We start from the raw sequence: 115,343 nt of genomic DNA on the forward strand, positions 1-115,343 counted from the left end.
TAAAAAAGGGGAGGTCACTGGATTTACGTACGTCAATATTGTCCCGGATGCCGCGATTTCGTCCCAAATATTCCATTTGAACTTGACTCTTATTGCGCTTCTCGTCATTTCGGTCCTTATAAGCATTGCAGCGTCCGTCTTCTTTAGCATGAGGTTTAACAATCCGGTCAAAAAAATAGTGGATTCGATCCGGCATTTTAACGAAAAAAATACGCTCGGCAAACACACGAATGAATTTGAACTGATTAAAGAAAATATTGGTTTCATGTTGAAATCGAATCAAGACGCCCATATGAACTTGGAGAAAAAAACGTCTCTCCTTCGTTATTACGCGTACATGAAACGGTTAAAACGTATTCATAGCGATTCCGATGAGATCCATGCTTCAGATGAAATGAACCAGCCGTTTCGCTTTATCTTATTTCAACTAACTTTCAAAATACAATTTTCTCAGGATATAAGCGAGGAAAAGGAACGCGCCACCTATTTTATTCGGGAGTATGTCAATCAAGCGATGGGAAAAGAATTGAACGATGCCCATACTTTTCAGATCGAAACGGATCAAATATTATCTATTGTGTATATGAACGATCAGACCCAGCAATGGATGGAAGTTTTAAATACGATTAAGCAAGTCCTGGCAACCGATAAGGAATACTTTTTTTTCACTATAGCCGTTAGTGATTTATATGAGCATTCTTCTGAACAGACATCCGCCTATGAACAAGTCGTGAAATTGGTCAAACATCGCCCTTTTGACGATGAGACTAGGATTTTATATGACGAGGACGTGAAAGAGGAGTCTTTCTTGCTCCCAGGTACCCTCGAACAGGAAATAAACGTTAACCTACAGGAAGGTAACGATACCCTGGTCCTACAAACGCTGCGTCGTGTTCTTAAGCAAATGAAAAAGAAAGAGGTGAGCACGCCTGTTTTCTATCGGTTTGCGGAGGAAATAACAGATAAAGTCCAGCGAATACTAAACTCTCTGCATCTGGATACCAACCAAGTGGCGGGTTCGGCGAAATCGATTCGACTCATGCACACCACCCAGGAATTGGAACAATATTTCGAGATGATCCTGAACGAAGCAGGTCAGTTGATCCGGTTGAAAAAGGAAGAACGCGACCCGATCGTCAGCTTTATAGTCGACTATTTGCAGGATCATTACTCGGAAGATATCACATTGGATCTAATAGCCGGTAAACTTAACATTACCGGGGGTTATCTATCCACTTATTTTAAGGAGAAAACAGGAACCAACTTCGTTGACTTCGTTAATGAGTTCCGTATCAAGCAGGCGGTTAAGCTGCTTATGCAAACGGATATGAAAATTCAAGATATTGCTCTCCAAGCAGGCTATCAAACCATGAGTTCCTTTAACCGCATCTTTAAAAAGTATCTAGGTGTTACGCCAAGCGAATATCGGAGAAACAATATTCAGTTAAACGAGGGTGCGAGTGGTTATTAGAAAATAGTCTCAGAAAAACAGCGGTCACAACCCAGAAAGTACGGGGATGTGAACCGCTGTTCTTCATAATAGGACCATTATCAGATCATTTCAGAAAACCGAACTGACGCGATATCTCTTTCGCCGTCTTTACGACTTTATGGGTATAGAAGACGATTCGGTCCTCATCCATACGCTGCGTCGGAGCAATTAAAGTAATCGCGGATATGACCTGACCTACTGAATCCCGAATGGGGGATGAGATGGAGACCATGTTTTCGATAAATTCACTGATACATACGCAATAGTCTTGATTACGAATTTGTTTAAGCTGTTCTTTCAACTGGATAGGGTCGGTAATGGTTCTGGATGTATGCGATTTCATTTTCTTCTAATACAGCAACACGGAGTGCTTCGGAAGTTTCGCGAGCAAGACGTTGAATAATAGGGCTTGCTGCTTGCGATAAGTCCCAATAGGTTGTGACAATAACGTGATACAGCGAAGCGATTCGTTGGCCGAGCCTGTATTTATGAGTGATTGGATCTTGGAAAACAAACCCTTCACTCAGTAAGGTGGACAGCAACCGACTGGTTGTGCTTTTGCTGAGACTCAATTCATCGGCTAGCTCAGTCAGCCTTTTTTCGGGTGTTTTCACGGTAAATAATTTTAATAGACGCAAGGCGTTTTTAACGGAAGAAAGTAGTTGCGGATTTGTATTCGGCACGAGTTGATATAAGCCCCTCTCCGATTCATTTTAGTGTTCCGCATAGAGGAACAATCGCATTGTTTGAGTTCACAATTGCCTATTATTATACATACATAAGAGCTCTTATCCAATCCAGTTTTGATAAACAATTTGAGAGTTAGGAGATGTATGTATGAACAGTAAAGAACAGTATGTAAAAGTGATCAAACCGATTCCCGATTCAGATGCCGTGGGCCAATTAGACCCGCGAGTGTATCATATTCAGAAACAACAGGCGGAGGTTATGGCATCGACAGAGAGGCCGAATTTCGATCCTTCTGATATACCAAATTTCGTTAAAGCGATGAGGGCTATGATGGGATGGAAGAACGAGGATGTTACTCAGACTGAAATTGCGAACGCTTGCAAAACCATTGAGGGAACGAACGGCCCGATTCCGCTGCGTATTTACACGCCTTCACAAGAAAGAAGTTTACCGGTGATCGTATTCTTTCATGGTGGCGGTTTTATTGGCGGAACCGTTGACGTCGTTGAGAACCCATGCAAAGCTTTGGCTGAAAAAGCCGGGGCTGTCGTAGTCTCAGTCGATTACCGGCTTGCCCCAGAGCATCCGTTTCCTGCAGGACTAATGGATTGCTTCGAAACCGTTCAGTGGGTTTACGAGCACGCCAGTGAAATCGGTGTTGATCCACAGCGAATCGCAGTGGCTGGCGATAGCGCAGGAGGCAATTTGGCTACGGTTTGCGCCTTGATGGACCGTGACAAAGGAACGGGGATGATTAAATATCAAGCGCTTATTTATCCTACTGTTAATATGGGCGCTGTCGAAACGGAAGATTTCAAATGGAGCCTAGATGAATACGACATTCGCAATCACGAAGAGTTCATTGTCGCTGGGATTGAAGGATTGCGAGGAGGCAGCGGTATGCTGCTAAATCTGTACCTGCAAAATCGCACGAAGCTAACGGATCCTTATGTAGCCCCGCTATTGGCGAACGATTTAAGCGGCATGCCAGAGACCTTGATCATCACGGCGGAATTTGACTACTTAAGGATAGAGGATGAAGCTTACGCTAAAAAGTTAGCCCGCTCGGGTGTGCCGACGAAGCTGATTCAGTATAACGGCATGGATCATGCGTTTTTGGATAAGACAGGTTTATATCCGCAGGCGGAAGATTGTGTCAATGAAATCGCTAAAGAAATAAAGCGTATATTCGCCTAAGGCAATTGATAGGAGTACGGCATGTAGCGGAACGCATCGATGTTGTAGAAAGTGCAACAATTGCTGCCTAGATCCCGCCTTTCTCCCTCCTTTGTTGCATAATGTACAACAATTTGGTCCAATATTGGCTATTTCGCAACAAATGGGTTCAAAATGTTGTACAAACTGCAACTTCAGAGTACAAAATAGCCTTTTGGCGTATGAATTGTTGTAGAAAACACAACATTGGTAGCCACTTTAGCCTATCTACCTTTACGAAGCAGCCTAAACGAGTCTAAAAGGAGTTATGCCTACCCGTTGTAAGGAATCATGGGGTGATCAAGAGGTTACCCCTTTTAATGAGGCGAAAGACATAACCACGCGGATTTTCTGGGCTTTGAGACGGTTCACCCTTACCTTGAAACGACATCCAACCCATATTTCTTTATTATGGATAATAGTCGTGAATTTGGTCATTCTAATGCTATCGTCCACTGTGTGACGAATGATGCTGATGACGGGGAGTGAACGTAAACGCATGTTACAGGGTAAAAAAAAGCATGTCTGGATTATTCTAATCTGTATCGCATTGTTCTGCTCATCCACAACCACCGCTTTTGCCTATGGTAAAGGGGCTAAGGGGCCTGATGTCTATGCGGTGCAAGGGATGCTGAAGTCACTTGGCTACTATAGCGGACCTATTACGGGCTACTATGGTAATCAAACCCTACAGGGTGTTAAAGCGTTTCAAAGCAGATACGGACTTCCTGCGACTGGGAATGTAGATGATCAAACGCTGCAATCCATCCTGTGGGCTTACGGTAATTTAAAAATTGCCAAGAAGCCGACACCACCAACACCAGCTCCTCCACCAGCTGCACCAAAGCCTACGCCTAAACCGCAAGTCCCATCGACTACGGAATTAACGGTGGAGGAGCAGCAAATGCTGGATTTGGTTAACAAGGAGCGTGCTGCTGTGGGGCTTTCTCCATTTGCTGTCGACCCGGCGCTTACCAAAACGGCTAGACTAAAAAGCCAAGATATGGTCGATAACAATTATTTCTCCCACGATTCACCGACGTATGGTTCGCCATTCGATATGATGGAGAAATTTGGCATTACGTATAACGCGGCGGGAGAGAATATTGCTTGCAATCAAAGTGTACAAGCGGCTCATGAGGCGTTGATGAATTCTCCAGGACACAAAGCGAATATACTCAGCAAAGATTACACCCATATTGGGATCGGCATCGTAAACGGCGGTCCGTGTGGTAAAATGTTTACCCAGCAGTTTATTGGAAAATGAAAATGAAAATGAAAAAAGAGCCCATTGGGGCTCTTTTTTCACCACAATAGAATTTATAAATTTCCGAGGACTCTTGGAAGTGAAAATTCTATTTGGCGATAAAACCTACCGATTCATTGGGGCCCCCGCAAAGTAATCGGATTTTGCTTCAAAGCATGACTTCACTTTGTGGGGTAGAAGAGCGGTCGCACATCTTTGAATGGCCTCGATAGAGGTTTTCTCATAAGTATAAAAATTAAGTGGCGGATACCGGATTAATTGCTTCTGTCCACTCAGTGAATTTTTGTAGAGCAGCCCCTTGCTCAATCGCATGTCGGGCCAAATAAATACCTTCTTCAATGGATCCTGCCTTCTGGGAAACCCACAGACGCACGGCACTATTCAGTAAAACCATATTCAAGTAGGGAAGCTCAGCTTCTCCGCGAAGAACGGATAATGCCGTTTCTCCTTGCAGCTGAGCGGTCCATTCAATCTCCGGCACCTCGACCATTAATTCGTAAATCTCAGGATCAACAATGAATAATTCACTGGTGCCCTCTTGAATTAGGTATGTCCGTGTGCGCTTGTCTACGGATAAGTCTTCGGAGCCTTCCATACCCTGCACGACTATGCCGCGAGAGACGCCCAGTTCGATTAATAAATTGGTGATTTTCTCGAACACCGTACCGTGAAACACACCGACAGCCATGAAGGGTGCTTCCGTAAAGCGCAGCAGCTTCTCTGCTGTGTTGAACACGGTCCGCAGACCGAGTTCCTTGCGCAGTTCGCGCAGCTCGCCGAGCGGTGCACACCAGCTCTCCGTTGGTGCGAACAGGAAGCCTGTTCGCGCTGCAGCTGATATGAGCGCTTCGCGTGACGCGTCAAGCGCGGGTACATTAAGTGCCGCTAGCACATCGGACAACGTGATGCCCCATTTGGGCGGCATACTCGGACTGCCGTGCAGCGTAGTGGGAAGTCCGCAGGCCGCGAGAACGAACGCGGTCGGTAAAGTCGCGATGAACGTACGTGAGCGTCCATCATAAGGTCCGGCGCAATCCATGCTGCCGGGTATTGGATAGGTCTGGATACGCTGGCGCAAGGCATCGATGAAGGCCTTTAACTCATCAGGAGATTCCATTTTGATACGTTCTGCAACGAGAAAAGCGCCCATTTGAGCCTGTGTAGCGGCTCCGGTTAGAATGAGCTCCGCTGCTTGTGAAGCTTCTTCATAGGAAAGGTCTCTGGCTCCGCGCTTTCCGCGGCCTACTTCTTTTAATAAAGATATCATCGTTTGCGACCTCCTTGTTTCTGATCCTTTAGTATTTGATACACCTTGACAATGGAGGTAGCGACGTCCACCATACGTTTTCGTTCATTCATGGCTTGTTTGCGCAAAAAATCATAAGCCTCTGCTTCGGAGATACCTTTGATTTCACATAAGATTCGCTTCGCCTGATCGACCCATTTGCGCTCCTCCAGTTTGGAGAGAAGCTGTTCGCGCTCTTGCTGCCATTCGGTTCGCCTAAAGTAATGATTCACACCAAGGAGCAGCGCACAGTGAATTTCAAGAGGACTCATCGCAGAACCGATTAAACCATCAATACCGGCGTCCATTCTACATTCATTAGAAGGAAAAGTTTGAGCATCACACCACCAGAAGAGAGGAAGGCTGCGATGAGCAAGTACACTCGAGCGCCATGGTTCCACTTGATCAGGACCTACCGATAATAAAACAGCATCGACCTTGGGGATCATAAATGAAATTTCTTTTACATTAGATGCTACATATATGCGAAATCCCAAATCCTTCAGCGTCGCTTCAGGCAAGGATTCCTTTTCATTATTCGTAACATTCAGCTCGGTAATTGACGACGAGGAGGAGGTAGCTGAGCGAGTTTGTTTAAACTCGTCGATCAGTATAAATGATTGTAACATTTGAATACCTCCTATCGTGGGTAGCTTCTTTCCAATGGCAACTTCATGTAAGGTTTTCGCGATATCGTGATTTATTATACGGCATTACTATAGCATATGACTATAAAATTTGTCGATATGATAGAAGGAATCTCACATATAAAATTTTGTGTTATGTTTATTGACACGACGGCTATGTCATACTATAATCAAATTAGAAATCGGCACAATGATGTGCCACTAACGAAGGCAATGGCGCCTATCCCCTTACAAATACGTAACCGGATAGGCTATTTATGTTCTATTTACTGAAAATCAACTAAAATGCTGTTCACGATGATGTGGGCAGCAGTGGCAAAGAGGCCGATAAGCATCCCACACAAGTTGGGGTATGTTTGTCGGCCTTTTCTGTCAAAGAACAGTCAAACACGTCTGGGTAGGAAAAAAAGAAGGCGAAAAGCCTCACAAAAGGAGAGGGAATGCATGGTTGATCGGAAAAGTTTTATGCAAGTGGGGCACAAAGGGTCATTGTTCAGTTCATTTTTATATTTTGACATGAGCTTCATGGTTTGGGTTCTTCTTGGGCCGATAGCGGTTATTCTAGCTAATGATTTTCATCTGGATGCTGCTGAAAAGGCGAATCTCGTTGCATTGCCTACCTTAGGAGGAGCCGTACTTCGATTGGTACTGGGCGTTCTGACAGATAAGATAGGCCCTAAGCTTACAGGACAAATCGGACTAACGTTAACCTTAGTACCATTATTCTGGGGTTGGCAGTTTGCAAACACAATGGGTGATATGTACTTCGTTGCACTGATGCTGGGTATTGCAGGCGCAAGTTTTGCGGCAGCATTACCACTTGCCAGCAGCTGGTACCCACCGCAGTATCAAGGATTAGCGATGGGGATTGCAGGGGCAGGTAACAGTGGAACGATCTTCGCTACCTTATTTGCAAACCGAATAGCACAGCATTATGGAGATTGGCATGTTGTTTTCGGCATTGCGATGATTCCGATTGCGTTAACCTTAATCATCTTTAGTGTATTGGCAAAGGATAGCCCGAATAAACCGGCACCGAAAACGGTTAAGGAATACGGCAAAGTATTGAAACAGAAAGATTCCTGGTTGTTCTGTATTTTGTACAGTGTAACATTCGGCGGTTTCGTTGGAATGGCATCTTATTTAACCATCTTCTTCAATACGCAATATGGTCTTGCTCCAGTTAAAGCAGCTGATTTTACTACGATATGCGTAATCGGCGGCAGCTTCTTCCGACCAGTAGGCGGCTGGCTGGCAGACAAAATTGGCGGCATTCGGATGTTAATGGTCTTGTACGGCGTTGTCGCTTTGATGATGGCTGGCATCTCTACACTGCCATCACTTTCCTTAACAACGATTATGCTCTTCATTGCCATGATGGCTTTCGGTATGGGGAATGGATCCGTTTTCCAACTTGTTCCGCAGCGCTTCAAGACGGAAATCGGTGTTATAACTGGAATCGTTGGAGCAGCAGGTGGTTTGGGCGGATACTTCTTACCCAAGATTCTCGGTAACTTGAAACTAACGACAGGTTCTTTTACACCAGGGTTCCTAATCTTAAGTGCGATTGCGATTACATGTCTCTTGTTGATCGCCATTGTGCAAGGGCAATGGAAACGTACTTGGATCGGTGAAGGCGGCAAAGTGAAGGTGGCTCCAGCTTCTATGGATAGTGTGCATGCTTAAATAACAGGTTCAAGCCGCTGGTCGTATGGCCAGCGGCATATAAGTAAAGCCTTTGCTCATGCAGCTTGAGTGTCCAGGCTGCATGCGCAAAGACGTTTACTTGCTTACCGTCTTTGGAAGTTCAAATCGAACTTCTCAAGCTCCATATCCCAATTTGTCATTTGGGGGCGTGAGCTCCTGAATGGCCCTTTTTCAAAAAAAACGAACTTTTTAATAGTAAATGGATGGAAGGATGATCACAATGACAGTCAAAAAAGAGAAGTTGGTCCTAGTCGGAAACGGAATGGCGGGCGTTAACGCTGTTGAACATTTACTTAAACTTACACCTGATAAATATGAGGTTACGATTTTTGGCAGTGAACCGCATCCGAATTATAATCGAATCTTGTTGTCCTACGTACTTGCGGGAGATTCCAAGGTAGAGGATATCGTCATTCATCCCTATGAATGGTATGCGAATAACCACATCACCTTGCATACCAACCAAACCATTACAGACATCGATACAGCAGCACAAACCGTAACGAGTGATAAGGGACTGACAGTTTCTTATGATAAATTGATTTTGGCTACAGGATCTAATCCCTTTATGATTCCAATGCCTGGCGCTGATAAAGAAGGGGTTATGGCGTACAGAACCATTCGTGATTGTGAAATTATGATCGAGTCCGCTAAAAAGTATAAAAAAGCGATCGTTATCGGTGGCGGTTTATTAGGATTAGAAGCGGCGAGAGGCTTCCTTAACTTAGGTATGAAGGTTGATGTTGTTCATATTGTAGATACAATTATGGAGCGTCAGCTTGATCGAACGGCGTCCAAAATGCTGCAAGCGGCGCTTGAAGAGCAGGGTATCAACTTCTTGCTTGAGAAGCAATCCGCGGAAATCGTTGGCGACAAGCGGGTAACAGGCTTGAAATTCAAAGATGGTACTGTTGCTGAGGCCAATCTTATCGTTATGGCAGTAGGGATTCGTCCCAATGTTGAACTTGCGAAAAAGGCTGGAGTTGAGTGCAATCCTGGCATCATTGTGAATGACTATTTGCAAACAAGTGCTCCCAATGTTTATGCGGTTGGGGAATGCGCGATGCATCGTGGGATTGCTTATGGATTGGTGGCACCGCTCTACGAGCAAGGTGCTGTGCTTGCTAAACATTTGGCAGGCGTGGAAACGGGTCCTTATGAAGGGTCTATCCTTTATACGAAGCTTAAAGTATCTGGTGTTGACGTTTTCTCAGGCGGACAGTTCGGCGATGCGGAAGGCACGAAAGCCATTCGCATTCATGATGAGTTCACTGGTGTTTATAAGAAAGTTGTGATTAAAGACAATAAAATCATCGGTGCGGTTCTCTTCGGAGATACGGCGGATGGTACGCGACTTATGCAAATGATTCGGGAAGAAACAGATGTTAGCGGCTTGGAAAAAACGGCTATTTTGACGGATTCATCCGGAGGCGGAGCGGCATCGGGTGTTGCTGACATGAAAGACGATGCCATCATATGTGGTTGTAACGGCGTTACCAAAGGAACGATTTGTTCAGTGATCAAGGATCAAGGATTAACGACAGTGGATGAAGTGAAAAATTGTACGACAGCTTCTCGTTCTTGCGGCGGTTGTAAACCACTCGTTAGTGATTTGTTGGCATTTACACTAGGAGCTTCCTATGATAAGAACGCTGCGAAAGAGACGATTTGCGCTTGTACAGACCATACACGTGATGAAGTCGTTACAGCGATTCGTGAAAAAGGGTTATCCCATGTACGTGAAGTGATGAACGTCCTTGGCTGGAAAAATGATGAAGGCTGCTCGAAATGCCGTCCTGCGCTCAACTACTATCTAGGTATGGTAAGTCCAGATACGTATAAAGACGATAGTACTTCACGTTTTGTAAATGAGCGTATGCACGCTAACATTCAGAAAGATGGAACGTACTCCGTAGTTCCACGGATCTATGGCGGTGTAACCAATCCGACGGAATTGAAGCGTATTGCAGAAGTAGCCGAGCAGTTCAATGTCCCAACTGTGAAGTTTACAGGTGGACAGCGTCTTGATTTGCTTGGTGTGAAGAAAGAAGATCTTACCGCGATGTGGGAAGCCTTAGATATGCCTTCCGGTTATGCTTATGGTAAAGCCTTACGAACTGTAAAAACGTGTGTGGGAGAAACTTTCTGCCGATTCGGCACGGGTGACGCGATGGGTGTAGGTATCGAGCTGGAGAAACGTTTTGAACGCTTGAACACACCTGCCAAAGTAAAGCTAGCGGTATCCGGATGTCCTCGAAATTGTGCGGAATCAGGGATCAAAGATTTAGGCATCGTTTCGGTTGATGGCGGTTGGGAGCTTTATGCCGGAGGAAATGGCGGTGTGAAGGTACGCGTGGGTGATCTATTGACTACTGTCAAGACGGAGCAAGACATTATCGAATATACAGAAGCATATCTGCAGTACTATCGTGAAACAGGTAAATATGGTGAGCGCACAAGCGAGTGGGTGCACCGACTTGGTATCGAGCATATCCGTGATGTGGTTGAGAATGAGGAAGAGCGTAAACAATTGTGTGCTCGTATGGATCTAGCGCTTTCTGTGACGAAGGACCCTTGGAAACAAGCGATTGATAGCAAAAAAATTCAACGTGACCTTTATGAAGTTGTAGAGCTTAACTAGAAAAAGAGGAAAGTCGGGAGGAGCAGACTATGAAAACACAAGAAGAGCAAATGATTTGGGTGCAGGCCGTTTCTTATGACGATTTAGCTGTTAACACAGGAAAAACAATTCGGTATCAAGGAGAAGAGGTAGCACTCTTCAAGCTGAAAAGCGGCAAGCTTCAAGCCATCCAGAACCGCTGTCCTCATAAAGAGGGCGTCCTTGCGGAAGGAATTGTATGTGATGACCACGTCTTCTGTCCGATGCATGATCGCAAGATTCATCTCCCTTCCGGTCTCGTTCAAGCTCCGGATACGGGGTGTGTACGAACGTATTCTACGAAAGTTCATGATGGAACGGTATTTATTGGATTTCCGATAAACAAAGAATTAGCCTGCTAACGCTTTGTTGACCGCATAGGCACATTCAGATACATTGAGATTTCATAGAGAGCTTTATCATCGGGGGTGGGGTGCGTTGAAATCAGCACTATTGGCTTTACCTAAAGAACAACCCTCCTCCCATTGCTGCTTTTGCAGCATGCAGTGCGGATTGGAGATTATGCCGAGTGAGAAGACGTCAGGTCTCACGATTAAACCAAGCCCGAACTTTCCTGTGGCGACTAGCCGTCTTTGTCAGAAAGGATTGAATGCACTGGATCATGTGCTTCATGCCGATCGGATTCTTAAGCCATTGACTAGGGGGATTGGTGAGCCACGGCGGTGGCGAACTGTCTCTTGGGACCATGCGTTTGCAGACATTGCTGAACGGATTCAAGGACTTCAAGCAACGTATGGCCTTGATGCCATTGGCGTGTATGGCGGGGGCTCACTTACCAATGAAGTTAGTTACTTACTTGGTAAGTTTACCCGAGTAGCACTCAGGTCCAAATACATTGATTATAATGGTAGATACTGTATGTCCTCAGCGGCCGCAGCCAGTAATCAGGCTTTCGGGATCGATCGCGGGATGACAATGCCTCTAACGGAAGTTCCGAATGCGAAATATATCATTCTCGCAGGAACGAATATTGCGGAATGCCAGCCGACAATGATGCCTTATTTACTTGAAGCGAAGAAAAAAGGCGCAGTGATCGTAACGATTGATCCGCGTAATACCATGACATCGAAGGTAGCCGATATCCATGTTCGTCTACAACCGGGATTCGACTCTGTATTTATAAACGGACTCCTACATGTCATGGTGGAGGAGAAACTCGTTCATCATCGATTCATTGAAGAACGCACGGTTGGATTTGAGCAATTGAAGGAGGCCGTTAAGCCTTTCACCCCAGCGAGAGTGGAGGAGCTAACTGGCATTCTAGAAGCCGTAATTCGTACGATAGCTCGTGGATTCGCGAAGGCGGAGACAGGGATTGTACTTACAGCACGTGGCTTGGAACAGCAAGTGAACGGGGTAGAGAACACGCTGAATTACATTAATTTAGCCTTGATCACCGGCAAAATAGGGCGCAAAGGCTGCGGCTATGGCGCCGTGACTGGCCAGGCGAACGGGCAAGGTGGACGCGAGCATGGGCAGAAGGCGGACCAACTGCCGGGCTATCGTTTGATCGAAGACCCAGCTGCGCGTGAGCATGTAGCCAAGGTATGGGGCATCGATCCAAGTGAACTGCCTGGCAAAGGGGTTTCTGCTTATGAACTGCTGCAGAAGATAGATGAAGGTGAAATCAAGGCCTTAATCGTCCTCGGATCGAATCCGCTCGTATCCAGCCCAAATAATCGGATGGTGGAGCGGGCGCTGCAGAAGCTGGAGCTGCTTGTTGTCGTTGACATGTTCGAAACCGAAACGGCGCGTTATGCCCATTATTTGTTACCAGGGTCATCCTTTGCGGAAGCAGAAGGTACGATGACCAATCTGGAAGGACGCGTGTTTCACCGCCAGAAAGCGATGGAGCTTCCGGGAAACAGCAGACTTGATTTCCACATTATTTGTCAGCTAGCAGAAGCGCTAGGCCGGGGAGCCTATTTTCAATATGCGGGTATTGAAGATGTGTTTCGCGAGTTGGCAGCTGCTACGGCAGGTGGGAAAGCGGATTACAGTGGCATTACGTATGAGCGGCTTCAGGAGGAGAAAGGCATATTCTGGCCGTGTCCTGCTCCTGACCACCCGGGTACACCGCTATTATTTGAGAATCATTTTAATCATTCCGATGGCAAAGCCAGATTGTTCGGTATTAAGCCGAAAATGCCGGCAGAACCAATTGATACGGATTATCCCATCGTACTTACAACGGGTAGGCTTGCGAATCATTATTTAAGTGGTGCACAAACACGTCGAACGGAAGCGTTGAATAAGAAGGCTCCCGTTCCCGTTGCCGAGATTCATCCATGGCTCGCTAAGAGAATTGGACTGAGTATGGATAACAAGATCCGCATTACAAGCCGCCGTGGATCCTTGATATTCGAAGTCAAAGTGACGGAAGGTATTCAGCCTCGTACGGTTTTTGTGCCCTTTCATTGGGGTGATGAGCATTCGATTAATCAATTAACGAATGATGCGTTGGATCCCACGAGTCGGATGCCGGAGTTTAAAATATGCGCAGTAAAAGTGGAACGTGTCGAGTAGACCGCACTCAGCTTAGTTGGCTTGGCCAAAGAACTAAGCTGGTGCGGTCTTTTTCTGCGCCTAGAAGTTTCAAATATTCCTGTTCGGGCGCCTCTGCGATACGTACGCCGTTCCAAGTTTCGATGACGATTTTACGTAGTTGATGTTGTTTAAGGAACTGGCGAAACATACTTTTTAACTCGTGGACGATGGTCATCTTATCGTTATTTTGGTTCGCTGTTGGTGCAAGTTGATAAATCCGCTTGCCATTATTCTCGATCCAATACAACCACTCACTACCTTTGAGGGCTAAGTAATTGCCGCTTTTACGGGAAAATGAAACGCCAGAAATCTCAGGCCATGGGACAATTAGTCCAAAGGGATTAGCCGGATCAATAGCACTTAAAAGTGTGAATTTTTGTTGACTCTCGGAAGCGTTACCTGCTTGCTGGTACAGGCGAGTGATGAATTCTTTGGATGCGAACTGCAGAGCATGTAAATCGGTAATGAATAGCCCGCGGACAACAAGACCCCACTCTTCCAACTGACGAAGCGCTGTCTGAATGGCTTCCCATGGAAACGGACAGTGCGTAGAGATGAGATCTTTGGTGATGATGCCAAAACGCTCCAGCAGATGATGCGTCCACTGCATAGCGGACGATTGCTTATCGAAGGCAGGGCTAAGTAGGGAATCGAGAGGATACCAACGTCCAAGGCCTGACTGGAATTTATCCGGTTTCTTAGAAGCTCCTGCGGCATGTAGTCGAAGCGGAGCGAATTGGTCGTTGGCAGCCTGTCCATCCCACACTAATTGCAGCAGCTCCTCTAACAATGAAGAGGGAGCTCGCCCTGTTTCAATACCCAGCTTGCTCAGAAAGATGGCCCCTTTTTCCTGCAGAAGGCTAAGAAGCTCAGGATGTGAGGCTGGTCTTTGGTTGAGGGCAGTGAGACAGGGCTCATACAGAGAGCTGCTTTCTGCCAGAAAGAAGGCAATGCGGCCTTCCTTTTCGTCGGGCTCTTTGCGACCTATCCAAACAATTTGACCTGAAGAGCACAAGGTGTCTAGATCTTGTTTGCGGTACGAAAGCTGACGCGTCGGAAATAAGACAGACTCCCAAAGTGAGACGGGCAGGAAGAAGCCTTGCAAATCCTCAATAATTTCGCGAAGCAGTTCCATTCCGGGAACATCAGTTCTATCTGCGAGTTTGCGTCTAAGCGGCATATGCGTCATATAGGTGAAAGGAGATACGGCCTCGCCACTACGTCGATAGGACTGAAGGGATAGACGAATTAATCGGGAAGCTACCTTGCTGCTCGTCCACAGTTCTTCGATTTCTGGATCGGCAAAAGGTGCGACAGTTAACGTACCATCTTGAACGGCGCTCTGAATCCAATCAGCTGCAACGGCAAGTTCCACCTCAAAGCGGGCTGCCAACTCTTCTGTTGTGAAGGAGAGCTTCCCGTCTGCAAATCTTTGAAACACAAACGATTTGGCAACCATAGAATCCGAGAGTGAAGAATAGAACTCTACTTCATCACTGCAGATATAGCGGGTCTCATTCGTAAAGAAAGCTGTTGTTGTCCTGCCTTGCCCAAGGAGATCATTGATCCATGCTGTAACGATTGTATCAGAGGATGAACTAGCCTTGACGAGTTCATCCAAAGAGGAATCGCCACGTTCTTTCAAATAACGAAACACCTCTTGGGCAGAGGCTAGCGGTTCATCCGTCAGGGCGAGTTTATGTTCCTCTGCCTCGATGACTTGTGGGCTAACAGCGCTGCGGATCGCCTCAGATCCGAAAATATCGGCTGCCATTTGACGGCTAAAGCCAAGTAATTCAACCTGTAAATCCTGCGTTAACGCATCGGATTCATATAATTTCTGCGACACGTAGTCGAACTTGAACTGCGCAGCGAGTGGCGATGGGAAATGGTTGCGATGAACAGCAAATTGAATACTTCCTGTATGAATAGCTTCTAAAATGCGCTGAAGATGCTGAATATCGACATGCTCCTCCAGGCATTCTCGCATGGCTTCCTGAAACAAAGGAAAGCGTTCTTTGAATGGTAGAGCTTCCTTCATGAGTTCTTGTCCACGCAGTCGCTTAACCCAAGCGGGGATACGTGTGAAGCTGCGGGAAAGAAGTAAGGATGTTTCTGCTAGTCGTTGGAAAGCTGCACCAAACATCCCAGATTCGGCTACAGCTTCAATGATGAACTGTTCTGCTTCTATAGTTGAGATGGACATGATGGCATGCAAAATCGATTCATGGAAGCTGGGGAAAATGAGCTCGATGCCATTGTCTTTCGCATTGGTATAGATAGCGGTTAGCCCTTTTTGTTTAAGGTGCCGATCAATGGCCATTAACCAAGTACGGTTCAGCTTGCGACCGAATAGGCTGTGCAAAATATAGTGTGTTTGATTGTTTTCATCGGCAAAGGTTTCTATGACAACGGTTGTATCTGTTGGGACTGTATTTACAGCGATTTGATTGCGAACGATACTAATGAGAGCTTGGCTAGCCTCCGAATCAAAGTGAAAATGATCCATGAGCCAGTCTTGGACGTCAAGATCAGCTTGAGTGTGAGGAAGCGACTGCAAACGATCACGCAGCTCTCGCCATAATTGACCCGTTTGAACGCCGAGTTCAAACGACTTTCCGCCAGTTTCCCCGCGCCAGAAGGGGACTTCACTGTAACGGTTTTCGGCTTCCTGGACATAAATGCGCTCTGGACGCTTGCGGACGATACGCCAAGATGCCGTACCCAATTGAAACACGTCGCCGACAGACGACTCGTGGATGAACTCTTCATCCAGCTCACCGAGGTGAAGCCCGGTTTCATTGTGATGCACGGGATAGGCCGTGCTCTGAGGGATTGTGCCGGCGCCGGTGAGCGCGGCCATCTGTGTGGCCGCCAACCGTTCTAAGCGGCCTGTTTCACGATCCCATGCGATGAGCGGACGCACGAAGGGGTACAGCCCTGCGAGCACCTCGAGCATCGCGAGCCAGCGTTCACGCGGCAGCTCGCGGAAGGAGTCGCTCTGCGCGAGCAGGCGCTCTAGGCGCGGCACATCCAGCTCGTCGCCCATGGCTACCATGGCGACGAGCTGCTGCGCGAGGACATCAAGGCTGCCCCGCGGGATGCGGATGGCCTCGATGTCTCGCGCCGCGATCCGCCGGCTGAGCACGGCAAGCTCCGGCAGCAGACTGCGGCTGCGCGCTAGCAGCACGCCGCGGCTGACGCTGCCGACGGCGTGGCCGGCCCGGCCAATCCGCTGGATGCCTGCGGCAGCGGTGAAAGGCGAGTCGATCTGGATCACCAGATCGACATGGCCGACGTCGATGCCGAGCTCCAGCGACGATGTGGCAACCAGGCAGCGAAGCTCGCCGGCCTTAAGCAAGCGCTCGACCTCGAGCCGCTTCTCGCGGGCAACGCTGCCGTGGTGGCTGCTCGCGATCTCATGACCGACATGGTCATTGAGTCGCAAGGTCAAGCGTTCGCAAAGCCTACGGCTATTTGCGAAGATAAGCACTGTGCTGCAGCCTTCCATGAGCTGCAGCAGGCGCTCGACAAGAGGCGTCCATATCGCCTCTTTATCAGCACCAGCCCGCGCAGGTTCCGGCATCGTCACCTGAAGTGCGTACTGCTTCTCGGCTTTGCTCTCGATAATAGCAACATGCCGCGGCTGGTCAGCTTCCCAGCCGCCAAGATAACGAGCGACACGCTCGATAGGCTTTTGCGTGGCTGACACGCCGATCCGCTGGACGGATCGCCCGCACCACGCGTTCAGCCGTTCCAGCGTGAGCGACAAGTGCATACCGCGCTTGTCCGCTGCCAGATCGTGGATTTCGTCGACGACGATCTGTTCCACGCTCTTTAGCATTTCTCTCGCGCGCGGAGAAGTCAGCAGCAAATACAACGATTCTGGCGTGGTCACCAGCAGATCTGGCGGCTGCTTCAGCATCGATGCCCGAGTGCTTTGTTTGGTATCGCCAGTACGAACCCCAATCGTGAGTCCCCTCCAGGCGGTTTCCTTTTCGAAAGAGGAAGCAGTCTCCTCAATTTCTGCCATAAAATGAATTAAATGATCATGAATATCGTTATTCAGCGCCTTGAGAGGTGTCACGACAAGCACGCGAACACCGGCTGTGTAAATGTCCTCAAGTTCCTGCTTCTGTTTAAGAACACCGTCCAAACAAGGCAGTAATGCTGCCAGTGTTTTACCCGAGCCTGTTGGGGAAGAGATGAGAGTGTGTGTGCCAGAACGTATTTGTTTCCACGCCTGCTTCTGAACATCCGTAGGTTCACCAAAACGAGAAGCAAACCAAGACCTCAGAATGGGATGAAAATGAGATAGATCCAGCGCTATTTCCGTCATTGCCTTCGCTCCCTTGCTCACAATTTCTTCCAACATAGCATATTGTGAAGGTCATCGCCAGCGGTACAGAATATGACAGTTTATTTACATCGCGTATGCTAAATTAGTTAAAGATTTACTTGATCATTCAATTGGATGGACAAAGGAAAATTAATCTATGGAAAATAAAAGGATACCCTCCTAAAAATAACCATGCAAACGAACTCTTCTGATACATGTAGTATTTAAATAAAGAAGGAGAGTGTGTGAAGCGTGATGCTCAAAAAAGTAATAGCGACGGGTCTTGCTTTCGTAATGATCATGGGAAGCGGCACAGCTGTTCTAGCCAAAGACAATGGAAATAAAAAAGATGACAGTAGGGTTGAGATTCATCTTACCTTTGACGATTTGCAAAGTGCGGAGTGGGCGATACGCTATATCGCGAGCTTAGCATCCAAGCGTGTGTTTGAAGGGTATGAGGATGGTACCTTTAAACCTCATAATACGGTTTCCCGAATCGAAGCGATTACGGCTGCTGTTCGTTTGATGGGACTTCGCAGCCAAGCCGAATCATCAGCAGAAATGAGCACTCATCTTAATTTTAAAGATGCTGATAAAGTTCCTTCTTGGGCAGTCGGTTATGTAGCTGTAGCTTTAGAAAATGACTTGTTCTCGGAAAATGACGATATGGTTCAGCCTCAAAAGGAAGGTGACCGACTTTGGGCGACGACGCTTTTAGTTAAAGCGTTAAAGTTAGAAGCTCAGGCGAAGGCGAAAATGAACACGACGCTGCCGTTTAAAGATGCGAAACAAATTCCTGCAGGCGCTGTGGGGTATGTAGCTGTTGCCATCGAGAAAGGTTTGATTGATGGTTTCGAAGACAACACATTTAGGCCTAATCAACCGGTAACACGGGCTCAGCTCGCAGCTTTGCTAGATCGTACTGGCGGTCAATTGCCAGACCAAGGGAATAACACGATAAATGGAACAGTAAGCAGGGTTGTTACCAACAACACGCTAAGTATCACGAGTTCAGGCACAACATCAACTTATCCTCTGCATCCAGATGTTTTCATTTATCGGAACGGGGCCAAAGTAAACGCATCTGCTTTGCAAGCTGGGGACGTTGTGAAAGTACGCACATTTAATGGTCAAATTGTATTCATTGAAGTAACCAATGCCGTGCAATCCATAATCTACAGCGGCACTGTAAGTGCGGCAGTTACGAATAATACATTGACGCTATCAAAAGCTGGAGCTACCTCTACACTACCGCTTCATCCGGATGTTGTCGTTTATCGCAACGGCATTAAAGTGAGTGCGTATGACCTAAAAATTGGTGATGAAGTTAACATTCGCACTTCGGATAATAAGGTCATCTACATCGAAGTCACCAAATCGATTGTACCTATTTCAAGCAGCGGGACAGTTAGCGCGACCGTTAGTAACAATGTGCTGAAGCTTACGAAATCAGGCGTTACAACTTCATACACGCTGCATCCAGATGTGGTCATTTATCGAAATGGCGTGAAAGTTAATGCTTCCTCCCTGTTGGTTGGCGATGAGGTGAATGTTCGAACATCCGACAATAAAGTCATTTTCATTGAAGTAACACAAACGGCACAAGCCATTACGAATAGCGGGACAGTAAGCGCAGTTGTCAGCAATAACGTGCTTAAGCTCCAAAAGTCAGGTGTTACATTTGAGTTAATCCTTCACTCGGATGTTATCGTTTATCGCAATGGGTTGAAAGTCAATGCTTCCGATTTGCAAGTTGGAGACGAAGTCAATATTCGCACGACCGAAAATAAAGTCATTTATATTGAAGTGACCAAAATGGTTCAACCCATTACAAACAACGGTACGGTAAGCGCCGTGGTGAGCAACAATGAACTGAAGCTCACGAAGTCGGGAGTTACAACCGTATTCACACTTCATGCGGATGTCGTTGTTTATAGGAACGGCGTGAAGGTCAGAGCTGTTGATTTAAAAGTAGGCGATGAAGTCGATATCCGCACCTCGGACAATAAAGTCATTTACATTGAAGTTACCAAAATGATCGATGCGAATTTACCATTTGATCTTTTAGGAAAGTTAAAGGGAACTACCCTCAATACCCAAGGTGAACTTGCAACGATTTCTATCACTCAAACCATTAATGGTAGGGAACAAACAACGATCTATCAGGTATCTTCTGGCGTCACGCTTTCCGGCAACTTGGCCTTATTTAAGGAAGGGAATCTTATCCAGCTAAAAGGTGTTAACAAGCTCGTAACCTCTATCACGATCAAATAATATGCGAAAAGAAGCCCACGATATATGGGCTTCTTTTTGTGTGTGTGTTGTTACTCTTATACAGAGGTCTTATGAGAAATATTTACCTTAGAGGATGTTACAGGCGAGAGGATAACCGTTTTAGATTAGGTGAATAGCGAATAGGTTTTACAACAGTACTCAAAAGGAGGTGAAAACATGCCGAAACAGGATAATGACTTTCCTTTTTATTACGACGGTTCTTCGAATGAGGAGTTTTTCAAAGAGATTGTAAAGGGACTAGATGAGAAACAAAACGAAGTAATAGTCAACAAGGAAGAATGGCGACGATTCATAAGCGCGAACCCTTTCGGACTTATTAAAAATTGAGATCACCTCAAAAATACATTTTAAATAAAGAAAAGGCTATGATTTCAACTTTCGTTGAAAAACATGGCCTTTATCAGTGCCCAAGATTTAGTGGGCTTCTTTTTATCCTGATAGGAATTGGTGAACATGTATGATTGTGAGTCTAGTACAAAGAAAAAAGCCCTTCAGTAATGGGCTAGGATAACAGCGATATCTCTATCATTGAATTGAATAGTACCCTCTTCTGATTTCGTAAAGAAATGTCCTCTTGATTCAATATAATGGCAGAGTCTAAGCAGAATTTTGGGTTCTATATTTAGAAGCGTTGAAAGTGAAAAAATGTTTTTTTGATCATTGGTTGCTTCAACCATTTAACATAATAACCTCCTAATAATGAATTATATATGTATCATAGTACATGCCCCAAGTCACTTGTTGTCGAAATGTCGGGTTAACAAAACTTTCAATATTTGGATGATTTCTAGTCCTCCTGCCAAACATAAAAGCCCTTGAATCCTCCACAGGGAGGCTCAAAGGCTTACATGGATCCCTCTGCTGACGGAATCAGATCTTTAATTCCCCAAGCTTGATCAGTTCTACAACCGCTTGTGAACGACCCTTTACGTTCAGCTTTTGCATGACGTTGGAAATGTGATTTCTCACAGTCTTTTCGCTTATGAAAAGCTGCTGCGCGATATCTTTCGTGGTTTTGTCTTGTACTAAGAGTTCGAATACTTCTCTTTCGCGGTTAGTAAGTAGAAATTTGTTTTTGTGGTCGCTGCCCATGGATGTGTGTCACCCCTCCTTGCTCGGGTATTGGGAATTACAAGGTTTAGGGATACAGTCAAAATTAGTTTATGAAGGGCTGTTGTCAATGGTGCGATATATGCATAAAAATAGGCGATATCCGCTTTTGAGTTTCCTTCCGAGGCGTGGTAAGCTAAAATGAAGCATTTCTTTTGAACAAAGGAGGCTCAAATGATGTTCAAGCGTGATTATTTTATGCGGCAGATTGAGCAAATGACCGTGGTGCTGCATCGCATACTTTTTAATAAGGAACATATCCCATTAGAAGATGCCCAGCAGCTGCTGGATGAAGCAAGTCGCCATCTATTGGGGTTGAATATTCGCTCTTTGCAAGCATTATCGAGTAAGGATATCCTTGAATTATTGTCCTATCATGGCAATTTGGATACCGCCAAAGCACTGGTACTTAGCGATATGTTTGTAGGACAAGGTGACCTGCTTCAGCGGCATGACCAGACTGACGAGGCTTATCACGCTTATCTGAAATCCGTTGATTTGCTGCTACACCTATCGCTCTCACCCGAAGTTGAACCAAAGGATGAATTGAACGATGAGATCACGTCCCGATTGAACCAGAGCTTGGAGCGTCTTCAAGGATGGATCATCCCGGAGGAGATCAAGAGGCTTCTTTTCGCACATTATGAGAAACAGGGCAATTACGCTAAGGTAGAGGATATTTTATTCCACTATATGGAGGATCACCCGGATCGATCCGTCGTGCTCGAACAAGGTGTAATCTTTTACGAAAAATTAATGGATATGGAAGAAGAACTCCTGCAAGCAGGCAATTTTAGCAAAGAAGAAGTGTTTGATGGTTTGCGTATTGTGAAGCAAAAATTGCAATCATTTGAACTTCCTAACATGTATAAATCGTAGAAACTGAAGGTGTGAAGAAATGGCTTGGTATCAGGAAAGTTTTGGGAATGATTATTTAATTGTTTATAAACACAGAGATTTGCAAGGTGCTTACCATGAAGTGAAGAAGATGATTGATTGGCTGGGGCTGAAGCAAGGGGCCGAAGTGCTTGATTTATGCTGCGGCATGGGCCGCCATTCTATGGCGCTGGCTGAGTTCGGATACGATGTAACGGGCGTGGATTTATCTGAGGTGCTTTTGAATGAGGCAGTTAAGTTAGACGATGGAAAGCAAGTGACATGGCTGCGCGGAGATATGCGCGAAGTACCTCTCGATCGGCAATACGATGCTGTCGTGAATTTGTTTACTTCGTTTGGCTATTTTGATGAGGATGAACAAAATGAGAAGGTGCTTCATGAAATTCATCGGCTTCTAAAAGAGGGCGGCCGTTTTATCATCGATTTCTTGAATCCGGTTTACGTTCAGTCGAATCTCGTTCCTCAATCGGAGCGAACGGAAGAAGATCTATGGATTCGTGAAGCAAGAACTATTGAAGATGGCTGTGTGCGTAAACGGATTGTGATTTCGCAAAAGGGTACTGCTGATCGGCATTATCTGGAACAGGTTAAGTTGTATGATCGAACGGCATTTGAAGCTATGCTGTTAAAAGCGGGTTTACATATTGATCATGTATACGGTGAATATGATGGACAGGCTTATGATGCTGAAGCATCAAGTCGGTTGATTTTTGTAGGGCATAAGGAAGGATGAGTACTCGGAAATGAACATCGTGACTGAACATACAGATGAGATCACGCAAGTGAAGGTTCCGCTGCCCTTCCCTCTGCGTTGGGTGAATGCGTACCTCGTACGAGGCAGCAACGGGTATACTGTAATTGATCCAGGGCTTCGCACCCCGGATGCGGAGGAGCTCTGGCAGCAGGTGCTGCAGGAGCGCGGGATCGGTTTCGAGCACGTGGAGCAGATCGTGCTCACCCACCACCATCCCGATCATTACGGGATGGCGGGTTGGTTCCAGGAGCGCACGGGCGCGCCGGTTCTCCTCTCGGAGACCGGTCTAGCGCAGGTGCAGCTCCTGTGGGGCCCGGAGCAGCCGATGTCGGAGCTGCTCCTGACGCTCTTTGCCCGGCACGGCTTCCCGGAAGCCGGGCTGATCGAGATGACGAAGCACATGGTGAGCTTCGTCTCGCTGGTGTCTCCGCAGCCGCTGGTGACGGTGCTGCCTGAAGGGCCTGTGCGCCTCGGGGACCGCGTGTACGAAGCCATCGAGACCCCCGGCCATGCCGCGGGTCATCTGATCTTCTACGACGCCGCGGCGGAGGTGATCTTTTGCGGCGACCATGTCCTGCCGCAAATATCGCCGAACGTTTCCTTCCTCCCACAGGTGGAAGAAAACCCGCTCGGCGCGTACCTCAGCAGCCTGCAGGAGATCAGCAGGCTGCCTGTGAAGATGGCTTACCCGGGGCACCGGGAGCCATGGTCCGGTTTTGGCGCACGCGCAGAGGAGCTTGTGCGCCATCATCATGAGCGGCTTGCGCTCATGGAGGGGCAGCTAAGCGCGCCGCTTAGCGCTTATGAGGTGTGCCGTGCGACGTTCGGCGACCGGCTGAGCATACACCAGATGAGGTTCGCGCTATCGGAGACGATCGCTCACCTCATTCTGCTGGAAACAGAAGGCCGCATCCAACAGGTAGACCCCGCCGCGGAGCTCATTCAATATATCGCGATATCGAAATAATAGCCGAAAAGCCTCCAACCACCGAATTAGTGGTTGGAGGCTCTTTTATTCTGAAAGAAGTACACGTTCAGTACATTTGGGGAACCAGAAGACGCTATTTTTGGGAAAACGCACGTATTTCTATTCTTGCGGAACTAGAAGCCGCTATTTAAAGAAAACAAGGCTCACTGGAAGGAAAAACAGTGAAATAACGACTCCTAGTTCCCTCTTGCTCATGAAAAGGGGGCATTTTGCTGAAATAAGGTCCTCACGTTCCGTCAATGATAGTTTGACGAAACATTAGTCCCATATCTTTCGATTCTCCCAACAACACAACGCGCAATTCTCCCCACGTCACTTCGCTCGTAACTTCTATCCGGATTAAGTCGAAAGAAGAATTGTAACTAGAATGACAACCAGCCTCACTTCAAAGGCTTACTATAAGTAGGAATATTATTATGCGCCAAACGGCCACAGGCGGCAGCTACGATACCGCATACCATATCGTCGATAAATGTATTGCATTTTCCTTCGGAATGATCGCTATCGAGGTCTTTGATAATCCCGATTTTCTCTTTGTCGAGATATCCGAAATTCGTGAGTGCAATGGTGCCATACATGAGTGGAACGGCAGTTGCGATGCTTTCATCAACCCCGAAAAGCCCTTCGTCTTGTCCGACAATATGATTATACTGAGGGTTAAATTCTCCTGCTTCGACGGCTGTATCAATTTTGATCGCCAATTGAAGGGCGTGGAATGTTTGTTGTTTTCGCAATACGGCAAGAACATGCTCTTCACATAGGCTGCGCTCCATATCCGGATTGTAGGGGCGTTGAAGCTGATCCAGAATATCCACCATATCTTCCAAAGCCACGCCTCTCGACTCGAACAGAGCCAGGTTACGCGCGGTATAGTCCTCTTTCACATTTTCAGAAATGATTGAACTGGCAGTTGAGGCAACAATGGCACAGATCCCTTTGGAAATGAAAGATTTAGGACGTTTGGTCGGAAAGAAGAAACGGAATTTACAATCCATAAATCCAAAAAGAGAAATCGCGCCGCTGCCATATAGTCCACAGATGGACATAGCAATGGTGCGATGAACATTATATGCAGGGTCTTTCATACTAGCTAGAAGCTCGGAATCATGTTTGACCTTCTTTTGGAGCTCCATGAGCGTAGACATAACGTTATAGGTTTCTGTTTTGCTTAACACACCTAGTAGAGTCGTAGTGATTGTTTCATAGGGAATTTTCTTAATTCCTTTGATTTCGACGAGTAAGCGAGCAACAGCTTCTTCGATGACGGCTTGGGAATAGTGACTGAAAACCTCTTCACGGAATTCGTTGAAAATGTTTGCTTTTTCTTTAAGGAATGTTCTCATTGAAGCGCCTCCAAATTAGGTCAATTCTTATTTTTGAGTATAGCATATCTTTATAAGATGCCGAAGGAAGTTAACTCCTAGGATTTGACTTGTTGTAATGTCTCACAGGGCGCCGCAGGCTTTAAATTCTGGTGCATGAGTTTTTTTCGAAATGGGACAAAAAGTAGTTATAAATCGGACAAAGCCTCGTATACATAATAATACGAAAAAGCAATGTACAGGCCATGAAAATACAGGGCAGATGCTTCAGGCTTCTGCGAAAACTTGGAGGAGGAAATAAGCTAATGAAACATCAACATTGGATTCGTTCAGCCGCTATCGCGGGGGTAATTGCCTTGCTGACCACGGGATGTTCGGTTCTGGGCACTGGGAAGAAAAGTGACATCGATGCACCTCCGACAACGGGTGCGGAAGCTGATGCGAAGACGACATCAGCAGCCGTTACGATCGATATGATCGAAGACAATTCATCACAGATGACGGTTTATGTGAAAGATGCAAAAGGATTCGTTGCTCCACTTAGTCTTGGATTACCCAAAACGGTGTCTGTCGCCAAAACGACTCTCGAGTATATGGTGGACGGAGGACCGGTTGCAAGTTTGCTTCCATCTGGTTTCCAGGCTCTGCTGCCTAAAGGTACGAAAGTCGTAAGCTTGAATGTTACATCAGACAAGCGTGCCATTGTTGATTTCTCTAAGGAGTTCCTCAATTATGATGGGCCGAATGAGAGAAAGATTTTGGAGGCTATCACTTGGAACCTGACGAGCTTTCCAACCGTAGAGAAAGTGCAGCTGCGTGTAGATGGGAAAGATCTGAAGGAGATGCCGAAAGGGAAGACACCGCTGGATACACCTCTTGCACGCTCTATGGGGATCAACATTGAGAAGGCTGAGGACGCTGAATTTGGTCAATCCACACCGGTTACACTCTATTTCTTGAATCAAAATGATCAAAATTACAAATATTATGTACCTGTTACAAGGCTCGTCAAAAGGACAGATGATGTCGCGAAAGCGGTTGTTGAACAGTTGATCAAAGGGCCTGATCAGAAGAAGGGTCTGGCTGCTGTTCTGAATGCTACAACGGAAGTGAAGAGCATTAAGCCGTCTGATGGTGTTATAACCGTTGATTTCTCCAATAAATTCCTTGGCGCCGATCAGAAAGCATCCACCGAAGCTATGCAGTCTGTTATTCTTTCATTGACAGAAAACACAAGCTTTAAACAAGTCCAAATTAAAGTGGATGGTGCTGTGAAGCCAGTAACTAAAACAGCTCATATTAATCCGGCTAAGCTTTAAGAAGCTTGCCCGGTTCTAACGACCTCTATGCAAAAGCGCTGTCTTTGACAAGGCGCTTGCATAGGGGTTTTCTCAGCATTATAATCAATGTTCGGCATCATTGTTTTTGACTAAGGATGCTTTTCGCTGACTACTTTGTTACAATGGGGCGTAGGAACAAAGCTTCTGATGGAAGCAACAGGAGGAGAACAACATTTATGAGAATTGGCGGAAGAACGAATCAAGAACTGCGACCTATGAAAATAACCCCTCATTATATAAAACACGCAGAAGGCTCGGTGCTTATTGAGGTCGGGGATACCAAAGTGATTTGTACAGCAACGATTGAAGAACGCGTCCCACCTTTTATGAAGGGTCAAGGGAAAGGATGGGTAACAGCCGAATATTCGATGCTGCCTCGAGCTACGCAGGTTAGAAATCAGCGTGAAGCTGCGAAAGGTAAGCTTGGTGGACGTACGATGGAGATTCAGCGTCTTATCGGCCGTGCGCTTCGTTCCGTGGTGAATTTGGAAGCTTTAGGCGAAAGATCCATCACTCTGGATTGCGATGTTATTCAAGCGGATGGCGGTACTCGTACAACGTCAATTACCGGTGCTTTTGTTGCTATGGCATTTGCCATCGACAAGCTGGCGACAGACAAAAAATTAGCTAAATTCCCGATTAACGATTTTCTGGCTTCTGTGAGTGTTGGTGTTATTGGCCAAACACCGCGGCTTGATCTGAATTATGAAGAAGATTCACATGCTAAAGTAGATATGAACGTCGTGATGACGGGGCAAGGTCAATTCGTAGAAATCCAAGGAACAGGCGAGGATGCTCCTTTTTCCCGTAAGGAACTGGATGAACTGCTCGCTCTTGCTGAAACAGGCATCCATACGATGATTGAAGAGCAATCTAAAGTACTAGGCCCGATCGCTGATCGCATTCGAGGTGTACATCATGCTGCTACAAAGTAATTTCGTCGTTATTGCAACACGTAACGAAGGCAAAGTCAAAGAGTTTGCGAAGCTTTTTGGAGCAAAAGGCTACAAGGTTCGCTGCTTAACGGACTATACAGATCTTCCGGAAATCGTGGAGAGCGGAACGACGTTTGCAGAAAATGCACGGATTAAAGCGCAGATTATTTCGGCACATCTCCATGTGCCGGTTCTTGCCGATGATTCAGGATTGTGTGTAGCGGCTTTGAACGGTAAACCGGGTGTTTATTCAGCCAGATACGCTGGAGAGAATGCTACGGATGCGGATAATAATGCTAAGCTGCTGCACGAACTAAGCGAGGTAGGTTCTGTAGAAGGATTGCCTGATGGTGCAGAGAACCCAAAGCTTCTTAGTGAAGCATCCTATGTTTGTGCACTTACACTCATCGATCCTGTAGCAAATGAAGTAATTGAAGCGGAGGACTCATGCCGTGGTTACATCATTGGGGAAGAACGTGGCGAAAGCGGCTTCGGCTATGATCCGTTGTTTTATATTCCTGCTCTTGGGAGAACGATGGCTGAATTAACGGTGGAAGAGAAGAATGAGATCAGCCATCGAGCCAAAGCCTTGCGTATGTTTTTGGATAGACTTCCTGATCAGAACGGCTAATATCATAATGAAAACCTGCTTCCACTTCATCGGTGGGCAGCAGGTTTTTTGGATTTAACGGATGGAAATTTTATAGGAACGCAACCATGTGTCCACTTGTGCTAAATAGGCGAATAGTTGAGGACCTGTCATCAACTGACCAAACCAGGGGAGATCGAAATCATTCGTCTCTGAGCTGGCAAGTGCGCGGATTTTCTTAACATCAATGAAGGGAAGTAAGGGTGAGCTGGGGTCATCCAGAATTTCCAGCACCCATTTTCTCACAGCTGCTAAGTAGTTAGGGTTGTGCGTCTTGGGATACGGACTTTTCTTGCGAGTTAGTACATCCTCCGGAAGAACACCTTTGAGCGCTTTACGTAAAATGCCTTTCTCCCGATCACCCGATGTTTTGATTTCCCAGGGAATATTCCAGACATACTCAACAAGCCGGTGATCGCAGAAAGGGACGCGAACTTCAAGTCCGACGGCCATACTCATACGATCCTTTCGATCTAGAAGTGTCGGCATGAACCGGGTAATGTTTAAGTAAGACATTTCTCGCATACGGTTTTGCTGCTGCGTTTCCCCAGCTAACCGCGGCACTTCGCTGAGCGCTTGCTGATATCGATTATTGACATACTCGACTGGTTTGATCCAATCCACAAGATCGGGGGCCAGTAGGTCGACTCGATTGTTCAGCTTTAAAGACCATGGGAACGTATTGGCTCCCAAAGCTTCTTCGTTGTGGAACCAAGGGTATCCACCGAATATTTCGTCAGCTGCTTCGCCGGAAATGGCAACCGTCGCTTCTTTTTTGATCTCACGGCAAAATAAATAAAGAGACCCATCAACATCAGCCATCCCTGGTGTATCACGGGCAAATACCGCTGTTTTCAGGGATTCTACTAGCTCGGGTGTGTCGAATTCAATATAGTGATGCTCGGTTCCAAGATACTCCGTCATCCGTTTAATCCAAGGTGCATCTGAATTTGGCTGAAATATGTTTGCTTTAAAATGCTTGTCATTATCTTTGTAATCAACGGAAAAAGTATGCAGAGCACCTTGCCCGCTTTCCTTGTAATGAGCAGAGGCAAGTGCAGTAAGCGCACTAGAGTCAAGACCACCCGATAGAAGGGTACAGATGGGTACATCAGACACAAGTTGACGCTGGGATGTATCTCTAAGCAATTGTTGAACTTGCAATGCCGTAGCAGCGATATCATCGGAGTGTTGGTGGCTTTCGAGCTTCCAATACGTACGAATGGATAAGCCATTGCGGTCAAATACAGCGCATTGTCCTGGTTTGAGCTCAGACATATTGCGATAAATCCCATGACCAGGTGTGCGAGCTGGACCTACTGCGAAGATCTCGGCCAAACCTTCTGCACCAACCTCTGCTTCGAAGTCAGGGTGCGCGAGTATGGCTTTCGGCTCTGAGCCGAATAGAAGCACACTATTTTGATGAGAATAAAAAAGCGGCTTTACGCCAAGCCGATCTCTGACCAAATAAAGGGATTGTTCTTGATCATCCCAGGCCGCGAAAGCAAAAATGCCATTAAGTCGATCTACACAAGCTCTCCCCCACTCAATAAAGGCAACAAGCAGCACCTCAGTATCACATGTCGTACGGAAATGATGTCCACGAAGTTCGAGCTCCTTTTTGAGTTCAGGGGCGTTATAGAGTTCGCCATTATATACGATCGTATACGTGTAATCTCCTTGTTTCCGTACCATGGGCTGAGCGCCGTTTTCCGGATCCATTACACTAAGACGTCGATGGCCGAGGGCACAATGCTGTGAAATCCATGTACCAGAAGCATCAGGTCCACGCAAATGGAGCGTTTCCGTCATATTTTCTAGAATGGACGGGTACCCGGTCAAGTCTTTCCGCCAATCTATCCAACCCGTTATTCCGCACATAGACGTTCCTTCCTTTCCTTAAAGAGAGCATGATGATAAAAGGTATGCAAACTCAAGGTATATAATGTCTGTCCAGAATTGGATGGGCGCAGTCAACCGGACGGATTTTGTGTTTTGTTGACAGGCCTGATACAATAAACCCAATTCTTACTTATTAAATGACAAAGGTGATGACAATGAAAAAGAAGCACTCCAAAGCACAAATTGATTATCTGGCCTCAAGAGAACATTTTCTGCAAATCAGTAATCAAGCGGATAAACGAATTACGGAGTTAAAAGAAGAAGGTAAAGAAGTTGGGCAAGCAGAAATGGAAGAAATTATTGAGCGTGTCGGCTTGCATCGTGCTTACAATGAACTTACCCAAGCGGAGAATGTCTTGATTAACTGGACACAAACGGCTATCAAAACCGAACCGGAATTTATTCAAAACCGCACTAATTTTGAGGAACTGTACGAAAAAGTCAAAACAGATGCAGAAGCAAGAGGTGCGATTCTTAATCTTGCCATGCGTTTAAATTTAGAGCTTATGTGACATTCTAAAGAGGTAGTGCCATTCTTTCTTCAGGAGGCGAATGCTCATGGATAGTCATTTCATTAGCAAGCTGCACGACAAGCAGAGGAAAGCCGCGAAGAATTTCAGGACCCAAGGTGACGGTCAGCCAGGCAGTAATTTGCCGCACAAGAAGCACTAAAGTCTAATGGCACCATCAAGAGCCTGTAGGGAGGTTTCCTTACAGGCTTTTGCTTTGTCTTTTCCCTTGTCCTTCGTTAATGGGTATTTTAAACAGCATATTTGGTGCGGTAACTCTCCATACTAATCAAGTGATCATTATTTCAACTCACAGGAGGATTAATCCCATCATGAGCAAAAAGAAAAGTAAAAGTATGGATCAGAGGATACAGAGCACAATCGATCATTCGAAGCAATCTTCTCGCATACAGTCCAATTTGGATTCAACAGAGCCTGGGCATCACCAACCGAATCGCCCTTCCGTTTAATCGTATTTGAATTCGTGAATACTGCTTTCGATGAAGTCCCTACCATTTGGTTGGGGCTTTTTCCTTGTATGTAAATAGACTATGAGGTAAGATGATGGTTGGGTTTAATTTCATATCCGAAATAGGTGCTTACATTCCGCTATCCAAGCGCAGGGTAAGCTTAAAAGGGAAGATCGGTTAGAAGCCGACGCGGTCCCGCCACTGTAACAGAGGAGTCAACGTCTCTATGCCACTGATCGACCGATTGGGAAGGCTGACGTTTGATGAAGATCCTGGAGCCAGGAGACCTGCCTATTTCAGCAGAACAGTTAATATACCTACGGGAGATAGGGAGGTGTTCTTATGAGTACGTGGGATCTATCAACAGTCCAACATCATGTACTTATCTGTAACGGAGGATCTTGTCTGAAAAATTCAGGAGATGAAACAACGCTAGCCATCCGAGATGAAATTTCGAAGCACGGAGCCGAACATTTTATACATACAACTCGGACTAGATGTAATGGTCGCTGTCAGGATGCTGGTGTTGTAACGGTGTATCCGCAAGGAATTTGGTACAAGGAAATGACACCAGAGGCTGGGAGAAGGCTTGTTCGAGAGCATTTACTTGAGGGGAAACCACTCCAAGAACATATGACTTATAGCTTTGAGGAACGCTTTGTGCCAACCGGAAATGGAAATGAGGGCATTAGCCGCATACAAAGCAAATAATAAGAGAATGAAAGTTTTAACATGTGGGCTATCCTAAAAGTGTTCGCATGATTGAGCGTGTTCCAAATTTACACAAAAGAACCTCCAATTCCCACTAATAAAGTGGAAGAGTGGAGGTTCTTTTTACATATGAATCTGATTCTAAGTGGGGGCTCAAAAATCATGAATTGACATTGGACAGCCCTATTCGTGCCCTCCAGAATAAGCGCGTTTTCCGCGCTTATTCAGCGCGGACGCTAAGGATGATCTGCTGAGAAGTCGATTTTCAGCTTCTCAGACTCTGTGGGCTCGCAGAGCTCTCTCTGAAAGCGCGTTTTTCGCGCTTATTGGTTCGGATGCTCCAGAATAAGCGCGTTTTTCGCGCTTGTTCAGCGCTGATGCGCAGGATGATCTGCTGAAAAGTCGATTTTCAGCTTCTCAGACCCTGTGGGCTCGCCGAACTTCACTGAAAGCGCGTTTTCCGCACTTATTTGTCATACTTGTTCATTGAATTAACGGAACGAGAGGGCCTACCATTGATAGATTTTTGCATGCATTGCATGTATACATGAAGAAGCTGTCCCTCTAATTATCACTGTTGGGACAGCCTCTTTTTAACTCTATATATATTCGTTAATGATAATTATCAATAGACTTTCTGTAATAATGCTGTAAAGTCCTTCACATTTCTTGGCGCTGAGACTCCTTGACGGCTAGCTTCAGGCAATGCTTCCCACAAATCTAGCAGCATGGGCCTATCAAGACCAAGATGATTGATAGCCTTGCTATCTTTGAATATTTCATCTGGCGTACCTTCCATGACGCACTGTCCTTGATCCATCACGAGAATCCAATCAGCCCATGAGTAGGCTAGGTTCATATCATGGGTGGCCATGACTAATGTGATTCCGCGACTATTTATACGGTCAAGTTCCTCTACAAGCTGTTGTTCCGATATGCGATCCAGATAGGCCGTTGGTTCATCGAGAAGCAGCAGCTTTGGTTCAAGCACAAGCACACCGGCTAGGGCTACTCGCTTCTTTTGACCGAGGCTTAAGTGGTGAATGGGTGTATGTGCTAAGTGTTCGAGTCCCATGGTTCGTAATATAGCTTCTGCTCGGCGAGTAATCTCAGGCTCAGGAATAGCAGCATTCCGCAGACCGTAGGTGACATCCTCATAAGGAGTGTTCAGAATAAGCTGCTGTTCCGGATCTTGAAAGACAAGACCAACGTCTTGACGTAATTGTTTAAGTTCTTTGCGAGTGTAGGTCAAAGGTTCGTTCTTCCATAAAACTTGGCCCGATGAAGGTGAATGAATGCCAATAGCTTGAAGAAATAAAGTCGATTTGCCAGAACCGTTATGACCGCAAATGGCCGTTTTTTTCCCCTCGGGGATGCGGAGCTTTAATTTGTTTAAAGCCTTGGTCTGTGAAGCGGGATAGCTGAAACTTACTTCTAAGGTTTCTAAAATCGTGCTCATCGGATACTCCTCCAATTCCAGCGCAGCCAAATTTCAAGCAGCAGTAAGAGCGTGATTCCTACATAACTTTCCAATTTATAACGAAAAGGTACAGGATTAGCTCGGTAGGGGGCCATGTGAATGTCATCCGTAAAGCCTCGGGAGACAAGGCCATTTGACAATGATTTATACCGCTGCATCGTTTTGATAAACATTTGAACAATAATAATGGCTGTATCCTTCAATCTGTTTTGGAAACCGGTCTGACCGCCTCTTGATTGCTGAGCTACATACATGTTATTGGCAATTTCAAATAGGATGAACAGAAACCGATACATAATAAGCATAATTTCCAGAACCAGCTTGGGAACACGAACTTTTTGTAAGACTTGCAGCATTTCGGAAAAAGGAGTGCTGAACATAATAAAGGACACGCAGCTTAGGCTCGCTATAATACGAACGAATAATTTGCCAATTAGCAAAAGACCTGTTGAAGTAACGGACAACTTCCAGTCGATAAATGTAAAGGCCGCCACCTCATGGATATCAGGCAATGCTTCTTGCAAAGGGCGGATCTCTACGACTAGAGCGGGTACACTACCTACAAAAAATAGGCATGCAGCACCGATGACAGTAACATAATATTTGATTGGAACACGAGCATAGCCTACCGTCCATAGGGCCATCCAAAAGGCTATAACTACCTGAACCGCTGGGTGCGTTAGATAAGAAAACAGCAGCATGGTAACTGCAAAGCCGCACTTCCACATCGGTGATAGGGGGCGTAAGGCATTTTTATAGGAGAGAGAATCGATTAATTTCATCATTGGTTTTTGGATTTAGACGCTTTCCCTTTGAAAAAGCCAAAGGCAAACCCGATGAAGCCAGCTCCGATGGCGGCTTGTAAGGCGAATAGCATACTTTCCGTCTCAGCTGGGAGCTCAAATAAAGAAGAGAACCATGGCGTATAGGAAGGTTGAATGCTCTGAATTAATTGTTCAGCGGCGTTATCAGCTCCACCAAATTCACCTTGTACGAAAATAAGGGGCAAGACTGCCAATAATACAACGGCAATCAGCATGAGGGTATTTGCGGTTCGAGTTTTCATAGTTCAGAAGCTCCTTTCATTTTTCGTTGTAAAATAGATAGTTCATTAGGACTGTAAGATTGTAACCAATTCCATATTAATACAGTTAAAATGCCTTCACTAATGGCAAGAGGGATTTGCGTAATGGCAAAAATGCCGCCGAATTTCAAGAAGGATGCTATAAATCCACCTTGTTCAGCTGGGAATGCAAGAGCTAATTGAACAGAAGTAACAATGTATGTGGATAAGTCGGCAAGAGCAGCCGCCAGAAATATCGACCATTTTTGTTTGCCGGTTGTTTTCATCATGGACTTATATATGAAGTAACCAACTACTGGACCGGAGAGGGCCATAGAGAAAGCATTTGCCCCGAGTGTTGTAAGTCCTCCATGAGCAAGTAAAACCGCTTGAAACAATAATACAATCGATCCTAGGACGCTCATAGGGAGCGGTCCGAACATTACTGCCCCTAAACCTGTACCTGTTGGGTGAGAGCTGCTTCCGGTTACAGAAGGGATCTTCAATGCCGACAGTACGAAGGTGAATGCGCCAGCAAGGCCGAGCATAATTTTGAGCTCTGGATGTTCTTTCGTAATTTTGATAAGTGCTCGGACACCTAGAAAGAAGAACGGAAGGAAGGCTGCCCACCAAAATATTGCCCAACCTACGGGGAGAAATCCTTCCATAATGTGCATGCCGTAGACGGTTTGCGGTTCATTAATGAATAGATAGAGGACTAACCCTATAACCACTAGTAAGAAGCTAGTGACCTTTGTCTTTCGTGTTTTTGATTGCATGTTTTTTTAATTCCTCCTAATTTAATGTTTGAGTAACGAACAAAAAAGACCAATCCTGATGGATTGGCCGTGGGTACGTGCGAATAAACGACAAATATAAGCTAGATGTCGAGAGACTTGACGTACACCGCTCCTTTCCGCGAAGGTTTCTGGGTGCATAAATGAAGGTAGGTCTCCTGGCTCTCGGATCATCGTTTCTTTCAGCCTTCCCTGAATATGCATCAAGTGACATGATAGAAAGAAACTCCCCGAATACAGTGGCGGGACCGCTCGGGATTTGCACCCGATTCCCTGTTACCCCTTGCTTGCTACACAAGGGCACCTCATTTATTCGAAAAAATATGTAATTGAAAAGAGTATAACACAATATGAAAGATTCGTAGCATAGAGAAATTTATTATTTTAAGAAATGCAGATAAACAAAAAAAGATCGCGATTTCTCGCGATCCTTTGCCGTGCATGAACGTCCCAGGAGGGATTCGAACCCCCGACCGCACTGGGAATCATTTAAATGTCTTTCGGTCCTTAGAGAAGCTCCTCTAGGCCTTAAACTACGTGCCTTGTTGACACGTAGTTTAAGGCCTAGAGGTAGCTCAAAATATTCCCGGTTGGCTCGGTTGTCCTGTTGTTGTCCTAGCTATCTAGAAATCGTTTTCAGATGCAAAATCTGATTCGGGAGATGTAATGTTGTTAATACCATTGTTATCCATGGTTCAGATCGATCCTACAGGTTTGAGACTGGCGATTCGAACTTGTGTATGGCTATCTATGAAGGTATCATAACGCTCCAACATCGTCTGTTTCACCAGCTGCATATATTCGATCAGATCAGGCTCACGGAAATGTGGCAGCGTATCCATACTTGTTTCACATCCTTGCTATATAGTACCTTACCCCGATACTAATGGATTGTGATTATTAAACTCAATGTCGGGGCTGCCGGTGAGATCTTCATTGCTCCCACTATTTTTTCCCAAAACGGCAGGAACTATCATTCAAAGCTCTCTTCATGAAGATTTTTTAATTTCTTTTTCGATACTCACCTGGCGGATATCCCGTAAACTTCTTAAAGTTCCGGATAAAAGAGTTAACACTGAGGTACCCTACTCGCTGCGCCACTTCGTTTACCTTCAATTCTGATGTCTCCAGCAGCTCGGCTGCTTTTTTCATTCGATAGGTTTGCACATAATCACTAAAATTCATTCCCATCTTTTCTTTGAAATAAGTGGATAAATAGGACGACGTTATTTTCAGATGATCAGAGATAATATCTAATGAGATATCGTCACCATAATGGTTGTGAATGTAGGTCAGAACGAAGTCGCATATCGGATCTGTTTGATCCTTTTTATGGTCGTATAGGATACAGGCCGCTGCCACAAGCTGCTCCAGATATCGATCAAACGCCTCTAAGGTATAACAATCATGGGGCTTCTCATCCTGTATGGTTTCTAACAGACGATCCCGTTCAGCAGGCGAGAAGCTTTTCAACAATTGCTGGGAAAAGCTTTGGGCAAATCTAACGAAATACTCAACGGATGCTTCCTTTTTTTCCAGTAAAGCAAGCATCTTTCTGCCTATTCGCAATAACTCCTTCTCGTTTCCGGCCTCCATATGTGCTTGGAGCTCGTTTCTTTCCCAATCCTCAGGTATATCTCCTGTTATTTTAGTGGAAAAAGGGATAATCTGGGCATCCTCTCCTAATTTCCTCGACTCCAGTAATCGTAAAATGTGTCCATAGGTTTCTGTAAAAGCGGTCGGGTCTGTTTGATGCGGACTGACTGCGATCGTGATCAAGCAGTATAGCTGATCCATATCGAATATTTTCCTCAACCGTTGTAGATGTTCTTCGATCTGATTCGACTCGTCGCCCTTCGAGAAAATAAGGGTAAGGATTAAATTCTGCTCGATTTGGAAGGTTAACGAGTCGTTAAACGATTGCGAAATATGGGTATGGATCAGCTCTCTGATAAAGAAAGAAGCCTTCGGTATATGAATGTCGATTTGCTTTAGGTTATGGCTTCTAAAGGTCAAATGAAAACCGATAAGAACAAACGGTGTGTCAAAAGCCATATGCATCTTCAAATCTTGCGTGTTGGTGTGAATTTGCTTGAGATGATTGATGTACGCGTAATTTTTCAGAAGCGAGTTCTTCCGAGTCAAGTCCTGTCGGATATCGTGATGAGCTTGCGAAATATCCTTAATCTTTTCGCTAATGAAATCGAATTCTCTGATGCTGCTGTTTGTTGGCATGGATACATGATGGTGTTGAATGGAATCCAATATTTTGCGGATCGGATTGTTCAAGCGTTTCGTGAAAAAAATGGAGGCTCCGAGACTAATTGCTATAGACAATAGGAGAAATCCAGCTAACAGCCAGTTCAAACGCACGATTTTTGCTTTGATTTGTGAAGAGGGAATAACACTGGTATACGTATATCCGGTTTCCTTGCCCACCTGATAGTACAAGTAGTTTTTGCCTTGCTGGATATATCCGGTCTTCTGACCGGAGGCCAGTAAAGAAGAGGGAATTGCTGAATAATCCGAATCAGAGGCATAAATAGTCGTGCCCGTTTCATCGGAAATAAACAGCTTGCCGTCTTTAGCCGGCTGATAAAAAGAAGCGAACATACTCCTGCTATTCAACAGAATGATCAAGGAAAATTGGGGATTGAATTGATTTTTGACCAACACTGGGATGAATTGACCTCTATGAATCTGCTGTCCGAAAGAGTTCATGAAAAATGCAGATTCGGGAAACAGCTTGAAGCTATATGGCTTTGCTAGCTCCTGAAGCCAAAAATCCTTGGTATACACCTCGTTCCCATAATAATTGACGAACATTTCCTCGAAAGTCCTTGTCCCTTCCTTTTCAATCACGATCGATTGATCACCCAGTAAATAAATAATGTTATCGATCATTAAATAGGAGTCCGCTAACATGGATTGAAGCTCGTTTCGAATGCGGTATAGCAGCATAGAGTTGATCTGCCCCCCGGTCGAACCGTTCAATAGCTTCGCATTTTCATTGACGTGCAGGCTCATTCCGAGTTTTTTGATCGATAATATATGATTTTCATAATCATTAACGGTGGTATTCAGGTTAGCCTGACTTGTGTTCACGATTTCATTTTGTATGTTGTTGAGAAAAAAAGAGTTGGACATAAAATTGAACGAAACCAGTATGACCACAATGATCATGAAGCTCATCATTAACTTTATAAATAAGCTGCTGTTTTTGTGTTTAAGATATGTTTGCTTGAACAGCATCATGTTCATCCCCTTTTTGTCCATAATCATAGCATATTCCTGTGAGTTTTAGAGTCACGGTAAGCTAGCCATTTTATCGAATGTTATCCGATCTTTAAGTTTTTCGGCTTACGGATAGCCTTCTATAATGTTGAGCATTGTGATTACAGCCGGACCAAGTAAGATATGGTTACAAGGTTCGACAAACCGTTGTTAATGAAATTTGAAAGCTAAGGGGAGATCAGAAAGCCTATGCAGGATACCATGGCGCAAAAAATGATCAAGCACAAATATTTACTTCTAATGTTTCTACCGTGCTTGTTGTATTACATTTTATTTAAATATGTTCCCATGTTCGGAATCGTCATTTCTTTCAAAAACTACAATCCTTTTGTAGGCGTTATGGGGAGTGAATGGGTCGGATTCAAATATTATGTCATGTTTTTTAACAACCCTGATCTTTTAAAGCTTTTAAGAAATACCTTCTTGCTGGGAATGTATAAATTGATTTTTGGATTCCCCGCACCGATTGTTCTCGCGCTTTTGCTTAATGAATTGAAGAATATGGTGTTCAAACGATTTGTGCAAACAATTAGCTATTTACCTCATTTTATCTCGAATGTCATAGTAGCCAGTATGGTTGTCATGTTCTTGTCTCCTTCAGGGGGCATTGTCAACAAGCTCATTGAAGCATTCGGTTTTGAAAAGATTAATTTTATGCTAATGCCGGATATGTTTCGTTCCGTGTATGTGTTTTCTGAAATCTGGCAGCATGTAGGATGGGAAACGATTTTATATTTGGCCGCACTAACTTCCATTGACCCGATGCTGTATGAAGCCTCTGAGATGGACGGCGCTTCGCGTCTGAGAAAGCTATGGCACGTCACCATACCGGGAATTGCACCTACTATTGTTATTCTACTTATTCTGAATGTTGGCAAAGTGATTGAGATTGGCTTTGAGAAGGTTTTCCTGCTCTACAATCCAGCCACCTACGAGACCGCGGATATTCTAAGCACCTATGTTTACCGGGTCGGACTCATGCAGGGTAACTTTAGTTACGCTTCGGCTATTGATGTATTTACAGGGTTGGTCAGTTTAGTCTTTATTGTTTCAACAAACTATGCAAGCCGGAAGCTATCTGAAACAAGCTTATGGTGAAGGAGCTGTCTCATGAAATCAAGGATCTCTCTTTTTACGGTGATCAATGTTGTCGTTTTACTCGGTGTTGTTATTGTCACGCTGTATCCCTTCTTGTACATGATAGCCGTATCCTTAAGTAAGGATGTTTATGTGATGAAGGGCGAGATTTCATTTTTTCCAAAAGGGATTAATCTGGATATGTACAAATTTGTTTTGAATGACCCCCGTATTTTAACAGGTTATGTGAATACGCTGATCTATACGATTGTGGGGACCGCCCTCTCCTTAATGATTACTTCACTGGGAGCCTATTCGCTGTCCAAGAGAGAGATGCCCTTCTTCAAAACCTTCACTTTAATGATCGTGTTCACCATGTTTTTCAACGGAGGCATGATTCCAACCTTTCTGGTCGTCAAATCCTACGGATTGATGGATACGCTATGGGGGATGGTATTGCCGGCGGTCGTAAGTACCTGGAACCTGTTGATCATGAGAACGTTTTACAGCGGAGTTCCAGTAGAGCTGGAGGAATCCGGAAAGATCGATGGTTTAAATGAAATAGGCATTTTCTTTAGAATCGTCATGCCGCTATCCAAGGCCATTTTTGCGACAATAGGACTTTTTTATGCCGTAGCCATGTGGAACAATTTCATGCTTCCCCTCTTATATTTACGTAATCCCGATCTGTTTCCGCTGCAGGTTATTTTACGGAATATCGTCCTGGCAGGCCAATTAAATTCTTCGGATGCTATGGGGATAGGAGGCGATCAGGTCATTGTGGAAGAATCCTTAAAGTATGCCACGATAATGGTAGCTACCTTGCCTATTCTCGCCGTGTATCCATTCCTGCAAAAGTATTTCGTTAAGGGGGTGATGATCGGGGCGATCAAAGGATAAAGGATTTCTTATTTGAGGTCTACATAGGGATGACGTAGTAAAAAAAAGGAGCGGTTGCAGTGAAAAAAGGATTATATCTGTTCATGATGATCATGTTGAGTATGACATTAATTGCAGGCTGCAGTGAAAAGAAGCAAGAAGGCGGCCAAGCTGCGACAACCAATCCGGAGAAGTCTGGAGCTTTGACGAAAAAGACGTTTACGATGTTAACCGATTCCCACCCCAGCTATCCTTACAATAAAGATTGGCCAGTCTGGAAGATGATCGAGGAGAAAACAGGGGCCACATTTAATGTGCAAACACCTTCCGGTAAGCTCGAGGATACGATTAACTTATCGATCGCCTCGGGAGATATGCCTGATCTGATGTTTATGTATGGAAGAACGCAGACTAATAAATTTGGACAACAGGGCGCTCTTGTCAATATTCTAGATTACAAGGCTGATATGCCGAATTTCACTAAATGGATGGAGAAATATCCGGAGATTGCGAAAGCGCAATTGGCGGCAGACGGGAAAATGTACATGTTTCCCAATGAAGGGTTTGGCGAAGCAAACCGAATGATTTGGATGTATCGGCAGGATGTGTTCCAAAAGCATAACCTAACTGCTCCAACCAACTTCGATGAGCTGTATACCGTGCTCAAAAAATTGAAAGAACTGTATCCGAAGAGCTATCCGTTCAGCTTCCGGCTTGGGAATAATCTGTTATTGCTTAAAGTGCTATCTGCTAACTTTCAAACCAACGAAGGCTTCTATCTCGATGGCCGAGACGTCAAATACGGTCCAACCGAGCAAAGCTATCAAAAGATGCTCGGATATTTAAATAAGTTTTACAAGGAAGGCCTTATGCCTCCAGACTGGTTAACCGTTGATGCAAAGAAATGGCAGGATCTGATGTCCACGGAGCAATCGTTCGTTACAGTTGATTATATTGGCAGAATAGATTTCTTTAACGACGCTTTGAGGAAAAGCAATCCTAACTTTAATCTGACTTTCATGGTCCCCCCTATCGGTAATCAAGGAGGGAAAGCACAGAACGCTTATATGCACGTTGTCGATTCTGGGCTTACGGTTTCGATTAAATCCAAGCAAATCAAAGATATTATGCGAACGGTAGATTTCCTTTACAGCGAGGAAGGAAGATTGCTTTCCAGCTGGGGGACTGAAGGAAAAACCTATATGGTTGATAATGGAAAGAAAAAAATAAAGCCAGATTACAAGACAGCCATCGATTTCCGTAAGGAAACGGGTCTAGCGACCAATGGTACTTATACATGGGTCGATTATGATGCCTATTTGTCCATGGCTTCCAAGGAGCTTCAAGATGCTTATGTCGAAGCCCGTAAGTATGACGCCCCCTACCGCAGCCTGCCTGATTTTAATCAAAAGGATTTGGAGACTATCACGACTACGGGTGCTGCAATCGACAAATATCGTGACGAGAATGTTATTAAATTCATCATCGGTGAACAGAGCTTGGACAACTGGAGCAACTATGTGAAAAGCATGGATAACCTCGGTCTCCCGAAGCTGCAGGAGCTGTATAAAACCGGATTTCTGAAGAATTCCAAATAAAGCTCCGCAATCGAGGATAAAAACAGTTAAGGAGAATCCCCAATGATCCTCACCATATATGTGAACAAAGGGCCTTTTGACAGCGCCCTGGAAGCAGCCTATTCGGAGCAGCAAGTGGATTGGTGGGATGATACCGACGAGCGAGCTGTGTATTGCACCGAATGTTTTGCTGCCGTAGAGCTTCAAAAACATTTACAGACGCTATTAGGTGATCATACCGTTGTTCGGATAGAGAACACTGAGCGTGAATGGGCGCATGGAAAAGATAGAAGCAATAGCATTTTCATCGGAACACTGCTCTCCAATCCTTATATAAGGGCTTTCGAAGCGGAAGGTTTGGTGCGGGGTCACGAGCTGAACGATGAAAACGGCGAAGCCTTTCTGATCGAAACCCTGCAATCGGATGGAGAAAAGTATTGGGTATTATCTGGGGTAGGCAGCATCGGCAGCCTATATGCTGTTTACACATTTCTGGAGAAGCTCGGCTTCCATTGGTACGCCCCTGGTGAAACAGGTGTCATTACTCCGGAGCCCCTCTCTCTTCTCCCCGAGATTCGATGTCAGGAAAGGCCGAGCTTCCGGACAAGAGGCTGCTATTCAGAATTCATCGACGACCGAAATGCCGATTTATTCGATTGGATGGCACGTAATCGAATGAATTATGCCCATTTATTTACCATTAAGAATCCACATGCGCTGAAGAAAAGGGGAATCCGTATTGCGGGCGGGGGGCACGATATCCTCTACAAGTATTTGGACCCGCTTAACCCTTACCCTTACGCGCATCCCTTGTTTGGAGGAGATGGCAAGCCGCAAGACCCCTACCCCGTAAGTCTGGAATACAAAGGGGACACCGACGGCGATGGGATACTTGCTTATGCGGAGTCCCATCCTGAGTGGTTTGCACTAGTAGACGGGGAAAGAAGTTACTACCGCAGCCCGGAAGCTTTAAAGGAGCAGTATTTCGCAGGAGACAATCATTGCCTGACACATCCGGACGCATCAGATGAGCTCGCCAAAAATATAATCAATGCTCTTGTCGATGGAGATTTGAAACATGTGGATGATTTGAACTTTTGGCTGCTAGATAACGGGAATTGGTGTTCATGCGATAGGTGCAGCAGCAGTGGCAATTATACGAGCCGGTTGATCCTGCTTGTCCATCATTTGAGACAAAAGCTCTGTCAGGCGATGGCAGAGGGCATTCTCAAGAGGAATGTCCGAATCCTGTTTCCGGCTTATCATGAAACGCTGGAAGCTCCTGATAGACCCCTTCCTGAATCGTTTGATTACCACAATTGCTTTGCTATATTCTTCCCTATCGAAAGATGCTATGTCCATACGTTCAACAATAAGGGTTGCACAGAGACCAATCTACAGCTGCTTCATAATTATGAAAGCTGGACCGTGAATACAAACCGTCATTTTCAAGGGGAAATGTTTATAGGTGAATATTACGGTGTAAGAACGTTTGCCGCTATGCCGATTCTCTTAAGCAGCATCATTGCTAATGATATCCCTTATTACTACGAGACGGGAGCCCGACATTTCTATTATATGCATATCACAAGCGGAAGGTGGGGAATGCTCGCCCTCAACAACTACCTGTATGCGGCGCTCCTGTGGAATGCTAAGGCTGATACAAGAGCCAACATGGATACGTATTTTGAACAATACTACTGCGAAGCTGCAGGTCTGATGAAATCATTCTATGAGAAATTAGAAGTCGCACTAAGCAATATCAAGTATTTGAAGCATTATCAGGAGATCGATGGTGAGAAGCATTCCCTTTGGTTAAAGATCAAAGATCGTGAGGAAAACTTGTTTCCATCCGAACACATGAAATATGAAGCCACGGGAGAAAACGATAACTCGGGAATTAGCCTGGTTGCTACCGTAGAGCAGCTCCATGCTTGCAGAGCGATTCTGGATGCGGCCCTATTCAAGGCGGAGAAGTCCATCGTAGCTCAGAGGCTGCTTGAGGACGAGATGAGATTCGACTATGGCCATACGATGATTATGTTCTATTACCGAGTGGTTCGTACGGTGACACTGCTGCAGGCGGATAAATCGCAGCTTGCCAGAGCCGAGTTTGCTCATTGCCAGTTGTTTGCCGAGAAATTGAGAGCATCGAAGCTTCCATTAGACAATTATGATTACAGCAAGTATTACGATAGCGGTCTTGACGCAACGTGGATCAAAGCGTATTACGAGCAGCTGCTTACCGAATTTATAGATTAAAGGTTAGGACTGGGGAGGATATACTGCATTTCTGCTTGGCGAGAGGAGACAAAGCATGTTGCGAAGAGCGTTGGCTTATGCCTGTATGTTTGTCGCTTTATTTGCACTGCTGCCAGTAATAGGGTATGCCGATGGAGATCAACCGCCTGTCATCACGACGGATCAAACCTCTATAACGGTGCAGGAGTCCGTTTATTCAATTGCCGGAAGTGTCAGCGAGCAAGCTGTGGTCACCGTGAACGGGACTACGACGGAATTAGGAGTGGATTTGACTTTTATTCAGTCGGTAAACCTCCAACAGGGAATCAATACGATTGTGATTGAAGCCAAGAATGGAGATGGATTGCAGGCAGAGCCTTTAGTTATCACGGTCGATTACATACCTGTAATGGCCTATGAATATGGCAATGCATTATTCGGGGAAGGCGGCTGGATAACGGGGCTTGTCTTTCATCCACAGGAGGAATTGAAGTATATCCGTACCGATGTCGGTGGTACGTACCGAATGGATGAGACCCAGCAGCAGTGGATTCCGCTCAACGATGATCTTCCTTACTCTTTATGGACCTGGTATAGCGTAGATGGTATTGCCGTGGATCCAAACGATCCGAATGTGGTCTATGCAGCGGTAGGTTTAGCATCCAACGCACAAAATTCATATCGGAAGGGAACCGTCTTCAAATCTGGTGATAAGGGCGAATCTTGGACCCCACTTCCACTCGAGCTCAATTTTTCTGGAAACGGGGACTTGCGCTGGGTGGGAGAGCGAATTGGTGTAGACCCGTTTGATTCGGCGCGTATATGGGTTAGCTCTCGCCAAGAAGGGTTGTGGGTATCTGAGGATGGCGGCCAGAGCTGGAGCTTATCAGCATTTCCTGGCATATTGACGGACAATTATGGAGTGACTGTCCTTCTATTCGACCGTCATCATCAAGGTGTCGTCTATGCTGCTGCTTACGAAGATGGCATTTACCGATCGAACGATTCGGGGGACAGCTGGGTGAAACTTGCCGGTTCGGATAATCCCGATAAACCGGCACGAATGGTTCTGTCTGCCTCTGGAGCCTTGTATGTAACAACGGAAAATCACGGCAAGGGAGTTCTCAAATACGAAAGCGGAATCTGGATCAACCTGACGCCGGATTCTAATATGACAAACTTCTCGGATGAACCTGCAGGCTACAACGGTATTAGCATCAATCCCTTCAACGAACAATCCATAATTGTAAGTCCCCATAACATGGGAGGGGTTTTATTCCGTACAGAGGATGGAGGCAATATCTGGACAAGGATAGACAGTTCGAACTCGGTGCTTCAATCGGATATTCCGTGGATGAAGCCCGCATATTGGGCAGCTTCCATCGGCGCATTGGAATTCGACCCCTATCATAACAATCAGGTATGGTTTACAGACTGGCATGGAATATGGAAAACAGAAGATATTACAGCAGAGACCATACAGTGGGAGCAAATACAACAAGGCCATGAAGAGATGACCACTCGATCAGTGAAGTCGATTCCGCAACAAACACGGCTTGCCATTGGAGGAGCTGATATGGGGGGAGGGATCAGCTATCACTATGATGAGTATCCCGAACGAATCGATAACCTGGGTATGTCGGAAATCTACGACTGGGATTTCCTTGAAAGCGACCCCTCACAGCTGGTTATGGTCGGTGGCTCTAAGGTATCAGGCCTAGGTGCTGTGTCTCATGATTCAGGAGATACATGGACCAAGTTTCCTGCATACCCTGTTATTGGCGGGCTCCCGACTAAAGTAGCCATGTCCGCAACGGACCCTTCTCTGTTTCTAGTCACGACCAGCGACTATTCGGTGTTCCGTACGGCTGACGGCGGTAGTACATGGACTGAAATATTTGACATTCCCGTCACGGCCAAAGGCCCATGGACGTGGTCAAACGTATTGAAGTCCGACCGGGTGAATGGAAACAAGTTCTATTTCATCGACTATAAGACCGGGGATGTTTACAGAAGCACAAACGGTGGATTGAATTTCACCAAGACCGTAACGCTGCCATTACCTGAGGATAGACGTTGGATCTATATGCAGCCTTCGTTTCATTCCGAAGGTGAACTGTGGATCAGCTTGGACGACAAGGGCTTGTACAGGTCCATTGACAGCGGCAGCACATTTATACGTGTTGATCGGGTGGACCAAGCATTCAATATCGCCTTAGGCAAGCCCGCAGCCGGCAGCTGGGACCCTGCCGTTTATATGTACGGAACAATCGGCGGGATTGAAGGCATGTTTCGTTCCTTGGATAACGGACAGTCTTGGCAGGATATCGATAAGGGGGATACTGGGTTCGGCAACAGGCCACAGACGATGGATGCCAGTAAACAAGTGTTTGGGCTCGTATTTGTCGGGACCACCGGTAGGGGGGTCCGCTACGGTAAAGTAGAGAATAGCGACATTATTCCTCCTAAGATTCATCTAAATCAAGAGAATCTCATCGTAAATCACGCTCAGTTTGAGGTTAGTGGAAGCGCCAATGAGAATGCGACCATTATGATTCAAGGAAATCCTGTTCCCGTCGATAACGATATGGGATTTACCGGACAAGTCATTTTACAGCCTGGCGATAATGTGATCACCGTTCAAGCAACGGATAACTATGGAAATTCGTTTATCAAGAGGCTTCACGTTATTTACGATTCAGTGGCTCCTGCTTTAACCTTAGATCAGACGCATGCAACGGTTAGACAAGCTGAATTCATAATCTCCGGCACCCTGAACGAACGAGGCTCGGTGTCGATAGATGGGCATTCCTACTCTACTTCGGACGATTTAGCTTTCATTTCAACGGTAACTTTGCAAAGCGGCATGAACAGCGTCCTCGTTACGCCAGTGGATGAGGCGGGCAATCAAGGCACGCCCGTTTCACTAAACATCGAATACGTTCCGATTCCTAGCTTTGACTTGGTACTAACGGAAATTGGCGTGGAAGAGGCCAGCTACCAAGAAGGAGATAACGTACACCTATACGCGATAGTGAAAAATCAAGGTAATGAAGCAACCCCTCTGCAATATGTCATGGTTCATTTTGTCAAAAACCATGATTATGCAATAGAACGTTCTGGAGGTAGCGGCACCAAGTGGTATCCGAGCGGCGGCAATCAGTCCAGCACCTCACTGAGTATCGCCACTTCCAACCTGCAGTTGTCGATTGCGCCAGGTGAAAGTATAAGGTTCACGTCCGGCACCTATAACGTTCCCATGGGACAGTCGCACTTCAAGCTGCTTGCGATTGCGGATGCAACAAGCAAATTTCTTGCCACAGAAGAAGACCGCACGAATAATACGCTTGCCAGCATGGTCAGCAGCTCGCTAGTTACCGAATTTTCCATCGGCACACAAGTGGGAGCCTCGGTCATAGATGCGGTGTATCGCAGGATCGACTTCCAGCTGAATGTGAACAGCCAGAATAAGTTCTTAAAGCCAACCATCGGCCTGATGCCAGGCAGCACGATCGCCCCCCAATCCGGAGCCTATATGAATTTTGGCAGTCCGGTGGCCTACATCGTCACGACAGCGAATGGCGTCAAGCAAATGTGGACCGCAGCTAATACGCTAACCGCTAATCTACCCTCCCCTTATTTTGATCTGGTGGTTACTGAAGTTGGCGTTGATGATTCGGACTATGCACCAGGAGATGAAGTACGCTTTTATGCGGTCATCGAAAATAAAGGTAACATCCCGTCTCCTCTTCAATACGTCAATGTACATTTTGTTGTAGGTGCATCCACCGCTTTGGAGAAAGGCGACAAGAAATGGTATCCCGATGGAGGCAACTTGTCGAGCACAGCTTTGAGATCGGGAGACAAGAATGTATACGTATCGATTTTGCCCGGTGCGGAGAACGCGATAAAAGTATACGCTAGTGGAACCTATACGATTCTGGAAAGACGGCAAAGCTTCAATCTTCTTTCAATCGTAGATGCTTCGGGCAAATTTTTTGATACGGAGCCAAATCGCAGGAACAACTATAAAGCTTCAGTCGTTTCTAATTCAAATTGAGGAGGTAATGAACAATGAACTTACACATGACCCTAACCGCAGAGCAATTGGGCATAGCGGCAGCTCATAAAGCGTCAGAAATTATCAACAGCTGTATCCAAAAGCAGGGAAAGGCAAGAATCATTCTTTCAACCGGTGCTTCGCAGTTCACTTTTCTGGAGGCATTAAAGGAGATCAACGTTGACTGGAATAAGGTAGAGATGTTTCACCTGGATGAGTATGTGGGTTTACCGGAGTCACACCCAGCCAGCTTCCGCAAATATTTGAAGGAACGTTTCCTCTCTTATGCGCCAGCAGCGAAAGCCTATTTAGTAAACGGAGAGGGCGACGTTGCAGCACATATTGCGGAGCTGACTAGTGAGATTAACAAGGCTCCTATTGATCTTGCTTTAATCGGTATCGGCGAAAACGCACATATTGCATTTAACGATCCTCCTGCCGATTTTGATACAACAGCGTCCTACATGGTCGTCAATCTGGATGATGCCTGCAAAATGCAACAGGTTGGCGAGGGCTGGTTTGAGTCACTGGACGCCGTACCCAATCAAGCGATTACAATGACAATAAGCAAGATTCTTAGCAGTACAACGATTATTTCCTGCGTTCCCCATCAAGTGAAAGCTAGAGCGATTCAAGCTACGTTGGAACAAGAGGTTACGAATTTAATACCGGCGTCGATACTGAAAACGCATGGAGACTGGTATTTGTATCTGGATCAGCATTCAGCCTCGAACATATTAAAGTTGCAGCTCTAGAAGAGCAAATAGCTTAAGCAAAGACCGCGGAAGCGGTCTTTGCTTATTAATGGGCTGACAGTAAAGTGCCAGCGCATTTTTATGGGTATGGCTATGGCTATAGCATAGCTTAAACCTGCTAATCAAAGCTTGCAGCTGTCGGGACATTTCAGGAGTGGAATTAGACAGATAATCCCTACACATCTGACAGAATCATAACACTCCCTAAGAGAACGAAGATTCCAGAAAATTATACTTTGATTTAGACCCCGATCTTTAAATGAAAGCAGAGTGATTCATACTATTATGAACGAAAATGTAAAGGAAACTTTCATTGGATTATTTAAAGCTGGCCTTTCCAATGTTCCAATCGCTGGAGGATTGCTTTGAGGCGAGTTGCTGATATAAAAGATGAGGAAAAGCTTAGAATATTTCACGGTATTCTATTAGGTAACTTAACTAATGCTTATGAATCAGATTTTACAGAAACTTTTTTGGATTTAGTAAGCAGGCTTGATCATATCCAAATTAAAGTTTTGAAGTTGTATCGAGAGTCTGGACGCAGTGGGAGTATGGATATTCCGGAGGGAGCTGCCGTAGTTGTAAGCTCAATAACAAGTAGATCTTTCAAGAGAGAAATACTTGAAATAATCAAAGATAACAATCCAAGCTTAAGTACAATTGAATCAGAAGGTAAGTATGAATTTTATATCTGCGATCTCATAAATAAAGCGCTCGTCATTGACACAAAAACAGTGGAATTACTGTAGGGGATATGGCTAAAGAAGGACTTACAATTCTTTATATCACGGATTTCGGCAAAGAAGTTAGATAATGAAGAAAATCTTGATAGTTGGTTTGAAGGTAGGACAATAATCTTCATACATTCATTATTATTTGTTGTCCATTTGTTGTCCTGTTGCCCTATTCAGGACAACCGTAGCTGCCGATTTTCGCAATTGTATATTACTATAACAAAACAAAAGACCGCGATTTCTCGCGGTCTTTCCACATGCTTGACGTCCCAGGAGGGATTCGAACCCCCGACCGCACGCTTAGAAGGCGTGTGCTCTATCCAGCTGAGCTACTGAGACATAGACCTCTTCTTACCTTGCGGATGTGATCCGTTTAGCGAAGCGAGAGTTAATATATCATATCGTTTTATAGGAAGTCAACCCTCGATTCATAATTATTTTGCAATCACTCTGTCAATCAAGTAAACTGTCACCAGCGAGACCATGATTTCTGAGGTGATCATCATAACGGACCCATCCATCAATAACTTAATTCTTTTTCCGAAAACAGAGCAATATTACGAAGAGGAGCTGACTCGGTTCCTAAAAACAGAGCAGTATAGTGATGCGCTCCAATTGCTAACCTTTCTACTTCAATTTCCGACAGTAGACCATCACAAAACCGAACAATGGGAAGCTCTGAGGAATTGGCTGTATACCATGTATCCGGAAACCATGTTCCCTATGGCGTCTTCATTGGAAGATGATCCAGAAGAAGAAACGGATCTATTACGGCAGTACATACAAGATAAGACGGCAGATGATGACGCCTTTGCGCCTAAACTTCTGAATATGCTAAAAGACGGTACATTGGAGCAGCAAGTCAATGCCCTTGAACAATTGGCGTTCATCGATCAATCTGACGTAAGCCAACGTGTAAAGGAGTGGCTATGTGAGAAGCCGCGGCACCCTCACATTCAGTTCAAAGCTTTGCAGGCGCTTAAACAAATGGGTGAGCGAGGATTTATCGAGTTCCCTAAGAATGGGGAAAAGATCCTCGTCGAGATCGAAGAGACACCGATGAGCCCGGAGGATTTTCCATCACGCATTCGTGATATGATTCGTAGAGTCGGGGACATTAGTGAAATAAGCCAACCTGATTTTGTTTTTTTTGCCAAGCAGACTTGGCAGGAATTTCTAGCCTATGCTTATGGGACATCGATCTATACGGATTTACAGAATGCGGAAGAAGGCGCTGTTGATGTGTGGGCATCTGCCCTGCATGCTATTCTTCAAGAGAAATTGTTTGGCTCGGTGAATCGAGAAGAATTACTAGATAATTACGGGATTGTTGATTCCATGAAGCTTCAGTGGAAGCGAGCTAACCTTGTGCTGCAAGCCTTTATAAAGCAGTTTAATCCGGACCCATCATAAGGTAAGAAAGGCTGCCTTGAAATGAAAATCTTATATGGTATAATAGAATGGTTGTAATGAGCGTAACGTGAAAATATGTCATCGTACATTTTTGGAGGGGAAAGCATAAAATGAAAGCAAGTTGGGAAAAAATAGAGAAGAACGTAGGCGTTCTTGAAGTGGAAGTTGGCGCAGAGCGCGTCGCAGATGCTTTGGATAAAGCATTTAAAAAGGTATCCGCGAAAGTAAATGTTCCAGGTTTCCGTAAAGGGAAAGTACCTCGTTCTATCTTTGAAGCTAAATTTGGTGTAGAAAGCTTGTATCAAGATGCTTTAGATATCATTTTGCCAGAGGTTTACGTGGAAGCGATTGAAGAGGTTAAAATCGAGCCTGTCGATCGTCCTGAAGTAGACGTTGAGCAATTCGGCAAAGGACAAGTACTGAAGTTCAAAGCTAAAGTAACTGTTAAGCCTGAAGTAACACTTGGCGAATACAAAGGTATCGAAGTTGAAGCGGTAAGCGCAGAAGTTACGGATGAAGAATTGAACGAAGAGCTTACTCGTTTGCAACAGCGTCATGCTGAATTGGTTGTTCTTGAAGAAGGACAAGCAGCAAATGGTGACGTCGTTGTCCTTGATTTCGAAGGTTTCGTTGATGGAGAAGCATTCGAAGGCGGTAAAGCGGAGAAATACTCCCTTGAGCTTGGTTCCAACTCCTTCATTCCAGGTTTCGAAGAGCAACTCGTAGGTCTTGGTAAAGGCGAAGAGAAAGAAGTTAGCGTTAGCTTCCCTGAAAACTACCACTCCGAAGATTTGAAAGGCAAAGCGGCTGTGTTTAAAGTGCTAATTCACGACATTAAACGCAAAAACTTGCCAGAGCTTGATGATGAGTTTGCTAAAGATGTGAGCGAGTACGATACACTTGTAGAGTACAAAGAAGAACTGAAAAAACGTCTTCAAGAGCGCAAAGAAAAAGATTCAGAGGCTGCTCTGGAAACAGCTGTTGTTGAAAAAGCTGCAGCTAACGCTGAAGTTGAAATTCCAGCTTCCATGGTAGAAGCAGAGCTAGATGTTATGGTGAAGGAATTCGAAAGACGTCTTCGCTCCCAAGGCATGACACTTGAGATCTACTTCCAGTTCTCCGGTCAAAACGAGAGCGTGCTGAAAGAACAAATGAGAGAAGATGCTGACAAGCGTGTTCGTAACAACCTTGTTCTTGAAGCCATCGCAGCTGCAGAAAAAATCACAGTTTCCGATGAAGAAGTTGACACGGAACTTGAGAAATATGCACAATCCTACCAAAAAACAACGGCAGAACTTCGTGAGCTGTTTGCTTCTAACGGCAGCCTAGAAGGTCTGAGCAACGATCTTGTGATTAGAAAAACGGTTGACTTCTTGCTTGAAAATAGCAAGCATGTTTCCGCAGCAGTATAAATAAGGTAAGTAAAGGCACGTACGTAAGCAACGTGCCTTTCTTTTACCCTATTTTAGCCCCAAAACTGCCCAAGACCATAAGAAATACCCTCATACATAGCTGTTCTCTGAAAAAATGACTTTGCTGTTCAAACGTGTTAAACTGTATCTGAATCTCAATTGAGAGAACTTGGCTATTGCCGCAAAAGGAGTTGGTACAATGAGTCTTATTCCTATGGTTGTTGAACAAGAGGCTCGTGGGGAACGTTCTTACGATATCTACTCGCGTTTATTAAAGGACCGCATTATCTTCATTGGGAGTGCTATTGATGACGATGTGGCTAATTTGGTCATTGCCCAGCTGCTCTTTTTATCAGCTCAGGATCCCGATAAGGATATCCACTTATATATCAATTCACCAGGTGGATCTGTAACAGCTGGAATGGGTATCTTCGATACCATGCAGTTTATTAAGCCAGATGTATCAACGATTTGTGTAGGTATGGCTGCAAGTATGGGTTCTCTGCTATTAACTGCAGGTGCCAAAGGTAAGCGATACGCGCTGCCGAATGCAGAAGTAATGATTCACCAACCGCTCGGCGGTGTAAGAGGTCAAGCAACCGATATCAAAATCCACGCGGATTGGATTATCAAAACGAAACAAAAACTCAACCAGATCTATGTGGACCGTACGGGACAGCCGCTTGAAAAGATCGAAAGAGACACCGACCGAGATAACTTTATGAGCGCTGATGAAGCGAAGGCATACGGGTTAATCGACGAGGTTATCACTCGAAACGACTTGAAATAAAGGAGTGATCCCATGTTTAAATTTAACGATGAAAAAGGCCAACTCAAATGTTCCTTTTGTGGAAAATCCCAAGACCAAGTTCGCAAACTTGTTGCAGGTCCGGGAGTTTACATTTGTGATGAATGTATAGAGCTTTGCACGGAGATTGTGGAAGAAGAATTAGGGCATGAAGAAGAGCTTGATCTCAAAGATGTTCCGAAACCAAAAGAAATTCGCAATATTTTGGATCAGTACGTGATCGGGCAAGATCAAGCGAAAAAATCGCTGGCTGTAGCGGTATATAACCACTATAAGCGTATTAATTCGCAAAACAAATTGGAAGATGTTGAGCTTCAAAAAAGTAACATCGTGCTTCTAGGACCTACAGGAAGCGGTAAAACGTTGCTAGCGCAAACGCTTGCCAAAATTCTGAATGTTCCTTTTGCTATCGCGGATGCCACTTCATTAACAGAAGCTGGTTATGTGGGCGAAGACGTTGAGAATATTTTGCTCAAACTGATTCAAGCTGCCGATTATGATGTAGAAAAAGCCGAACGTGGCATTATCTATATTGACGAGATTGATAAAGTGGCACGTAAATCCGAGAACCCGTCCATAACTAGAGACGTTTCCGGTGAAGGTGTTCAACAAGCTTTACTCAAAATTCTTGAAGGTACGGTTGCCTCTGTTCCTCCTCAAGGTGGACGTAAGCATCCGCATCAAGAGTTCATTCAAATTGATACAACCAACATTCTGTTTATTTGCGGCGGAGCTTTTGATGGCCTTGAGCAAATTATCAAACGCAGAATCGGTAAAAAAGTGATTGGCTTTAGCACAGATGGGGCTAAAGTTGATTTGAAACCAGGCGAATACTTATCCATGGTGCTTCCGGAAGATCTCTTGCGATTCGGTTTAATCCCGGAATTCGTTGGTCGTTTACCGGTCATCTCTACTCTAGAGCCGCTGGATGAACCAGCCCTTGTGCGTATTCTTTCGGAGCCTAAAAATGCGCTCGTGAAGCAATACCAGAAGATGCTTGAGATGGATAACGTCTCACTCGAATTTGACGCAGAGGCACTTGATGCCATTGCTAAAGAAGCAATCAAACGTAATACTGGCGCGCGCGGTCTGAGAGCTATCATTGAAAGCATTATGCTTGATGTGATGTTCGAAGTCCCTTCGAGAACAGACGTCACGACATGTGTGGTATCTAAGGAAACGGTTCAAAACAAGATCACTCCTGTTTTGACGACCAAAGATGGCGCTCAGGCGACTGGTAAGAAGAAAGAAGAAAGTGCGTAACCCATAATTTCACAAATTACACACAGCCTCCAATCCGATCCCTTGTTAATGGGATTGGAGCGGAGGATGTTTGGTGTCATGGGGAGAGAAACCATAATGTTCCATAGAAAAGATACGCGGGCCGTTCGTGTAGGCGATTTGACGATCGGTGGCAGTAATGAAGTCATCATGCAAAGTATGTGTACAACGAAGACAGCGGATGTGAAGGCAACAGTAGCAGAAATCCTTCGTTTGGAAGAAGCAGGCTGCCAAATCGTTCGTGTTACTGTTAACAACAAGGAAGCCGCTGAGGCAATCAAAGAAATCAAAAAACAAATTCATATTCCACTCGTTGCGGATATTCATTTTGACCATCGCTTAGCGCTTGCTGCTATTGAGAATGGCATCGATAAAGTGCGTATCAATCCAGGTAATATCGGCCGCCGCGAGAAGGTAGAAGCGGTTGTTAAAGCTTGTAAGGAACGTGGCATTCCGATTCGTATTGGGGTCAATGCTGGCTCACTAGAGAATCATCTTCTTGAGAAGTATGGATACCCAACGCCTGAAGCTATGGTAGAAAGTGCCTTGTTCCACATTAACATTCTGGAAGAGCTTGATTTCCATGATATTATCGTTTCACTCAAAGCTTCCGATGTTCCTATGGCGATTGCAGCTTATTCGCAAGCGGCTAAAGCATTCAACTACCCACTTCACCTCGGGATTACAGAGGCTGGAACGCTCTTTACAGGGGCTGTGAAGAGTGCGGCAGGTATTGGAACGCTGCTCAATATGGGACTCGGTAACACACTGCGTATTTCGCTTAGCGCGGACCCAGTTGAAGAAATTAAAGTAGCTCGCGAGCTGCTCAAAACATTTGGCTTGATTACCAATGCTGCAACTCTTGTATCCTGTCCTACTTGTGGTCGTTTGGACATCGATTTGTTCTCGATTGCTAACGAAGTTGAGGACTACATTGCTAAGATCAAGGTGCCAATTAAGGTATCTGTACTTGGTTGTGCGGTAAATGGCCCAGGGGAAGCACGTGAAGCAGACATCGGTATTGCAGGAGCTCGTGGTGAAGGCATGCTTTTCCGTTATGGAGAAATGATCCGTAAGGTTCCTGAAGCTGAATTGCTCACGGAGTTGAAGAAAGAAATCGATATCATTGTAGATTCTTATGAAAAGACAGGCGTCATTCCCGGACGTAAGCACTAATTGCATATAAGTTGAAGAAGAAAGCCGTTAAATGTTCCTCGGGTGAGGTGCTTTTAACGGTTTTTTTGTTTATACCTTTCACGCATATTTGTTGCGCAAGAGAAGCATAATGAGTAAAACTGGAAAGCTTGTTCATTTGAAGTAAGTTTTTCTAACGATTACATGCAAACAAGGAGATGCTATGAATTTGCTAAGCAAGTATAGGACTGCTCGTCACATTACCCTTACGGTAATCGTAGGAATTTTTTTGCTTCTTTTACCCATGCATACAGGTGCCTCGAATGTGCCAATACCTTCACAGCATGCAGCTGAGATGAAGACGAAGAAGGTGGCCATTGTCATTGATGACTTTGGCAATAATATGGACGGCACCAAAGAGATGATGGATCTCCCCATCCTTTTCACTGTCGCTGTCATGCCATTCCTGCCCTCTTCCAAACAAGATGCGCAATTAGCACACGATAAGGGGCACGAAGTCATTCTACACCTACCTATGGAGCCTGTGAGAGGTAAGAAGAGCTGGTTAGGTCCAGGCGCCATTACTACTGACTTATCGAATGATGAAATTCACAAACGGATCGTAGCGGCAATCGAAGATATTCCCTATGTAATAGGAATTAATAATCATATGGGATCTAAGGCTACTGCGGATGAGAGAGTGATGAAAATTCTCGTTGAAATTTGCAAAGAGAAAAATCTCATTTTATTAGATAGCCGTACGACACCAAAAAGCCTAATCGGCAAATTGGCGGGGCAAAATGGAGTTCCATATTCAGAGAATCAACTTTTCTTCGATGATCTTTACACATACAGTCACATCAGTAAGCAAATGGTGAAGTTTAAGAAATTAATCCATCAACGAGACTTGGTCATCGCTATCGGACATGTGGGTCCACCAGGGAAAAAGACAGCCCAAGTCATCAAAGAGGCTATTCCGATCATTCAAAAGGAAGCTGCTTTTGTTCCGATTTCACAAACAATGAAGCTAAATGCTAATTAGGATGAATCATGGCAAAGTATTGTTCTATGGCAGTTGAAATGGCTTTTGCTAACTTAGCTTGATGATGAGAATCATTCAGCAGCTTGCGGTCTGCTTTATTGGAAATAAACCCTAATTCAACGATAACTGCTGGGCATTTCGTGTGCCTGAGCACATAATACTTTTTACCGAGAACAGGCTTTTCTTCCATACCGTATACACGATTCAGGGATTCCTGCAAAAGTTGAGCAAGCAAAATGCTGTCCGATTGATTTTGATAAATGACAAGCGGTCCTCTTCGATCCGATTTGCGGGACCAATTAATATGCATGCTTAGCATCATTTTTGGCTTAATGGTGTTGGCGAGTCCGGAACGCTGCGCTAAGTCCTTGCGGTGTCTTCCACCGAACGACCACTTGTTATCTTCACTTAATGCGTAGTCTTCCGTACGGTTGATAATGACGCGATAACCCTTTTTCTTAAGGAGTTTGTATGTTTTTTTGGATATGGCAAGGTTCATATCTTTTTCTTGATACTTACCATGTAATGCACCGCTATCTATGCCCCCATGCCCTACGTCGATAATGATATCGGCATTAGGCAGCAAGGGATCATTAGCCAAAGCGTACGCATCTGATGTTTTACAAAGACAAAGGAAAAGTACCAGAATCATTAAGCTTTGCTTCAATCGAACCACGTCCTTTTGCAAGAATATCTACTCTTATCCTTCTTCTGTAAGGGGGCTATCATACGTCACGCAAAAGTTTGCATGAATTGGATTAACCTTCTTTTACACGGGAATAATGGAAGTTATGACAAAAAGCTGAGCTGTTTGATCAAGCTAGCAAAAAAATACTGCTTACGATGACAGTTTTGCCAAAGCAAAGCAAAGCTCAGCTTACGCTTACGAAGACAGTTTTCTAGCGAAAACTCAGCCAATGCTTACGATGAAAGTTTTGCTAAAGCAAAACTCAGCTTACGCTTACGAAGACAGTTTTCTAGCGAAAACTCTAAGGAGGTTATGACAAATGAGTTTAAGTATTATTCTTATGGTAATTCAAGTCTTCTTTGCCGTTGTGATTGGGTTGTATTTCTGGAATTTGCTGCGTAATCAACAGACGAACCGGTCTGCTGTCGATAGAGAGTCCAGAAAAGAATTGGAGAAATTAAGAAAGCTGAGATCCATTTCGCTAACAAAACCGCTCTCAGAGAAAACAAGACCGTCCTCCATGCAGGATATCGTTGGCCAGGTTGAAGGATTGAAAGCCTTAAAAGCCGCGCTATGCGGTCCCAATCCGCAGCATGTCATTATTTATGGTCCGCCTGGTGTGGGTAAAACGGCTGCGGCACGTGTCGTTTTAGAAGAAGCTAAGAAAAATCAGGAGTCACCCTTCCGTCCGGATTCCAAATTTACAGAAATCGATGCCACGACAGCACGCTTTGACGAAAGAGGAATTGCTGATCCGCTAATCGGTTCAGTTCATGATCCTATTTATCAAGGCGCTGGTGCAATGGGGGTTGCGGGGATTCCACAGCCTAAACCAGGTGCAGTAACAAAAGCGCATGGCGGGATTCTATTTATCGATGAGATCGGTGAATTACACCCCACACAAATGAACAAATTATTAAAGGTGCTGGAAGATCGCAAAGTATTTCTAGAGAGTGCGTATTATAGCTCTGAGGATACGAATATTCCAGGCTATATTCATGATATATTTCAAAATGGACTTCCTGCTGATTTCCGTTTAGTAGGGGCTACAACACGTACACCTAGCGAGATTCCTCCAGCTATCCGTTCCCGCTGCTTGGAAATTTATTTCCGTCCTCTTTTACCGGGTGAGGTGGGGGAAATTGCTCGGAAAGCCCTTGATAAGATTGGCTTCAAGAAATGTGAAGCTGCTGTTCAAGTTGTAACGAAATATGCAACCAACGGTAGAGAGGCTGTGAACGTGATTCAGCTAGCCGCGGGTATTGCCTTAACGGATAAGCGAGATGAGATTACCGCAGCTGACATTGAATGGGTTGTCAATTCATCGCAAATTCCACCTAGACCAGAGCGAAAAATACCAGCACAACCGCAAATTGGATTCGTCAATGGCTTAGCTGTGTATGGTCCAAATTTGGGTACACTACTTGAGATCGAAGTGACCGCGATACCAATTGCCGTTGCAGGTACTGGGAAATTTAATATTACGGGTGTTGTAGATGAAGAGGAAATGGGAGGAGGCTCCCGAACCATTCGCAGAAAGAGTATGGCGCGCGGATCGGTGGAAAATGTGCTGACAGTCCTTCGCAAACTTGGATTTAATACATCAGATTATGATCTGCATATTAATTTCCCAGGTGGAGTGCCTATCGATGGACCTTCTGCAGGCATTTCCATGGCGACAGCTATTGCATCTGCGATACATAAAATACCTGTGGATAATAAATTGGCAATGACGGGGGAAATGAGTATCCATGGTAAAGTTAAACCCGTTGGCGGCGTTGTAGCAAAGGTTGAAGCTGCATTCCAAGCGGGAGCTACCAAAGTCATTATCCCTAAAGAAAACTGGCAAGAAATGTTCGCTAATTTGCCGGGTGTAGAGGTGCTTGCCGCGGACTCGATCGAGGAAGTGCTGGAAGTTGCATTAGGCTTAGAGCTTCATGATAATGTGATTCACCTGCCTTTTGCTTCGGAAAGGACGATTCCGGCATCGTCTTTACCCATTTTACATGCTAATTCACAACATACAATTGACTCCTAAAATCAGAGTAGAGGTAACCTTACATGATGCGTCAGAGTGCCAGTTGGTGTTTTGTTTGCAGTTTTGATAAAATGTAAAGGGCAACGATGGGTATAGAAATAAATGACTTTGAACTCCGTTCAAAGATCCAAAAGTGTGAGACTTTGAGCTCTGCTCAAAGATCCCTATAAATGGAGGTGCAGAGGATGGGACCCGGAAAAATCAAGGTGCGCAGATTGCCGCTATTGCCTCTTAGGGGACTGCTGGTTTATCCGAGCATGGTTCTACATCTGGATGTAGGGCGAGAAAAGTCGGTTAAAGCACTCGAGCGGGCAATGGTGGATGACAGCATGATTCTCCTCTGCTCTCAATCAGAGATCAACATAGAAGAACCTGCCAAAGAGGATATTTATCGCATCGGGACAATTGCTAAGGTAAGGCAAATGCTGAAACTACCGAATGGAACCATTCGTGTCTTGGTAGAAGGCGTTTTGCGTGCTGAGATTGTTGAATACCTTGTAAATGATGAATATTATGAAGTCACGGCTAAGGAGTTACCGGAGCAAGAAATCACCGATCCTGAGATCGATGCGCTTATGCGAAGTGTACTAAGCCAATTCGAGCATTACATTAATTTGTCGAAAAAGGTTACACCAGAAACGCTTGCTGCTGTATCGGACATTGATGAACCAGGCCGTTTAGCAGATGTTATATGCAGCCATTTATCGCTCAAAATTAAGGATAAACAAGAGATTCTGGAGACCGTAGATGTGCGTGAGCGTCTCGAGAAAATGCTCAATATCTTAAACAATGAGCGAGAAGTGCTTGAACTCGAACGTAAAATTAGTCAACGTGTTAAGAAACAAATGGAAAAAACGCAGAAGGAGTACTACCTTCGCGAACAGATGAAAGCCATCCAGAAGGAGCTTGGCGATAAGGAAGGCCGTGCTGGTGAAGTAGATGACCTACGCAACCAGTTGACGGAAGCCGAATTGCCGGATAAAGTCCGTGAGAAGGTTGAGAAGGAAATCGACCGTCTAGAGAAGATGCCAGCAACCTCTGCCGAGGGAGGCGTCATCCGCAACTATATTGATTGGCTGCTAGGACTTCCTTGGTCTAAAAACACCGATGATGACTTGGATTTGGATAAAGCCGAGGAAATCTTGAATGAGGATCACTTCGGCCTTGATAAGCCGAAGGAGCGGGTACTCGAGTATCTAGCGGTACAGAAGCTTGTTAAGAAGCTGAAAGGTCCTATCCTTTGTTTAGTTGGTCCTCCGGGCGTTGGTAAAACCTCCATTGCTCGTTCGATTGCTAGATCTATGGGAAGACAGTTCATTCGTATCTCGCTTGGCGGGGTCAGAGATGAAGCCGAGATTCGCGGTCATCGCCGTACGTATGTTGGGGCTATGCCGGGACGGATTATCCAGGGGATGAAGAACGCTGGTACGAATAATCCTGTTTTCTTGCTAGACGAAATTGATAAAATGGCAATGGATTTCCGCGGCGATCCGGCTTCGGCATTGCTTGAAGTTCTTGATCCCGAGCAGAATAGCACTTTTAGTGATCATTTCATTGAAGTTCCGTTTGACTTGTCCAATGTCATGTTCGTGACAACGGCGAATGCGGTTCACAATATTCCTCGCCCTCTGTTAGATCGGATGGAGGTTCTCTACATTCCTGGCTACACAGAGATTGAGAAGCTTCAAATTGCGAAAAAGTATTTGCTGCCTAAGCAGAAGCGTGATCATGGTCTAGAAGAAGACCAACTTGTTGTGGATGAAGATGCCTTAATGAAAATCGTTCGTGAATATACACGTGAAGCGGGCGTTCGTAATTTAGAGCAGCAGGTCGCAGGTATGAATCGTAAAGCGGCCAAAAAGATCGTATCTGACCCATCTACTCCGGTACATGTAACGGAAGAAAACTTGAAGGACTATCTAGGACCGAGCAAGTTCCGCTATAATGTAGCAGAAGAGAAAGATCAAATAGGTGCTGTGACAGGCCTTGCTTGGACAGAAGTTGGCGGGGATACCTTAGTCATTGAGGTCACTGTTATGCCTGGAACAGGCAAATTGACTTTGACGGGTAAACTCGGTGATGTGATGAAGGAATCCGCTCAAGCTGCTTTCAGTTATACACGCACGAGGGCTGATGTGTTCGGCATTGCACCTGACTTTCATGAGAAGAACGATATCCATATTCATATCCCGGAAGGCGCCATTCCAAAGGATGGTCCGTCCGCAGGAATTACGATGGCAACGGCATTGATTTCAGCATTGACGAATATTCCTGTTTCTCGTGTGGTTGCTATGACAGGTGAAATTACATTGCGCGGCCGAGTACTTCCAATCGGAGGGCTCAAAGAAAAGGCGCTCGCTGCACATCGAGCTGGTATCCGTACCATCCTGCTGCCTCAGGATAATGAGAAAGACATCATCGAAATTCCAGAAAGTGTCCGCGCCGAGATGACCTTCATTCCAGTCAGCCATATGGATCAAGTGCTTGAACATGCGCTTGTCAAAAATAAGCCTCCCGTGCAAGTCGGATAACGATAGAAAGTAGTTGAACATCCATGAAAGTCAATCAAGCTGAGTTTATTATCAGTGCGGTTGGACCTAGCCAGTATCCAGAGGATGCCTTGCCAGAGATTGCTCTGGCAGGGCGTTCTAATGTCGGGAAATCCTCACTCATTAACTGTTTGATATCCCGCAAAAATTTGGCCAGAACCAGCTCACAGCCCGGCAAAACCCAAACGCTTAACTATTATAAAATCAACCAGGACTTATATTTCGTAGATCTTCCAGGTTATGGCTACGCTAAAGTTTCCAAAACGAAACGGGAGCAGTGGGGGAAATTCATTGAGAGCTACTTAATGAATCGAGAAACACTGCGTCTTGTTATGCAATTAGTTGATTTGCGGCATCCTCCTTCCAAAGATGATCAAGCTATGTACGAGTGGCTAAGACATAATGATGTGCCAGTCATCGTCGTTGCGACCAAGGCCGATAAGATCCCGAAAAGCAGATGGCCGAAGCATATCAAGATTGTTCGAGAAACACTGGGGATGGATAAAGGTGTCCAGCCGTTGATGTTTTCCTCAGAGCTTGGGCTCGGCAAAGACGAGCTATGGGGGATTCTAGAGCAAGCTATTGCTTATGGAGAGCCAGAGGCTGAAGAAGCAAATGAACTCGTGACCCGGCAAGAACAAGATAAAGAACAAGAACCGTCCTGATTCATAGGGCGGTTTTTTGTGTAAGGATAAGAAGGACGTCAAAAGACAGAGAAAATCAAGAAGAAGCATACGGGAAAGCGAGGTTTACTGGGGAAAATTTGCTGGCATTCCGTAATTCCTTGGTTTTTTCAGAATATTTGGCTGATTATAATGAAATGCACGCAGGAATATTAGAGACGCATGTAGTATAATAATAAACAAGGTAATAGTTAATGGCTTGAAAACAAAGAATCGAGGGATTTTTATGGCACAAAGGTTAGCGACTGAATATGTCAAAACCTGCCTCCAGTTAACAGAAGCCGAGATGTTCAGGTTTTTTCAAATGTTTGTGGATCATCAAGTGACATTGCAAGTGAAAGTCTTGGAAAATGGCAACCAAGAGGTTGTTTTTCAAGATGGAGCAGGTCAGGAAATCGTCCTTTCATTTGAGAAGAAATCGGGCCTATATGAATGCACAGGATCCTGCAGATTAAGTAACACCTTACTTGCTAATTTGATGCGTAAAGCAGTGTCAGAGTTTAAAGGAAGCGCAACAGTAAACCGAATTTACCCTAGTTATACAATGGTTTACTACTATGAACGTGGAACCGTCGTTAAAATCGAGGAAGTCAAAGGGCAATTGTTGACCGTTATCTATGAATACAAAGACACCATTGGTCTCATGCAGCAAATGTTCCAAAAGACAGAAGTCGAGCAAGAGATTGAAATGATCTACGATCAAATTAACCATCTTTTAGATTTGCGTAATATGCTGCAACAGCAGGAAGAACATCAACAGATTGACACTCGCCTCAATGAGCTAACGCATCGTTTGTTTATATTGGAGGCTTAACTACACATATACCCACAATTACAATAGACCCTTTATAGGGTCTTTTTTGTTTTAAGACATTTAGCAAAAAAAACTATTGCATTTCTCGTCGATAGATGTTATTTTTATTCTCGTTGAAACAATATAGGAACCAGGATTCACTCAGGACATTGAATGTTGCGAGAGATTATACCCTCGGGAAGTGAATGACGTAGGTCCTAGCGGATGAAATTTTTTTCAGACATTTTATTCCTAGGAAGGGGGAACCGAAAGATGGAAACAGAATACTCAACTTTCGGAAGACACGTTGCTGTAGATACTTGGGGGGTAGATTTCGAACTTCTGAACAATGCAGATTGGCTGCAGGCTCAGATGGTAGAAGCTGCCGAGGTATGCGGAGCAACCGTACTATCTGTACAATCCAAGCAATTTGAACCACAAGGAGCAACTGTACTTGTTATGTTGTCCGAGAGTCATCTCTCCATTCATACTTATCCTGAGAGAGGTTTTGCCGCGCTTGATTGTTATACATGCGGTGAGACAGTGGACCCTCAATTAGCAATTGACTTTATGGTATCCGTATTGAAACCAGAAACATTCTATGCGAAGAAATTAGTTCGCGGAATGGGTGAACTGCAAGTAGAAACTCCTGAAATGAAGCAAGCAGAGCTTGTTAAATAAGAGTCTGCGCATAACAATAACGATAACCACGGAGAAATCCGTGGTTATTTGTTTGTCCAGATACCCATACAATGTTATTGCGACACATGTCCGAACATGAAGCAAACATGAACTGGGGGAACGGATTTGAAACAGAAAATAGCTAGAAAAGCAGTAATTTACAGTATTGTACTCTTTCTCATCATCTGGCCTATCTATCAGCTCGTTCAAATCGTTGGTCCTCATAAAGAAGAGCATGACGCTACCCATCTACTGTATCAAGTATCACTGTTTCAGATGGAACTTCTGAAGAGCTATCTAGAGGAAGCTGCTCAAAGCAAAGATACCGAAGGATTGGATGCTGTGGGGCAAGCCCTTTACTCGGCAAGTTATACGCATGAACGCATGGTGCTTGCTGTGGGAGGAAGCGAATATCTGACTTCACTGGACAGTATGACCCAGCTAACGCAGTACTTGAAGCGTCTGCAGGTGGGGGGAGAGCGAGCGTTAAAGCCAGATGAGATCCAGACTTTGAAAGAAGTTTGGGTTCAGTACAAAAGTCTGTACGATCTGTATGAGAAACTCATGGCTTCGAATGGCGATATTGTTTCGTCCCAAAATACGAAGCTGACTGAGCTGGATCGAAATTTAACCTCTTTTATACGAAAAAAAGCACTTCAGTAAAGAGTTTGTGCCAATAGAGGTATATAGGAACGGAATGCTGTTAAAACTAACGAGCAGAATGAAGCATTCATAAATTATACAAAAAATTTGTCGGATTGCTTGTTTTGCTATGCTATAATGGTACATAGAAATAGACGGAAAGGCAGGTGGTACCTTTGCATATTATCGCACTTGGCTTGAATTATCGTACGGCCCCGGTAGAAATTCGGGAGAAGTTCGCTTTTTCCGAGCAGGATTTACCTAAGGCATTGGCAGAATTGAAAGACACGAAAAGCATATTGGAGTGTGTAATTGTCGCCACCTGCAATCGCACGGAAATCTACGCTGTTGTGGATCGACCGCAGATGTGCAGTCATTACTTGACACACTTCATTGAACGTTGGTTCCAAGTCAGTAAGGATCAATTCCAAAAGCATTTATATATGTATGAGAATGAAAAAGCGATTGAACATTTATTCCGCGTAACAAGCGGTTTAGATTCCATGGTTATAGGGGAAACCCAAATTCTTGGACAAGTGCGGGATGCTTTTTTATCATCTCAAAATATGAAAGCAACCGGGGCTTATTTCAATACGTTGTTTAAGCAATCCGTGACACTTGCCAAAAAAGCACACTCCGAAACAGGCATTAGCAATAATCCAGTTTCCGTCAGCTACGCCGCGGTGGAACTTGGTAAACGAATATTCGGTACCTACATGAACAAGACGGTTATGATCATTGGTGCTGGTAAGATGAGTGAACTCACTGTGAAGCACCTTTACGCAAATGGCGCTAACAAAGTTATCGTGGTTAACCGTACGTTTGAACGTGCAGCAGAATTGGCCCAGAAATTTAACGGCATTCCATGTACCATGGATAACATGCTGGAGCATTTAGCGGAAGTGGATATTATTATTAGCTCGACAGGCGCTCCGGGATATGTTCTTACGAAGAATGATATTCAGTCCTATGTTCAAAAGAGAAAATCACGTCCGCTTTTCATGATGGACATTGCTGTACCTCGTGATCTAGATCCACAAATTAGCGGCTTACCTAATGTTTTTCTTTATGATATCGATGATCTGGAGAATATCGTAGATAAGCATTTGCAAGAGAGAAAGAAAGAAGCAGCAAAGATTGAAACGATGATTGAGTCTGAAATGGGTGTTTTCGAACAATGGACGAAGACGCTAGGTGTAAGTCCAGTCATTAGTGCTCTTCAAACGAAAGCGAGTCAGATCCACGAAGAGACGATGGATAACATGCTAAAGAAGCTGCCTGACCTAGATGAACGTGAAATTAAAGTTATTCGTAAATTGACGAAAAGCATTGTGAATCAAGTGCTGCGAGACCCGATCCTTCGCATTAAGGAAATGGCGGGAGAGCGTCATGGTGATGAAGCGCTCGAGCTATTCACGAAACTGTTTGCCCTGGAAGAGACCCTTGAACAACAAGAGCAAGCCAATCAGTTAGCACAAGAACTAGAAGCCGGGCATAAAGCAGTTGAAGCTAAGCAAATGCTGGATGACAAATTATCCGTGCTTAGTTTACAGAACGCTGATGTTCTAGCCCAATCTTGAAGAAAAGGGCGCTAATCGCCTAGGAGAGGTGCCATGGTAACACGTAGCTGGTTGTTTGATGCGATGATTTATATGTATGCCCTGAGCCTATTGTTTTACTTTTCGGATTTCGCTAATGCGAACCGAAGCGCGAAACGGATGGGGACGGGGCTGCTTTTGTTTGTATGGGTTCTACAAACCGCTTACTTAGGTATTAACTTGTACGGTCATTTGACCGAATGGGCATTTGCACGGTCCGACGTACTTTTTATGTTTTCGTGGTTGATTGTAACGATTTCACTGTTGATTAATCGATTTTTCCGCATTGAATTGTTTGTATTTTTTGTGAATGTGCTTGGTTTTGCCATTTTGGCTTTGAATGTATTTGGTAATCCGAATGTAACGCCAATTAAGCCCGATTGGAACATCAATGATGAGCTATTATTTATTCATATTACCCTAGCGATTGGCAGCTACGTGGCATTCTCGATTGCAGCTATTTTCTCAGGCATGTATGTGTTTTTACACAAAATGTTGAAAGCGAAGAAATTTTCCCAAACGGTTATGAGATTACCTTCACTTGAGAAAATTGAGCATTACACTTATCTCTCCGTTATTATCGGAGCACCATTGCTTCTTATGGCTTTAAGTCTGGGTGTGGTTTGGGTTGTACTGGAGGGAGATCGTAATTTACTTTATGATCCTAAGGTAATTAATTCTTTTTTTGTATTGGCTGCGTATGCTTTCTATTTATTCCAGCAGCATTCCATGCGTATTTCGGGTAATAAGCTGGCAGCATGGAACCTCGCGGCATTCTTGATTGTTGTTCTCAATTTCGTGGTTTCTAATCTGGTTTCAGGTTTTCATGGCTGGATATGGAGCTAACGACGATGAATCATCCATATCCAATTATGATGAATCTCTCTGGACGCCGATGTTTAGTTGTCGGCGGCGGGGCTGTGGCTGAACGAAAGGTGAAATCATTGCTGCAAGCAGGTGCCCATGTAACGATCTTAAGCACAGAATTTACTGAGGGGATTATCGAGATGGAGAACCATGCTGAAGTGGTTCTGTATAGGCAAACGTTTCATCCATCGATTATGATCGACGAAAGCTCAGATTTTGCGCCCTACATCTTGGTTGTAGCTGCAACGAATGATGCGAAAGTTAATGCTCACGTTCATGAAATAGCATCACGTCAGGGGCAGTTAGTCAACGTTGTTGATCAACCTCAATTGAGCTCCTTCATCGTGCCTTCAGTTGTTCGAAGAGGGAAGTTAGTTATTGCGGTTTCAACAGGTGGAGCCAGCCCTTCGGCTGCTCGTAAAATTGCTCAAGAATTAGACAACGCTTATGGTGAGGAGTATGAAACTTACCTCGATTTCCTTAGTGATTTGCGGTTATTGATTCAGAGTAGGGTGGCCGATAAACAAGCTAGACAACGTGTATTTAAAGAGATGCTTGAATGGGATGTGCTCGCCAAAATACGCGAGGGTACGTTTGAGAGTTGGAAAGAGAAGCTCTACATAACCTTAGAGAAAGAACCTTGGATGCAGGGGTAAGTTGGAGTTAGAGGTACGGATCTATCTGCTTGGTCAGCTATCAAGGATATCGGGCAGCAAGTACAGGGAGGCGGGTAGAGATGAGAACAATCATCGTAGGAACTAGGCAAAGCGCGTTGGCACTTACTCAGACAGGGCAAGTTGTGGAGCTCTTAAAACAGCTTGCAGCTGAACATGGGATAGCTTGTCAATTTGAAATAAAGAAAATTGTCACGAAGGGCGACCGCATATTGGACGTCACCTTGTCCAAGGTAGGCGGTAAGGGTCTGTTCGTCAAGGAAATCGAACAGGCACTCGTGGACGGCGACATCGACATGGCCGTCCACAGCATGAAAGATATGCCCTTCGAGTTACCCGAAGGGCTAGTTGTCGGAGCGGTGCCGAAGCGTGAGGATCCGCGCGATGCGCTGATCACACGCGGGCACCGCTCCCTGGACGAGCTGCCGCAAGGCGCGCTCGTCGGTACCAGCTCGCTGCGGCGCGCCAGCCAGCTGCAGCACCACCGCCCGGACCTCCGCATCGAGTCGGTCCGTGGGAACATTGATTCGAGGCTTCGCAAGCTCGATGATGAGAACTTCGATGCGATTCTGCTTGCCGCGGCCGGTTTGCACCGGATCGGCTGGCAGGATCGCATCAGCGCGTACTTGCCGCCCGAGATCTGCCTCCCTGCCGTAGGGCAGGGGGCGCTGTGCATCGAGTGCCGGGGCGGCGACGCTTTCATGCTGGACCTGCTGGGCAGGTTCCAGCATGAGCCAACCGCGCTCGCGGTGCGAGCGGAGCGGTCTTTTCTAGGCAGACTCAATGGAGGCTGCCAAGTGCCGCTCGGCGCTTACGCGAGCATAAGCGAGGACAGCAGCGGAACAGAGATGCCGCTGCTCACTTTAACGGGCATGGTCGGTACGCCGGACGGCGTCACCATGCTCAAGGAGACGGCTTCCGGGAGCGATCCGGAAGCACTAGGTTTGCTTGTCGCCGATAAGCTTATCGCGCAAGGCGCAGAACGTATCCTGGCTGAGGTAAGGAAGTGAGCATCGTGAACAAAGGAAGAGTCTATCTCGTTGGTGCTGGTCCCGGAGATCCTAAACTCATCTCGGTTCGCGGTATGGAAGCCATTCAGAAAGCCGATGTCATCGTTTATGATCGGCTGGCCAACCCTCGTCTACTCAAGCATCGTAGACCGGAAGCTGAGCTGATCTTTGTCGGCAAGCTTCCGGACAAACATATACTAAAGCAAGAAGAAATTAATCAATTGCTCGTAGATCTAGCTCTTCAGGGGAAAGTTGTGACTCGGCTCAAAGGCGGCGATCCCAGTGTATTCGGTCGAGTGGGCGAGGAAGCGGAGCTGCTCGCAGATAATGATGTGATCTTCGATATTATTCCAGGTATCACATCCTCGATTGCGGTTCCTGCCTATGCAGGTATTCCAGTCACACATCGCGACTTTACTTCATCCTTTGCGATTATTACCGGTCATGAATACCCGAATAAGACTTATTCCAGTTTGGACTGGGAGCATCTGGCTAAGGCGATCGGCACCATGGTCTTCTTGATGGGTGTAGCGAATCTTGAACAAATTTGTCGCGAATTGATTCGCTGCGGCAAACCGCCAGAAATGCCTGTTGCTCTCGTCAGATGGGGAACATGGGCGGATCAAGAAACGATTACGGGAACTTTGGCCGATATTACGGAGAAGGTAAGAGAAGCTAATTTCAAATCACCAGCCGTTATTATCGTTGGTGAAGTTGTTAAGCTGCGTGAGAAACTGGCCTGGATAGAGAAGAAGCCGCTTTTCGGGCGCCGAGTGCTTGTCACAAGAGCTAGAAGTCAGGCAAGTGAGCTTGTGGATTTAATCGATGACATGGGTGGAGAAGCGGTCGAATTCCCAGTTATTCGATTACAACCGCCAAGTCGCCCTGAGGCCATTCAAGCATTGGATTTGGCGCTAGATAAGCTTCATGAATTTGATTGGGTGCTGCTGACAAGCGTAAACGGTGTGGAGTATTTTTTCCGCAGGCTGCGTGAAAAAGGGATTGATGTTCGCAAAATGGGGAAAGCTCGCATTGCAGCTGTTGGCCCGAAGACAGCTGAAGCGCTAGCTGAACGTGGCATCATTGCGGATGTACTCCCGGCCAAATATCAAGGCGAGGGTATTCTGGAAGCCATTCAAGCAGATTTGAAAGCCGGTCAGAAGGTGCTATTACCTACGGCTGACCTGGCGCGTGATTATATGCCTGCTAAGCTCAAAGAACTTGGTCTTGAAGTAACCGAAGTCGATGTCTACGAAAATGTACTTACAACAGAAGATGGGGATGAAATCATTCATCTTCTGCAAAATCAAAGCATTCATATCATAACTTTTACAAGCTCATCTACGGTTACAAATTTGCTTGAAGCCTTGCGTCAGCTAGGTGTGGAAGAACCGCTATCCTTGCTGCAAGGGGTTGAAATTGCCTGTATTGGACCCAAAACTGCAGAGACCGCAAGTCAATGTGGGTTACCGGTTACGTATATGGCTGAAGAGGCTACTGTTGCGTCATTAGTACAAAGCATTGCTCAGCTTAAATAATAATAATGCCTCAGATGCAGCTTCTTAAGGATCTGCATCTGAACGCCAATAAGGAGGCGGAATTCTTCATGAGTTTCCCTATCGTTCGTAATCGCCGCTTACGCGGCAATGCAGCTATTCGTAATCTGGTACGTGAAAATCAAGTGACTGTTCACGATGTTGTACAACCGATTTTTGTCACACATGGTTCGAACATCAAGTCAGAAATTGCTTCGATGCCAGGTGTTTATCATTTTTCTTTAGACAGAGTGCAAGAAGAGATCGAAGAAATTACAAAGCTCGGCATTCAAGCTATTCTTTTGTTTGGAGTTCCAGATCATAAAGATGCGACAGGAACTTCCGCTTTCATGGATGATGGCATTGTGCAGCAAGCGACCCGTTTTATTAAAGAATTGAACCCGAATTTGCTCATTATTGCCGATACGTGTCTTTGTCAGTTTACGGATACAGGTCACTGTGGTGTTATTCATCATCATCCGGTTACGGGACAGGCGGATGTGGCAAATGATGCTTCCTTGGAGCTGTTGGTTCGTACGGCTGTATCGCAAGCCAAAGCGGGTGCTGACATTATCGCTCCTTCCAACATGATGGACGGTTATGTACATGCTATTCGTTCAGGATTAGATGAAGCTGGCTACGAGAATACACCGATTATGGCCTATTCCGTTAAATATGCATCGGCTTACTACGGTCCATTCCGAGATGCTGTGGATTCAACACCGCAATTCGGAGACCGCAAGACGTATCAAATGGATCCAGCCAACGGGCGCGAAGCTTTGCGTGAAGCGGAAAGTGACGTTATAGAGGGCGCTGATTTCCTCATGGTGAAACCAGCTCTTGCTTATATGGACATCATTCGGATGCTGAAGGATAACTTCGATTTGCCGGTAGTAGCCTATAATGTAAGTGCAGAATATTCGATGATTAAGGCTGCGGCCATGCAGGGTTGGGTTAATGAAGAGGCTATCGTGATGGAAACAATGACGAGCTTCAAACGTGCTGGTGCTGATATCATCTTGACATATTTTGCTAAAGACATTGCTCGTTATTTGAAAAAATAGCTAATTTCTAAATAGAGCCATTCACCTAAGATGCAAAGGCGAGCAGTTTCCGGTGGAAACGATCAGCATGTTGTCTTAGTGCGGATGGTTCTTTTGTCATACTTTTGTCGCAAAACCTAAGCTTACTTCTGTTGTGACAGGGGTATAATTAGGGCATAATGAATGAGAATAGATGGAAACCCAGAGGAAGGTGCCTCATGACCTACAACGATAATTTTATTAAAGCATGCCGAAAAGAACAAGTGGATACGCTGCCCGTTTGGTATATGCGCCAAGCTGGACGTTACGATCCGGATTATCGCAAAATCAAAGAAAAGTACTCACTGCTCGAAATTTGTCAGCAACCTGAGCTAGCAGCGGAAGTTACGATGATGCCCATTAAAAAGTTGGGTGTTGATGCGGCCATTTTATATTCGGACATTATGAATCCCGTTGCTTCACTTGGGATTGATTTTGATATTGTCAAAGATGTGGGTCCTGTGATTCACACGCCAGTTCGGACAGCACAGGATGTTGAACGTTTGCGTCCTATAGATGTGGAGAAAGATTTATCGCATATTATTCAAACGATCCGTATCCTAGACAAGGAGCTTGAGGTTCCCCTCATCTCATTTGCGGGTGCGCCATTTACGATTGCGAGCTACTTGATTGAAGGTAGACCATCCAAAAGCTATATTCGTACGAAGCAGCTTATGTACTCTGAACCAATCGTGTGGTTTGCTTTAATGGAGAAGCTGGGTGATATGGTTATTACGTACTTGCGAGCGCATATCGCAGCGGGTGCCAAGGCTGTTCAAGTATTTGATAGCTGGGTTGGCGCGCTTTCTCCTGCGGATTTCCAAATGTATGTGCTGCCGACAATGACGCGAATATTCAAAGAACTTGCGGACTTGAAGGAGCCGAAGATTTATTTCCCAGGCGTAAGTTCAGGGGAGTTACTTCCATATCTCAAAGACATCCAAGCGGATGTTATTGGTCTAGATTGGCGGATTCCAATTTCTGTAGGCCGTGGGAGAGTTGGAGAGCGCTTTGCCGTGCAAGGAAACTTGGATCCCTATATTTTAACAGCTCCGATGAGCGTTATTGAGCAACAGGCGAAAGCCATTATAGATGAGGGTATCCAGCAACCAGGTTATATCTTTAATCTTGGCCATGGCTTATTCCCGGAAGCATCGCTTGAGAAATTAAAGGATTTAACTACATTCATCCATACTTACTCACATTCCGTATTAACGCAGCAAGCAGAAAAGAGTGGTGTTTAGCATGGCGAGTCAGCGTATTGGTGTTTTAGTCATGTCTTATGGTACTCCGGAAAGTTTGGATCAAGTTGAAGCTTATTACACACATATTAGACGTGGGCATCCTCCAACGCCTGAGCAACTGCATGAATTAACGGCTCGTTATGAGGCAATTGTGGGAGGGTTCTTCCCGCTGCGTGAAAATACGAACAAGCAGGTTAAAGGCCTGGAGAATACACTTCGTCAAGAACATCCAGATCTTGAATTCGTCTGTTATCAGGGTCTGAAGCATGCTCAGCCTTACGTAGAAGACGGTGTAGAGCAAATGGTTAAGGACGGTATTACGGAGGCTGTGGGAGTCGTTCTAGCCCCTCACTACTCCACTATGAGCGTTGGCGGCTACGTGAAAAGAGCGAAAGATAAGGCAGATGCACTTGGTCTGAAGATTGATTTCGTTCTTGATTACCATCTTCATCCTAAACTGGTTAATGCCCTTAGTACACGTGTTGACAAAGCCTTAGAGAAATTCTCAGGTGTGAATCGAAATGATGTGCGTGTTATCTTTACTGCGCACAGCTTGCCTGAGAAAATACTTGAAATGAAAGACCCATACCCAGATCAATTGCTTGCCACTTCCAAAGTCATTGCTGAGCGTGTAGGTCTGACGAATTGGCAGTTCGGTTGGCAAAGTGCTGGACAAACGGCGATGCCGTGGCTCGGTCCGGATATCTTGGATGTTTTACAGAAGATCAATCAAGAAGAAAGCGTCAAGAATGTACTTCTATGTCCGATCGGCTTTGTTTCGGATCATCTTGAGGTTCTCTACGATATAGATATTGAAGCACAGGCTCTTGCCAAAGAGCTTGGACTGCATTTGGAACGAACAGAATCACTAAATACAGACCCTCTGTACCTGGAAACATTGAGTGATGTTGTCTACAAGAAATGGAAAGAGGTCACCCGTTTATCATGAGTACTAGGATTCCGCACTACATGATTGTTGGCGGGGGGATCACGGGGCTTAGCGCAGCTTTTTACTTAAAGAAAAGGTTGGAGTCAGCGGGAGCTCCTTTTCGTATTTCTGTGGTGGAGAAGTCCCCGACATTTGGCGGGAAAATTCATACCATAGAGCGAGAGGGTTTCGTTATTGAAAAAGGGCCGGATTCCTTCCTTGCACGGAAGCGCCCTATTATTGATCTGGCTTATGATCTCGGGCTTGAACATGAGCTTACAGGAACGAATCCTGGGGCGAAAAAGACCTACATTGTACGTCAAGGCAAGCTGCACCGCATGCCACCTGGCTTAGTGCTCGGCATACCAACGCAAATGACACCGTTCATGAAGACGGGCCTCATTTCCCCATTAGGTAAAATGCGAGCTGCACTTGATTTGATCCTGCCGAAGCGTGATTTATCAACGGATGAATCTCTTGGACATTTTCTGGAGCGCCGTTTAGGGAAAGAAGTGCTTCAGCGTATCGTGGAACCACTTCTAGCGGGGATTTATGCAGGTGATACGTTTAAGCTTAGTTTAAAAGCAACGTTCCCACAGTTTCGAGCGATGGAGCAGAAGCATCGAAGTTTAATTCTAGGGATGATGGCCAGCCGCAAAAACGTGAGTGAAGAGAGTGCTCACTTACCTTCTGCGGTTCGTAACTCGGTTTTTGTGACATTCAAAAAAGGGCTTCAAACGTTGGTTTCGGGCTTAGAAGTTGCCTTGAAGACTGTGGATCTGCGAAATGGCGTTGGGGTTGTATCTGTTCGTAAAATGGGGCAGCATCAAGCCGAGGTTATCTTTGAGGATGGGCATAGTGAAATGGTTGACGGCGTTATCCTAACTACGCCTACTTATCAGGCAGCGCAAATGTTAGCAGATTTGCCTGCAGCAAATCAACTTAAGACGATTGATTACATTTCCGTGGCGAATGTTATTATGGCTTTCGATCGTAAAGACATCCCTTTTGAACTGGATGCCTCGGGCTTTCTAGTGCCGAAAACTGAGGGCAGGACGATTACTGCGTGTACCTTAACATCTGCTAAATGGCTGCATACAGCCCCAGACGGGAAGGTGCTTCTGCGCTGTTATATCGGTCGTGCAGGTGAGCAAGAGTGGCCGGAGTGGTCGGATGAACAACTAGTTAGCAAAGCTCGTCATGATCTGCGGGAATTATTAGGACTAAAAGCGGAACCGCTCTTTACGGATGTAACTCGCCTCATGCATTCTATGCCGCAATATCCTGTGGGTCATCTGGAGCAGATTGCACAGTTCCGTGAAGAGCTTACTGCAGCTATGCCTCAGGTCCTTATCGTGGGTGCAGGGTTCCATGGAGTGGGTCTCCCTGACTGTATAAGGCAAGGTAAAGAGGCTGCGTGGCAGCTTGCGGATCTGATCCAAAACCAGTCTCAGGAAGCCGTAGAAACAGCCAGTTCGATTTAACGAAGCTTGGCCAGATCTAATTTGAAATCTGATGATGAAAGGGTCAAGATTTGCTTTTCTTCAAGATCACGAATCACTTGCATGAGCGTCACTTTTTGTACGCCGGCTAGTTGAGATATTTCATCAAAGTTAAGCACGAGTTTAATCGTAATCGTCGTTCCGTTACGCAACCCATGCTTATTGGCCATTTTGATCAAGCTTTTGATGACACGCGTTCTCGCATCTAAGAAGGTCAAGTCGAACACTTGTTGATTCGTATCGCGTAGTCGACTACTAAGCTCTTGCATAATGCCGAGGGTAATGTCAAAATTAGTGCGTAGCAGATCGAGGAAACTTTGTCCTGTCAATGTGAGTAGTACACTGTCCTCCAAAGTTTGGGCCGAAGCAGAGCGCGGCTTGCCATCAATCAGTGAAAGTTCACCAAAGCTTTCGCCTGATTTGCAGATGGACAATATTTTTTCCTCACCGGAACTGCTTGTTGTGAAAATTTTGACGGAGCCGCTGAGGACCATATAAAAGACGGAGCCGACCTCTTTTTCGGAGAATAAGACGGTACTCCTTTTAAAGGAACGTCTTGTACAAATCTGAGCTAGAGCGCCCAATTGTTCTTCATTCAATTGGGAGAATAAAGGTACTTTTTTGATGATATCGATCATATGGGTACCGCCTTTATATGTAGTAAGTCAACTCATTTTATCATAGATAGATTACTGGGGGTATGAAATTATGGAAAATTCGAGTAGAATCGACACGCGCTCTTCGGCCGCCTTTCAAGAAGCTAAGAAGATCATTCCCGGGGGAGTGAACAGTCCTGTTCGCGCCTTTAAGTCGGTTGGTCTAACACCTTTGTTCATGGAGAAAGGCTCAGGTTCTCACGTAACGGATATTGACGGCAATACCTTTATCGATTATGTAGGATCTTGGGGTCCATTAATCGTCGGACATGCTCATCCTGTCGTGCTGGAAGCCATTAAAAGTACTGCCGAAAAAGGGACGAGCTTCGGTGCTCCGACGCTTCTAGAAACGGAAATGGCGAAGTTGGTTATTGAACGCGTGCCGTCCATTGATATGGTTCGCATGGTGAATTCAGGGACAGAAGCGACGATGAGCGCCCTTCGGTTAGCCCGCGGGTTTACGAAGCGCGACAAGATTATGAAATTCGAAGGAAGCTATCATGGTCACGCAGATGCACTGCTGATCAAAGCTGGCTCCGGTGTAGCCACACTTGGCCTTCCAGACAGTCCAGGGGTTCCGAATAGCGTGGCCTCGAATACGATCACTGTGCCTTACAATGATTTGGCATCCGTTAAATTAGTGTTTGAAAAGTTTGGAGAAGAAATCGCGGCTTTAATCGTTGAGCCGATTGCAGGGAATATGGGAGTAGTTCCTCCAGCTGAAGGGTTTTTACAAGGATTACGTGCCATTACTCAGCAATATGGCACCTTGCTAATCTTCGATGAGGTGATGACTGGCTTTCGCGTGCATAAACACTGTGCTCAGGGCTTATACGGCGTTACACCTGATTTAACATGTCTAGGTAAGGTCATTGGCGGAGGACTCCCTGTAGGCGCTTATGGAGGCCGTCTGGACATTATGGAGCAGATTGCTCCTGCAGGTCCAATCTATCAGGCGGGAACCTTATCAGGCAATCCACTAGCAATGGCAGCAGGCTTCGCAACGTTATCGTTATTGGGTGAGCCCAATGTGTATGAGGAACTGGAACGCAAGTCCGCGAAGCTGGAAGCTGGTTTTGCTAGGAATGCTGCTGAAATTGGCGTAGCAAGCACTATTAACCGAGTAGGATCCATGATATGTCCATTCTTCACTGAGCAGGCTGTCACGAATTACGATACAGCCAAAACGTCTGATCTAGCCAAGTTTAATGCTTATTTCGGCCATTTGCTCGATTTGGGAGTTTCGGTTGCACCTTCGCAATTCGAAGGGATGTTTGTATCTACGGTTCATTCCGATGAAGATATCGCTGCTACCATCGATGCTCATCGTGAAGCGTTGAAGCGATTATAAGTTTCTGAACATGCAAAGACCTGGCCAACGTGGCCAGGTCTTTTGCAATTTATGTAGAGGATTTATTCTGTTTTTGTAGTTGGAGCAACGGTTGGAGATGGCAATGCAGGATTCCCAGTATTTGTTTGTCCTTGGTTAGGGCTTGTACTCGGTGTAGGCGTCGGGCTCGGCTTTGATGATGTGGAAGCTCCTGGTGAGGAGCTTCCTGAGCCTGTGCCCGAACCTGTGCCGGTATTACCACCATTGCCTGTACCTGTTCCAGAGCCTGTACTCGGAGAAGGACTTGGCTTCGTAGAAGGTGTAGGTGAAGTTTCAGGCTTCACTGTCGGACTTGGTTTGACAGCACCATTATCTGATCCTGAAGGAGGATTAGATGTACCATTCTTACCTGCTTCACTGCTGGTTTCAGGCTTGGTTGACGTTGTTGATTTTGGTGTAGCTGTTGCTTTAGGCGGGTTCGCTTTTTTATTCGCTTGTTCTTTCAAGAATTCAGGGTGGTCATAAGCACCACCTGGATCGATTGTTTTAAGTCCTTCCCAAACATTCTTCACCTTTACTTGGTCAGGATGGTCAAAAACTAGGAAAGCAGAAGGTAAGCGACGCTCCCCATAACGACTTGATGGCTTCGTAATCAGCTCATCATTGTATACCATCTCGGAGGAAGCTCCGCCATCTAAGAAGCCAGCATTAATGACGCCATCTGCGAGAAACATATCCTGTACTTCTTTGAGGGTCGCGCCTACACTGTGCGTTTGACGGCCGTCGATCACGATGAAGATAACCGTTCCGTCGGCTTTTTGTCCCACAGCTGTACGAGGTGCGCGTCCCCAGCCTCCGTCTCCGCTTGTAATAAGCGGTTTTCCGTTAGCAATAACACGCGGATAGAAGGATACAGCGTCAGTGACACCAAGTTTAAGCAGCTCGTCAATCGTATACTTGCCGATAATGAGCGTGCCTTCTTTTGTGAATCCAACGATGTGTTGAGGAACGCTGCCTTCTTGGTCTGTATAAAGAATTTCTCCGCCGGACATAATAGCACCAATTGGCGCAAATCCGTTTCCAAGTCCGTCTGGATCGTTGAAACCTCCGCCATTTACGCCGGCGACAGCGCCAGTACGCTCTACCATGGAGGTAATTCTTTCCCCTTCACCTTGCTTTGCGGGGACAACGACACGAATCGTTCTTGGGTCATAGACATACATTTTCTTGCCCTTCCAAAACTGACCAGAAATATCTTCGACTTTCACAAGACTTTCCGTAGAACGATTTTTATTGAATTGAACCGCCCGCAAATCTTGTTTTTCAACAGAGTTGATTTCGGTCAAATTTTGCATTTCGAGAACCATCTGATCTCTACGCTCAGCACCAACGAAAATCCAAGCCCAGTCACGATGCTGCGTCGTAATAACCGTTTTAGCCAAATACTCGCGAATATATGCCCCAGGCGGGGTTAGAAATAAGAAGCTTGAACTCAGAAAAGTACAAACAGCTATAACGAGAAAAGTGCGTTTCAGCCAACTATAACTACGAAAATGCTCTAATATTGAACTACCCACGGTTGTTCCTCTCCTGCTCTATTATTCTATTTGGTATTAGATATTTTGATAAGTAATGTCGAAAAAAAACAATACAAGACTTATATTATCATATTTTTGCATGCAATTGTTATTGGTAATTGTTAAAATAAAGTGTACATAATCCCTATTTTCTTAAGGAGTAATCAAATCTATGAAACGATATTACTTTTTTGATTTTCCAATAGATCTAATGGCCGTTGTTTTTGTGTTTCTAGTTATTTTGCTCGTAATCTATTTATCTTTTCGTAAAGGAACACTTAAATGACAGAGTGGAAGCGCAGTGGTGAATGGTTGGAGCTCCCTGTTCCAAATCCGTTATGGAAGCCTCTTAAACCAGGGGCTATAGAAGAATTAGCAGCTATACTGCCAGTTCCTAGAAAGTACTATCTTCGACTAGCCTCTCAAGGTCTTATTCGAATTCAGGATGACAAAATTCGACTTCATGCGTTTCCAGAAGAGAAGGCTTCTTTCAGACCTGAGCCTTACGCTCTTGGTATTTTGTATGAGGATGACTTTTGCCTTGTTGTTAATAAACCGGCAGGCATGTCTGTTCATCCAGCAGAGATAGGGCAAAGCGGTACGTTGGCTTCTGCGGTAGCCTTCTATTTTGAATCGACAGGCCAGGCTTGTGGGATTCGGCATATCCATCGTTTAGATCAAGATACGACCGGAGCAGTACTTTATGCCAAAAATGAGTGGGCGCATGTGCTTCTTGATGAGGCAATGCGTGACAAACGGATTGATAGACGCTATGTGGCACTAGCTGAAGGAATATTCCGAACAAAACAAGGATCGATAGATGAACCTATTGGGAAAGATCGCTATATCTCAGGCAAGCGAAGAGTTTCACCTAGCGGTGATCAAGCGGTAACACATTATCGTGTTTTACAGCAAATGAAGAAAGCAGCTTTCGTGGAACTTACGCTAGAAACAGGGAGAACCCATCAAATTAGGGTCCATCTTAGTCACTTAGGCCACCCATTAGTAGGGGATTCCCTTTATGGGGGTTCATCGCGATTGTTTCATCGACAAGCTCTGCACGGAGAGAAGCTTTTGTTCGATCATCCTGTTACTCAAAAGCAGGTCATCGTGCATGCTCCTCTGCCGCAAGATTTCAAACTTTTACTAGAGGAAGTTGCAGCCTTGTAAAAATGTAGTCATGCCTAGCCCTTCCCACCCATATACTTTTAGAGACAAACAAGTAAATGGCCAAACAATCCGAATGCTGTCCAGCATCTGGGTTTGATGGAAGGGAGGATTAATTCGGTGTCTGAACAACAACCAGGTTTAAGATTCGATATCTATGAACGAGTTCATTTGCAAGAAGATTTGGCGGGGATACAAGAATTAAATGATGTAGAATTGCTTCCTCATATTCAGGTAATTACTCTGGATGATCAGGCAATCCTGAAAGGAAATTTGCTGCTCACGGGTAATTATTTCAGTGAAGAAAGGGATACACCCAGATCACTAGAGCATCTGATTCCAGTCGAGATCACATTACCTTTAAATCGTATTCATCGTGTGGAAGATATTCAGGTCGAGATTGAAAATTTTGATATTGATCTTTTATCAGCGCGAAGTCTGAACGTTACAGGTGTTCTTTCCCTGCAAGGCGTCGAAATTGTGTCGGCTCCGCTGGAGAGCTGGCGGGAAGAAGAGGAAGTTACTTTTGTTCATGAGGTTAACATCCCAAGTTTTGAGCCGCCTGTGCCCTATCAGCCACAGCCCGTACAGGAACCTCCGGCAGTTCCAACCATACGAGAACCCGTGAATGCAGCGTCTTATGCTGATGCTCTTCCATTTGTGGCTCCCGTTCAAGATGAGGTTGGTTCTGACGATGGTGCAGTTGTCGTGGAGTTTGAACAAACCGAAATAAAGGTGACACCCCATCAAGAAAGCACGGTGGTTTCGGAAGACAAGAAAGAACTCAAAGTCGCCTTTGGCAAAAAGGCGAATGAGGCTGTGGACATCAACCCGTACGGTATTAAATCGCTTCTTTCAAAGGCGGGCTCGTATCTTACCGATAAGAGGAATGCAGAAGCAGAAGCGCAAGCTGCGCTTGCGGAAGAGACGCGAATAGATGCTGTGGAGTGGAAGCGACTCTTTCTTCAAAGCAACACAGGGACGCAAGAGTTTAGGAAACTAAAACTTTGCATTGTTCAAAAAGAAGATACGTTGGAATCGATTGCCAAACGATATCAGCTCAACCCGCGTGAGCTTCAACTCCTGAATCGTATGAGTGATCAAGAAATTTCAGTTGGGCAGGTTATTTATCTGCCTAGATAAATAACAGATACATAGGCAAGAGCCTTTGGCTGCTTATAGCGGCTGGGGGCTCTTATTCATTTTCGTAACATCTTTCGGAAGCAAGCATAATTTATGCAAAAAAGGTAATACTGGAATGATATATTGACTCTATTTCAAATGTTCGATATCATATGATGTAAACCATTTTGAGTAATATTGGAAACGTTGATAGGGAGTAGTAGGCGGTAAGCCCTTCAGAGAGTGGAACTGGTAGCGCTGAAAGGTTCCATAGGAAGCAACCGAACGAAGTCGCCCTGGAGTTGTGAGTGTGATTGTATGCGCCCGTTTATGCGGTGAGCAGCATTAGCATTCGCCGGCCGCAGCCGTTATCTGTTTGAGAGCCACGCGCTTCTTTTGAAGCTGCGCGGAATGAAGGTGGTACCACGGAAGCAAGCCTTTCGTCCTTTGCGGGGCGGAGGGCTTTTTTTGTTTGAATGGACGCCGATGTGAGATGACTTACAGGCCTTATAAGCCTGTTTAACAGAGATAATAGTAATGGAGGTAATCCTATGACCGAAGCTAATGAGACCAAAGAACAATTGCAAATGCCTACTACGTACGATCCTAAAGAAGCTGAGCGCAAGTGGTATGATTACTGGATTAAAAATGAATTTTTCAAAGCAGGCACTCGTCCTGATGCAGAAACCTACACCATTGTGATTCCACCTCCGAACGTAACAGGTATGCTGCATATCGGGCATGCGCTTGATTTTACACTACAGGATATTTTAATTCGTACCAAACGGATGCAGGGTTATGACGCACTTTGGCTGCCTGGATCTGACCACGCAGGTATTGCTACCCAAACTAGGGTAGAGCAAAAGCTCCGTGAGCAAGGACAATCACGCTATGATCTTGGACGCGAGAAGTTCTTGGAGAAGGTGTGGGAGTGGAAGGAGCTATATGCGAACACGATTCGTGAGCAATGGGCCAAAATGGGCTTCTCGCTGGATTATTCGCGTGAACGCTTCACCTTGGATGAGGGGCTATCACAAGCCGTTCGTGAAGTATTCGTAAGCCTTTATGAGAAAGGCCTCATCTATCGCGGGAAATATATTATTAACTGGGATCCAGCGGCTCGTACAGCGCTGTCTGACATTGAAGTAGAATATAAAGAGGTGCAAGGCGCTCTCTATCACTTAGAATACAAAACGACGGATGGAACAGGTTCAATCGTTGTTGCCACGACGCGTCCTGAGACGATGCTAGGGGATACAGCTGTCGCTGTTCATCCAAAGGATGAGCGCTATAAGCATCTCATCGGCAAAATGCTGCTTCTCCCAATCGTAAACCGCGAGATACCGGTCATAGCAGATGAGTATGTGGATAAAGAGTTCGGAAGCGGCGCCGTCAAAATTACACCGGCTCACGACCCGAACGACTTCGAAGTCGGGAAGCGTCATGACCTGCCGCAAATTCTTGTTATGGATGAAACGGGTACGATGAACGCGAATGCGGGGCCGTATCAAGGGCAAGATCGCTTTGATTGCCGCAAGCAAATCGTGGCGGATTTGAAGGAGCAAGGTGTTCTTATTAAAATTGAAGAGCATGTCCATCAAGTGGGTCACAGTGAACGCAGTGGTGCGGTTATCGAGCCTTATTTGTCAACACAATGGTTCGTGAAAATGCAGCCGCTTGCTGAGAAAGCGATTGATACACAAAAATCAGGCAATGGCGTTAATTTCGTACCTGATCGCTTCGAGAAAACGTACTTGAACTGGATCGAAAATGTTCGTGACTGGTGTATTTCTCGTCAATTGTGGTGGGGACACAGGATTCCAGCATGGCACTGTGCAGATTGTGGTCAAATCACGGTAACACGTGAGGATGCTACGACTTGTTCACATTGCCAAAGCACGAATTTGAATCAAGACAATGACGTACTTGATACATGGTTCAGCTCGGCATTGTGGCCTTTTTCAACATTGGGCTGGCCTAATGAAACAGAGGATTTGAAGCGTTTCTACCCGACGAATGTGCTTGTAACGGGCTATGATATCATTTATTTCTGGGTATCTCGCATGATCTTTACGGGGCTGGAATTTACGCAGCAAATTCCGTTTAAAGATGTTTTGATGCATGGTCTTGTACGGGATTCCGAAGGCCGCAAAATGTCAAAATCCCTTGGCAATGGAGTCGATCCGCTTGAAGTCATCGAGAAGTACGGCGCTGATGCTATGCGCTATATGATTTCGACAAGCAGCACACCAGGACAAGATCTACGTTTCCGATGGGAACGTGTGGAGCAAGCGCGGAATTTTGCGAATAAGATCTGGAATGCATCTCGCTTTGCTTTAATGAATCTCGAAGGTGTAAACGCAGCAGATATTGATCTAACGGGTCAACTGGGTACTGCAGACCGCTGGATTCTGCACCGCCTGAATGAAACAGTTCGTGACGTGACGCGTCTAATAGACAGCTATGAATTCGGCGAAACTGGCCGTTTGCTGTATAATTTCATCTGGGATGATCTTTGTGATTGGTACATTGAGTTTAGTAAATTAAGCTTATATGGGGCAGATGCAGCTGCTAAGAGTAAAACGCAGTCCGTGCTTGCTTACGTTCTTGATCATACACAGCGTTTGATTCATCCTTTCATGCCTTTCATTTCGGAAGAGATTTGGCAGCATCTGCCGCATGTGGGTGAGACCATTACGCTTGCACCTTGGCCTGTAGTGAATGAGGCTTTCGAATCGCCTGACGCTGTTCGTGAGATGGAACTCTTGATGGACGTTATTCGTTCCGTTCGTAATATTCGGGCCGAAGTGAATGTGCCTATGAGTAAGAAAGTTGAACTGCTTGTCAAGCCGGCTAGCAGCGATACGCTGAGTATTCTCCGCAGCAATGAGGAATACCTGAAGCGTTTCTGTAACACTTCTCTACTCCAAATCGACGCAGAAATGGCAGCTCCTGAGAAAGCCATGACCGCTATCATTACAGGAGCTGAGCTTTTCTTGCCGCTGGCTGGTCTTATCGACATTGCGCAAGAGCTCACGCGCTTGGATAAAGAATTACAATCTTTGCACGGTGAAGTAGAGCGTATCGAGAAGAAACTGGGCAATGAGGGCTTTGTGGCCAAGGCGCCAGCCAAGGTCATCGAGGAAGAAAAGGCAAAGCTTGCTGATTATGCCGATAAGCGAGACAAAGTGATTGCGCGATTAGCGGAGTTAAAAGGATAATTGTAGCAAATCAAACGATTGCCTAGTTACGAAAACAAGCTGATTCATATAGTAAATGAGGATGAGATCGATGGATAAAATCAAAGATACCCCTTCGGCTGAATTCCAGACAGCGCAAGAAGCCATTGCCTGGATTGTCGGCCGGATGGAGAAGCTCGGCATGAAACCGGGACTTCAACGAATGCAGTTGCTAATGGAGAAACTAGGTCACCCCGAACGTAGGCTTAAGTTCATTCATGTGGCTGGTACGAACGGCAAGGGCTCAACATGTGCGTATTTATCTTCTGTTTTGCAGGCTTGCGGATATGACGTGGGTACATTCACGTCTCCTTATTTGGAGAAGTATACGAATCGTATCCAAGTGAACGGAGCCGACATTCCGGACGATGTGCTGCTCAGACTGGTGAATGAAATGAAGCCAATCGTTGACGAAATTGCAGAGACTGAGGTTGGACCTCCGACAATGTTTGAAATTTCGACTGCGCTTGCGATTATGCATTTTGGCAAAGTGGCATATCCCGATTACGTAGTATGGGAAACAGGTCTCGGGGGAAGGCTGGATAGCACGAATATTGTGAATCCCGTCGTAACCATCATCACAAATGTAGGCCATGACCATATGGAAATCTTGGGAGATACACTAGAATTAGTAGCAGCAGACAAAGCAGGTATTATTAAAGCGGGTGTACCCGTCATTACCGCTGTTGAGCCTCATGAGGTGTGGAGTGTGATCGATCAAACAGCCAAGGCCAAAAAAGCAACACTCTACTCACTTGGTGGACAATTCAATTTCACGAATGTGAGAAGTGAGCTAGATAGCCAAACTTTTGATTTTAGCGGGCCGTTTCGAAATATTAATGGTGTGCCGATTACGTTAAACGGAGAGCACCAATTGAAGAACGCAGCAGTGGCCGTAATGACGCTTGAAGTTCTTCGTCAGTATTATGCTTGCATCGTAGATGATGAAGATCTGTTCAAAGGGCTCAAGGAGACACGTTGGCCGGGCAGGCTTGAGATGGTTTCGAGAGAGCCTCGTATATTACTCGATGGCGCTCACAACCCAGAAGGGGCCGCAACGCTGGCTGCCGCGCTTCAAAGTGTATATACTTATCATAAGCTTCATATGATGATAGGAATGCTCAAGACGAAGAATCATACAGGCTACCTAAGGCATATACTACCATTGGTGGATACTCTTATAATTACGGAACCCGATTTTCATAAAAAAGGCGACGCTTCTATGCTCGCTGAGATTGCAAGAGAGCTTCTGAGCGAGATGAACCGTGAGGTAGATATCATTGTCGAGCGAGATTGGAAGCGAGCCTTAGAAATACTAACAAGTAGAACTGAGCAGGATGATCTGGCGGTCGTATCCGGCACGCTGTATTTAATCTCTGATGTTCGTTCTTGGATTACCTATCAAACCGATTCTGAAAAAGGATGGTGAGAACGGCGTGAGTCAAGCAGAACACGTACACTTTATAGGCATCGGCGGATACGGCATGAGTGCCATTGCCAAAGTCATGCTGGAAATGGGATACCGGATATCTGGTTCCGATCTGGCACAGCAAGAGCTTACAGAAAAGCTGAAAGCGAAGGGTGCTCAAGTTTTCATCGGACATGAAGCTAGGAATGTGTCAGGAGCCGATTTGGTTGTGTATTCAACCGCTTTGGCCAAGGACAATGTAGAAATGCAAGCTGCGGAACAATTGAACATTCCGATTATTCATCGCTCACAAATGCTTGCTCGGCTCATGAATGAACGCAAAGGCATCGCCGTAGCTGGGGCCCACGGCAAAACAACAACATCATCAATGATTGCTTTAGTCATGGAGATTTGTGGAATAGATCCGACCTATATTATTGGCGGCGAGATCATGAATGTTGGCAGTAATGCCAAAGCTGGCAAGGGCGAATTCGTCGTGGCAGAAGCGGACGAGAGTGATGGAACCTTCCTTCAATATCACCCAACCCTCGCACTTGTAAACAATATCGAAGCGGATCACTTGGAGAATTACAATGGTGATTTCGAGAATTTGAAGAAAGCTTACAAGCAATTCCTCAGTCAAGTTAGACCTGGAGGGAGAGCTATTGTTTGTCATGATGATGCGTTCTTACGTGAAATGATTCCGCATATTCAAAGCGAAGTTATTACGTATGGTATAGATACTGAGGCTGATTATGTCGCAAGCGATATTACGTTAGGCGACCGTAAGGTTACGTTTACTGTACAGTTCAAAGGGGCGGCACTCGGTCAAGTTAGCTTGTCCGTACCAGGTAAACACAACGTATATAATGCATTAGCGACGCTTATCACCTGTCTGGAAGCAGGGCTCGCTTTCGAGAAAATTGCAGAAGCTATTCAGGAATTCCGCGGTGCAAAGCGTAGGTTCCAAGTGCTGGGAGAAGTTGCGAACATGCTGGTCATTGATGACTACGCGCATCATCCTACGGAGATTCAAGCAACCATTTCCGCAGCAAAAGCAACAGGGAAACGCATCATAGCTGTATTCCAACCGCAACGTTATACGCGAACCTATTATTTATTTGAACAATTCAGCCGCTCATTCGATGAAGCTGATGAAGTTATTATCACCGATATTTACTCACCTGCCGGCGAGCAGCGAATTGAGGGCATAGATTCAGCCAAACTGGTTGATTTGATTCGCAGTAACAGCAACCCGAATGTTCAGCATATTGCAACTCGGGATGAGGTACTCACATATTTGATTCAGCATGTGCAGCCTGGTGACTTGGTGTTAACCATGGGAGCGGGCGACATCTGGAAAGCAGCTGACGGTTTAGCGAAATCGCTGCGTAAAAAGTACGAACCGACTAGTTAGAAGAAAGATCGCTGCAAGCCAAATGGCTGGAGGCGGTCTTTTTTTGCTGAAAGAAACATAATGGGGTTCTCTCAATCATAATCTAGTAACAGAAGATTTGGACAAGACGACGCGGCGCTATGCCCGTTTCCAAATAAATTTTACGAGGAGTGATTGAGAGATGAACAAGAATAAAGCAAGAATCACCTACCGTTTCGATCCACAAGAAAAGTCGGAATCAACCCGTAGAGCATCGCGAGTACCCGATCAAGAGGAGAAAGTGATACCACTCTATCAGGAAGAATTTAAGGTTATAGATTCTACGATTGACAGTCATACGTCGGATGAGGTTACTCCTTATCATCAAGCGGAGAGGGAGCAAGTCGAACATTTATTTGAACCTCATGCTTTAAATACATTCACGACGGACTTTGGTAGCTGGAATAGTCAGATTGAAACGGAAGGTGAGCGAGTGGAACGCATCATTCGTGAGTCACAGGCAGCCCGTGAGAATCCAGCTGTTAGAAATCCGTCAACAGAGAGAGATGAGCCTACTTCTGACAGACATCGCGATGAGTGGTCGTCATGGACGTCTAAGGAACCCTATAAGGAACCGGGGACAGGTGCCAGATACGCGAAATCAACGGGTACACCTTGGATACGAATTGCAACATCAGTGGCAGGAGCAGTGGTAACGGGGATTGCGTTTGGTTTCTTTGTTCTCTCTATGTTTTCAAGTGAACGTGATACCAAAGATACGGCATCGAGTAAAAATACGATAACAGTTGCTTCACCTAATGTACAAGCAGCGGCCCCATCGAAAGCGCCAACTGGAGCAACTAAAACGACTACAGATCAAGCGGGGGCTATTCCGGCTGCTGCATCGGCTGTCACAGCGGTTCAAATTCCTGCGAAATCGTATACATTCCTTCAAAATGGTGTGTTTAGTACCTTACAGGCAGCTCAAGCTATCCAAGATACTCTGAAGAAGAAAGGGTTAGCCACTGCGCTTGACACGACAGATAAGCTGACCGTATTCGTCGGATTTGCCAAAAACCGAGATGACGCTCTCGCATTAAGAGAAGAACTGCAAACATCAGATAAAACCATTGAGGTTTATATGAAAAACGTGGATATCCCAGCGGCCACAGGCATTCGTTGGAGCGGCTCGAAACCGGAGTCGGTTCCAACCTTCATTGCCGAAGGTGATAAACTAGTGAATACGATAAATGGATTAGCGCTTGTTCATTTGGCTGAGACGAAGCCAACCCCGCTTGCTGAAACGTCGCTGCAATCGATTCGCTCTTCCCATCAGCTGCTTACGACATTGTCGGCCTCGCTGGGCGAGGGGTTAGGTGATGACACGAAGCCATTCGTGCAAAAAATGACCACATCGATCAACAGTGCGGTTCAATCGATGGAAGAGTACAAGAAGAGTCCTTCCGCGGCTATGCTATGGCAAGCTCAATCGTCCATGATGCAGTACATTATTGCTCAGAGAGAGCTGCTTAAGAAAATAAGCGTATCCTAATGAAAAAGCAGTGTGCCCAAAACTCTATGGAGTTTGGACACACTGCTTTTTATTTGTAGATAAGAAAGTATAAGTTTTATACTTTTGCTTCGCATCTACCTTGACAAACGCGCTCGTCCCTGAAGGACGACGGAGTCGTTTATCCTTGGTAATAGCGATTGAGCATGGCAGCAATCTCTGCACGGGTAATGGTTTGACTAGGTTTAAACGCGGTATCCGTTATACCATCAATAATGCCCTTATTTCTTAGCGCATAAATGGCCTTAGCACTCCATAATGTCTCAGGTACATCGTTGAAAGATGCGGATGATGCTGCAGAAGGCAGGTTATTCGTTATGGAAGACGACATTTGTAAAAGATGATCGAACAGAAAAGCGACTTCACCTCTCGTAATCGATTGATTGGGTCGAATCGTTCCATCGGAGTAGCCTTGCAGGAGGTTTAAGCTTTTGGCTTTGGCAAATACAGGGCTTGCCCAATGAGAAGACGGCAAATCTTTGTAACTTTGCTCAGCGGTAGCTTGGCAGCCGTAAACAATGGATGTCACGGTATTGCTCGGCTCACAGACGGCCTTCAACTTGCTGAACGTAAATACCCGGTCCATTAATGTGAGAAATTCTGCTCTTGTTAAAGCGCGTTCCGGTTCATACCGATTAGCAATACCTTCAATGATTCCTTTATTTTTCATCCGAATAATCGCTTCTCTGGCCCAATGACCAAGTGAATCTGTAAAAAGGGGCGGCGTATAAGCGGCAATACCATTTGCAATGCCCGCAGCCATTTTAGACCGGGCCGAATCGCTTGCAAGCAAAGCTGCGTCACTTGTTTGGCTGAGAAAAGCGGTTTCTACGAGAATACTCGGAATTGTTCCCATTCTGGCTACATAAACTGCACTTGGAACGAGACCTAGGTTTTTGGTGCCGGCAGCAGTGACTAGTGAATCCAAAACACGCTGTGCAAGGTCTTTGCTGTACGGAGTTAATTGTTTCATTGCTTCACTTGCTGGATAATCCTCTTGTGGATAATCATTGTCGTAGTAAAGAACCATGGTTCCTTTTGTTTTACCGTCTGGATGTGCATTGGCGTGGATAGATACGAATAAATCCGCTTGTAGAGTATTTGTAAATTCGACGCGCTGTGCGAGTGACCAATAGGAGTCATCTGTCCTTGTTAAGACAACTTCGTAACCTTTTGCGATTAGCTCGTCCCGTACCTTCTGGGTGATGTCCCAATTGACATCTTTTTCACGAAGACCGTTTACACCAGTTGCTCCAGGATCACTTCCGCCATGTCCGGCATCGAGGACAACTTTGTAAGCGAATGCTTGATAAGGAAATGCAAATGTAAGTAATAAGGATAAAAGGATAAATCTTTTAAGTAGAGTCATAAGTTGAAATACCTCCGCTAACTATCTTACTAGGATAGGCTTACGTTGTAAGCTGGTAAGAATCACCAAACTATCATATTTTTACTTGGAAAAAAGAAGAGTCTACCCGTATAATAGGGCTTGTACATAAAGAGAGGATGACAGGAATGAAAAAAGGTACCTTCACATTGATCGTATTTTTAATCGTCGGTTTAATTACCGGGATTATCATAGGCCAGCTGCTGGCTGCAGTGCCTGCTCTCGCATTTTTGACCAAATCGGCGCAAATTTCATGGGAGCCCAAAGCCGATTTACAAGTCGTGAAATATGAGTTCCATCTTTTGGTGAAACTAAACCTGTGCAGTATTCTTGGACTAGTGGGGGCTTACCTCCTGTATCGTAAGGTGTAACTGGATTGTATTTGGAAGGCCATATTAAATATTACAATCAGCTAGGAGTTGTTTCTTTTGAGTAATTCCCCTAAACAAAGACTTATTCTTGCTTCGTCTTCGCCTCGGAGGCAGGAACTTATTCAATCACTTGGTTTACCCTATATCATTCGAGTGAGTGACGCAGATGAGACCGTCGAAGAAAAAATATCGCCTGCTGAGCTCGTAGAAGTGCTCTCTGTGCGTAAAGCCTCAACTGTTTTGGAAATGCTTGAAGCCAATGAAAAAGAAGGAATCATCATTGGTTCTGACACCGTTGTTGTCTATCAAGATGAGGTTCTAGGTAAACCGGTGGATGAGCAGGATTCTTTCCGGATGCTTAAAGCACTGCAAGGCAGTACGCATCAGGTTTACAGCGGAGTTGCTTGTGTGGACGCAGCTACAGCTAAGCAGGTAGTCTCTCATCGTGTGACTCATGTGAAGATGAAGTCTATGTCTGACGCACAAATTCTACGTTATATTGCCACAGGAGAACCTAAGGATAAAGCTGGTTCTTATGCGATTCAAGGGATCGGGGCAACGATCGTAGAATCTATTGAAGGTGATTATTTTACCGTTGTTGGATTGCCGCTTTCTCTGCTCAGTGACTTACTGCTAAGCTTTGAAATTCAAGTTTTATAATCATCCGATCCAAGCTGGAATATATGTCCAATATAGGACTCATACATTGACTGTGTAATCTGTAACGGTTACAATGACAGTAAGCGACATGACTTCGCATTCTTCAGGGAGGTATTTGCCATGAACAGCGAATTTACAATAGCCGTCCACAGTCTCGTATTTCTGGCTCATTTACCGGATCATATGGCAACCAGCGAAGAAATTGCTGTGAATGTATCTACCCATTCTGCTCGTATACGTAAAGTTATGGGCTTTCTACGAAAAGCAGGTTACGTTTCGACTAAAGAAGGAATCGGTGGCGGATTCATACTTAGCTGCAACCCGAACGAGGTGACACTCGGCGAAATTTACCGATTAACTTGTCAAGGTTCCTTGAAACCGAGCTGGTGCTCTGGTGATGAGAATAAGACCTGCGTCATTTCGTCCAAAATGGATCTATTGATGGGGAAGGTTTTCATTGACGCAGAGAAGCAGATGGAAATATACTTTGATGGACATACCATCGGCAGTATGCTGGAACAAATCAGAGCGTTCGAATGTCCACAATCGAATAAAGAGCAATTGTCCTAGAAGCCCTCGGATCTACAAATCCGCGGGCTTTATTTTGTTTTCATGAGCACTTATCCGTATGAATGGGATGCGTTTAAGTAACACAACCTACACAATGAAAGAGGGGAATTCATGGAAGTCACAAGTTTGATGTTACGAGAAGTACCGCAGGAGGAAAGACCTAGAGAGCGAATGCTCCAATACGGAGCAGGTGCATTAAGTCACGCAGAACTGCTGGCTATTTTACTTCGAACAGGGACTGTGTCGGAGTCAGCGCTGCGTTTAGCAGGTCGCATATTAAGTGAAAGCGGCGGACTGCGCAGCCTTGTTGATATGAGCAAAGATCAGCTTACCCAAATCAAGGGAATAGGCGATGCGAAGGCTCTGCAAATTCAAGCCGGGATTGAGCTCGGACGCAGACTGGCTAAGAGTACATTTGAGGAGCGAGTTACGATTCGTTCACCTAAGGATATCGCAGATTTAGTAAGTGAAGATCTTCGGTATTTGCAGAAAGAACATTTCGTTTGCTTATTTCTCAATACAAAGAACCATTTGCTTGCGCAGGAAACATTATCGATGGGCAGCCTGAATGCGTCCATTGTTCATCCTCGTGAAGTGTTTCGCGCGGCAATCAAACGCAGCAGTGCTTCGATCATCTGTGTACACAATCATCCTAGCGGTGATCCAACTCCAAGTCCGGAGGATATTCAGCTCACACATCGTCTTATGGAGGCAGGAACTATAATTGGTATTGAAGTGCTTGATCATGTTATCATTGGTGATCAGAGATTCATAAGTTTGAAGGAACAAGGGTTTATGTAATATAATAGATATCGCAATAGGAAAGGAGCAACTACCATGTTCGGTGGTTTTACGAAAGATTTGGGAATTGATTTAGGTACAGCGAATACACTGGTTTATGTAAAAGGCAGAGGAATTGTCGTTAGGGAGCCGTCCGTGGTTGCTCTACGTACTGATACAAAAACAATCGAGGCTGTCGGAGACGCCGCTAAAAAAATGATCGGTCGTACACCAGGCAACATTCGTGCAATTCGTCCGATGAAGGATGGGGTTATTGCTGATTTTGAGACAACCGCGACGATGATTCGCTATTTCTTGAGACAAGCACAGAAGCAGCGTTGGTTGTTCCCGCGTCACCCGAATGTTATGGTTTGTGTGCCTTCAGGCATCACAGCTGTTGAGAAGCGTGCTGTTGAAGATGCAACGAAGCAGGCTGGAGCGCGCGAAGCTTACACGATTGAAGAACCTTTCGCAGCAGCGATAGGTGCCGATCTTCCGGTGTGGGAACCAACTGGTAGCATGGTTGTCGACATTGGAGGGGGAACAACGGAGGTTGCTGTCATCTCTCTTGGGGGGATTGTAACGAGCCGTTCCATCCGAATTGCAGGCGATGAAATGGACGAAGCTATCACTCAATACATTAAACGTACGTATAATTTGATGATCGGGGAACGTACATCCGAGACGCTTAAGCTGGAAATAGGGTCGGCACTTCCTATGGACAAGCCTGAGTCCCTCGAAATAAGAGGACGTGACCTTGTTTCCGGATTACCGAAAACGTTAAGCGTTTCTTCCGATGAAATTACGGAATCGTTGACGGACACGGTGAATGCGATCGTTGAAGCTGTGAAGGTTACTCTCGAGAAGTGTCCGCCTGAATTATCAGCGGATATCATGGATCGGGGAATTGTACTGACGGGTGGCGGCGGCTTACTGCGTAATCTTGACCGCTTGCTTGCCAGAGAAACCGGAATGCCCGTACTTGTCGCTGAGAATCCGCTAGATTGTGTGGCGATTGGAACAGGTCGCGCTTTGGAAAATATCCATTTGTTCAAGAACAGATCAGGATCCAGTTCGAGATATAAGCGTTAATATTCGTTAGAAGGTGCTAATTTGTTTAAATTTATGGGCAACAAGAGGTTAATTTTTCTGATGTTCGGTCTAGTCTGCTTCTTTATATTGATGGGACTGACACTCGGGAACCGGGCACCCATGACGTGGCCGGAGAAATTTGTTAAAGACTCGGTATCATGGACGCAAGGACTCTTCTACAAGCCCGCTGCGCAGGTAGCGGGTTTCTTTGAAGACATCCGTCAGTTAAGAGTTATCTACGAGGAAAATAAGACGCTGAAATTGACTCTTACGCAGTATGCACGAGACACACAGCGTTTGAATGAGCTAGAATCACAAAACAAGCGGTTAATGGAGGCTCTTGGCTTCACAGAAAGACAGCGTCAGGCTAACGTGTATACGTATCGCATTGCTGAGGTTGTAACCATTGATCCGGATCCGTATAATAGCACGGTTACAATTAATTTAGGCGATAAAGATGGCATCAAGGAGAATATGGCCGTAATGACCGTAGATGGGTTGGTCGGCAGGGTGAGTAAGGTGTTTGGTTTCCACTCGAATGTTCAATTACTTACTGAAACCAATGATACCGATAATAACTCTAAGGCGATTGCTGTCACGGTGAAGGGGAATGAGAGTCAACCTTTCGGGATGATTGAATCTTATGACTCCAAAACCGGCGAGCTTGTGATGAACAAGGTTGAACATGCTGACGATATGAAAATCGGGGAAACAATTATTACATCAGGCATGGGGCAAGTATTTCCTAAGGGCATTGAGGTAGGGACAATCTCTTCCATAGGTCCAGGGGAATTCGGCATTACATACAAGGTTATGGTGAAGCCCAAAGCTTCGTTCAACCGTATCCGTGAAGTGTTTGTTGTCGAAGTCCCGGAAGTGAAATGAGGTGAGCCGTTAAGTGATTCGACATCTATTGTGGCTCATTTTACTCGGTTTGTTTATCCTGCAAGGAACCTTGCTTGTTTGGCTGATCCCGTCATCATGGCAATCTAACGTTAATGTTACACCCCATTTAACACTTGTATTCATTTTGTTTATCGGACTTTTTCATCATCGTCATACCGCTTTAATTTATGGGCTTTTGTTTGGACTATTGCACGACTTTAACTATTATGGATCGATGCTAGGTGTATATTCCTTCGGTATGGGGCTTACTGGCTATTTGGCCGGACTAGCGCAGCGAAGGCAGCCTAATTTGATTTTTTATAATTTACTCATAACAGGCGTTGGTTTGCTCTTGTTTGAGTTTATTAATTATGGTATCAATCGGTTGTTCAAGCTCATTGATATTGATTTGAAGTTTGCTCTCACCCATTACATGCTTCCCAGTGTTCTATTTAACCTGCTTATCGCCTTGATTTGCTACGTTCCCATCCGCAAGCTGCTTGAAGGAAAGCGGATTGTGCCGTCCGGAAACGACGATTAATTTTCCAGGCTCTAGGCAGGAGAATCCAGGACATGAACCGAAATGTATAGGTTGGGAGGTCGTAGCGCAATTATGTCTGTAACAAAGCACCATGTGATGATAAAAGGGGTCAAGGATGGCCTTGTTTTTTTGCTAAACGACGCATGCGAATGGCAGGACTTGCTGCAAGAGCTGCAGCACAAGCTTGAGAAAACGCATCAACAAATATTGACTGGGCCGATTATTCATGTGCACGTTAAATTAGGCAGCAGAGAAGCGACCGAAGAACAGAAGGAAGAAATTCGGTCCGTCATCAGGCAAAAAGGCAACCTGCTTATCCAATCGATCGAAAGTGAGTCGCCTAAAGAGGAAGCTGCAGAAGAGACTGTGGTTTCTATGACAACGCTCAAAGGAATGATTCGGTCGGGACAAACCCTACACAACGAGGGTGATTTATTATATTTAGGCGATGTTAATCCTGGCGGAACGATTACATCTACAGGGAACATTTATATAATGGGGTCTCTTCGCGGCATGGCCCATGCGGGTGTGGATGGTGATGAGACAGCGATTATTGCTGCTTCTCATATGCGTCCCACGCAGCTTAGGATTGCCGGAATCATTAGCCGCCCACCAGATGAATGGGGAATCGATGAGGCTTTCATGGAATTTGCATATGTAAAAGGAGGTAAAATGGAAATCGACAAGCTGCACCAGCTTCATCGTATTTGGCCGGAACCGAATTTGAAATAATCGTTTGTGTTTATGAAAATAGCGTGTGGGGTGAGAAAATATGGGAGAGGCAATCGTCGTCACTTCAGGAAAAGGTGGCGTTGGTAAAACAACGACATCTGCGAATCTTGGAACGGCACTAGCGCTTTTAGGGAAAAAAGTTTGCATGGTAGATACCGACATTGGACTGCGCAATCTGGATGTGGTCATGGGTCTGGAAAATCGTATTATTTACGATCTTGTAGATGTTGCTGAAGGCCGTTGCCGTTTGCCGCAAGCTTTAATTAAGGATAAGCGCTTTGATGAGCTTTATCTTTTGCCAGCTGCTCAAACGAAGGATAAACATGCCGTATCGCCAGAGCAAGTAAGAGATATTATTTTGGAGCTCAAAAAAGATTTTGAATTTGTCATTATCGACTGTCCAGCTGGCATCGAACAAGGTTTCAAGAATGCCGTAGCCGGAGCAGACAAAGCGATCGTTGTTACCACACCGGAAAATGCGGCTGTACGTGATGCTGACCGCATTATCGGTTTGCTGGAAAATGAGAAAATTTCCTCGCCTAAGTTAGTTATTAACCGCATTCGTCCCTTGATGATGAAAAAAGGCGAGATGCTGGATATTGATGAAATATGCTCGGTACTCGCCATCGATTTGTTAGGGATAGTTCCAGATGACGAGCATGTGATCAAAGCAGCCAACTTAGGGGAACCCACCGTGATGAATCCGTCGTCGCGTGCTGCTATTGCTTACCGCAATATCGCTCGTCGCATATTAGGAGACACGGTGCCTCTCATGCAGTTGGAGGACAAAAGCGGCTGGGTCAAACGTATGAAAAAGTTTATCGGAATAGGTTGATCGTCCAATGCTTGCCAAACTTAAAAACATAGATATTCCTATTGTTGTCATTTTGATTGCTTTTATGGTCATTAGTACGATGCTTGTGTACAGTGCATCTATCGATCATCCAAAAATTAACGTTAGTATCACGAAAATACTCGTCTTATATGGTGTTGGTCTCGCAGCGTTCGTTGCAAGCAGCTTATTTGATTATCGAGTACTAATTAGAATCGCTCCCTATCTTTATGGTATCGGCATCTTTTCATTGGTTGCTGTCTACTTTTTTGGGACGAAAATTCATGGGGCGCGCGGCTGGTTTGAGCTCCCGGGCGGCTTAACCTTTCAACCAGCGGAGTTAGTGAAGCTAATTCTAATTGTGGCTGTTACTGCACTGCTGGCAAGACGCAAAGGTGATTTACTGCAAATCAAGAATGATATTATCCCAGTCTTTGCAGCCGTGTTGTTACCGTTTATCTTGGTCCTCATTCAACCTGATTTGGGGAATGCGATCATTTTTGTGATCATTCTTTTGGGTATGATTTGGATTGGTAATATTAAATATTCGCATGTCTTACTTAGCACCGTTGTACTCATAGGCGCTGGATTCTTGCTTTTGACGTTATATAAGTATTTCCATCAGTCATTGTTTGATTTGCTTAAGGGTTACGGTTTTAGTCATTGGATGGATCGTATCGATACGTTCCTTTATCCCCAAGATGTATCTGCTGATGATAATTATCAGGTCCGTAATGCAGTAAGAGCGATCGGTTCTGGAGGTTTGGAAGGCGAAGGTTTTCTGAAAGGTACCTCTGTTCACAGTAATTTCATTCCATTCGCGTATTCCGATTCGATTTTCGTCGTCGTTGGTGAGGAATTCGGTTTCCGCGGATCAGCGGTTCTATTGTTGATCTATTTTTTACTCATTTACCGTATGATCCTCATCTCGATCCAGAGTACTCAGCTTAGCGGGGCTTATATTGTGGTTGGTGTGGTTTCCATGTTCGTCTTTCAAATTTTTGAAAATGTCGGGATGATGATTGGTATCATGCCGTTAACGGGAATCACGCTTCCATTCGTCAGTTATGGGGGAACTTCTCTACTGATTAACATGCTTTCACTAGGCCTTGTGATGAGTGTAAGGCTGCACCAGGAACGTGAGCCGGAATTTTTCTAAACGTATATGAAATTCAAGTCCTTGACCTTGGTCAGGGGCTTTTTTTGTCCACATAATCTTGTCCCTCTTCTCATAGGCTGTACAAAGGTAAAGGATGGGGAGGGGCTTCCATGGAAGTCAAAGATAAAGTGAAACAGCGTAGGATAGAACGACTTCGTAATTTGCGCGAAACGTCAGATCCTTCTAACGGGAGTGGAAGTCCGGTGAGACCCTCTCGATTTAGGGAGAATTCGTTGCCCATACATCATCATTCCGAAGTACCTCTCTATGTGGATCCCGAATGGAAACGGAGAATGGAGGATCCTGAGTACGCATGGCAGCAAAAATTATTAATGGACACAGCATTAGTCGGGCGAGATTATCTAAGGGATGGTGAAAGAGGGTTATTAGCGCCGCCTTCGCCTCGTAAGATTGCGGTCAAGCTGCTGATTAGCTGTGTTTTGTTTGCAGCGCTGTACGGGATGTTCCAGCTTAATCAGCCTTGGGCTAATAAAGGGAAGCAAATAGTGACCGCCTCTCTTACACAGTCGTACGATTTCTCGTCACTGTCAGCTTGGTATAGCGATAAGTTTGGTGGGTCACCTTCATTCATTCCCAGTTTCAACAGAGAAGGGAATGAGGCCATTAGAGTGAATGCCTCTAAACGTACCTTTTTTACTCCTGCAAAGGGAAGCATTCTTACGCGATATGACGGAACTTCCCATATGGGAGTATATTTGAATACCATTGAATTTGCACCGGTTTATTCTTTGGATACAGGGCAGGTCATTTTCTCCGGTGAAGCTGCAGAAACGGGCCTAACGATTGTGATACGCCATCCTGGAGGACTTCAATCCTTGTACGGCGGATTAAGTGAGGCCAATGTCGAGGTAGGTGACTGGATGAAAGTTGGTGAACCCATTGGTAAGGCTTCCAAGAAGGATCCTGCGAAGGGGACGCTGTACTTTGCCGTTACGAAGGACGGGCATCCCGTCAATCCATCGGATGTGATCAGCTTTGATTAAATGGGCCGGAACTACGTATCGATTCCACCCCTTATTCACACTCATTATGATTGGTTCTGCCATTACAGGCTACTTCCTGGAGGCTGTTACGCTATTTGGCATCGTGCTGGTTCACGAGATTGGTCATTTGGTTGCTGCCAACGGCTTTGGGTGGAGGGTGCGGGAAGTGCAGCTTCTGCCTTTTGGAGGAGTCTTGATCGTTGATGAGCTAGGAACGGCTCCGACGCGTGAAGAGCTGATTGTTTCCCTAGCTGGGCCGCTGCAGCACGTATGGATGATTCTCGTTGCGTTGCTGATGAAATGGGTGGATGTGGGCGCAAGCAGTTGGTGGGATTACTTCATTGAAGCTAATTTGATGATTGGCTTATTTAATCTTATTCCAGTCATGCCGCTAGATGGTGGCAAAGTAATGCAGTCATTGTTAGGGTATTTATTGTCTTACCATAACACGATTTTATATACAGCATGGATCAGTATGATCTTAAGTCTGGCTATTATTGTCATAGCCATTATCCAATTGATCAATGGACAGCTCCCGCTCAATATATTAGTCATCGGTATTTTCTTGCTTGTATCCAATTGGTTTGCCTATCGGCAGCTGCCCTATCACTTTTTTCGTTTTCTTATTGGTCGCGGGAATCGAATGAGCAGGCTGTTGAGCCGCGGGACGTTAGCACAGCCGATTGTCATTACAAGACATCGCACAATGGCGGAAACACTGAAACTTTTTATGCGGGAAAAATATCATTTAATCTATATCGTAGGAGAAACGGGGCGCATACAAGCCGTATTGCCGGAACAGCAATTAGTGAGCGGTTATTTGGATGGGAAAAAACCGGGGAGTGCAGTTTCCGATCTTTTCATGTAAAATAACTGTTGAGGTGAACGTGTATGAAGCAACTTATAATTCACTGCGCACCTGATCTTACACAAGCGGCATTGCTTGAAGAAAGTCGTCTTGTTGAGTATGATACGCAGTATCCGCTTGATTCTCAAAGAGCAGGCAGCATCTACATGGGTCGCATCGTCAACGTCCTTCCCGGCATGCAGGCGGCATTCGTCGATATCGGTCTTGCGAAGAATGCCTTTCTATATATAGACGACCTCCTACCCGTCCACTTGGACAAGCAGCCTAAGATTAAACCCTCAATAACGGAGCTCGCCGAAGTAGGTCAGACGTTGATGGTGCAGGTAACGAAGGATCCGCAAGGTACTAAAGGTGCAAGAGTAACAACGCATATTTCCATTCCTGGCCGTTGGATTGTTTACATGCCAGACGCTGATTATATTGCTATATCCCGTAAAATTGATTTGGACGCAGAACGACAGCGCCTCAAACAGCTTGCCGAAGGCAGCTTGCTTCCTGGTGAAGGTGTTATTATACGAACGGGTGCTATTGGTCAAAGCGAAGAAGCTATTCGTGATGATTTGCAAAATTTACGAGAATTATGGAGTGCCATTGTATCCAAAATGGAAGAGGCACATGCGCCCGCGCAGCTATATCAGGATCTTGATCTCTTGCCTAGATTAGCCCGTGATGTCATCTCGGATGACGTTCATGAAGTTTGGCTGAATGACGCCAAAGTGTACGAAGAGATGAAACAGTTACTTCGTAAGCAGCAGCCGAGTTGGCGGGGACGCGTTGCTTATTATGACCGCAAAATACCGTTGTTTGATCAATTTGGTGTTACGGAAGAGTTGAATCAGAGCTTTAGGCGTAAAATTTGGTTGCCTAGCGGCGGATATTTAATATTTGATCAAACTGAAGCACTTACCGTGATTGATGTGAATACAGGAAGGTATACCGGATCCATTGATTTAGAACAGACAGTCACCGATATTAATCGAGAAGCGGCGTGTGAAATTCCAAGGCTTCTGCGTCTTCGTAATATAAGAGGCATTATTATTGTTGATTTTATAGACATGAGTTCGGAATTGAATCGAGCAGCTGTGATGGAGAACATCACCCAAGCCGTGCGTAAGGATCGCTCCAAAACGATTATTGTTGGTTGGACCAAGCTAGGCCTGCTTGAGATGACGCGTAAGCGGAAATAATAATTGCATTACAAAATGTTTCTGTGATATAATATTCGGAGTGTGTTGTTTAGGCATGCTGTAACCGCACGAATCGGGTTTAAGCACGGATGTGGATTTGATCCTAACCGTCACCTGGACAAGGCGAGTCTGAGACATGAGGAGGTAATGAAAATGTACGCAATTATTGAAACAGGTGGTAAACAGTACAAAGTTCAAGAGGGCGATGTTCTTTACATCGAAAAATTGAACGCAGCTGAAGGTGAAGTTGTTTCTTTTGATCGTGTGTTCTTGGTTTCCAAAGAGAGTGGCTTAGTAGTAGGTGCTCCATTGGTTGCTGGTGCTTCAGTTTCCGCGAAAGTGGAAAAACACGGCAAAGGCGCTAAAGTCATCGTTTATAAGTACAAGCCGAAAAAGAACTATCACAAAAAGCAAGGTCATCGTCAACCGTACACAAGAGTAGTAGTTGAGAAAATCCAAGCGTAAGAGGCAGCCTTATGATCTATGTGACCATAGAGCGTCTTGCACCGGATTCACCTCAGATCTCATCTTTTGTAGTGGAAGGCCATGCTGAATATGACGTACCTGGCAAAGACCTAGTCTGCGCTGCAGTATCGGCGGTAACGTTTGGTACTTATAATTCGATTGAATCACTGACGGGCGTGATTCCCATTCACGAGATGGAACGAGGCTTGATGGATGTTACAATTCCAGAAAGTACACGATCTGTTCCGGAGACATGGAATAAGGTCCAATTGATTCTAGAATCGATGGTCGTCATGCTACAAACCATTGCAGACAATTACGGTGACTATATAACGATTGAAACAATCTATCACAAAGGAGGATAACACCATGTTGAAATTGGATCTCCAGTTTTTCGCTTCCAAAAAAGGGGTGGGTTCCACAAAGAACGGACGTGACTCACACTCTAAGCGCCTTGGCGCTAAACGTGCTGACGGTCAAACCGTTACTGCTGGAAGCATTCTCTACCGCCAACGCGGTACGAAAATTCACCCAGGAACGAACGTAGGCATCGGTTCGGATGATACACTTTTCGCTTTGGTTCAAGGCGTAGTGAAATTCGAGCGTTGGGGCCGCGATCGCAAAAAAGTGAGCGTATACCCAGTTGATGTAGCTCCTGTGGCTGCAGCTTTAGAAGCGTAATATGAATCCCTGGCGGAGCGATAAGCCCGCCCAGGGATTTTTTTCCTGAGTAACGAAACAAACCTCTAAACGCGGTCACTCATCTCGAATGGCCGAGGGCGGAGGTTTTCTCATTTGTTTGGTGAAGTTTGCTAGTACATCATGATATACTGGATGAACGGATACAAAGCAGGAGAACGGAGCGAACGGGAAATGAAGCGAGCGGGCAGCACGCAAGTTTATTTATTAGCACTTGTACTCATAGGATTGACGGGAATGATGTTTGTGGAACCCTGGATTGTCAGGGGTGCATTACTACTGATCATAGTCTTTTGCGGTTATACCGCCTTCAAGTTGGAAGCGAGTAGAATGGAAGAGAAGTGGAGCCAAGAGCTCCGCCAACAGGAACAACAGTCTCACCATAAATTAATTCAGGTCATAAATCGCTTGCGTCACGATTGGATGAATGATACCCAAATTTTGTTTGGTTATATTCAGTTAAAGAAGTTTGATAATTTACAGCCCTATATGGAAAAAATAAAAATGACTATGCAGCAGGAAAGTAATCTCTCCAAGTTAGGTATTCCATCGTTAATTGCTTTCTTGCTACTGTTTCGCGTCCAGTCGAAATCATTAGAGCTGGAAGTTGAATTAGATCAAGAAATCAATCTTGGACAACTTCCTCTGCATGACGGCCTCATCGAAAGATTGGTTCGTCAAACTGTGGAATGCGTTCAAGAGCATGCTGCGGCAAGCGACGGTGAAAGCGGTACACTCAGCTTGGAATTTGATGTTCAAGAAGATGGCTTACTGCTTGATTTTGTATATCAAGGCCCCTATAACCGGGAGCAACTTGAGAAAGCTGTGAAGGAAACCCTACTTTCGAAAGTAAATTCTTATTCACTGGAGCATAATGATTGGCAAGAGGAAGAAGCGGTCATCACATTGCGGTTACCGTTTCGTACATAATAAAGGGATCTTTGGTTCAAGACCAAAGTCTCTCCTTAGTTGAGGTGTAGAAATGTTTGTTGATAAAGCGAAGATATTTGTTAAAGGTGGCGACGGTGGCGACGGTTTAGTTGCTTTCCGCCGTGAGAAATATGTACCAGAAGGCGGACCAGCAGGTGGCGACGGAGGAAATGGCGGCGATGTTGTCTTCCGTGTAGACGAAGGCCTGCGTACATTGATGGATTTCCGCTATCAGAAGCACTTTAAAGCGGAGCGCGGCGAGAAGGGTCGTAATAAGTCGATGCATGGCGCTAACGCAGAGGATATGGTTGTTCGTATCCCTCCGGGCACAACCATCATTGATGATGACACTGGGGAGGTTATCGCCGACTTGACGCGTCATGGTCAAGAGGTTGTTGTGGCCAAAGGCGGTCGAGGCGGCCGTGGTAACACACGCTTCGCAACAGCACGCGTAACAGCGCCAGAAATTGCTGAGAACGGCGAGGAAGGCGTGGAGCGTTGGGTTGTACTTGAGATGAAGGTCATGGCCGACGTCGGCTTAGTGGGCTTCCCAAGCGTTGGGAAATCCACGCTATTGTCGGTTGTCTCTGCCGCAAAACCGAAAATTGCAGCGTATCACTTTACAACCCTTACTCCGAACCTAGGAGTTGTGGATGTTGGTGATGGACGGAGCTTCGTCATGGCGGATCTTCCTGGTCTTATTGAAGGGGCCCACGAGGGCGTTGGACTCGGTCATGAGTTCTTGCGTCACGTAGAACGGACGCGAGTGATTGTGCATGTCGTGGACATGTCTGCTGCAGACGGCCGCGATCCTTACGAAGATTTCCTCAAGATTAATGAGGAAATTAAGCTCTATAATGCCAAACTGGAGCAGCGTCCGCAAATTGTTGTTGCCAACAAGATGGACATGCCGGAATCCGAGGACAATCTGGCTTTATTCAAGGAGCAGATGGCGGCAGATGGCAAAGAGTTTGAGGTTTATCCGATCTCTGCTTTGACACGAGGCGGTGTACAGGAGCTTCTTTACAAGATCTCAGACATAGTAGAAAGTATCCCGAATGCTCCTGAAGTAGAGGGTGTAGCTGATCAAGAAGAGCGTAAAGTGTATCGCTTCGAGAAACGCGAGGAGAATGATTACACGATTCGTCGAGAGAACGATGTATTCATTGTTGAAAGTCCTTCGATTGAGAAGTTGATCAAACGAACGAACTTCAGCACACAGGACGGCATCGCTCGTTTTGCTCGTATTTTACGTAATATAGGGATCGATGACGAATTGCGTAAACGTGGAGCTGTCCATGGGCAGACGATCCAAATTGGTGATTTTGACTTCGAATTTGATGAGAAGCATTAGAACGATAGAAACACTTATCCTTAGGATGAGTGTTTTTTTTGCGTTTAAGAAGTTGAATTTTTGGGGGTTAGGGGGTAAGTCAGAACTTGCTCTTTATTTAGCATGGTAAGTTATTGATTTTGCTGAGCTGAGTGAGATTGTGGATAGTTGCATAATGATTTGGTGAGTGACTATGTTTATCGCTGTTTGGTTTTCTCTGTTTTAATTTCTGTGATTGGTTTTTCTATATTTTTCAGAGTTTTTGATCTCTGTTTTCTGCTTTTTGGGAGAAATGGGAATTCAGGTAGGCTAGTTGTACTACGTACAACAATTTCCTTGATTTCTTCTTGAAAAGCTCAGGATGTTGTATGTTATACAACAATTTAGCCCTTTTCCATGCAATAAGGCTGCTTTTGGCTAGAATTGTTGTGTTTTTTGCAACAATCACGTGGAGAACGCGGAACAGCTAGCCTAATGATGTACAAAATACAACAGCACACGGATGTTAAATGTCATAAAACTTGACACATAAAAGGAAAAAGATTACGATTTTATTAATAAACATAATTTTATGTCAATAAATATAACATTAAATGAAGTGTAACTATATGAGGAAGGAGGAATTTAGATGAAAAGATGGATTCAAGCGATGGGAACAGGTATGCTAGGATCACGTGATTTATCTTATGAGGAAGCTGTAGAAGCCGCACATGAGATGGCTAGAGGAGATTCCACTGACGCTCAATGCGCAGCTTTCTTAATGGCTCTATGTATGAAAGGGGAAGCTGACGAAGAGTTGATGGCATTCATTGATGTTTTCCGCAGCTACTGCTTGAAATACCATACTTTTGCGGATTCACTCAATTGTGCGGGACCAACGGAAGGTCGGCAATATTTTCCCGTCACACTGCCAGTTAGCCTCTTGCTTGCTTCAGTGGGTTTCTCCCAGGTACTGCATGGAGGTGACTCACTTCCGCCGAGACAGGGTACCGCAATGAAAGAACTATTAGAAAGCTTCGGCGTTGCGATAGATTTGTCAGTGAAAGCATGGGAAACGATGTTGTTTCACCTGCATATTGGATTTCTTCATACCGAACAGCTTTGTCCGCCGCTTGGTAAGCTGAAACAGGTTCGTGAGCAGTTAGGATTGCGAACTGTGATGAATACCGTTGAGAAAGTTATAAATCCCGTACGTTCAATGAATATGATTATAGGCGTCAATCAGCGAAAAGCGATGGAATCTCTGATTCCCATATCCATCCGATCTGGCTTTCAAAATGTGTATATTGTCAATGGGATTGAAGGATCCGAAGATTTACCGATCTACCAGAACAGTACGATAAGGATTGTAACCCCTTGGGGAGATGAGTCGCGAGTGGTTGAACCGCAGAAATTTGGTTTTCTGAGTGAGCCGCTGCTGCCATTAAGTAAAGATGATCAGGTTGCCATGGTGCGGCGTATTATTGCTGGAGAAGATTCAGAGGAATTGAAGCGGGAACGTGATCATGTCATTTTTAATACGGGACTTCGATTGACGTGGTTTGATAAAGTGGGGAGTTATGAAGAAGGCTTTCAACTAGCGGAATCGCTGCTGCAAAGGAAAGAAGCCCACAAAGTCATGCAGCGATGGGTGGATCAGAGTCATCACTTTACGCTTAAAGATCATCCGAAAATCGGTGATTCCTCCGCCAAAATTGGATAAAGGCCTTTCCTATGTGCTGTATTGTATTCAGCTAAAGGAAGGCTTTTTTGTTTCCATCAACTAGAGGAATTAGATGTTTTTCCAAACAATTGTGCTCTTACCCACTTAAAGGAGGTCTATATTACGAATAGATATGAAGGGCGACAACTTTCGAAGCCAGGTAGTCTGGCGAAATGGAAGAAGATGTGAATGATACTCGTTCTGCATACAAAAAGCTAGGAGGCAACATCATGAAAAAACAACTACTGACCCTCGTACTTGTTCCAGCCCTTATCTTTGGCGCTGTGACAATTCCTTTACCTAAAGAAGCTTCGGCTGCATCAACAGGTCGTATTATAAACAGTGTCAGTCTTCGCCAAAGTGCGAATGAGAATTCTACGCGTATCCGGTACTTGAAGGAAGGCGAGAAAGTTACCATCCTGTCCAAAGTGAATAGTTGGTGGTACAAAGTGAAAGCTTCTGATGGCCGTGAGGGTTACATAAGTACAAGCGCCAAATACATACAAGCATCGGGTGTTACATCCCCTGGAGATTCAAACACGAATGGTGGTTCCGGCAGTGGTTCTAGCGGTTCAACAAGTGCGAATGTTCAAAAAATTATTGCTGCGGGTAAGAAGTATCTAGGTACGCCCTATGAATATGGATCAAGTCGTGATAATACAAGAACGTTTGATTGCTCTGACTTTGTCCGGCAAGCTTTCTTGGATGGCATTGGAAAGAAGCTGCCAAGTGACTCTAGAGGCCAAGGGAGTTATGTGAAATCTCTCGGACATGCCAAGACAAATTGGCGCGATCTGAAGCCTGGCGATCTCATGTTCTTCATGTCTTACAAAGGGACAAGCCAATCGAATTACAGCGGTATTAATAAGTCTACTCAGACCATTACGCACGTGGCTATTTACTTAGGAAATGGACAAATTTTGTCGACATACTCCAAAGATAGCGGTGGTGTTCGGATTGATTCTATCGAGAATCGTCACTGGGAGTATCGTTTCTTATTTGGAGGCAGTGCGTTATAATTAGCAGTAAAAAAAGGCAGAACTCGAGAAATCGATGTCTGCCTTTTTTGCTATTCTTTTTAAGTCTGCAGGGGATCTACTAATGGGTTCCAGTGAATAGTAGGTTCACCTGTGTCCGGTTGAATTCCAGCTGAGCCTACCCAGGGGTGCTCTGTAAGGCCTACGCTGAAATAATGTTCAAGCAAGCAACGGAAAATAAAAGGGATTGGGCGCTCCAGCACCTGATCTTTAGGAATCCAATGTAGATCCCCTTCAGGTGTGACGATTCGCGGGTTCACATCTGTCGTTCCGATATAAAAAAATTGCTGGCGAACCTCTTGTCCATTCAGTCGAAGTAAAACATACTGCATGCGCAGCCCTTGAATTTCATCATGTTCAATGCCAGTCTCCTCCCACACTTCGCGCAAACAGGCTGCCCGCGGATTATTTAACTCACTTGGCTCCAAGTGACCGCCAATAGCAGCCCATAAACCTGGCGAAAGCGAACGCGTTAAGGAGCGTTTCATCATTAGTAATTCGTTCTGGCTGTTCCATAGGAGAGCCGTAGACATCATGCGTAATGTAATCATGGAGGCGATCCCTTCTAATCTAGTACTATCAGCTTATCATAGTGTAGTTAGATGCTGCAAAAGATGAAAGAATAAGATGTGAATTGCCTATTGCTTCAATCCGTGTGATTCGATATAATGTCCTCTATAGAGGAACAATGGTCTTTCCAGAGAGGACGTTGGTGAAGTGCCGGAAAGCAAAGAGTTTTTACAAACGATCAAGCACACCGGTCCTGAGAGGTACTACTTAGTCCGAGAAGATATATTGCCAGAAGGAGTACTCAAGACAGCTCAGGCTAAGGAACTGCTTGCACGGGGTGAAGTGAAAACAATTCACGATGCCGTCGAACAAGTCGGACTCAGCCGCAGCGCTTTCTATAAGTATAAGGACGGTATCCACCCTCTCAGCAAACTAGAACGAGAGCGCATTATCACAATATCCATGGATTTGGAGCATCGGTCCGGGATTCTGTCTCGTGTACTGGCTCTCATTGCTAATTTGGATGGGAATGTGTTAACGATACATCAGACAATTCCTCTGCAGGGTATGGCGAATGTCGTCATTTCGGTAGAGACCTCGTCGATGGGGGAAGAGATCCGTCAAATGATTAATCGACTTCAAGCGCAAGATGGGGTCAAGCGTGCCATGGTCATCGGTCAGGGCAGTTAAGATAAGAAAAATATTCAGGAGGTAACATACATGAAACCCATCAAGGTTGGTTTACTTGGATTAGGTACAGTAGGAACAGGTGTAGTCCGCATTATCGAAGGACATCAGGAGGATTTACAGCGTCAAACAGGCTCGTCCATTGAAATTTCAAAAATTTTAGTACAAGATAAATCAAAGCTTCGCAACATCTCAGTGGATGCAGATAAACTGACTGAACAAGTATGGGACGTTATTGGTGATAGTGAGATCGATGTTGTCGTTGAAGTTATGGGCGGCATTGCTGCTACCAAAGAGCATATTTTAACTGCGCTAGGCAACGGCAAGCACATCGTGACGGCGAATAAGGATCTTATGGCCATGCATGGTGCTGAAATCTTGGCAAAAGCTGCTGAACACGGCTGCGACGTATTTTACGAAGCTAGTGTTGCCGGCGGCATTCCGATCATTCGTGCACTCGTAGAGGGCTTCTCCTCTGACCGTATTACGAAGATTATGGGCATCGTGAATGGAACAACCAATTACATTTTGACCAAAATGAGTCAAGAAGGCGCTGCTTATGCGGATGTCTTGAAAGAAGCACAGGATCTTGGCTACGCAGAAGCAGACCCAACATCTGATGTTGAGGGGCTGGATGCAGCTCGTAAAATGACCATTTTATCGACACTTGGCTTCCACGCAAATGTTGCGCTTAGTGATGTTGAAGTGAAAGGCATTTCGAAAGTATCCAAAGAAGATATTCAATATGGCAAAAAATTAGGCTATGAAGTGAAGCTGCTTGGAATCGCTGAAAACCACGATGGTCATATCTCTGTGAGTGTACAACCTACTATGGTGAAAAACTCGCATCCGCTTGCTTCCGTAAATGGTGTCTTCAATGCTGTGTATGTAACAGGTGAAGCTGTAGGCGAAACGATGTTCTATGGTGCTGGAGCAGGCGAGTTGCCGACTGCAACATCAGTGGTAGCAGATTTGGTTGCCGTTGTGCGTAACTTAAGACTGGGCGTGAATGGACGTACTGTGCTGGCACCATACAAAGAAATGAAGCTGAAGACGGACGATCAGATTGCTTCCAAAAACTTTATTCTTTTGCACGTTGAAGATAAAGCGGGCGTACTTGCACAAATTACACAAATTTTTGCTCAGCACGAAGTTAGTTTGGAGTCAGTGTTCCAGCACCCGAACCAGTCCAATCCGAAGGCTGAAATTATTATTATCACACATGATGCGAACCAAGCCAGTATGAAAAATGTGCTGAGACAATTCGAATCTATGGATGTTATTCACGCCATCAAAAGCGTTTATCGCGTAGAAGGCTAAATTATTGAAAAGAGGCGCAATTTCGAAATGAGTTATAAGGCAGTGCAAAAGGTAAGAGTGAAAGTGCCGGCAAGTACGGCAAACTTAGGTCCTGGCTTTGACTCACTGGGGATGGCCTTGAACTTATATGCCTGGATTGATATGGCGATATCGGATGAAACGGCGATTCATTTAATCGGTGATCAGATGAACGGAATTCCAACGGACAAGTCCAATTTAATTTATAAAGTCGCGCAAATGGTATTTGAACAGGCGGGCGTTTCTCACCCTGAGCTGGACATTGCCATGTATAGCGATATTCCACTCACGCGTGGTCTAGGCAGCAGCGCGTCAGCCATTGTTGGTGCGCTCGCCGGCGCCAATGCCCTAATCGGGAACAAGCTCACACAATATGAGTTGTTCCAAATCGCGAGCCGCCTGGAGAAGCACCCGGACAATGTCGGGGCTAGCTTGTTCGGCGGGATCGTGGTTGCATTCTGGGACGGTGAGAAAGCCGAATCTATTCGAATAGAGCCGGACGCTAATTTGGAAGTGCTGGTGGCGATACCAGCGTTCCAGCTTTCAACAGAGAAGGCGAGAAACGTCATGCCGAAGCAAGTAGCCATGAAGGATGCGGTGTTCAACCTCAGCCATTCATCTTTGCTTGTTGCCGCGCTAAGCACAGGCAACCTGGGTATGATCCGCCATGCCATGAAGGACGCGCTGCATCAGCCTTACCGTGCAGAGCTCATTCCGGGCATGAAGACTTTGCTTGAGCAAGCGGAGAACCATGGTGCGCTAGGGGTTGCACTCAGCGGAGCTGGACCGACGATGCTTGCTCTAGTGGATGTACGAAGCGGCCAGAAAGAGGAGCTGGAGGCATTCCTGAAGGACACGCTTGCTGAGGAAGGAATTGAAGCGCAGACGCTATGGTTAAAACCGAGCGTAGAGGGTGTGGCGGCAATTCTGCTACAAGAAGATGATGGGGATCTGTTATCCTTCGTTGAAAGGGAGGTTCTTGCATGAAGCGGGTTGCCATCCTAGGACCAAGTACCTTTTCGGAAGAAGCCACCCGTCATTTTATGGGTGAAGACTTTACTTACGTTTCATACAAACTAATTTCTGAAGTGTTCAATGCGACAGCGTCAGGCGAAACGGAATTAGGTGTCATTCCCATTGAAAATACGCTTGAAGGCTCCGTTCATTTGCATGTCGACTGGCTCGTTCACGAGGTTGATCTGCCCATTCGGGCGGAGTGGGTTTTTCCCATTGATATGAATCTCATTGGCTATTCGAATCCTGACGGACAAACGGAAGCTTCGAATCCATATGGACATATTCGTAAGGTATTATCTCATCAGGTCGTCCCTGCACAGTGCAGTAGATTTATGAAGCAGTATTTGAGCGAAGCAGAATTTGAGCAAGTAAGCTCCACAGCAGAGGGAGTACGAATAGTATCGACGCTGCAGGACCCGACTGTTGCTGCTATCGGAACGGCTATAGCATCTACAAACTATGCTGTTCCTATGCTGCAAAGGGAAATTCAGGATCATAAAGACAACATGACCCGGTTTTTACTGGTTGGTACCGAAGCGTCAGAACTGAAGTCCTCGGAAGACATGAAAACAACTATTCTTGTCACGCTGCCTGAAGATTACCCAGGTGCCCTGCATCAGGTGCTCTCTGCCTTCGCGTGGCGCAGAATTAATCTTTCGAAGATTGAATCCAAGCCGACAAAGAAGAAACTTGGTACTTATTATTTCTATATCGATATTGCTGGGTCCATGGATTCAGTTCTCCTGCCATCTGCCATTCAAGAAATTGAAGCGATTGGTTGTCAGGTTCGAATTTTGGGTTGTTATCCGAGTTATTCGTACACAAGTTAATACCATTCCTCCCTTGCGTTCATTACGCGAGGGATTTTTTTTGTCCAAAAGGGGCAAAAGCCTAGGAACCTGCATAAACTGTAATATCATTGTGACTAAGCGAATGCTTACGAAGTAAGTTTTCTTGCGAGAACTCGAGATTATGCTTACAAAGCAAGTTTTCTATCGAAAACTCGAGTTTATGCTTACGAAGTAAGTTTTCTAACGAAAACTCTAAGGAGGTATGGTGTTGAAAATCCACATTGTCAAAAAGGGCGATACCCTGTACGAGCTTGCAAAGAAATATCAAACCACGTTGGACGAAGTCATCGCACTTAATCCGCAAATTGCACAACCGGATCATATTGACATCGGGATGAAGGTGAAAATACCTTCCAAACCGAAGCAAGTTGATCCACCTGCTTCAGATTATGTCTATAAACACGTTGTGGAGCAGGGTGATAGCTTATGGAAGCTTGGTAAGGCTTGGGATGTACCCCTTCAAGAGATGATTAAAGCGAATCCTCATCTGAAGAATCCCAATGTACTTATGACGGGAGAAATTGTTTATGTGCCCAAGATGCATCATGAGCAGGTAGGAGTTAAGCCACTATCGGTGTCGGAACCATCGACAGAACCATTTGCTCCAGTACCTTCAGCTCAACCATGGACTGTTGCAGAATCGAATCAGCAACAATTTATGCCTATTGCAGAAGAACCGATAAGTCAAATGCCGTCAGCGCCGTCTACACCGTATGTAGAATCGATTCCGTTGGCTGAGCAACCGTTCGTACCTTCGCCGATGGCCTCTGCTCCAGTCATTCCTGCTCCTGAGTCTGGGGTTATTGGTCTCAACGCACCTTACGAGCAGCAAGCGGTTCATCCTTTCCAGCAGTTTCACATTACAGCGACTGAGGTATTTGCTTATCCGGGTTCCGAACAGCAAGAGATGTCAACGTATCCAGCTTTTTCACCGTATCAGCATTCACCATATGAGCAATTTCCTCATCATGCTGAGCCAACCTCCTATCCGATGACTCAAGATGGCTGTGGCTGCGGTGGCCCATCGATGATCGAGCAACCGTGGACGACATTCCCGGCGGGTTATCCAACTGGAACCGTAGAAAGCCCATGGGATGGTTATCAGCATGGTTTTCCTACAATTCCTGGTTTATATCCACCAGCTTCTCCCTATGACATGCAACAAACTGCACATAATCCGTATGACTTCCAGCAGGGTCCTTATGGGATTCCTTATGCTGGAGCTCATTACCAAGCACCTTATGAGTCACCTATGATGCCACAAGTCCATACGCATGAGCTAGCGGAAGAGACTGATACAGAAGAAATTGTTGAAATTGACATCCGTTCTGATAAAAAGGCAGGTAAGTCAAGCAGCGGCAGTTCTTCAAAAAAAGTGAAATTATCAGATTCAGGAGCACTCAATGCTTTCTTGAAACGGCAGCAGAGAGCTTCTGAAAAACAAGACGCTAAGCAAAATGTACCTTGGATTAATTTCTGAAAATGAAGAAGAAGCCTCCTAAACCACAGGATTTGTGGAATAGGAGGCTTCTTAGTTTCGTTATGCTAAGGATTAGGCAATCATACCCAATGTGAAAAAGGTCATTAAACCGACAACGAAATTCATACCCCATTTTTTACGCAGCAGTTCACGTCCGCGATGTAAACGAGTTTTTACTGTTGTAATCGGTAAGTTCAGTTTATCACTTATTTCCTGAAGGGAAAGCTCTTCCAGATAGTATAGCGTAATGATACTTCTATATTTATCAGCTAATTTATTAATGGATGTATGCATATGCTCTTGAACTTCTGTTTGGAGAACAACGTGCTCAGGAGACTGATCTTGACTTGCAAGCTTACTGTAGTAGCTGTAATCATCGTCATAATCGTTCAGCTCGGCATCTAAGGATTGAACAGGCCTTTTTTTGCGCAGCAAGTCTATGGCGACATTTTTACCAATCCGATAAATCCAAGTAGAGAAGTTCTGACTTTCATCAAAGTGGTTTAAGTTCAAATAAACACGGATAAATGTTTCTTGAACAATGTCCTCTGAATCAGGCCTGTTATGCAGCATACGAAAAGCAAGCTTCTGTATTTTGTTACGGTATAACTCGACTAGCTCCACGAAAGCGTTGCGGTCGCCCCGTCTGGATAATTGAATTAATTGAAGTTCTGCCACATTCATGCTGTTCCCCTCCTAATATAGGGATCTTTGAGCTGGCTCAAAGTCTCTCCTTTTTGGGATCTTTGAGATTGGCTCAAAGTCTCTCCATTTATAGTTTTCTCAAGAAAACTTGTATCATAAGCTTAGCATTTGCCTTTTCAAATCTATATCGGTTTCCCTGGATAAGTATGCGAATATTTCATCTACTTCTGACTATATCATTTCTGTGGCTACAGTCAAATTATAAAGCTAGGGAGAGCTCATTTTATATCCATTTGTTACCGAATTCATGGAAGTTTGGTGACTTTTCTGAGATGGTGATGGATATGAGGCTGAGGTTGAACGCGGTGAGGTTACACCTGATTCATTTTTTTGTACTTCATTCCAAATGGCAACTGCCCCCCACAACAGGACAACTCCTATAATTAGGAGTGTTGTACGTTTGATTCGTTTTCTACCGTTCATGATAAGGGCTTCACCGTCCGTCTTGATTGGTTTCATACTCTCCCTCTATGGTAAATGATGTATAGTGTCTCATGCAAATGGAAACAATACGGAAAAACAAGAATAGAAGGGGATATTGGTGAATGTACTACAACTTTTGAAACATTTGAAAAGAAAGCTGCGTTGGAAACGTAGTTGGTTGACTTTAGGAATGTTCTTTGCCGTTGTTGTGGTTAGCTATATATTATATGCAACTGGAAGCCTTCTAAGTGCTGGTGATAGCCCAAGAGGAGTCGTTAGATCGACCTTTGCTGGACTTACACCGGTGGACGATCAACGTCTTCAAGAAGCGACGACAACGTTGAAAAGCATAACGAATAGCAGGGAGAGCTATTTGCTTAAGACTTATGTTTGTGGCGAGGAGCGCAGTCAGTTGGGCCTGCAGACCCCCCAAGAATTATTGAAAATGCAAATGAAGCACCCTAATTGGTTGCTGAGCATTGGTGCGAATGGAGAGGTCACTTTTACCGAAAGTATCGATGATTTATCGCCGGCATGCAAGGAAAAAGCGGTATTCGGCATCGACGGAAGCAGCAATTTGTCCCTTTTTAATGGAACACCAGCCAAGGATAATGTGATTCGAACATTTTTTCAATTGAACATTAAGCATTTAGAAAGCAGTCTTCCACGCGAAACGGTGGAGCAGCTCCATGAAGGGATCCGAGTCACTGATTTGGAGGAGTATAATAGCGTATTATCAACTTTCAGTGATTATGCCATGCCGCCACAAGAGACTGAACGGGCAATGACAAGACCTTAATTAAGGTGATAGTAGGATGAAGAGGTAGATCGGGAGATTCCTGAGTCTATCTCTTTTTTTTGTTATCTGCTATAATGAAATGACTACATATGTTCGCTTTTTTAAAGATGGGAGAGAATTGCAGTGCGTATTCTGGGTATTGATCCGGGGATCGCGATAGTTGGTTTTGGCTTTATTGATAAGATCGGAAGTAAGCTCATTCCTGTGCAGTATGGTTCAATTCAAACCGAAGCACACACGGATCCTGGGATCAGGCTGAAAGATGTCTATGATGCTACGACGCAATTAATAGAGAAGTATAAACCGGACGCGATGTCGATAGAGAAATTGTTCTTTAATCGGAATGTAACGACGGCATTTACAGTAGGACAAGCGCGGGGTGTCATGATTCTTGCGGGTGTTCAGGCTGGGTTGTCGATAGCTGAATATACTCCGCTTCAAGTTAAACAATCCGTTGTTGGCTACGGGAAGGCTGAGAAACACCAAGTACAGGAAATGGTCAAAATATTACTAAAACTGTCCCAAGTGCCTAAGCCTGATGAT

General features: G+C 45.2%; 102 protein-coding genes, 1 tRNA gene, 2 riboswitches and 2 other annotated features (2 of these 107 cut by a window edge). Of the genes, 81 read left to right on the forward strand and 22 right to left on the reverse strand.

What is annotated here, in order from left to right; genetic code table 11:
• On the forward strand, positions 1-1,471 hold the 3' portion of the coding sequence (locus GC102_RS35525; protein ID WP_171646794.1) for a helix-turn-helix transcriptional regulator. It extends 788 nt beyond the left edge of the window; 1,471 of the gene's 2,259 nt are visible here — the last part of the coding sequence; the start codon falls outside the window, past its left edge; the stop codon is at positions 1,469-1,471.
• Between the two features lie 85 nt (positions 1,472-1,556).
• On the opposite strand, the gene GC102_RS40835 is transcribed toward GC102_RS35525, so the two are convergent.
• Positions 1,557-1,835, reverse strand: coding sequence for an IclR family transcriptional regulator C-terminal domain-containing protein (locus GC102_RS40835; RefSeq protein ID WP_171646793.1), 279 nt, complete (start codon positions 1,833-1,835; stop codon positions 1,557-1,559).
• Positions 1,777-2,175 carry a helix-turn-helix domain-containing protein gene (locus GC102_RS35535; RefSeq protein WP_171646791.1) on the reverse strand — a complete coding sequence of 133 codons (399 nt, stop codon included), beginning with the start codon at positions 2,173-2,175 and terminating at the stop codon, positions 1,777-1,779. The genes GC102_RS40835 and GC102_RS35535 overlap by 59 nt, the downstream gene beginning before the upstream one ends.
• A gap of 154 nt (positions 2,176-2,329) precedes the next feature.
• Here GC102_RS35535 and GC102_RS35540 point away from each other — a divergent pair, with 154 nt between their 5' ends.
• Together GC102_RS35540 and GC102_RS35545 are read left to right on the forward strand one after the other, a co-directional pair.
• Entirely contained in the window at positions 2,330-3,379 is a 1,050-nt protein-coding gene (locus GC102_RS35540) for an alpha/beta hydrolase (RefSeq protein WP_171646789.1), read from the forward strand.
• Positions 3,380-3,896: 517 nt separating this feature from the next.
• The gene (locus GC102_RS35545) at positions 3,897-4,664 is read left to right on the forward strand and encodes a peptidoglycan-binding protein (RefSeq protein ID WP_171646814.1); all 768 of its coding nucleotides are present in this window, start codon (positions 3,897-3,899) and stop codon (positions 4,662-4,664) included.
• A gap of 235 nt (positions 4,665-4,899) precedes the next feature.
• On the opposite strand, the gene GC102_RS35550 is transcribed toward GC102_RS35545, so the two are convergent.
• Positions 4,900-5,931 (reverse strand): anthranilate phosphoribosyltransferase, encoded by a 1,032-nt coding sequence (locus GC102_RS35550; RefSeq protein WP_171646787.1) that lies wholly within the window; start codon positions 5,929-5,931, stop codon positions 4,900-4,902.
• Complete coding sequence (locus GC102_RS35555; protein WP_171646785.1) at positions 5,928-6,578, reverse strand: ANTAR domain-containing response regulator; 651 nt, start codon at positions 6,576-6,578, stop codon at positions 5,928-5,930. The genes GC102_RS35550 and GC102_RS35555 overlap by 4 nt, the downstream gene beginning before the upstream one ends.
• 462 nt (positions 6,579-7,040) lie before the next feature.
• Between GC102_RS35555 and GC102_RS35560 the strand changes: the two genes are divergently transcribed.
• The 4 genes from GC102_RS35560 (at position 7,041) to GC102_RS35575 (ending at position 13,509) form a co-directional block, all read left to right on the forward strand.
• Entirely contained in the window at positions 7,041-8,282 is a 1,242-nt protein-coding gene (locus GC102_RS35560; RefSeq protein WP_171646783.1) for a nitrate/nitrite transporter, read from the forward strand.
• 241 nt (positions 8,283-8,523) lie between these two features.
• Positions 8,524-10,944: a nitrite reductase large subunit NirB gene (gene nirB / locus GC102_RS35565; RefSeq protein ID WP_171646781.1), complete on the forward strand. Its 2,421-nt coding sequence runs from the start codon at positions 8,524-8,526 to the stop codon at positions 10,942-10,944.
• Positions 10,945-10,973: 29 nt separating this feature from the next.
• On the forward strand, positions 10,974-11,324 hold the full coding sequence (gene nirD / locus GC102_RS35570) for a nitrite reductase small subunit NirD (RefSeq protein WP_064743424.1): 351 nt from the start codon (positions 10,974-10,976) through the stop codon (positions 11,322-11,324).
• Between the two features lie 76 nt (positions 11,325-11,400).
• Positions 11,401-13,509: a molybdopterin oxidoreductase family protein gene (locus tag GC102_RS35575; RefSeq protein ID WP_246321303.1), complete on the forward strand. Its 2,109-nt coding sequence runs from the start codon at positions 11,401-11,403 to the stop codon at positions 13,507-13,509.
• Positions 13,510-13,516: 7 nt separating this feature from the next.
• Here the strand turns inward: GC102_RS35575 and GC102_RS35580 are convergent, their stop codons facing one another.
• Positions 13,517-17,869 (reverse strand): DEAD/DEAH box helicase, encoded by a 4,353-nt coding sequence (locus GC102_RS35580; protein ID WP_171693697.1) that lies wholly within the window; start codon positions 17,867-17,869, stop codon positions 13,517-13,519.
• 255 nt (positions 17,870-18,124) lie between these two features.
• Here GC102_RS35580 and GC102_RS35585 point away from each other — a divergent pair, with 255 nt between their 5' ends.
• Together GC102_RS35585 and GC102_RS35590 are read left to right on the forward strand one after the other, a co-directional pair.
• On the forward strand, positions 18,125-20,143 hold the full coding sequence (locus tag GC102_RS35585) for an S-layer homology domain-containing protein (protein WP_171693868.1): 2,019 nt from the start codon (positions 18,125-18,127) through the stop codon (positions 20,141-20,143).
• Between the two features lie 177 nt (positions 20,144-20,320).
• A complete protein-coding gene (locus GC102_RS35590) occupies positions 20,321-20,491 on the forward strand; it encodes a hypothetical protein (RefSeq protein WP_171693698.1) in 171 nt (56 codons plus the stop codon).
• A 164-nt stretch (positions 20,492-20,655) separates the two neighbouring features.
• Here GC102_RS35590 and GC102_RS35595 read toward each other — a convergent pair whose 3' ends face one another.
• Positions 20,656-20,841, reverse strand: coding sequence for a hypothetical protein (locus GC102_RS35595; protein ID WP_171644868.1), 186 nt, complete (start codon positions 20,839-20,841; stop codon positions 20,656-20,658).
• A 193-nt stretch (positions 20,842-21,034) separates the two neighbouring features.
• Entirely contained in the window at positions 21,035-21,256 is a 222-nt protein-coding gene (locus tag GC102_RS35600) for a helix-turn-helix domain-containing protein (RefSeq protein ID WP_028556998.1), read from the reverse strand.
• Between the two features lie 192 nt (positions 21,257-21,448).
• Between GC102_RS35600 and GC102_RS35605 the strand changes: the two genes are divergently transcribed.
• From GC102_RS35605 to GC102_RS35615, 3 genes are read left to right on the forward strand one after another with little or no spacing between them, the layout of a single operon-like run.
• Positions 21,449-22,153 carry a DUF6483 family protein gene (locus GC102_RS35605; protein ID WP_171693699.1) on the forward strand — a complete coding sequence of 235 codons (705 nt, stop codon included), beginning with the start codon at positions 21,449-21,451 and terminating at the stop codon, positions 22,151-22,153.
• Positions 22,154-22,172: 19 nt separating this feature from the next.
• Positions 22,173-22,904: a class I SAM-dependent methyltransferase gene (locus GC102_RS35610; RefSeq protein WP_171644829.1), complete on the forward strand. Its 732-nt coding sequence runs from the start codon at positions 22,173-22,175 to the stop codon at positions 22,902-22,904.
• Between the two features lie 10 nt (positions 22,905-22,914).
• On the forward strand, positions 22,915-23,892 hold the full coding sequence (locus tag GC102_RS35615; RefSeq protein ID WP_171693700.1) for an MBL fold metallo-hydrolase: 978 nt from the start codon (positions 22,915-22,917) through the stop codon (positions 23,890-23,892).
• A gap of 401 nt (positions 23,893-24,293) precedes the next feature.
• Here the strand turns inward: GC102_RS35615 and GC102_RS35620 are convergent, their stop codons facing one another.
• Complete coding sequence (locus GC102_RS35620) at positions 24,294-25,256, reverse strand: phosphatidylglycerophosphatase A family protein (protein WP_171644827.1); 963 nt, start codon at positions 25,254-25,256, stop codon at positions 24,294-24,296.
• Positions 25,257-25,540: 284 nt separating this feature from the next.
• On the opposite strand from GC102_RS35620, the gene GC102_RS35625 reads away from it, so the two are divergent.
• From GC102_RS35625 to GC102_RS35635, 3 genes are all read left to right on the forward strand, one after another.
• On the forward strand, positions 25,541-26,554 hold the full coding sequence (locus GC102_RS35625; protein ID WP_171644826.1) for a GerMN domain-containing protein: 1,014 nt from the start codon (positions 25,541-25,543) through the stop codon (positions 26,552-26,554).
• A gap of 197 nt (positions 26,555-26,751) precedes the next feature.
• Positions 26,752-27,510 (forward strand): ribonuclease PH, encoded by a 759-nt coding sequence (rph, locus tag GC102_RS35630; protein WP_171644825.1) that lies wholly within the window; start codon positions 26,752-26,754, stop codon positions 27,508-27,510.
• Entirely contained in the window at positions 27,494-28,141 is a 648-nt protein-coding gene (locus tag GC102_RS35635) for an XTP/dITP diphosphatase (protein ID WP_171644824.1), read from the forward strand. The genes rph and GC102_RS35635 overlap by 17 nt, the downstream gene beginning before the upstream one ends.
• Before the next feature lie 54 nt (positions 28,142-28,195).
• Here GC102_RS35635 and asnB read toward each other — a convergent pair whose 3' ends face one another.
• Entirely contained in the window at positions 28,196-30,040 is a 1,845-nt protein-coding gene (gene asnB / locus GC102_RS35640) for an asparagine synthase (glutamine-hydrolyzing) (RefSeq protein ID WP_171693701.1), read from the reverse strand.
• Between the two features lie 176 nt (positions 30,041-30,216).
• On the opposite strand from asnB, the gene GC102_RS35645 reads away from it, so the two are divergent.
• From GC102_RS35645 to GC102_RS35660, 4 genes are all read left to right on the forward strand, one after another.
• The gene (locus GC102_RS35645) at positions 30,217-30,573 is read left to right on the forward strand and encodes a hypothetical protein (RefSeq protein ID WP_171693702.1); all 357 of its coding nucleotides are present in this window, start codon (positions 30,217-30,219) and stop codon (positions 30,571-30,573) included.
• Positions 30,574-30,619: 46 nt separating this feature from the next.
• Complete coding sequence (locus GC102_RS35650; protein WP_082562468.1) at positions 30,620-30,733, forward strand: DUF4023 family protein; 114 nt, start codon at positions 30,620-30,622, stop codon at positions 30,731-30,733.
• Positions 30,734-30,902: 169 nt separating this feature from the next.
• Positions 30,903-31,040, forward strand: coding sequence for a hypothetical protein (locus GC102_RS35655; RefSeq protein ID WP_156390195.1), 138 nt, complete (start codon positions 30,903-30,905; stop codon positions 31,038-31,040).
• A 106-nt stretch (positions 31,041-31,146) separates the two neighbouring features.
• Positions 31,147-31,349, forward strand: a riboswitch (cobalamin riboswitch).
• 33 nt (positions 31,350-31,382) lie between these two features.
• Complete coding sequence (locus GC102_RS35660; protein WP_171693703.1) at positions 31,383-31,751, forward strand: (2Fe-2S) ferredoxin domain-containing protein; 369 nt, start codon at positions 31,383-31,385, stop codon at positions 31,749-31,751.
• Between the two features lie 625 nt (positions 31,752-32,376).
• Here GC102_RS35660 and GC102_RS35665 read toward each other — a convergent pair.
• From GC102_RS35665 to GC102_RS35690, 6 genes are all read right to left on the reverse strand, one after another.
• Entirely contained in the window at positions 32,377-33,210 is an 834-nt protein-coding gene (locus GC102_RS35665; protein WP_171693704.1) for an energy-coupling factor ABC transporter ATP-binding protein, read from the reverse strand.
• Positions 33,207-34,016, reverse strand: a complete 810-nt coding sequence (gene cbiQ / locus GC102_RS35670; protein ID WP_171693705.1) for a cobalt ECF transporter T component CbiQ — start codon at positions 34,014-34,016, stop codon at positions 33,207-33,209. Before cbiQ ends, GC102_RS35665 begins: the two co-directional genes overlap by 4 nt.
• Positions 34,013-34,297, reverse strand: coding sequence for an energy-coupling factor ABC transporter substrate-binding protein (locus GC102_RS35675; RefSeq protein ID WP_171644818.1), 285 nt, complete (start codon positions 34,295-34,297; stop codon positions 34,013-34,015). The genes cbiQ and GC102_RS35675 overlap by 4 nt, the downstream gene beginning before the upstream one ends.
• Positions 34,294-35,073, reverse strand: a complete 780-nt coding sequence (locus GC102_RS35680; protein ID WP_171693706.1) for an energy-coupling factor ABC transporter permease — start codon at positions 35,071-35,073, stop codon at positions 34,294-34,296. The genes GC102_RS35675 and GC102_RS35680 overlap by 4 nt, the downstream gene beginning before the upstream one ends.
• A 148-nt stretch (positions 35,074-35,221) precedes the next feature.
• A riboswitch (cobalamin riboswitch) is annotated at positions 35,222-35,414 on the reverse strand.
• A gap of 372 nt (positions 35,415-35,786) precedes the next feature.
• Entirely contained in the window at positions 35,787-35,933 is a 147-nt protein-coding gene (locus tag GC102_RS35685; RefSeq protein ID WP_171693707.1) for a hypothetical protein, read from the reverse strand.
• Between the two features lie 160 nt (positions 35,934-36,093).
• Positions 36,094-38,373, reverse strand: a complete 2,280-nt coding sequence (locus GC102_RS35690) for a helix-turn-helix transcriptional regulator (protein WP_171693708.1) — start codon at positions 38,371-38,373, stop codon at positions 36,094-36,096.
• Between the two features lie 201 nt (positions 38,374-38,574).
• Between GC102_RS35690 and GC102_RS35695 the strand changes: the two genes are divergently transcribed.
• The 7 genes from GC102_RS35695 (at position 38,575) to GC102_RS35725 (ending at position 49,723) form a co-directional block, all read left to right on the forward strand.
• Positions 38,575-39,483 (forward strand): ABC transporter permease, encoded by a 909-nt coding sequence (locus tag GC102_RS35695; RefSeq protein ID WP_246321304.1) that lies wholly within the window; start codon positions 38,575-38,577, stop codon positions 39,481-39,483.
• A gap of 12 nt (positions 39,484-39,495) precedes the next feature.
• Positions 39,496-40,362, forward strand: coding sequence for a carbohydrate ABC transporter permease (locus tag GC102_RS35700; RefSeq protein ID WP_171693709.1), 867 nt, complete (start codon positions 39,496-39,498; stop codon positions 40,360-40,362).
• Positions 40,363-40,421: 59 nt separating this feature from the next.
• Complete coding sequence (locus GC102_RS35705) at positions 40,422-41,939, forward strand: extracellular solute-binding protein (RefSeq protein ID WP_171693710.1); 1,518 nt, start codon at positions 40,422-40,424, stop codon at positions 41,937-41,939.
• 42 nt (positions 41,940-41,981) lie between these two features.
• A complete protein-coding gene (locus GC102_RS35710; RefSeq protein ID WP_171693711.1) occupies positions 41,982-44,180 on the forward strand; it encodes a DUF4838 domain-containing protein in 2,199 nt (732 codons plus the stop codon).
• A 55-nt stretch (positions 44,181-44,235) separates the two neighbouring features.
• The gene (locus GC102_RS35715; protein WP_171693712.1) at positions 44,236-48,219 is read left to right on the forward strand and encodes an SGBP N-terminal domain-containing protein; all 3,984 of its coding nucleotides are present in this window, start codon (positions 44,236-44,238) and stop codon (positions 48,217-48,219) included.
• Between the two features lie 14 nt (positions 48,220-48,233).
• On the forward strand, positions 48,234-48,974 hold the full coding sequence (locus GC102_RS35720; protein ID WP_171693713.1) for a 6-phosphogluconolactonase: 741 nt from the start codon (positions 48,234-48,236) through the stop codon (positions 48,972-48,974).
• Positions 48,975-49,339: 365 nt separating this feature from the next.
• Positions 49,340-49,723 (forward strand): hypothetical protein, encoded by a 384-nt coding sequence (locus GC102_RS35725; RefSeq protein WP_171693714.1) that lies wholly within the window; start codon positions 49,340-49,342, stop codon positions 49,721-49,723.
• A 250-nt stretch (positions 49,724-49,973) separates the two neighbouring features.
• Here the strand turns inward: GC102_RS35725 and GC102_RS35730 are convergent.
• Positions 49,974-50,047 (reverse strand) — tRNA-Arg (locus tag GC102_RS35730).
• Between the two features lie 156 nt (positions 50,048-50,203).
• Between GC102_RS35730 and GC102_RS35735 the strand changes: the two genes are divergently transcribed.
• The 6 genes from GC102_RS35735 (at position 50,204) to GC102_RS35760 (ending at position 56,798) form a co-directional block, all read left to right on the forward strand.
• Positions 50,204-51,121: a hypothetical protein gene (locus GC102_RS35735; protein ID WP_171693715.1), complete on the forward strand. Its 918-nt coding sequence runs from the start codon at positions 50,204-50,206 to the stop codon at positions 51,119-51,121.
• A 110-nt stretch (positions 51,122-51,231) separates the two neighbouring features.
• Positions 51,232-52,533: a trigger factor gene (gene tig / locus GC102_RS35740; protein ID WP_171693716.1), complete on the forward strand. Its 1,302-nt coding sequence runs from the start codon at positions 51,232-51,234 to the stop codon at positions 52,531-52,533.
• 199 nt (positions 52,534-52,732) lie between these two features.
• Positions 52,733-53,323, forward strand: coding sequence for an ATP-dependent Clp endopeptidase proteolytic subunit ClpP (gene clpP / locus GC102_RS35745; RefSeq protein ID WP_057306184.1), 591 nt, complete (start codon positions 52,733-52,735; stop codon positions 53,321-53,323).
• A 12-nt stretch (positions 53,324-53,335) separates the two neighbouring features.
• A complete protein-coding gene (clpX, locus tag GC102_RS35750) occupies positions 53,336-54,604 on the forward strand; it encodes an ATP-dependent protease ATP-binding subunit ClpX (RefSeq protein WP_057306183.1) in 1,269 nt (422 codons plus the stop codon).
• Between the two features lie 96 nt (positions 54,605-54,700).
• Positions 54,701-55,798: a flavodoxin-dependent (E)-4-hydroxy-3-methylbut-2-enyl-diphosphate synthase gene (gene ispG / locus GC102_RS35755; RefSeq protein ID WP_171693717.1), complete on the forward strand. Its 1,098-nt coding sequence runs from the start codon at positions 54,701-54,703 to the stop codon at positions 55,796-55,798.
• Positions 55,799-56,060: 262 nt separating this feature from the next.
• Positions 56,061-56,798 carry a divergent polysaccharide deacetylase family protein gene (locus GC102_RS35760; RefSeq protein ID WP_246321317.1) on the forward strand — a complete coding sequence of 246 codons (738 nt, stop codon included), beginning with the start codon at positions 56,061-56,063 and terminating at the stop codon, positions 56,796-56,798.
• On the opposite strand, the gene GC102_RS35765 is transcribed toward GC102_RS35760, so the two are convergent.
• Positions 56,791-57,486, reverse strand: coding sequence for an N-acetylmuramoyl-L-alanine amidase family protein (locus GC102_RS35765; protein ID WP_171693719.1), 696 nt, complete (start codon positions 57,484-57,486; stop codon positions 56,791-56,793). The genes GC102_RS35760 and GC102_RS35765 overlap by 8 nt on opposite strands.
• 319 nt (positions 57,487-57,805) lie before the next feature.
• On the opposite strand from GC102_RS35765, the gene lonB reads away from it, so the two are divergent.
• The 15 genes from lonB (at position 57,806) to hemG (ending at position 75,294) form a co-directional block, all read left to right on the forward strand.
• Positions 57,806-59,524 (forward strand): ATP-dependent protease LonB, encoded by a 1,719-nt coding sequence (gene lonB, locus GC102_RS35770; RefSeq protein ID WP_171693720.1) that lies wholly within the window; start codon positions 57,806-57,808, stop codon positions 59,522-59,524.
• A gap of 185 nt (positions 59,525-59,709) precedes the next feature.
• Complete coding sequence (gene lon / locus GC102_RS35775) at positions 59,710-62,055, forward strand: endopeptidase La (protein WP_171693721.1); 2,346 nt, start codon at positions 59,710-59,712, stop codon at positions 62,053-62,055.
• A 23-nt stretch (positions 62,056-62,078) separates the two neighbouring features.
• The gene (gene yihA / locus GC102_RS35780) at positions 62,079-62,738 is read left to right on the forward strand and encodes a ribosome biogenesis GTP-binding protein YihA/YsxC (protein WP_171693722.1); all 660 of its coding nucleotides are present in this window, start codon (positions 62,079-62,081) and stop codon (positions 62,736-62,738) included.
• Positions 62,739-62,982: 244 nt separating this feature from the next.
• Positions 62,983-63,570, forward strand: a complete 588-nt coding sequence (locus GC102_RS35785; protein WP_171693723.1) for a non-ribosomal peptide synthetase module — start codon at positions 62,983-62,985, stop codon at positions 63,568-63,570.
• A gap of 252 nt (positions 63,571-63,822) precedes the next feature.
• Positions 63,823-64,230 (forward strand): adenosylmethionine decarboxylase, encoded by a 408-nt coding sequence (gene speD, locus GC102_RS35790; protein ID WP_057306176.1) that lies wholly within the window; start codon positions 63,823-63,825, stop codon positions 64,228-64,230.
• Between the two features lie 126 nt (positions 64,231-64,356).
• Positions 64,357-64,893: an S-adenosylmethionine decarboxylase gene (locus tag GC102_RS35795; protein ID WP_216628281.1), complete on the forward strand. Its 537-nt coding sequence runs from the start codon at positions 64,357-64,359 to the stop codon at positions 64,891-64,893.
• 155 nt (positions 64,894-65,048) lie between these two features.
• The gene (gene hemA / locus GC102_RS35800) at positions 65,049-66,452 is read left to right on the forward strand and encodes a glutamyl-tRNA reductase (RefSeq protein ID WP_171693724.1); all 1,404 of its coding nucleotides are present in this window, start codon (positions 65,049-65,051) and stop codon (positions 66,450-66,452) included.
• Between the two features lie 33 nt (positions 66,453-66,485).
• Positions 66,486-67,316, forward strand: a complete 831-nt coding sequence (locus tag GC102_RS35805) for a cytochrome C assembly family protein (RefSeq protein ID WP_171693725.1) — start codon at positions 66,486-66,488, stop codon at positions 67,314-67,316.
• 5 nt (positions 67,317-67,321) lie between these two features.
• A complete protein-coding gene (locus GC102_RS35810; protein ID WP_171693726.1) occupies positions 67,322-67,993 on the forward strand; it encodes a precorrin-2 dehydrogenase/sirohydrochlorin ferrochelatase family protein in 672 nt (223 codons plus the stop codon).
• An 80-nt stretch (positions 67,994-68,073) separates the two neighbouring features.
• Positions 68,074-69,021: a hydroxymethylbilane synthase gene (hemC, locus tag GC102_RS35815; RefSeq protein ID WP_171693727.1), complete on the forward strand. Its 948-nt coding sequence runs from the start codon at positions 68,074-68,076 to the stop codon at positions 69,019-69,021.
• Between the two features lie 5 nt (positions 69,022-69,026).
• Positions 69,027-70,559, forward strand: coding sequence for a uroporphyrinogen-III C-methyltransferase (cobA, locus tag GC102_RS35820; RefSeq protein WP_171693728.1), 1,533 nt, complete (start codon positions 69,027-69,029; stop codon positions 70,557-70,559).
• Positions 70,560-70,627: 68 nt separating this feature from the next.
• Positions 70,628-71,620: a porphobilinogen synthase gene (hemB, locus tag GC102_RS35825; protein ID WP_171693729.1), complete on the forward strand. Its 993-nt coding sequence runs from the start codon at positions 70,628-70,630 to the stop codon at positions 71,618-71,620.
• Positions 71,621-71,817: 197 nt separating this feature from the next.
• Positions 71,818-72,882 carry a uroporphyrinogen decarboxylase gene (hemE, locus tag GC102_RS35830; protein ID WP_171693730.1) on the forward strand — a complete coding sequence of 355 codons (1,065 nt, stop codon included), beginning with the start codon at positions 71,818-71,820 and terminating at the stop codon, positions 72,880-72,882.
• A 1-nt stretch (position 72,883) separates the two neighbouring features.
• Entirely contained in the window at positions 72,884-73,831 is a 948-nt protein-coding gene (gene hemH, locus GC102_RS35835; protein ID WP_171693731.1) for a ferrochelatase, read from the forward strand.
• Positions 73,828-75,294 (forward strand): protoporphyrinogen oxidase, encoded by a 1,467-nt coding sequence (hemG, locus tag GC102_RS35840; protein WP_171693732.1) that lies wholly within the window; start codon positions 73,828-73,830, stop codon positions 75,292-75,294. Before hemH ends, hemG begins: the two co-directional genes overlap by 4 nt.
• Here hemG and GC102_RS35845 read toward each other — a convergent pair.
• Positions 75,291-75,950, reverse strand: coding sequence for a Crp/Fnr family transcriptional regulator (locus tag GC102_RS35845; protein ID WP_171693733.1), 660 nt, complete (start codon positions 75,948-75,950; stop codon positions 75,291-75,293). The genes hemG and GC102_RS35845 overlap by 4 nt on opposite strands.
• A 70-nt stretch (positions 75,951-76,020) precedes the next feature.
• Between GC102_RS35845 and hemL the strand changes: the two genes are divergently transcribed.
• A complete protein-coding gene (gene hemL, locus GC102_RS35850) occupies positions 76,021-77,319 on the forward strand; it encodes a glutamate-1-semialdehyde 2,1-aminomutase (protein WP_171693734.1) in 1,299 nt (432 codons plus the stop codon).
• A 62-nt stretch (positions 77,320-77,381) separates the two neighbouring features.
• Here the strand turns inward: hemL and GC102_RS35855 are convergent, their stop codons facing one another.
• Entirely contained in the window at positions 77,382-78,875 is a 1,494-nt protein-coding gene (locus GC102_RS35855; protein WP_171693735.1) for a phosphodiester glycosidase family protein, read from the reverse strand.
• A gap of 282 nt (positions 78,876-79,157) precedes the next feature.
• Here GC102_RS35855 and GC102_RS35860 point away from each other — a divergent pair, with 282 nt between their 5' ends.
• The 6 genes from GC102_RS35860 to GC102_RS35885 all read left to right on the forward strand — a co-directional run bounded on the left by GC102_RS35860 (position 79,158) and on the right by GC102_RS35885 (position 88,738).
• Complete coding sequence (locus GC102_RS35860; protein WP_171693736.1) at positions 79,158-80,045, forward strand: RluA family pseudouridine synthase; 888 nt, start codon at positions 79,158-79,160, stop codon at positions 80,043-80,045.
• A gap of 117 nt (positions 80,046-80,162) precedes the next feature.
• A complete protein-coding gene (locus tag GC102_RS35865) occupies positions 80,163-81,185 on the forward strand; it encodes a LysM peptidoglycan-binding domain-containing protein (protein WP_171693737.1) in 1,023 nt (340 codons plus the stop codon).
• 177 nt (positions 81,186-81,362) lie between these two features.
• Positions 81,363-81,615 (forward strand) — a binding site (T-box leader).
• A 100-nt stretch (positions 81,616-81,715) separates the two neighbouring features.
• Complete coding sequence (locus GC102_RS35870; RefSeq protein WP_171693738.1) at positions 81,716-84,385, forward strand: valine--tRNA ligase; 2,670 nt, start codon at positions 81,716-81,718, stop codon at positions 84,383-84,385.
• A 70-nt stretch (positions 84,386-84,455) separates the two neighbouring features.
• On the forward strand, positions 84,456-85,832 hold the full coding sequence (locus tag GC102_RS35875; protein ID WP_376769437.1) for a bifunctional folylpolyglutamate synthase/dihydrofolate synthase: 1,377 nt from the start codon (positions 84,456-84,458) through the stop codon (positions 85,830-85,832).
• 7 nt (positions 85,833-85,839) lie between these two features.
• Positions 85,840-87,228, forward strand: a complete 1,389-nt coding sequence (murC, locus tag GC102_RS35880; protein WP_171693740.1) for a UDP-N-acetylmuramate--L-alanine ligase — start codon at positions 85,840-85,842, stop codon at positions 87,226-87,228.
• Between the two features lie 160 nt (positions 87,229-87,388).
• Positions 87,389-88,738, forward strand: coding sequence for an SPOR domain-containing protein (locus tag GC102_RS35885; protein WP_171693741.1), 1,350 nt, complete (start codon positions 87,389-87,391; stop codon positions 88,736-88,738).
• A 139-nt stretch (positions 88,739-88,877) separates the two neighbouring features.
• On the opposite strand, the gene GC102_RS35890 is transcribed toward GC102_RS35885, so the two are convergent.
• On the reverse strand, positions 88,878-90,125 hold the full coding sequence (locus GC102_RS35890; RefSeq protein WP_171693742.1) for an N-acetylmuramoyl-L-alanine amidase: 1,248 nt from the start codon (positions 90,123-90,125) through the stop codon (positions 88,878-88,880).
• A 146-nt stretch (positions 90,126-90,271) separates the two neighbouring features.
• Between GC102_RS35890 and GC102_RS35895 the strand changes: the two genes are divergently transcribed.
• The 20 genes from GC102_RS35895 (at position 90,272) to GC102_RS35990 (ending at position 106,972) form a co-directional block, all read left to right on the forward strand.
• Complete coding sequence (locus tag GC102_RS35895; protein ID WP_047675969.1) at positions 90,272-90,514, forward strand: DUF4321 domain-containing protein; 243 nt, start codon at positions 90,272-90,274, stop codon at positions 90,512-90,514.
• 57 nt (positions 90,515-90,571) lie between these two features.
• Positions 90,572-91,174, forward strand: a complete 603-nt coding sequence (locus GC102_RS35900) for a Maf family protein (RefSeq protein WP_171693743.1) — start codon at positions 90,572-90,574, stop codon at positions 91,172-91,174.
• A gap of 120 nt (positions 91,175-91,294) precedes the next feature.
• The gene (locus tag GC102_RS35905) at positions 91,295-91,744 is read left to right on the forward strand and encodes an RrF2 family transcriptional regulator (protein WP_057306156.1); all 450 of its coding nucleotides are present in this window, start codon (positions 91,295-91,297) and stop codon (positions 91,742-91,744) included.
• A 111-nt stretch (positions 91,745-91,855) separates the two neighbouring features.
• A complete protein-coding gene (radC, locus tag GC102_RS35910) occupies positions 91,856-92,545 on the forward strand; it encodes a RadC family protein (protein ID WP_171644785.1) in 690 nt (229 codons plus the stop codon).
• A gap of 36 nt (positions 92,546-92,581) precedes the next feature.
• Positions 92,582-93,616: a rod shape-determining protein gene (locus GC102_RS35915; RefSeq protein ID WP_056836326.1), complete on the forward strand. Its 1,035-nt coding sequence runs from the start codon at positions 92,582-92,584 to the stop codon at positions 93,614-93,616.
• 21 nt (positions 93,617-93,637) lie between these two features.
• Positions 93,638-94,501, forward strand: a complete 864-nt coding sequence (gene mreC / locus GC102_RS35920; protein ID WP_246321305.1) for a rod shape-determining protein MreC — start codon at positions 93,638-93,640, stop codon at positions 94,499-94,501.
• Between the two features lie 13 nt (positions 94,502-94,514).
• Positions 94,515-95,042, forward strand: a complete 528-nt coding sequence (gene mreD, locus GC102_RS35925; protein WP_171693744.1) for a rod shape-determining protein MreD — start codon at positions 94,515-94,517, stop codon at positions 95,040-95,042.
• A gap of 72 nt (positions 95,043-95,114) precedes the next feature.
• Complete coding sequence (gene minC / locus GC102_RS35930; RefSeq protein WP_171693745.1) at positions 95,115-95,774, forward strand: septum site-determining protein MinC; 660 nt, start codon at positions 95,115-95,117, stop codon at positions 95,772-95,774.
• Positions 95,775-95,814: 40 nt separating this feature from the next.
• Positions 95,815-96,609: a septum site-determining protein MinD gene (gene minD / locus GC102_RS35935; RefSeq protein ID WP_057306153.1), complete on the forward strand. Its 795-nt coding sequence runs from the start codon at positions 95,815-95,817 to the stop codon at positions 96,607-96,609.
• 7 nt (positions 96,610-96,616) lie between these two features.
• Positions 96,617-97,765 carry an FtsW/RodA/SpoVE family cell cycle protein gene (locus tag GC102_RS35940; RefSeq protein ID WP_171693746.1) on the forward strand — a complete coding sequence of 383 codons (1,149 nt, stop codon included), beginning with the start codon at positions 96,617-96,619 and terminating at the stop codon, positions 97,763-97,765.
• Between the two features lie 110 nt (positions 97,766-97,875).
• Positions 97,876-98,769 carry a M23 family metallopeptidase gene (locus GC102_RS35945; RefSeq protein WP_171693747.1) on the forward strand — a complete coding sequence of 298 codons (894 nt, stop codon included), beginning with the start codon at positions 97,876-97,878 and terminating at the stop codon, positions 98,767-98,769.
• On the forward strand, positions 98,762-99,637 hold the full coding sequence (locus tag GC102_RS35950; RefSeq protein WP_246321306.1) for a M50 family metallopeptidase: 876 nt from the start codon (positions 98,762-98,764) through the stop codon (positions 99,635-99,637). Before GC102_RS35945 ends, GC102_RS35950 begins: the two co-directional genes overlap by 8 nt.
• A 23-nt stretch (positions 99,638-99,660) precedes the next feature.
• Positions 99,661-100,824 carry an Rne/Rng family ribonuclease gene (locus GC102_RS35955; RefSeq protein WP_171693748.1) on the forward strand — a complete coding sequence of 388 codons (1,164 nt, stop codon included), beginning with the start codon at positions 99,661-99,663 and terminating at the stop codon, positions 100,822-100,824.
• 52 nt (positions 100,825-100,876) lie between these two features.
• Positions 100,877-100,965 (forward strand) — a sequence feature (ribosomal protein L21 leader region).
• Positions 100,966-100,977: 12 nt separating this feature from the next.
• Positions 100,978-101,289, forward strand: coding sequence for a 50S ribosomal protein L21 (gene rplU, locus GC102_RS35960; RefSeq protein WP_029194673.1), 312 nt, complete (start codon positions 100,978-100,980; stop codon positions 101,287-101,289).
• An 11-nt stretch (positions 101,290-101,300) separates the two neighbouring features.
• The gene (locus GC102_RS35965; protein WP_029194674.1) at positions 101,301-101,654 is read left to right on the forward strand and encodes a ribosomal-processing cysteine protease Prp; all 354 of its coding nucleotides are present in this window, start codon (positions 101,301-101,303) and stop codon (positions 101,652-101,654) included.
• Between the two features lie 4 nt (positions 101,655-101,658).
• A complete protein-coding gene (gene rpmA / locus GC102_RS35970; RefSeq protein ID WP_029194675.1) occupies positions 101,659-101,970 on the forward strand; it encodes a 50S ribosomal protein L27 in 312 nt (103 codons plus the stop codon).
• A gap of 255 nt (positions 101,971-102,225) precedes the next feature.
• Positions 102,226-102,918: a Spo0B domain-containing protein gene (locus GC102_RS35975; protein WP_171693749.1), complete on the forward strand. Its 693-nt coding sequence runs from the start codon at positions 102,226-102,228 to the stop codon at positions 102,916-102,918.
• 52 nt (positions 102,919-102,970) lie between these two features.
• Positions 102,971-104,272 (forward strand): GTPase ObgE, encoded by a 1,302-nt coding sequence (gene obgE, locus GC102_RS35980; protein ID WP_171644771.1) that lies wholly within the window; start codon positions 102,971-102,973, stop codon positions 104,270-104,272.
• 607 nt (positions 104,273-104,879) lie between these two features.
• Entirely contained in the window at positions 104,880-105,953 is a 1,074-nt protein-coding gene (locus GC102_RS35985; RefSeq protein WP_171693750.1) for an anthranilate phosphoribosyltransferase, read from the forward strand.
• Positions 105,954-106,183: 230 nt separating this feature from the next.
• On the forward strand, positions 106,184-106,972 hold the full coding sequence (locus tag GC102_RS35990) for a C40 family peptidase (protein ID WP_171693751.1): 789 nt from the start codon (positions 106,184-106,186) through the stop codon (positions 106,970-106,972).
• A 59-nt stretch (positions 106,973-107,031) separates the two neighbouring features.
• Here the strand turns inward: GC102_RS35990 and GC102_RS35995 are convergent, their stop codons facing one another.
• Positions 107,032-107,541 (reverse strand): NUDIX domain-containing protein, encoded by a 510-nt coding sequence (locus tag GC102_RS35995; RefSeq protein WP_171693752.1) that lies wholly within the window; start codon positions 107,539-107,541, stop codon positions 107,032-107,034.
• A gap of 166 nt (positions 107,542-107,707) precedes the next feature.
• Here GC102_RS35995 and thrR point away from each other — a divergent pair, with 166 nt between their 5' ends.
• From thrR to GC102_RS36020, 5 genes are all read left to right on the forward strand, one after another.
• A complete protein-coding gene (thrR, locus tag GC102_RS36000; protein WP_084595049.1) occupies positions 107,708-108,190 on the forward strand; it encodes a transcriptional regulator ThrR in 483 nt (160 codons plus the stop codon).
• Between the two features lie 30 nt (positions 108,191-108,220).
• Entirely contained in the window at positions 108,221-109,507 is a 1,287-nt protein-coding gene (locus tag GC102_RS36005) for a homoserine dehydrogenase (RefSeq protein WP_171693753.1), read from the forward strand.
• A 27-nt stretch (positions 109,508-109,534) separates the two neighbouring features.
• Positions 109,535-110,512 carry a homoserine kinase gene (gene thrB, locus GC102_RS36010; protein WP_171693754.1) on the forward strand — a complete coding sequence of 326 codons (978 nt, stop codon included), beginning with the start codon at positions 109,535-109,537 and terminating at the stop codon, positions 110,510-110,512.
• Positions 110,509-111,372 carry a prephenate dehydratase gene (pheA, locus tag GC102_RS36015; RefSeq protein ID WP_171693755.1) on the forward strand — a complete coding sequence of 288 codons (864 nt, stop codon included), beginning with the start codon at positions 110,509-110,511 and terminating at the stop codon, positions 111,370-111,372. The genes thrB and pheA overlap by 4 nt, the downstream gene beginning before the upstream one ends.
• Before the next feature lie 229 nt (positions 111,373-111,601).
• Complete coding sequence (locus GC102_RS36020) at positions 111,602-112,873, forward strand: LysM peptidoglycan-binding domain-containing protein (RefSeq protein WP_171693756.1); 1,272 nt, start codon at positions 111,602-111,604, stop codon at positions 112,871-112,873.
• Positions 112,874-112,945: 72 nt separating this feature from the next.
• Here GC102_RS36020 and sigW read toward each other — a convergent pair whose 3' ends face one another.
• Complete coding sequence (sigW, locus tag GC102_RS36025; RefSeq protein ID WP_060648579.1) at positions 112,946-113,557, reverse strand: RNA polymerase sigma factor SigW; 612 nt, start codon at positions 113,555-113,557, stop codon at positions 112,946-112,948.
• Positions 113,558-114,119: 562 nt separating this feature from the next.
• Here sigW and GC102_RS40445 point away from each other — a divergent pair.
• Together GC102_RS40445 and ruvC are read left to right on the forward strand one after the other, a co-directional pair.
• Entirely contained in the window at positions 114,120-114,800 is a 681-nt protein-coding gene (locus GC102_RS40445; RefSeq protein WP_171693757.1) for a BofC C-terminal domain-containing protein, read from the forward strand.
• 123 nt (positions 114,801-114,923) lie between these two features.
• Positions 114,924-115,343, forward strand: the 5' portion of a protein-coding gene (ruvC, locus tag GC102_RS36035) for a crossover junction endodeoxyribonuclease RuvC (protein ID WP_057306137.1). 84 nt of this gene lie beyond the right edge of the window; the window shows 420 of its 504 coding nt (coding positions 1-420); it begins with the start codon at positions 114,924-114,926; the stop codon falls past the right edge of the window.

Source organism: Paenibacillus germinis (assembly GCF_013141785.1).
GTDB classification, from domain to species: Bacteria; Bacillota; Bacilli; order Paenibacillales; family NBRC-103111; genus Paenibacillus_E; species Paenibacillus_E phytorum.

What these genes read in the sequence shown, in the direction of transcription:
- GC102_RS40835 (WP_171646793.1), bottom strand. Translation starts at nt 1,835, where the DNA reads ATGAAATCGCATACATCCAGAACCATTACCGACCCTATCCAGTTGAAA.
- GC102_RS35540 (WP_171646789.1), top strand. Translation starts at nt 2,330, where the DNA reads ATGAACAGTAAAGAACAGTATGTAAAAGTGATCAAACCGATTCCCGAT.
- GC102_RS35545 (WP_171646814.1), top strand. Translation starts at nt 3,897, where the DNA reads ATGTTACAGGGTAAAAAAAAGCATGTCTGGATTATTCTAATCTGTATC.
- GC102_RS35550 (WP_171646787.1), bottom strand. Translation starts at nt 5,931, where the DNA reads ATGATATCTTTATTAAAAGAAGTAGGCCGCGGAAAGCGCGGAGCCAGA.
- GC102_RS35555 (WP_171646785.1), bottom strand. Translation starts at nt 6,578, where the DNA reads ATGTTACAATCATTTATACTGATCGACGAGTTTAAACAAACTCGCTCA.
- GC102_RS35560 (WP_171646783.1), top strand. Translation starts at nt 7,041, where the DNA reads ATGGTTGATCGGAAAAGTTTTATGCAAGTGGGGCACAAAGGGTCATTG.
- nirB (WP_171646781.1), top strand. Translation starts at nt 8,524, where the DNA reads ATGACAGTCAAAAAAGAGAAGTTGGTCCTAGTCGGAAACGGAATGGCG.
- nirD (WP_064743424.1), top strand. Translation starts at nt 10,974, where the DNA reads ATGAAAACACAAGAAGAGCAAATGATTTGGGTGCAGGCCGTTTCTTAT.
- GC102_RS35580 (WP_171693697.1), bottom strand. Translation starts at nt 17,869, where the DNA reads ATGACGGAAATAGCGCTGGATCTATCTCATTTTCATCCCATTCTGAGG.
- GC102_RS35585 (WP_171693868.1), top strand. Translation starts at nt 18,125, where the DNA reads ATGCTCAAAAAAGTAATAGCGACGGGTCTTGCTTTCGTAATGATCATG.
- GC102_RS35590 (WP_171693698.1), top strand. Translation starts at nt 20,321, where the DNA reads ATGCCGAAACAGGATAATGACTTTCCTTTTTATTACGACGGTTCTTCG.
- GC102_RS35595 (WP_171644868.1), bottom strand. Translation starts at nt 20,841, where the DNA reads ATGGTTGAAGCAACCAATGATCAAAAAAACATTTTTTCACTTTCAACG.
- GC102_RS35600 (WP_028556998.1), bottom strand. Translation starts at nt 21,256, where the DNA reads ATGGGCAGCGACCACAAAAACAAATTTCTACTTACTAACCGCGAAAGA.
- GC102_RS35605 (WP_171693699.1), top strand. Translation starts at nt 21,449, where the DNA reads ATGATGTTCAAGCGTGATTATTTTATGCGGCAGATTGAGCAAATGACC.
- GC102_RS35610 (WP_171644829.1), top strand. Translation starts at nt 22,173, where the DNA reads ATGGCTTGGTATCAGGAAAGTTTTGGGAATGATTATTTAATTGTTTAT.
- GC102_RS35615 (WP_171693700.1), top strand. Translation starts at nt 22,915, where the DNA reads ATGAACATCGTGACTGAACATACAGATGAGATCACGCAAGTGAAGGTT.
- GC102_RS35620 (WP_171644827.1), bottom strand. Translation starts at nt 25,256, where the DNA reads ATGAGAACATTCCTTAAAGAAAAAGCAAACATTTTCAACGAATTCCGT.
- GC102_RS35625 (WP_171644826.1), top strand. Translation starts at nt 25,541, where the DNA reads ATGAAACATCAACATTGGATTCGTTCAGCCGCTATCGCGGGGGTAATT.
- rph (WP_171644825.1), top strand. Translation starts at nt 26,752, where the DNA reads ATGAGAATTGGCGGAAGAACGAATCAAGAACTGCGACCTATGAAAATA.
- GC102_RS35635 (WP_171644824.1), top strand. Translation starts at nt 27,494, where the DNA reads ATGCTGCTACAAAGTAATTTCGTCGTTATTGCAACACGTAACGAAGGC.
- asnB (WP_171693701.1), bottom strand. Translation starts at nt 30,040, where the DNA reads ATGTGCGGAATAACGGGTTGGATAGATTGGCGGAAAGACTTGACCGGG.
- GC102_RS35645 (WP_171693702.1), top strand. Translation starts at nt 30,217, where the DNA reads ATGAAAAAGAAGCACTCCAAAGCACAAATTGATTATCTGGCCTCAAGA.
- GC102_RS35650 (WP_082562468.1), top strand. Translation starts at nt 30,620, where the DNA reads ATGGATAGTCATTTCATTAGCAAGCTGCACGACAAGCAGAGGAAAGCC.
- GC102_RS35655 (WP_156390195.1), top strand. Translation starts at nt 30,903, where the DNA reads ATGAGCAAAAAGAAAAGTAAAAGTATGGATCAGAGGATACAGAGCACA.
- GC102_RS35660 (WP_171693703.1), top strand. Translation starts at nt 31,383, where the DNA reads ATGAGTACGTGGGATCTATCAACAGTCCAACATCATGTACTTATCTGT.
- GC102_RS35665 (WP_171693704.1), bottom strand. Translation starts at nt 33,210, where the DNA reads ATGAGCACGATTTTAGAAACCTTAGAAGTAAGTTTCAGCTATCCCGCT.
- cbiQ (WP_171693705.1), bottom strand. Translation starts at nt 34,016, where the DNA reads ATGATGAAATTAATCGATTCTCTCTCCTATAAAAATGCCTTACGCCCC.
- GC102_RS35675 (WP_171644818.1), bottom strand. Translation starts at nt 34,297, where the DNA reads ATGAAAACTCGAACCGCAAATACCCTCATGCTGATTGCCGTTGTATTA.
- GC102_RS35680 (WP_171693706.1), bottom strand. Translation starts at nt 35,073, where the DNA reads ATGCAATCAAAAACACGAAAGACAAAGGTCACTAGCTTCTTACTAGTG.
- GC102_RS35685 (WP_171693707.1), bottom strand. Translation starts at nt 35,933, where the DNA reads ATGGATACGCTGCCACATTTCCGTGAGCCTGATCTGATCGAATATATG.
- GC102_RS35690 (WP_171693708.1), bottom strand. Translation starts at nt 38,373, where the DNA reads ATGATTATGGACAAAAAGGGGATGAACATGATGCTGTTCAAGCAAACA.
- GC102_RS35695 (WP_246321304.1), top strand. Translation starts at nt 38,575, where the DNA reads ATGCAGGATACCATGGCGCAAAAAATGATCAAGCACAAATATTTACTT.
- GC102_RS35700 (WP_171693709.1), top strand. Translation starts at nt 39,496, where the DNA reads ATGAAATCAAGGATCTCTCTTTTTACGGTGATCAATGTTGTCGTTTTA.
- GC102_RS35710 (WP_171693711.1), top strand. Translation starts at nt 41,982, where the DNA reads ATGATCCTCACCATATATGTGAACAAAGGGCCTTTTGACAGCGCCCTG.
- GC102_RS35715 (WP_171693712.1), top strand. Translation starts at nt 44,236, where the DNA reads ATGTTGCGAAGAGCGTTGGCTTATGCCTGTATGTTTGTCGCTTTATTT.
- GC102_RS35720 (WP_171693713.1), top strand. Translation starts at nt 48,234, where the DNA reads ATGAACTTACACATGACCCTAACCGCAGAGCAATTGGGCATAGCGGCA.
- tig (WP_171693716.1), top strand. Translation starts at nt 51,232, where the DNA reads ATGAAAGCAAGTTGGGAAAAAATAGAGAAGAACGTAGGCGTTCTTGAA.
- clpP (WP_057306184.1), top strand. Translation starts at nt 52,733, where the DNA reads ATGAGTCTTATTCCTATGGTTGTTGAACAAGAGGCTCGTGGGGAACGT.
- clpX (WP_057306183.1), top strand. Translation starts at nt 53,336, where the DNA reads ATGTTTAAATTTAACGATGAAAAAGGCCAACTCAAATGTTCCTTTTGT.
- ispG (WP_171693717.1), top strand. Translation starts at nt 54,701, where the DNA reads ATGTTCCATAGAAAAGATACGCGGGCCGTTCGTGTAGGCGATTTGACG.
- GC102_RS35760 (WP_246321317.1), top strand. Translation starts at nt 56,061, where the DNA reads ATGCATACAGGTGCCTCGAATGTGCCAATACCTTCACAGCATGCAGCT.
- lonB (WP_171693720.1), top strand. Translation starts at nt 57,806, where the DNA reads ATGAGTTTAAGTATTATTCTTATGGTAATTCAAGTCTTCTTTGCCGTT.
- lon (WP_171693721.1), top strand. Translation starts at nt 59,710, where the DNA reads ATGGGACCCGGAAAAATCAAGGTGCGCAGATTGCCGCTATTGCCTCTT.
- yihA (WP_171693722.1), top strand. Translation starts at nt 62,079, where the DNA reads ATGAAAGTCAATCAAGCTGAGTTTATTATCAGTGCGGTTGGACCTAGC.
- GC102_RS35785 (WP_171693723.1), top strand. Translation starts at nt 62,983, where the DNA reads ATGGCACAAAGGTTAGCGACTGAATATGTCAAAACCTGCCTCCAGTTA.
- speD (WP_057306176.1), top strand. Translation starts at nt 63,823, where the DNA reads ATGGAAACAGAATACTCAACTTTCGGAAGACACGTTGCTGTAGATACT.
- GC102_RS35805 (WP_171693725.1), top strand. Translation starts at nt 66,486, where the DNA reads ATGGTAACACGTAGCTGGTTGTTTGATGCGATGATTTATATGTATGCC.
- GC102_RS35810 (WP_171693726.1), top strand. Translation starts at nt 67,322, where the DNA reads ATGAATCATCCATATCCAATTATGATGAATCTCTCTGGACGCCGATGT.
- hemC (WP_171693727.1), top strand. Translation starts at nt 68,074, where the DNA reads ATGAGAACAATCATCGTAGGAACTAGGCAAAGCGCGTTGGCACTTACT.
- hemB (WP_171693729.1), top strand. Translation starts at nt 70,628, where the DNA reads ATGAGTTTCCCTATCGTTCGTAATCGCCGCTTACGCGGCAATGCAGCT.
- hemE (WP_171693730.1), top strand. Translation starts at nt 71,818, where the DNA reads ATGACCTACAACGATAATTTTATTAAAGCATGCCGAAAAGAACAAGTG.
- hemH (WP_171693731.1), top strand. Translation starts at nt 72,884, where the DNA reads ATGGCGAGTCAGCGTATTGGTGTTTTAGTCATGTCTTATGGTACTCCG.
- hemG (WP_171693732.1), top strand. Translation starts at nt 73,828, where the DNA reads ATGAGTACTAGGATTCCGCACTACATGATTGTTGGCGGGGGGATCACG.
- GC102_RS35845 (WP_171693733.1), bottom strand. Translation starts at nt 75,950, where the DNA reads ATGATCGATATCATCAAAAAAGTACCTTTATTCTCCCAATTGAATGAA.
- hemL (WP_171693734.1), top strand. Translation starts at nt 76,021, where the DNA reads ATGGAAAATTCGAGTAGAATCGACACGCGCTCTTCGGCCGCCTTTCAA.
- GC102_RS35860 (WP_171693736.1), top strand. Translation starts at nt 79,158, where the DNA reads ATGACAGAGTGGAAGCGCAGTGGTGAATGGTTGGAGCTCCCTGTTCCA.
- GC102_RS35870 (WP_171693738.1), top strand. Translation starts at nt 81,716, where the DNA reads ATGACCGAAGCTAATGAGACCAAAGAACAATTGCAAATGCCTACTACG.
- GC102_RS35875 (WP_376769437.1), top strand. Translation starts at nt 84,456, where the DNA reads ATGGATAAAATCAAAGATACCCCTTCGGCTGAATTCCAGACAGCGCAA.
- GC102_RS35885 (WP_171693741.1), top strand. Translation starts at nt 87,389, where the DNA reads ATGAACAAGAATAAAGCAAGAATCACCTACCGTTTCGATCCACAAGAA.
- GC102_RS35890 (WP_171693742.1), bottom strand. Translation starts at nt 90,125, where the DNA reads ATGACTCTACTTAAAAGATTTATCCTTTTATCCTTATTACTTACATTT.
- GC102_RS35895 (WP_047675969.1), top strand. Translation starts at nt 90,272, where the DNA reads ATGAAAAAAGGTACCTTCACATTGATCGTATTTTTAATCGTCGGTTTA.
- GC102_RS35905 (WP_057306156.1), top strand. Translation starts at nt 91,295, where the DNA reads ATGAACAGCGAATTTACAATAGCCGTCCACAGTCTCGTATTTCTGGCT.
- radC (WP_171644785.1), top strand. Translation starts at nt 91,856, where the DNA reads ATGGAAGTCACAAGTTTGATGTTACGAGAAGTACCGCAGGAGGAAAGA.
- GC102_RS35915 (WP_056836326.1), top strand. Translation starts at nt 92,582, where the DNA reads ATGTTCGGTGGTTTTACGAAAGATTTGGGAATTGATTTAGGTACAGCG.
- minC (WP_171693745.1), top strand. Translation starts at nt 95,115, where the DNA reads ATGTCTGTAACAAAGCACCATGTGATGATAAAAGGGGTCAAGGATGGC.
- minD (WP_057306153.1), top strand. Translation starts at nt 95,815, where the DNA reads ATGGGAGAGGCAATCGTCGTCACTTCAGGAAAAGGTGGCGTTGGTAAA.
- GC102_RS35940 (WP_171693746.1), top strand. Translation starts at nt 96,617, where the DNA reads ATGCTTGCCAAACTTAAAAACATAGATATTCCTATTGTTGTCATTTTG.
- GC102_RS35945 (WP_171693747.1), top strand. Translation starts at nt 97,876, where the DNA reads ATGGAAGTCAAAGATAAAGTGAAACAGCGTAGGATAGAACGACTTCGT.
- GC102_RS35955 (WP_171693748.1), top strand. Translation starts at nt 99,661, where the DNA reads ATGAAGCAACTTATAATTCACTGCGCACCTGATCTTACACAAGCGGCA.
- rplU (WP_029194673.1), top strand. Translation starts at nt 100,978, where the DNA reads ATGTACGCAATTATTGAAACAGGTGGTAAACAGTACAAAGTTCAAGAG.
- GC102_RS35965 (WP_029194674.1), top strand. Translation starts at nt 101,301, where the DNA reads ATGATCTATGTGACCATAGAGCGTCTTGCACCGGATTCACCTCAGATC.
- rpmA (WP_029194675.1), top strand. Translation starts at nt 101,659, where the DNA reads ATGTTGAAATTGGATCTCCAGTTTTTCGCTTCCAAAAAAGGGGTGGGT.
- GC102_RS35975 (WP_171693749.1), top strand. Translation starts at nt 102,226, where the DNA reads ATGATGTTTGTGGAACCCTGGATTGTCAGGGGTGCATTACTACTGATC.
- obgE (WP_171644771.1), top strand. Translation starts at nt 102,971, where the DNA reads ATGTTTGTTGATAAAGCGAAGATATTTGTTAAAGGTGGCGACGGTGGC.
- GC102_RS35985 (WP_171693750.1), top strand. Translation starts at nt 104,880, where the DNA reads ATGAAAAGATGGATTCAAGCGATGGGAACAGGTATGCTAGGATCACGT.
- GC102_RS35990 (WP_171693751.1), top strand. Translation starts at nt 106,184, where the DNA reads ATGAAAAAACAACTACTGACCCTCGTACTTGTTCCAGCCCTTATCTTT.
- GC102_RS35995 (WP_171693752.1), bottom strand. Translation starts at nt 107,541, where the DNA reads ATGATTACATTACGCATGATGTCTACGGCTCTCCTATGGAACAGCCAG.
- GC102_RS36005 (WP_171693753.1), top strand. Translation starts at nt 108,221, where the DNA reads ATGAAACCCATCAAGGTTGGTTTACTTGGATTAGGTACAGTAGGAACA.
- thrB (WP_171693754.1), top strand. Translation starts at nt 109,535, where the DNA reads ATGAGTTATAAGGCAGTGCAAAAGGTAAGAGTGAAAGTGCCGGCAAGT.
- pheA (WP_171693755.1), top strand. Translation starts at nt 110,509, where the DNA reads ATGAAGCGGGTTGCCATCCTAGGACCAAGTACCTTTTCGGAAGAAGCC.
- sigW (WP_060648579.1), bottom strand. Translation starts at nt 113,557, where the DNA reads ATGAATGTGGCAGAACTTCAATTAATTCAATTATCCAGACGGGGCGAC.